Here is a 115343-nt window from a genome sequence, read left to right on the forward strand (position 1 = left end):
GCCGGTAAAAGTAACTCGTAGGCTCATTATGCAAAAGGCACGCCGTCACGGATAAATCCGCTCCGACCGCTTGTAGGCGTATGGTTTCAGGGTCTATTTCACTCCGTTGTTCACGGTTCTTTTCACCTTTCCCTCACGGTACTGGTACACTATCGGTCTCCCAGGAGTATTTAGCCTTGGCGGATGGTCCCGCCGGATTCACACAGGGTTTCACGTGCCCCGCGCTACTCAGGATACCACTATCTTTAACGCTCCTTGCCCGTACGGGACTGTCACCCATATCGTGCAGCTTTCCAACTGCTTCCGGTTCGTCGCGCAAAGAACATTGTGGTCCTACAACCCCGTCATTGCCGAAACAACAACGGTTTGGGCCGATCCGATTTCGCTCGCCACTACTCTCGGAATCACTCTTGTTTTCTCTTCCTCCGCCTACTTAGATGTTTCAGTTCGGCGGGTTCGCCCCCATTGCTGGGTGACAGGCCTTCAACCTGCCGGGTTGCCCCATTCGGACACCCGCGGATCAATGCTCATGTGCAGCTCCCCGCGGATTTTCGCAGCTTATCACGTCCTTCGTCGCCTCTGAGAGCCTAGGCATCCCCCATACGCCCTTCTTTTGCTTGTCGCATCCCATATAAATATGGGACGCCCTCTCGTAATCCTTAATTGTTCTATTCTACTTCGTGTTTCTTCTTTTTGACTTCACGTGAACGGTATGATACCGCTCCGCTCCGTCCCAATATGTCAATGAACTTTCTGGCACGCCGCCACCGATACCAAGATCGACGGACGGCCTTTGCCGTGGTGGAGAATATCGGAGTCGAACCGATGACCTCCTGCGTGCAAGGCAGGCGCTCTAGCCAGCTGAGCTAATCCCCCATCTTTCAGTTATGAGTTATTAGTTGGGAGTTATGAGTGATAACCCTGTAACTCAACTTCTAAAATTTCCAATTCAATATTCCTCAATGAACTTCCTTTACAGTCCCAGGCAGACTTGCTTCGACCGCGCTCAGCACAGGCTTCTCGTCCTTCTTCGACTTGTAGTCTCAGGCAGACTCGAACTGCCGACCTCTACATTATCAGTGTAGCGCTCTAACCAGCTGAGCTATGAGACTGTCTTGGCCTATTGCCAGTATTTGTAACATATCATAAACGACAGCGCAGAGATAAAACCATCTCGTGCGGGACAAGGATCTTCCGGACATCTCTTTCTCTAGAAAGGAGGTGTTCCAGCCGCACCTTCCGGTACGGCTACCTTGTTACGACTTAGCCCTAGTTACCGATTTTGCCCTAGGCCGCTCCTTGCGGTGACGGACTTCAGGCACTCCCGGCTTCCATGGCTTGACGGGCGGTGTGTACAAGGCCCGGGAACGTATTCACCGGATCATGGCTGATATCCGATTACTAGCGATTCCAGCTTCACGGGGTCGAGTTGCAGACCCCGATCCGAACTGTGACCGGTTTTGTAGATCCGCGCCCCCTTGCGGGGTGGCTTCCCTCTGTACCGGCCATTGTAGCACGTGTGTAGCCCAGGACGTAAGGGCCGTGATGATTTGACGTCGTCCCCACCTTCCTCACGGTTTGCACCGGCAGTCCCGTTAGAGTCCCCATCTTGACATGCTGGCAACTAACGGTAGGGGTTGCGCTCGTTATAGGACTTAACCTGACACCTCACGGCACGAGCTGACGACAACCATGCAGCACCTTGCAGGCGGTCCGAAGAAAGGGGTATCTCTACCCCATGCAGCCTGCATTTAAGCCCTGGTAAGGTTCCTCGCGTATCATCGAATTAAACCACATGCTCCACCGCTTGTGCGGGCCCCCGTCAATTCCTTTGAGTTTCATTCTTGCGAACGTACTCCCCAGGTGGGATACTTATCACTTTCGCTTGGCCACGGAGACCGAAGTCCCCACAGCTAGTATCCATCGTTTACGGCGTGGACTACCGGGGTATCTAATCCCGTTCGCTACCCACGCTTTCGTCCATCAGCGTCAGTACATGGTTGGTCACCTGCCTTCGCGATCGGTGTTCTATGTGATATCTATGCATTTCACCGCTACACCACATGTTCCGGCAACCCCACCATGACTCAAGACCTGCAGTATCAAAGGCAATTTTATGGTTGAGCCACAAACTTTCACCCCTGACTTACAGGCCCGCCTACGGACCCTTTAAACCCAATGATTCCGGATAACGCTCGGACCCTCCGTATTACCGCGGCTGCTGGCACGGAGTTAGCCGGTCCTTATTCTTACGGTACCGTCAGACACCTACACGTAGGTGCGTTTCTTCCCGTATAAAAGCAGTTTACAACCCATAGGGCCGTCATCCTGCACGCGGCATGGCTGGATCAGGCTCCCGCCCATTGTCCAATATTCCTCACTGCTGCCTCCCGTAGGAGTCTGGTCCGTGTCTCAGTACCAGTGTGGGGGATCCCCCTCTCAGGGCCCCTAACCATCGCTGTCTTGGTGGGCCGTTACCCCACCAACTAACTAATGGTACGCATGGCCATCCCTGTCCGATAAATCTTTAATCGTAATATCATGCGATATAACGATACCATGGGGCATTAATCCAAGTTTCCCTGGGCTATTCCCCTGACAGGGGCAGGTTCCATACGCGTTCCGCACCCGTGCGCCGGTCGCCACCAGAAAAGCAAGCTTTTCCGTGATGCCCCTCGACTTGCATGTGTTAGGCCTGCCGCTAGCGTTCATCCTGAGCCAGGATCAAACTCTTCATTGTATTTCTTTGAATGTCTGTCCGACACCCGGAAACCCGAGTCCCTGCATCAAAATGGTTCTTTCTTAATTCTACGCTGTCGTTACAATATGTATATGAACTTCTTTGTTTTTCCTTCCAAATTTCTCTTTTAAGTCCTTCAGAAGCGCCTTGCCTTATCAGCTAAGCGGGTGCAAATATACGCACCTTATTTCCTTACCACAAAATGTTTTTCGATATTTTTTTGGAAAAAATTGCGATTAATTTCTAAGTGCTTGTTTTCCAGTATTTCCTTTTTCCGTTACCCAAAAAATTTATGAAAAGAAATTCCAGACCAATCCAAATCTGATTACAAAATCGCGATACGGATAATTGGGCGCCGAGTAGTAATTAGGTTCTGAAAAAATGGAATTCAGGTGTTCAGCTTTTAGGTAAATCCTTGTTTGCCTCACTTTGGCATTGATAAAAAGGTCCAAGAGAGGATAACCTCCCAATTCTTCATTATTCCGTATATAAAATTCGCCCAACAGTGGATTATAGGCATTCATATTATAGGCCGTAAAGTATTTGAACGTTACCCCTGTTTGAATGAACATTGCCTTTTTAAAGACATCGCTTGAAAAATAAAGACTGTTCCTTGTCACTACTTCCGGAAGATTGAGTACTTGGGCATCTTGGGCAACGCTTTGATACATGACCGTATTCATCAAGGCCCATTTGCGCCATTTTACTTCCTTTTGATATTTCACCTTTAGGTGATCCACGGTGCCCGATTCCTGAAAAGGCCTTACAAAAGCCGTTTCTTGCCCCAACCCTATTTGCTCTTCATTGGCCGTTGATGCGAAGTATGTGTAATTTTCCAATGTACTGTATTCCGCTGTTAAATCACCCAGAATTTTGGATTCCAAACCAAACTTGATGCTTTTTGTTCGCACGTTCTCAAAGATGTCCGTATTTTGCCAGTTGAAGTTTCGGTAGTCACTCTGGTACAACAGGTAATTAAAATCGGGCATACGAGAGGATAGGTGTATGGCTCCGGTTACGGAATGATTCTGGTTCAATCGGTATCTGGCAAAGGCATCCAGATTGTTCCCTGTAAGCTCTCCTGATACCGTGTAATTAAAATCCCCTTCCAAATACAGTGGTCCAATGATATTGCTGTAGTTTCCCCCTACAGAAATCTCTTCTCCTTGCAATTGATTCTGAATGGTTCCTTCATCCGTGATCAAAACGCTGTTGAAGAAGTAATTATAGTTAAACAATCCAATATTGCCCGAGAGTTTTCCAAACGTCCTATTTGAGAATTCCACGGTACCTTTATTGAACATGGTCTTCAGCCTTGCCCTGTCCCTGATGGGAACCAAAAATGGGTCTTGCCCCAATGCATCATTTTGTTGGGTTTGCTCAAAATCGTACAGCTTGGTCTCATAGCTAAATTCATGTCCAATGGTCAATGTTGTAGGTTTCGCATCTACTGAGTCCTTTTTATGGTTGACCAACTTAAATCGTTGGTCCAAGAAATATCGCTTGCCCAATATTTTGTTGTTCGCATTTTCATAAAGTGGGTCGATCTTGGCCCGATCTTGAAAATCGGGTTGGTCATCCTCAAATTGGCTTCGATCTCGCAGACCACCACTTTCTTCCGTTCGCATATCCTGCGCGGCAATGTGTCCTCTGAGACTATATCGGCCATTTTGGGAAAGATAATTGAAGGTGACCCTGAATTTTCCGTCCTCCGCCTCTTCATACCTGTATTTGCCCAAGGACCTAAAACCATTATAGGCCACGGATGCATTAAACCGCTCGTTTATATTAAAGGTAAGCAACGCATCTAAATACTGTCCTTGCTCCATGGTTGTCTTGAACATGAGCTCCGTCATTGGGGTCGGAACATTATAATAGTTGATATCTTCTTTTTCAAAATACCCCGGATGCTTGGCCGTAGCACCAATTCTTGGGTAATAAGGTGTCGCTGTAAAGCTTTTGCCCAATTCATTATAAGGTTGCCCCATATTGGCAAAGGGCATTAATTCAAAATCATCTTCCCTTAAATAATTGTAGATATAATCTTTTCTGATAGTCAAAGTGGTATCGACATAAGTAGTATCCCTTTGATATGAAATGATCTTGTAATCGTTTATTGTGACGGAATCCTTCTGTTTTGATTCCATTTTGGTTCTCCGCTCTTCCTTTGCCCTACGCCTATCAGCATCCATTGGAGCAGCTTCAGTTTTTGGAAGTGTGAGGGAATCTTTGATTTGAAGCATTGTAGAGTCCCCCTCTTTTTGCGGAGGAATCGAATCTTGCTGTGCCAAGACCGATTGGCCAATCAGTAAAAGTAGAGTCAATGCTAAAAATCTCATTCCTTGATATTTGTTGGGCAAAGGTAAAAGTTTTGTTTCTAAAGAAATGTGAAAAGTTGAGACATAAAAAAACCCCCGCTGCTCGCGGGGGTCCTTTATTTTTAATGCGCTATTCCTATTCAAAAGGAACAACAGCATCAGATGTTTTGTTGTTTACCAAAATCTGGTTCAAATCGATTACTGTACTTGCAGTAGTTGAACCGGGCTCGTAGTTGATCGCATCCAAATCACCTACCACAGCGGCGATGAAAGAAGGGATTACTGGAGTTGTACCCAAATCACCTTCGTTGATGTTCTCGTTCAACAAAATCTCGTTCTCATCGATGACCAATTTAACACCCATGTCAACAAAACGAAGACCTTCGGCGATGAACACCTCTTGTCTTGTGCGGTACAATAGCGCCAATCCAGCATCGTCGTCCTGCATGGCAGCAACGTCGGCAGCGGTCAAGGAAGTTCCAGAAACTGAAGGAACATCAACGTTTCCATCCTGACGGGACAATACAAGTCCATCTCTACCATTTACCACAATATCTTCACTATCTGGTCTTGAACCTTCATCAACCTGAGATCTCTGCTCGATGGAATCATCGATATTTCTTACTTCTCTGGTATCGATCAAATCCAATAGATTGTTCAAATTGGTCCTAGCAGCAGTGATATTATTGTCTGCCAATGCTGCTTCAGCCAAAATCAAATAAGCCTCCTCTGCTTTCAAGTAATGTACAGGGGCATCCTGTGAAGTACTCAAGAAGGAATATTTTGGGTCCAAAAAGTCCAAAGTTGGAAGTGGCTGCAAATCATCGAAAGTTGCTCTTTGGTAAAGCGCGTTTTCGAAAATATTTACGGGGCCATTCGCTTGATCGAACAATACGAATCGATCAAAATCACCACTAAGACCAAGTGCAGCGGTTGCAGCAGCAACTGCTTCGTTTTTATTGCCCAAGTAATAATTGGCTCTTGCCTTGGCCAGATGATATTCTGGTTGAGGATTGAGCGCAATGGCTGTGTCAAAAGAAGCAATTGCATTTTGATAATGCTCATTTGCGGTTATTGGAACACCTGTAGGTTCTGCTGGCAATGCGGAAAAATACATTGCAGACATCAAATAGGACATTCCCTCAAAAAAATTGAACTCTGCCTCGGTAGCGGTATCATAGTTTGGGTCACCAGGACCTACTTGAGATAGACCGAATAAAGCCAATTCTCGCAAGCGCTGGATTTGACGCTGGGTATCCCTCATATCTGGGTCCGTAATCTGGATTTCTAGACCGTCCATGAACTGGTTGAAGAACGTCTGTGTGTTTACATAGTTGTCAGAACCAAGCTCCGAAAGGACCAAGGTTTCGTTGAACGCGATTGCCAACTGCCTTTCAAGTCCTGAAAGCCAGATGGAGGCCGAGTTGGGCTGCCCCACTACGGAAGACTCCGATAGGTTGGGGTTTTCAACCTCTTTAAAGTCCACTGCATCGCCAAAGTCGCCTGTACAGCTAATGGCCAGAATGGATAGAGAAAATATAATTAGTTTTTTCATCGTTACTTTTTTTTATTAAAATTGAAACCTTAGTGAGGCTACATAAGTCCTTGGTGCCGATTCCGTACCGTAGGCAAAACCACCACTGGCGAAACCGTTCTGTGCGGTAATACCGGAACCTGTGGTCTCAGGGTCAAAGTTACCTGCCGTCCAGTTGAACGGATTGGTTACGGTTACACCCAAACGAATGTTGCTGAACAATGGCTTGGCGATATCCCCGAAATTGTAAGAAGCTCCTATGTTCCTTACTTTCAAGAAGTCGTTGTCGAACACGAAGAAGTTTACATAATTGAAAGGAGACGTTGTTCCGATCAAATCTTCTGGAATTCCAGTGTTATCTGTTCCTCTTAAGTGTCTCAACAAGAAGCTCAAATCGGTGATTTGACCTCCAAATTGGTAATCAGCTGTGGCGAAGAAATTGAAATCTCCCCACGTATAGTTAAGTCCCATGGAACCAAAGTTCGGGGCGAAAGTATCACCCAGAGGCGTATTAGGTTCAAAGGAATATGAGCCATCTGCTTGTCTGATTGCAGCCGTTCCCCTAAGATAACCAAGGCTCTGACCTTCTTCCACTACAGATCCCAAAACGGTGAAACCACCCACAACAAATGCCGGCGCACCTCCTGAATCGGTCACCAAGTTTTCGTTGGTATTGTAGGATAGGTTAACGCTCAAGGTGTGCTTGTCCGTTTGGATCGGAGTAGCTCTCAACTCAAATTCGTAACCTTTGTTCTCCACCTCACCAATGTTCTGGATTTGGTTCAACTGGCCTGTTGAAGGTGCTGATTGAGGCGTAAAAAGTGCATCTTCAGTGATACCTACATATCGAGTACCGCTCAAGAACAACCTGTTGCTAAAGAAACCAAGTTCCACACCAAATTCCGTGGTCTTCACACGCTCGGATACCAACTCGTCGTTACCAGGGTTGGCAAAGGTAAAGGATGGTCCGCCCAAGAATGGGTTCTGTGCAAAGGTCCTGTCTTGAGAGAAAGGCTGGGCGAAGTTGGTCGCCTCACCATAGTTGGCACGCAACTTCACTGTAGAAAGTATATTGCTTATTCCTGCATCCCTGTAGAAATCATGATCGCTCAGGTTGTAGGTGATACCAATTTTAGGCAACAATAATGGGTCGGTGTTGGAACCGGAAGCCGTGTTCCTGTCCAATCTACCACCAAATTCCAAGAAGGCCACGTCGTAGATACCTATGTTCTCCAAGAAGTATAGACCGTAGTTGGCATTTTCCAGTACGAAATCGGAGAATGCTTGCTCCGAGAAGTTGTTCAAGGAACGAGTTCCATCAACACCTCCGGAACCGTCCAATCTGTTCTGTCTATCGGAAGTTCTAAAGAACTGTCCACCAAGAATACTTACGAAAGAGAAGTTCTCCAAATCGGCAGTGTGTGTAATGTTCACATCCGTGGTAAGGGTAAAGGCTGAACGCAAAACTCTGCTCAAACTACCTTGATCGGTAGTACCAGGAGCAATAGCACCAAGCTCTACCAAGAGGGCATTGCTTTGCAATTCTTCCTGAACTGTATTCCTGTTATCAATACCCAAGGTTGCATTTACCTGTAGGTTATCGTTGATATCATAGATAAATTTGTTGGACGCCGTGATACGATTGGTGGTACTGGTAATATCCACCAGCTGACCGATTCTTCGGTATCTATCCACTTCATCCTGCCATTCTGCATCTGTAAATTCATCGGTAGCTCCCCTAGCAGAACCTTCGATATTGGAGAAACGCGAAAAGCTTGTGTTTGCGTTGTAATCCAAATTAGATTCGAAATTCACGAAAGAGAAAGACCCTTGGTATTGTAGTTTGTCAGTAACCTTTGCGGTCAATCCGAAAGTAAAGGACCTTCTGGTTTGCTCATTGATGTCGTTGAAACTGTCATCGGTGTAAAGGTTACCGGCAAAGTTATAAGAGAATTTCTCGGAACCTCCGTTCAATCCAACTTTCATCTCTTGGGACAGTCCGGGCTCAAATATGGCTTCGGCAGTTCTATCATATCTCAAGAAATCTTTGGTCGCTTTAATGACCCCAACGTTAGTCTCAAAGTAGGCAGAACTTTTACCATCCTTACCTTTTTTGGTAATAATCTGGATTACACCGTTCGCAGCGTCCGCACCATACAATGTAGTTGCCGCACCACCTTTAATGTATTCGATTTTTTCGATGGATTCCACGGGAATATCCGCAAGGGCAGAAACGTTGGCACCACCTGTGGCAATACCCAATTGTGGGTTGGAGTTCAAGTTATCCACACGAATACCGTCAATAATGATTACGGGAGTGGCAGATGAAGCAGCAGAAATTGGACCCCTTGTCCTAATCAAAGCTGCAGTACCGGGCTGACCTGAACTCAAGCGAATCTGTGCACTTGGAGTTGTTGACTGTAATAATTGGTCAATCTGGTTGGCAGGCAATTTGTCGATTTCCTCGGCATCCAGAACGTCAACCGTTGTAGACAATTTTCTTCTGGCAATACCAGAACCCTGTCCAGTTACAATAACCTCCTCCAACGCTTGTGCGTCGGCTTCCATTTGTACATCGATGGTAGATGAAGCACCTACAGTCCTATCAACGGTCTTTTGACCAATGTAGCTGAAGCGCAACACTTGCCCCTCACTGACTGAGATAGAATAATTACCATCAAAATCTGTTTGTGTTCCATTGGTCGTTCCAACAACCAAAATGGAAACACCAGGTAATGGCAGACCTGTATCGTCCGTCACGTTACCTGAAACTGTTTTCTCTTGTCCGAAAGAGAAAGACATACATAACACCAAAAAAGGTGTCAGCATCCATGCTAACTTAGCTTTCATTTATTTCATTTTTTGAATTAGTCCAGCTCAAAAGTCAATATAAAAAGTTAATATTCAAAAAAATTAACACCACCATACATCGTATATTAGCGCAGTATTCATCAGGGTTTTTCATAATTTTAACACATTATTCGCAAGCTAATGCCTTATAAATCGGATATGTAGGAAATTTTTTAACTTTTCGTTAATAATTATGCTTTTCCAAACACACACACTGTTAAATTTTTAAGAAATATGTTAAAATCGTGTTACCGATCTCTTTTTGAAGCAGGAACAGATGAAGCAGGTAGAGGATGTTTGGCTGGTCCAGTGACTGCCGCAGCCATTATTTTGCCCGAAAAATTCAACCATAATACCTTAAACGATTCCAAGCAACTATCAGAATCCAAACGGACCTTTTTAAAGCCGCTTTTGGAAAAAGAGGCAGTATCTTTTTCAGTTTGTCACGTTTTTCAGGACGAAATCGACGAAATAAACATCCTTAATGCCTCTTTTTTGGCCATGCACCGCGCCATTGAAAAGCTAGATCCGAAGCCCGAATTTTTAATTGTTGATGGTAACCGTTTTCAACCTTACCCAGAAATCGAGCACCAATGCATCATCAAGGGCGATAGCAAATACATGAGCATCGCGGCGGCATCCGTTTTGGCCAAAACCTATCGCGATGACTACATGGCCCGTATACACGAGGAGTTCCCAATGTACAACTGGAAAAAAAACAAAGGTTACCCCACCAAAGAACATAGGGAAGCCATCAGAAAATACGGGCTCACCAAGTACCACAGAAAAAGCTTTAGGCAACTCCCAGAACAATTGTCTCTGGATATTTAAAAACTATAACTTTGTAGCAAACTTCAAGAATGAGATTAAAGGTACTTTTCTGCTTGCTCCCTATTTTGATAGCTTCCTGCACAAAAGAGGTGAAGACCAAAGACTCCCTTCTGGAACATTTACCACCAAACCCATCGCTTGTCGTAAAAATCAACAACCTCACCAATTTTAGGAGCGAGCTCAAAAACAACTCCTTTTTGAAAAATGTGGAACAGTTTTCCCACCTTGGCGACATTCTGTCCAAAGCAAAAGGCCTTGAACATCTATCAACGGAGAAGACAACGGTACTTGGTATTTATGAAGTGGGCAAGGGACATTATGATTACATTCTGGCAGCAAAAAACAATACCAACCTCTTTAATGTTGACAGCATTGCCAATAAAAAGGTGGAGTCGTTTAGCTACGAAGGCACCACCATTACCAAATACACCTTGGATGAACTAGACGTTTTTCAGCTGCAAATAGAGCGCGATGTAATTATGAGCTCCTCACAAATGCTTATTGAAAACGTTGTTCGGCTCAGCGGAAACCAAAAAATGGACCCCGTTTTGGAAAAACTGTACAATACCAGTTCTGCGGACAAGTCGGCAACATTGTTCCTCAATCCTGAAGGCAACACCTCCTTGTTTTCCTTAACGGAAAAGAACGACGACAACAAACCCTTTTCTTCATGGATTTCCTTGGATTTTACGGCCAATTCGGATGAAGTGAACCTCAACGGAGTGGCCATGGCTACAGATTCCACCAAAACCTTCATCAATCTGTTCAAGGGCACTTCCCCCCTTGCCAACAAAACCCCTGCCTATGCTCCACTGAATGCGCAGGCCATTATTTCCTACACCTTTGATGACTACCGCATATTTGCCAACAACCAGAACACCTATCTGGACCGGGTAAAACAAGCGGATTCCCTATTCAACACCATAGAGGAGGTAGGTATCATTTATTTGAACAACAAAAAAACAGTGCTTTTAAAGTCTTATGGAACCGAAGGACTTTACGATTATTTGGATAGCAAAAAAACGGCTTCCCAAAACTATCAGGGCAACGAAATACTGGAATTACAAGAGTCTCAACTCATCACCGAACACTTTACGCCCCTTGTTAAAAATTTTGAAGCCAACTTTTGTACTGTCATTGAAAACAGTTTCATCTTTTCGGAAGATAAAGAAGCGTTGCAGACCATTATCAGCAGTCACAAAAGTTCTTCCTCATTCGATAAAGACCAAGGTTATCTGACAGCCAAAGCGTACATGGCCAACGAATCCAGTATGCTCTTCATTTCCAACAACACAGGAATCGATTTTTTTGCCGAACAAGAACTTTCAGAAAATCTTGCTGATGATATTACGAGTGATGATTTGGGTGATCTGGTATTTGCTTCGCAGATGGTAATGGATAATGGATTCGGGCATTTTAATCTGTTGACGTCAAAAATCAAGCAAAGCCAAGAGAAAAATGCGGTATCGCCCTTGTTCACTTTGGAACTGAACACCGATTTGGCCACGGACCCACAATTTGTCAAAAACCATAGGACGAACGAACAGGAAATTGTAGTCCAAGACCAAAACAACGTACTCTATCTTATTTCCAACGACGGAAAGGTGTTGTGGACCAAACAACTGGAGGGGCGTATTCAAGGAGATATTCAACAAATAGACATTTATAAGAATGGAAAATTACAGCTGGCCTTTACCACCAATGATCAATTCTTGGTCCTTGACCGCAACGGGGACGAGGTGGCTCCATTTAAAATTGATTTTGAGGGCGGAAACCTAAATCCGCTAGCCGTTTTTGATTATGACGGAAGCCGGAACTACCGTTTTGTAGTGACCCAGGGTCGAAAAGTCTTTATGTACAACAATCAAGGTAAAATAGTACGCGGTTTCACTTTTACCGAAGCCCCGAGCAATATTTTGGGTGCGCCCAAACATTTTAGGGTAGGCAACAAAGACTATATTGTTTTTAAATTGGACAACAGCACGATCCGTATTCTGCACCGCGTGGGGAGCGATCGTATCAAAGTGCCGGAAAAAATTGACTTCTCGAACAACGACGTGTTTCTGTACAAGGATAAATTTACAGTCACCAATAAAACGGGAGTGCTCCATCAAATCGATACCAATGGCAAATTGGTCGCTACGAATTTCAACCTGAATCCCGATCACGGTTTCTATGCAACCAGCAATACTTTGGTATTTATGGACGACAATGTGCTGAGTATTAAGGGCAAAAAAGTGGAACTGGAACTTGGTGTGTATTCCAAACCGAAGATATTTTACATCTACGATAAAATTTACGTGGGCGTAACCGATATCCAAAACCGTCAAATCTATTTGTTCGATAGCCAAGCAGAGCCCATTCCCAATTTTCCCGTATTCGGCAGTTCCATGATAGACCTCACTGACATGGACAACGACAAGCAACTGGAATTGGTGGCGAAAGACCAAGACAACTCCTTGATTGTGTACAAAATAAACTAGTTGCTCATCCGGATGCGACTTATACAATCTTTGCTACGAAACATACATTTTTGATTTCAGGAAGGGTTTCATTTTAGTAGTTTGTATGGAATTGCTTTATCAACAAACTAAAACACTTAGAAATGAAAACCTCCAACAAACTATTCTGCTGTTTGTCCTTTGCCCTATTGCTGGGCACAGGTGCCGAGGCCCAATTCTTTAAAAAATTGGCCAAAAAAGCGGAAAAGGCAGCCGAACGAACGGTTGAACGAAGAGTAGAACAGGAAACCTCCAAAAAAACAGATCAAGCTCTCGACAGCATTTTAGAACCCGGCTCAGGCGGAAACGCGCCCGGCAACACACCTGGAAACGAAAACACGAACGGTAATCCCAATGGCAACACATCCACTACGGGACCCATGACCACAGGACCAAAGACCATGGAAGTCTACAGTAAATTTGACTTTGTTCCCGGGGACAAACCAATTTTTTACGATGATTTCAACGATGACTTTATGGGTGATTTCCCTTCCAAATGGAACACCAATGGTTCTGGAGAAGTAGTAACTGTAGAAGACCTTCCCGGCAAATGGTATTCCATTGCCAATAGAAGCCTTACGATTCCCAATCTGGGCACCAAACTTCCAGAGGACTTTACCCTGGAATTCGACCTAAAAGTCGTCAATTTGAGCAGAAATACGGGCTCTGGTGCGGTTCTTAGCATTTACCTTTCCGAGACCGATGGGTTGACCACAAACGAAAACAATGCATTGGCCAACCTCAATTTTTGTCAATATATCGCAATCGGGGTGAGAGTTGACAATAATTTTAAGGGAGACCCTGCCCCTATCCAGAACACTTTGCAGCAAGATTTACGTCAATTGTACCAAGATGTAGTGCACGTATCTATTGCGGTAAACAAAAACCGATATCGCCTTTGGCTCAATGAAAACAAGATTGCCGACCTACCGCAGTTTATAGTAAAACCGGAATTGATCAACTACCTGAAGTTTTACGTGAACGGCATCGACAAACAAAAAAGACAGGAGCAAGTGTTGATCAGCAACCTGAAGATAGCCGAAGGTGGGGTGGATTTACGACGAAAATTAATGTCAGAAGGTAAAATTTCCACCAACGGGATTCTCTTTAATTCAGGTTCGGCAGATATTTTACCGCAATCCATGGGCATTATCAGGCAGATTTCGCAAGTGCTGAACCAAGATGGTTCCATTCAATTGCATATTGTGGGACATACAGATTCCGATGGTTCTGATGAAAGTAATATGGGACTCTCCCAAAACCGGGCAGAGGCCGTTAAAAAAGCGTTGGTATCCGTTTATGGCATTTCTCCAGACCGATTGAGTTCCGAAGGAAAGGGTGAAACCGAGCCTGTTGCCGATAATACCTCCACACAGGGCAAAGCTCAGAACCGCAGAGTTGAATTCATTAAAAAATAACACCGAACAAACACATGAAACGATATTTTATCTTTGTACTGCTCGCGATATTCGCAGCACACACATCCAATGCACAATCCAGTTGCAGCACATACTACCCTTTGGTCGATGGTGCCAATTTCCAATATACCAACTACGATAAAAAGGGACGGGAAGAAGGCCAAATCAATTATACCATCACCAATGTCGAAAGCAATGGTGATTATGTAAGCGCCACCATGCAAATGGAGTTTGTGGACAAAAAAGGGAACAGTTTCCTGTCTGATTACAACATGGTCTGTGAGGGCAATGTGGTAAAAATTGATTTTAAATCCCTGATGAACGAGCAGATGCTCAGCCAAATGGGCGATGTGGAAATGGATATTTCCGGTACCGATGTGGAATTACCCAACAATCTTTCCGTGGGTCAAGAGTTGCCCGATGCCAATATGCAAGTCAAAATGAAAATGGGCGGCGCCATTAATATGAATACCAATGTGGAGACCATCAACCGCAAAGTGGAAAAGCGGGAAAGCGTGAACACCCCAGCCGGCACGTTTGACTGTTATGTAATTTACAGCGAGACCAAGACCAAAATGATGATGACCAACCAAACCTTTCCTTCCCGTATATGGTTGGCCGAAGGGGTGGGTATGGTCAAACAGGAATCTTACAATAAGAATGGAAAACTGATGGGCAGCTCCTTACTGACCCAATTCAGCAAATAGGAAGTCCTTAATTTATGACAATAAAAAACCGAGGCAGATGCCTCGGTTTTTTTAGAGAATCCGTTTTTAAATTTTAAATCCTAGTCCCAAAAATTCACGGATGCCAAAAACCGCTGTCAAAAAAATGAATTATTTGTTTGCACAACTTTCAAAAAAATTAATTTGAACTTGTCATAACTTTTGATAGCAACGAATCCAACTTCTCAAAAATATCTTCGGAACCACCAATGAGAATCTCCTTTATATTACCTTCTTTATCGATAATCAGATGCGTTGGATATGAGCTTACCTCCATGTCTTTTGCAAGAGATTTCGCATCTGTAAGAATTTCATATTCAAAATCTCTCTTTTGAAGCATTTTGGTAACCGACGATTTGCTATCAAGGCTTGGAGCAATAAATAGCACCCCTTTCTTTGTATATTTTTGAACCAGTTTATTCAACATTGGCATTTCCTGAATGCAAGGTTTGCAGCCAATAAACCAAAAATTGACTACTACGTATTTCCCTAAGAGGTCATCGTTCTTTACCGTCTCTCCAGAGATGTTTTGCAATTCAAAAGGAGGCAACTGAGCATCGATCCATTCTGTTTTCCATTTATCATTCTCCTCTTCTTTTCGCTCGAGACTCTTTTTGGACACCGGCTTTAATGTGATTTCCTGCTTACCATTTCCATGGTCAACCGTTATAAATGAGACAGGGCCATTGCCCAATATTAACTCCGCCTGCTTCGCAGTAATAATATTTCCCAATGAATCCTTCAAAATTACATTAGGGTCGTCCAACCTAAATTGCTGAGCATTTAACAAAGTCAGACTAAGGCAAAAAATAAGTGAAATGATGAAATATGTTTTCATGGTTTTTGATTAACTAATTTTTAATAAGCTGAAAAGTTACTCGTTTGAGGTTATTCTTTTTCTGCTAATTGACGGATGCCCCGTTTCAATTGATCAATGCCCTGTTTCAATTGACGGATGCCCAAAACCACTGTTTTTATGTGAGAAAATTCGTGAAAGAGAAAAGAGGCCGTCGAAAAGCAGCAATATTTGAAATTTGTTAGGTTGAGCGCAGTCGAAACCTATTGATTATTAGTGCTTTTTTAGTTCTCGACTGCGCTCGAACTGACAGCTAACCAGCTTTTCAGGCGGACTCTTTTTGTTATTCTTTTTGGTTGGGCAAGGGGGAAATCATGATATGCGCCCGATGCGTCCCTGGGTTCATGATCCAAGGGTGATTGGATCCTATGGGTTGTTCCGGTAAACCCGTAGACTCCGCCGTGGCAAAAGGCAAATACACCACATAGCGGTATTGGGCCCCTTCCACCTCGTTGGTTTCTGGGTCGTAGCGGTCACTCTCTCCATAATAAATATGTAGCGTAGCTCCGGGGATTCCCATATCCAGCTTGCCCGATTTGGCCTCTTCTTCTCGTATATCAAAAATTTCTGGTCCTGTTTTGCCCTCAGCTCGCAATTCACGCCCCCGAGCCATAAAGGGCTCCAAGCTTTTATGATAGCAAGCCGCATTAAATCCTGATTTTTTGGGGTCATCCGCAAGGACAATGAATTCGTTATCGCCCTCCTTGAGCGTTACAAACTCCCCTGCCGCGTTGTAGCCAATTACCTTGCACCCATCACGACTTGCTGCTGGTGCGGCCATCAACGAAGCGGCAATCAGAGCCTCATCGGAATCAATGGGAACGTAGTTGGTTTTCATTTCTTCGGCAGTATTATTTACCGTTGTCTCAGAGGTAGCGGAATTATCCGATTCTGTATTGTTGTCGGTATTGGTCTTACAGGAAAACAAGGTTCCGACCAAGGCAATGGTGAAGAGAAATCGTTTCATAGTGTGTTGCATTTATTATTGTCGCCGAGTTACCAAAAAAAAGGAAATTTAATACCCGATAGTTGTTTGAAAACCTGAGGCGTCAATAAGCTATTTGAGGAAGTTAAAGAATATTTGGGAAACGTTAGGCTTAAGTCAGCGCAAAATTCTAAACCCCAGTTGCTTCCTTAACCATTTCTGCCTCAAAAAGCGTTGTGAAATGATGGAGTAATTTTTCCTTGACTTCATCCATATCCACTTCTTTTTGGCCAAGCTCTACATTGAGCGAAGTAACGGCTTTGTCCTTGATGCCGCAGGGAATCATTAGATCAAAAAAACCTAGATCGGTGTTTACGTTAAGGGCAAAACCGTGCATGGTGACCCAACGGCTGGCACGTACGCCCATAGCACATATTTTTCGGGCAAAGGGAGTGCCCACATCCAACCAAACACCGGTTTCTCCCTTGGATCGTTCACCCTTGAGTCCATAATCGGCCAAGGTCACTATCACCATTTCTTCCAGAAAACGAAGGTATTTATGGATATCGGTAAAAAAGTTGTCCAAGTCCAAAATGGGATAGCCAACTACCTGTCCGGGACCATGATAGGTAATGTCGCCACCTCGATTGATCTTGTAGAACGTGGCACCCTTTTCCGCCAACTTTTGCTCGTCCACCAACAAATTGTTGATGTCTCCACTCTTGCCCAACGTATATACATGGGGATGCTCCACAAACAAAAAATGATTGGGTGTTTCAAGACCTGCATCCTCCCGCCTATTGCGGACTTTGGTGTCCACAATCTGCTTAAAAAGTGCTTCTTGGTAATCCCAAGTTTCCTTGTAATCCTTGAATCCTAAATCCTGTAGGGCAACCTTTTTGTTCATGCCACAAAGATACGAAGCCTTATTCTAGAAAACTACTTCTCCAGCTCTACCTCCAAATCGAGTAAAGATGGGTTTTTCATCAAATCCAAAAAGTTGACTTCATAAATCAAGGTTTTGCCATCTTGACTAAAAGTGGCTGCCTCGGCGGTAGTGGATTTAATTTTCTTAGGGAAGTGATATTTGAGTGTATAGGTAGATCCAGAAAGGAACATTTCGGCTCCTTCCAAACTATCCAGTTGCTGCTGAAACAGTTCTTGATCAATAATCTCCGCCTTACGGGTAAACTTGTTCTTTTTGAAGGTATAGTAGACTTCCGTGGGCTGTTCGCCAGGTTTCATCTGACCTTGTTGCGGGCTGGAATTGTTGCCAATGGAACTTGCATCCTGAAAAGCCGCAAATGCATCGTTTACATCGCTTACATCCTTAAACTCGCTGAACAGGTCGAATTTCATAACTTTTTTCTCTGGATCCATAACCATTCGCATATTAAAGGGCTCCAACTTTTTCAGTTTTTCCTGTTCTTCTTGCGGCAGTTGGGCAATACTGTCTTTTTTCTCTTCTAAAAAGTCCTTGAACGAAATAATGGAGTCGATGGCCTTTTCATTGGTCTTGGTCAACTCGTCGCCTGCCATGTCCATCATCTCCGAACCGTCAAAATTAATAGAAAGCTTTCCCGAACCATCCTCTTGCAAGTGGATTTCCTCGGTAAAATTGCAGGACGCCGCCAAAAGCATCAAAGCGGAAACAAGCGCATATTGAATTTTTTTCATGGTAGTTGTTTTATGGTTAGTGATACCTCTTCTGAGCTTTGCTCAGTTGTATTTTGAGCGATAAAAGTATCATAATCGGGCAACACCTACAATCACCACAGGTAAATTTAGATGAAAAGCCATCCGATCATAAAATCCGAAGAATTATTAATTCGGATTGTTCAAAATGACCAGGGCAGCAATTACCCCGGGAACCCATCCACAAAGGGTCAATAAAAAAACAATAAGAATAGACCCGCAGCCTTTGCCGATAACAGACAATGGAGGGAATAGAATGGCCAATAGCACTCTCCAAAAACTCATAGGTATTCGATTTGATTGATGATACTTATAGGTAGTTAAAATGGTTCTTTTGTTACAGAAAACCATTATTTTTAACCAAAATCGGATACAACATGCGGTTTTTCATATTTATCCTACTTGTTTTCAGCTCATCAGTGCTATGGGGTCAATTCCATTTCTCAGGCAAGGTGTCCCAAGGACATGCAGGCAATGCCATTTACCTCTCCTTGGTGGAGGATTATCGGAAATCTACACGGGTGTATTTGGATCAAATTGTGCAAAAAGCTACGGTCGATTCCTTGGGTCATTTTTCTTTTCAAGGGGACAGGCTCAACATACAAAACCGCATCTACCGAATTCATCTGGACGGTTGTTCCGATAATTCCGGGGCCGATCACTTTTTGGGCAGATGTAACAACAGTCAGAATGTACTGTTTATCGCCAACAATAAAGACACCTTGCAGTTTCCCACCTCTTTTGAAGACCAATCCCTTTGTACCATAGCCTCCACCAATCCAAAATCCGGATTGCTTTTGGAAATCGAGGAACTCAAAGGCCAGATGGCTTTCGACTTCGCGGATTACCCTTCAGAAGCCAACAAAAAACTGAACTTGGACAAATGGTTCAAAACCCTTCACTCTTTTGGAGAAGAAGTTAAAGAACCACTGGCAGAACTCTACATCTACGATTTTTTGTCCGACAAACGAAACGAAACTTTTCGGTTCTATTTGGATGACCTCTCCACAAATGAATACTACGAAAACCTCTCCGAACGATTGGACAGCACCTACCCCAACACCGCCTTTGCCCAACAATACGAGGCTGAAATTGCTACGGATAGGGAGTTGGCCGGCTTTAATCGCCCCAAGTCATCCAAATGGAATCGGACCATCATTGCCCTTTTGGCTGTTTCCGTTTTGGGGAATATCCTGTTTTTTATTGGTAAACGGAAAAAGAACCAAACTTCACAATTACTTGAAAGACTAACTCCCCAAGAGCAAAAAATTCTTCATTTAATGCTGGAGAACAAAACCAACAAAGAGATTGCATCGGAGCTTTTTGTGAGCGTGAGCACTATCAAAACCCACATCAACAACCTGTATAAAAAATTAGAGGTTACTTCACGTGAGGAGATTGCGGTTAAAGTTAAAAAGCGCTAAAAGAAAGGTACTCGCCAACGATTACGCTGAAATAGGGCGCACTTGAAGCTGGCCACCGATTGCTTTCAACACTTTTAAAATGGTTGCGAATTGAGGTTTTGACCCTTCTGATAGTGCTTTGTACAAACTTGGCCTACTCAATCCGGTTTCTTCCGAAATTTTTGTCATCCCAATAGCCTTGGCCACATGTCCAATAGCGGTTATCACATCACCACTATCACCTTCCTCCAAAACGGTATTGAGGTATTCAGCAATCATATCTTGATTGTCCAAATAATCAGCTATGTCAAATTTTGAGGTTCCCATTTTTAATAGTTTAATGTATTCCAGATTTCCTTTGCTTTTTTTATGTCTTTTTCTTGGGAGGACTTATCCCCGCCCGCTAACAATACAATTATTTTTCCCTTCCTTTCCTTAAAATATATTCGATAGCCCTTGGCATAATGTACTCGCATTTCGTTAATCCCATCCCCTACGCTTTTACAGTCACCAAAATGTCCATTTTCTTCAATTCTTTGAATTCGAAATAGGATTTTGGCTTTTGCTCTTACATCCTTCAATTTTCTAAGCCACTTATCAAATTCTACTGTCTTTTCAATAAAAAACATAAAAAATTGTATCCATTTGGATACAAATATACATCTATTACATGATTTTTCATAAACCAAAAAGTCTATAAATCGAATCAAAAGGCTAGTTACCGCTTAAGAGGTAAATTTCAACCCCCGGTCTAGTCCCGATTTCCAACGGCAACAGCTTCTCCCAGACCTTGATTTTAGTGAATTTGGCCCCAAACCATAAATCACAAAAATCATGAAGCGAGTTTTAACAACAATGTACATGCTATGCATGCTGTGCATTTCAGCACAAGAATTCAACAAGGAAATCATCATCGAAAACGGACGGCAATTGCTAGTGGGACAAATCAACTTGGAAGGATTACAAACCCAACCCTATAACCATTGGTTCCAACAAGGGCTTGATAGCTATCAAGTAGATGAAACCTTGACAACGGTATTGAAAGAGAAACTGAACGAGTACCACATCAAACTATTTTTGGGCACTTGGTGCGGGGATAGCAAAAGGGAAACTCCCAGATTCATCAAAATCCTGAAAGCCATTGATTTTCCCATGGACCAATTGGAAATCATCGCCTTGGATTACCGAAAAGGTCATTACAAAACCAGTCCCACGGGCGAAGAAAAGGGCTTGAACATTATAAAAGTCCCTACCATCATCTTCTACAAGGACGGAAAAGAAGTGAACCGTATCGTGGAAAGCCCGTTGGAAAGTTTGGAAGAAGACATCGCCCAAATCATTTTTCAGAAGGGCTATACACCCAATTATGCATATTAAGTTGATGGCAAGGCAAGGATTTAAAGCGCAAAAGTGTAATTTTGCGCTTTAAATTTTTTACAGACTATGCAACTATCGGAACAAGAGATCGTTCGAAGGGAAAAATTGACCAAACTCAGGGAAATGGGCATCAACCCATACCCCGCAGCATTGTATCCTGTTGATGCCACTTCCAAGAGCATCAAGAATGATTTTGAAGAAGGGAAAAAAGTAGTGATTTCCGGTAGATTGATGTCGCGCAGAATTCAGGGAAAAGCCTCTTTTGCCGAACTTCAGGACAGTGAAGGGCGAATCCAGGTCTATTTTAACCGTGATGAAATTTGTCCTGATGATGACAAGACCCTCTACAATGATGTGTACAAAAAACTGTTGGATATCGGAGACATCATCGGAATCGAAGGAGAACTGTTCACCACCCAAGTAGGCGAAAAAACCGTGATGGTGAAAAATTTCACCTTGTTGAGCAAAAGTTTGCGCCCCTTGCCGCTACCAAAGGTAGACGATGAAGGCAAGGTGTATGATGCCTTCAACGACCCAGAACTGCGGTACCGCCAACGATACGTGGATTTGGTGGTAAATCCACAGGTAAAGGACACCTTTATTAAAAGGACAAAAATCACCAATAGTATACGGGAGTTCTACAACCAAAAAGGATATTTAGAAGTAGAAACCCCGATTTTGCAGCCCATTCCGGGTGGAGCGGCCGCACGTCCCTTCCTCACCCACCACAATGCACTGAACATTCCGCTATACCTGCGGATAGCCAATGAATTGTACTTAAAAAGATTGATTGTGGGCGGATTTGACGGTGTGTACGAATTCGCAAAGGATTTCCGAAACGAAGGTATGGACCGCACGCACAATCCCGAGTTTACCGTAATGGAACTGTACGTAGCCTACAAGGACTACAATTGGATGATGGACACCACGGAAAAACTGTTGGAGAAAGTGGCTATTGATGCCACGGGAAGCTCCAAGGTAAAAGTGGGGCAGCACGAAATAGAATTCAAAGCACCGTACCCAAGGGTTCCCATTTTGGAGGCGATTAAAATCCATACAGGTTTTGATGTTTCCGGAATGGATGAAAGTGAACTTCGTGAAGTGGCCAAAAAATTGGAAATTGAAGTGGATGAAACCATGGGTATCGGCAAATTGATCGATGAGATTTTTGGGGAGAAATGTGAGCACCACTACATTCAGCCCACCTTTATTATCGATTATCCCAAGGAAATGAGCCCATTGACTAAAGAGCATCGCATCAATCCTAGATTGACCGAGCGTTTTGAATTGATGGTGAATGGCAAGGAACTGGCCAACGCCTATTCCGAGCTCAACGACCCTATCGACCAACGCGAACGTTTCGAAGAACAGTTGAAACTATCCGAGAAAGGAGACGATGAGGCCATGTTCATTGACCAAGACTTCTTGCGCGCTTTGGAATATGGTATGCCTCCCACTTCGGGTATCGGTATCGGGATAGACCGTTTGGTAATGTTGCTCACCAACAATTCCTCTATCCAAGAAGTGCTGTTCTTCCCACAAATGCGACCCGAGAAAAAGCAGGTGGAGCTAACCGAAGAAGAGAAAATCATTGTGGACATTCTTAAGCCGCAAGGCCAAATGGCATTGGTAGACCTTAAAGAAAAAGCAGGCCTAAGCGGAAAAAAATGGGACAAAAGTACCAAAGGGCTCAGCAAGCATGGACTTATCAAAATAGAGAAAATAGACGATAATCTGCTCGTAAAGTATACGGGGTGATTTTTGTATCTTGTTGAAAACCAATAAAATTCAACAAGATGAGAACAATCGCTTTTTTCGAGATCCAGTCTACCCACCCCAAACGAGAGGTCGATTTTTACCAAGCCGTTTTTGGATGGAAAGCTACGTTGGACCCCTCTGCGCCCATAGAACTTTATCGTTTGGAAACGGAAGGTATCGAAGGGGCCATTCTCAAAAGGCCCGTGGACACCCCGCCTACCCATCAGGGCACCAATGCCTTTACCTGTTCCATTCAAGTTGCCGATTTTGATGCCACCGAGAAGAAAATCATTAAAAATGGCGGACACGTGGCCATGCAAAAGTTTGCCGTTTCAGGTCAACGCTGGCAAGGGTATTTTTTAGATGCCGACCACAATGTTTTCGGGATTTTTGAGGTTGATGAAAATGCCAAATAGTATTTTTTTCAAGTTTCGATTAAAAATCCTAGCTTAGAACCCCAATGGAGCTAAGCAAAAAAATTGGGCTGGCCCTTGGGCCTGTCGTTTTCCTCATTCTTAACCTGTTGCCTTTTGAAATGGTATCCGAAAAAGGTGACCCCGTGATAGCCATTGCGGCTTGGATGCTGATTTGGTGGATTACCGAAGCGGTTTCCATTTCAGTTACCGCATTGCTTCCGTTACTTTTGATGCCTATCCTGAACGTACTTCCCATTGCTGAAGTAGGAGCCAACTACGGCAGCCCTATTGTATTCCTATTTTTTGGGGGATTTGTCATGGCCTTGGCACTGGAAAAAGTCAATCTGCACCGCAGGATTGCGCTCAATATCATCAAACTGACCGGTACCACGCCCAACAAAGTCATTTTAGGCTTTATGATTGCCACTGCCACCTTGAGCATGTGGATCAGCAATACGGCAAGTACCGTGGTGATGCTGCCCATAGCCCTTTCCGTTATCAATTTATTGATCAACGATGAGGACGGCTTTACCAAAAACGATCAAAATTTTGCCCTGAGCGTGATGCTTGGCATTGCCTTTTCCGCGAATGCTGGAGGGATTGCCACCGTAATCGGCACACCGCCCAATTCTGTATTGATCGGACTCCTGGAAAATGAATACAACACCGAAATTTCCTTTCTAAAATGGATGACGATTGGACTGCCCTTTTCCATCATCATGATCGCCATTTGTTATCTGGTGCTAGTCAAATGGATGTTTCCCAACCGAGATTTAAAATTCAGTGCGTCCAAGGAAGTGATTCATGCGGAGTTGGAAAAATTGGGCCCCACTTCGGGTAAGGAAAAAATGGTACTGGTCATTTTTGGAGTCACTGTTTTCCTTTGGATTTTTAGAACTTTAATTAATAGTATTTTTCCAAGCCTTGGGCTCACCGATACCATGATCAGTATTTTGGCCGCCATTGCCTTGTTTGCTATTCCATACAACATCAAAAAAGGGGATTTTATCATCGTCTGGCAGGATACCTCCAAGTTAGCCTGGGGCATCTTGATTCTTTTTGGTGGAGGTTTGGCCTTGGCCCAAGGAATGTCTGCCAGTGGCATTGTGGATATGGTCGCCAACGCCATTGCACAAAGTGAGGTAAGTGTGTTGTTCACCGCTGCCCTTTTGATTTTCTTAATGCTGTTCATGACCGAACTGATGAGCAACGTGGCCCTAGTGGCCGTCCTAGCCCCTGTGGTAGCAGGTATCGCCATAGGTCTGGACATTCCCATGCTCCACTTACTGATTCCCGTGACCATAGCAAGCAGCTGTGCCTTTATGCTGCCCATGGCCACGCCGCCTAATGCCATTGTCTTTGCCAGCGGTTACGTCAAAATACCGCAAATGGCCCGTGTAGGCGTTATCCTAAACTTGATTGCTGTGGTACTGCTTATTTTGGTGTTCCAATTTGTGATTCCGCTGTTGTTCTAAACTAAAAATGCCCCTCCGGGCGGAAGGGCATTTTCATAAACTAACTAACTCAAAAAAATGTAAGAAACTAACTTAACTTACGCTACTTGACTTTGGTTGCAAGTGGTACGTAACTCTTTGTTAGGTACAAACTTACAACCCTTTTTTGTGAAGATTATTGTAATTAGCCTTTTGTTAACTAAGCGCACAAAACCATTTTTAAGCTGCTTCATTGGGCACCGGGAACAAAAGCATGAAATTATCGCAGCAAAAAGGTCAAATCACAAAATAATTCGCAGCTAAAAATCCATTTTGCTACAAATTATGTTATAAAGATAGCCATGTTATATTTATGTTAACCAAGCACTTATAAAGAATTCATTAACAGTAAACAGACCTATCTAAAAACAAAAACCCCTCTGTCGAGGGGTTTTTCTAGCTAACTCAAATAAGTTGTAAAATGATGAACATTTTACTGTATTGACCCTGAGTAGGGATCAAAACCTTCTGGGAGATACTTGGAAGTATCAAAACCCAAATCCATATCTTCATCTTCCATATAGTTGATGGAAGTAACGGCGATTACATCGTTATACGGATTAAAACCTTCGGGCAAGAAGTATTTACTGTTGATGCCCAATTCAAGTTCCACATCGCTTTCCATATAAGGAATTGCCTTCAAGTTCACGTAAACTTCATAAGGAGAAAAGTCCTCTGGCAAATAGTCCTTGGTATCGAATCCAAGATCCATATCCTCTTCTTCCATATAATTGATGGAGTGTACATCCACCACATCGGTATAAGCGTTGAAGTTCTCCGGCAAGTACCTTTTGGTATCAATACCTAGTCCTAGTTCAACATTGTTTTCGAGGTATATGATGGAATTCAAATCAAAGTAGCTTTTGTAAGGATCAAAACCTTCAGGAAGGTAATCCGAGGTATCAAAACCCAAATCCAGTTCGGGCTCATCCTCTATATATACTACTTCGTCCAAATTCAATTCGTAGGAGGCGTATTCGCCCATTCCAGAAGTTGAATCGTTTACATCGGCATTGATGTTCAATGTCGTTAAACTGTTCTCTAAACTACCAAGTATCCCCGATTGGAGTTCGGCCACCTTGGCATTTTGTTGGTCGTTGGCTATGGCGGTACTACTTAATAGGACACTTCCATAAATTAATAATAACTTGTTCATTTTTTGATTGAATTTTGTGATTGATGATATGCTTATAAGACTATTCAAAAACCAAAACGTTACAGTATTTAGGATTTTTTTACGAAAACAGAACACCTGTTAAGCCCAGCAAAACGGGGCGTTTTGCTCCAAACCATCAGTAAAAGGCAGGACTCCCAAAGGTTGGGCCCTTACGTTAAAAAAAGCGGCGTTAATATTTATTTAACAGTTAGTTCTGTCGATTTTTAGGTTCTTTGAATCTTTTACTTATTCAAACTACCCTATAATGATCAAAAAATTACTTCCCCGACTACTTGTAGTCCTTATGATTTTGGGAACCCTCCAATCCACGGAAGCCCAACTCTTCAAAAAGAAAAAGAAAGAAACCGAACAAAAAAAGGAAAAACCCAAGGATGGCGACATTAAAGCTTATGATGAAGTCATTACCAAGGAGGCCAAGACCGACGAAGGTCTTTTTAGCGTGCATACCGTAGGTGATAAAAAATTCTATGAAATTCCTGATTCCTTGTTTGGCCGTGAAATGCTCATGGTAAGTCGAATCTCCAAAACCGCCACGGGTATCGGCTTTGGTGGGGGCAAAATTAACACACAGGTTTTGCGATGGGAGAAAAAAGACAAGAAAGTGTTGTTGCGTGTCGCTTCTTACGAAAATGTGGCTGCCGACTCACTTCCCGTTCACGAAGCGGTGGTCAACTCCAACTTTGAGCCCGTACTCTTTGCCTTCGACGTTCAGGCCTTCAACAAAAAGGATTCCCTGAACCCAGCTACGGTCATCGAAATCGATCCTTTGTTCACCAAAGATGTACAGGCGCTTGGCTTTCCCGATGGATACCGAAAAAGATACAAAGTGAGCCGTATGGATGGGGATAGAAGCTATATTGAATCCATCAAAAGTTATCCTTTGAACATTGAGGCGCGCCATGTAAAAACTTATCTATCCAGCGACCCCCCAAGCAATTCAAGCCTTGGTTCCATTTCGTTGGAAATCAACAATTCCATGATCCTATTGCCCAAGGTACCCATGAAACGTCGCTATTTTGATGAACGTGTAGGATGGTTTGCTAGAGGACAGGTGGATTATGGTCTTGACGCCCAAGAAAGCAAAACGGTGACCTATCTGGACCGTTGGAGACTCGAGGTAAAGGACGAGGACATTGAAAAATTCAAGGCCGGTGAACTGGTGGAGCCCAAAAAGCCCATTGTGTACTATGTGGATAGAGCTACCCCAAAAGAATGGGTACCATACATTAAGCAAGGTATCGAAGATTGGCAAGTCGCTTTTGAGGCGGCTGGTTTTAAAAATGCCATCATTGCCAAAGACCCACCTTCACCCGAAGAAGACCCAGAATGGTCGCCCGAGGATGTACGCTATTCGGTGGTACGTTATTTGGCCTCCCCTATTCCAAACGCGAACGGTCCGCACGTAAGCGACCCCCGAAGTGGCGAAATCTTGGAATCGGATATCAACTGGTACCATAATGTAATGAGCTTGCTACGCGGTTGGTTTTTCGTTCAGACAGCCGCCATCAATCCCGAAGCTCAAAAAACCCAGTTCAAGGAAGAAATTATGGGTAGATTGATTCGCTTTGTGTCCTCACACGAGGTAGGGCACACATTAGGACTTCCGCACAATATGGGAAGCAGCGTGGCCTATCCCGTTGATTCCCTCCGCTCGGCAAGTTTTACCCAAAAATATGGGACCGCACCCTCCATCATGGATTATGCCCGTTTCAACTATGTGGCACAACCTGGGGACGAAGGTGTAGCCCTAATGCCTGATATTGGCGTTTATGACAAGTATGCTATCAAATGGGGCTACAAACCCATTTTGGATAAAACCGCAGAAGAGGAAAAACCGGTGCTCAATGCATGGATTCTGGAACATGCCGGCGACCCAATGTACCGATTTGGACATCAGCAAGTGGGCGATATACACGACCCAAGCTCACAAACCGAAGATTTAGGGGACGATGCCATCAAAGCCAGCCTTTATGGTATTGAAAACCTCAAGCGCATAGTTCCCAATCTGATGGACTGGACCACGGAAAAAGGCGAGGACTATGATGATTTGGAAACGATGTACGGACATGTAGTGGCACAATTCCGAAGGTACATGGGGCACGTGGCCAACAATATTGGAGGCGTATACGAGTATCACAAAACCGCTGATCAAGAAGGTGCCGTTTACATCCCTGTGAGCAAAGCGCATCAAAAACGGGCCATGGACTTTATGCAAGAACAACTTTTCGAAACTCCAGAGTGGTTGATCGAGCCGAATATCTTCAATAAAATTGAATACTCTGGGTCGGTGGAACGCATCCGAGGTACCCAAGAGCGCTATCTGAACACCATGCTGCATTTGGGCAAACTGGCACGCCTAATCGAAGCGGAGACCCTACATGGCAAAGAAGCCTATAGCCTGGTGGAAATGATGAGCGACCTTAGAAAAGGAATATGGTCGGAGACCAGAAGCGGAAGAACCATCGATACCTACCGAAGGAACCTTCAAAAAGCGCATATCGACCGTTTGGAGTATTTGATGACCGCTGAAAGTCAAGACAAAATGCCTGACTTTGGTGGGTATAGAAAATCAACGCCCATCAATACCAGCCAATCGGACATCCGTTCGGTGGCAAGAGCTGAATTGAACAACCTGAAAAGGGATATCAGAAATGGCCTGGCCCGAATTTCGGATACCATGAGCCGCTACCATTTACAGGATGCCATGGAGCGCATCGACCTGATATTGGAGCCCAAGTAGGCCTCTGAGCAAGAGCTATAATTACATCATCAAGGTGTGATCGGTGCATTCATCGATCACACCTTGTTTTTTTATCCCTTCACATCAGCCAACGGGCGTTTCACAACATAGAGATGGGATTTCCCTTACTATTGATTACTTTAGTAATCCCAAATCTCACATCATGAACTACAAAACCAAGAGCTTACTCTACTTTTCCGGCTTCGTGGCGGCCTCTGCCCTCTATTATGTAGTAGAGCAACACGATAACTTCCAAGAACATATCGGTTCAAAAACTTATGTCGAAACCCAATTTGAGGATGCCGACGAGTACACCGATGATTCCAAGAAAAAGCTTGAGGAAGAAATCAAGTAGTCCAATCCCTTTACCTTTTTGAACTGTTAAAAGCATCACAAACCCAGTTTTGATGGTTAAACCTTTGGGTATATGCCTTGTCCAAGGAATATCATTAAAATTTGAGTTTATGAAACGATTAGCAGTAACATTAGTCTTGCTGATAAGTATCGGCGCGACCGCACAAAGACAGGATGGCCCTCGAATGCACAAAGGTCACGAAATGGACATGACCGCAGAGCAAATGGCCACTTTGCAAACCAAGCACATGGTCTTGGCATTGGACCTGACCAAGACACAGCAGGACAAGGTCTATGACATCAACTTGGAAAACACCAAGTTCAGAAAAGAGAAGTGGGACGAAATCAAGGCGGCGAAAGAAAGCGGGGAATGGGAAAAACCATCATCCGAAGAGCGATTTGAAATGACAAACGCCCGGTTGGACCGCCAAATTGCCCAGCAAGAAAAAATGAAAGACATACTGGACGAACAACAGTATGAGAACTGGAAAAAGTTCACCCATCACAAAAAAATGCATGGCAAGAAAAAAATGCAGGAGAGAGGGAGAAGAGGATAGTGTTTTTTGTTGATTTAAGAAGCCGCGCCTGCCATGGTCGCGGTTTCTTTTTTTATAGCCTTTTTTGTAGATAAACTTGGTTATCTGCTTTTTTACAGATATATTTGATTATCTGCTTTTTTACAGATATAATTTATTATCTGTTTAAAAACAGATTTTTAAATCAACATACACCATGATTGCCATTCTTACAGGAGACATCAAAAATTCCTCGGAACACAAAGCCAGTAAATGGTTGCCTCTTTTAAAAGAGGTGCTTTCCCATTATGGCCAAGAACCCAAAGATTGGGAAATATACCGTGGCGACAGTTTTCAATTACAGACCACCGCAGAGGTAGCTTTGAAAGCTGCCATTCATATCAAGGCCAGCATTAAACAAATTCGTCATTTGGATGTTCGCATCGGTATTGGACTGGGCGAAAAAAACTACGATGCCCCAAAGATCACCGAATCGAACGGTCCCGCCTTTGTCCGTTCCGGTGCGTGTTTTGAGAACCTAAAAAAGCAAAATCTAGGACTCCAAACGACCAATGAAAGGTTTGATGGGCACATCAATCTCCTATTGGCATTGGCCTTGTTGACCATGGATGATTGGACACCGGCCATTTCCAAAACCGTAAAATGTGCCATTGAAAATCCAGAGCTAAATCAAAAGGAATTGGCATCACTTCTCAACAAATCGCAAGGCAATATCAGTGAGGAATTAAGTAAGGCAGGATTTGATGAAGTCCAAAAAATGATCCATTTTTACAAAGTACAACTCGCTCAATTATGATGCTTTTGGCCCTAAAACTATTGCTTGCCCACTTTATCGGGGACTTTGTTCTTCAACCCGGGCATTGGGTCGAGGACAAGCTGGAGAAAAAGGGACGGTCCAAGTATTTATATGTTCACATGGGGGTGCATCTGTTGGCTCTCTTGATACTTTTACAATTCAAACATATTGGAGCAATTGCCGTCATTGTGGTGACCCATTTTTTGATAGACCTTGGAAAGTTAGCACTCACCAACCCCAAAAACTACCGTTGGCTCTTTGTGGTAGATCAGTTGTTGCACTTATTCGTCTTGGGCAGTGTTTTGTACTGGTTGTCCCCTTTCCAAATCGATCTGGATATTCTCTGGAGCGAAGAAAACTTGTTGTTTGTCACCTTTTTGGTATTCATTACCTATGTGTCGGGCATCCTCATGCGTATGCTTTTGGCTCCCTATATTGATGAAGTTGCGAAGGACGACCCTACGGGCGAAGGCGGTTCGCTTAAAAATGCAGGTACCTATATTGGGATGTTGGAACGTCTATTTGTGTTTGGCTTTATCCTGATGCAACAATGGGCGGCCATTGGACTTTTGATCGCTGCAAAATCCGTTTTTCGTTTTGGCGACCTCAACAAGGGCAAAAACCGTAAACTCACGGAATATGTCCTTATCGGTACCTTATTGAGTTTTGGTTTGGCCATCCTTTCCGGCCTGTTTTATGGCTATTTGATAGCAACGATATAGACCAAAAAAAGAGCCACCCGCATTGGGGATGGCTCCTTAACATTACTAAACTTAAAAACACTTATTTAAAAACTTGGCTTTCCTTTAAGACCTGCATACTTTCCAGTACCTGGTTTACAGCCAGGGTCATGGATTTGGCAGAAACAGTTGCACCGGAAATACCATCGATGTCCTCACCGTACACCAAGGTTTCCCCTGATTTCCTACCAATAAATTGCTTTAGCCAACGCTGGCTGCCCACTTGGCGCCCATGGTCCTCCCGGTAAATGAGTATTTTGGATTTCTTAATGCTCATGTCCGGATTAAAGAGCACCACGTAGTCAAAGGTTTTCTTGAGACTAGGGGCCACGCCCACGTAAACGTATCCCAAGCTTTTTCCTTGGGACATCACCTCAAATAGGTTTTGCCCGCCCAATTCGGACGGTGTTTTTTTGTTGAGCTCCGGCGATATTTCCACCCAGTTCATGGTGAAATCGGCAACTTCGTAGGTGCCTGTCACCGCACTGTTGATTTTCTCTTGTAGCTTTGGCGATATCTTATCCACCTTGAATCCGAATAAAAACAAGGTGGACAGTATCACCATGGCACTTATATACTGAATGCTATTGGCCCTCGACATTGCTATTTATAGGGGTGTTCACTACAAATTTATTGATGGTCTCCAACACTTCCGCCTTGGTTGCACCTTTCTCCTCCAGACCATAGAAATGCATGAAAATGGGTTTTTCGTCCACCTTTTTCAATAAGGTCAAATCGCCTTCACGATTATACACTTCATCCCAAGCGTCCCGCACATTTGCCCAGAAGTCTTTGTGGTCGTCCCACCAATCTTTTGCCAACTGGCATTTGCTGTCATCCACTTTGGTGTAGATGTTAAATCCTTTCTCTTGGGCAATCAGTACATCTCCTTCACCATCTTTTCGTAGGACCTTGTCGTTATCCTGCTCGTGTACCCATCCATAGCTAGTGATTTCTTGGCGATTGCCTCGCTTCATGACATTGTAATCACTACGTTTGGTGTATTCACGGCGGGGCAATGGGGAATCACTCTTATTTTCCCAATAATGCTTGCCATCAACATGGACCCAAGTGGCAGAACCGGAATATCGTGGGCTATCATCCACTTGATAGACTTTTTGTGTCCATTGCCCATTTACGGCATCGGAAGGCAATTTGGAGAAAACCCAATTATTGTCCTTGTCGTAATGGTAGACGGCTTGGTTTTCAAACAACCAATCCTGCCTCCAGTGTTTAATGACCATGGTGTCGTTCACTACCAACAAATGTTGAATGGAGATTTCATTGTCCTCATTCACAATCGGCAAGGCCAACTCCAATGCCCCAGCGGTATAATCCAACTTTTTTTCGTAATCGATTTCCGGAGCAAAAGTTTCGGTGTACTTAAAGGTAATGTCGTAACACCCACACATATCCAAAATGGCTTGGCGGTCCAGTTCTTTCTTTTCCTGAGAGGTTGCCGTAATGGTTACAAAAGCCAAAAGCAACGATGAAGCGATTGTTTTTTTCATATCAGTTTCTATTTAATCGTTTTAGAATTTGTTCGGGTCAAAAATACTAAACTTATTTAGATTGAATAAAAATAAAATATATATTTGTCACCAAATTTACATGGAATGAGTCTAAATAAAAATATTTATCTCTTATTTTCAACACTTTTCACCCTCAGCTTGGTCACTGCCCAAGAATCCCCAATCGAACCAAAAGACTCCATTATCACCGAAAATCTGGACGAAGTAGTGGTTACGGCTACACGAACCGTTCGTCAACTATCTTCCCTCCCACTTCCTGTAACCCTGATTCCCAAGGAACAGATCAACCGTTCCGGTGTTACCCGATTAAATGAAATCCTGAACGAACAAACTGGAATCGTTATGACGCCCGATGCGACCATTGGCGGTGGCGAAGGGGTACAAATCCAAGGTATCGCTTCCGATTATGTGATGATCCTAATCGACGGAGTGCCTGTGGTGGGCCGAAGCTCTGGAAATTTGGACCTGAGCCGTTTTGCCATTGGCAATATCAAACAGATTGAAGTGGTAAAAGGGCCTTCTTCCAGTCTTTTCGGTTCGGAAGCCCTGGGCGGTGTCATCAATATCATCACGGAAAAACCAAATACCGATAACATTAGCGGCCAAATTTCCCATCGCGCCGCTACGTTCAACAATCAGAACAGTACCATCAACCTGAATCAACGAAGAGGTGATCTCGGCTACTCGCTGTTTGTAGATCGATTGAGCACCGACGGTTTTGATCTGACTCCCAACTCGGAAGGACAAACCGTCAATCCTTTCTTTAACTATACCCTAAATGGTAGAATCTACTTTAAGATCTCCGACCAATTAAAGGCTTTTGCATCGGGACGTTATTTTCTTCAGGATTTTGACATCCCTTCGGGAACCAGTGAGGAACGTGATGGCAATATTCATCTTCGTTTAGATCATGATGTCAGCAAGAAATCCAGCTTCGAATATGAGTTCTACTACACCAATTATGTCACGAATGAACAAACGGTAGACCCCATTAATGATGAAATCTTGCTCGACAATGATTTCAACCAAAAACTCTTTCGACCCGAAGTACGCTTTAACCACAACTTTAGTTCGGACAACACGTTAACGGTCGGTGCTGGCTACAATCTGGAAAACTTGGAACGATCCCTTTTTGCCGAGGATATTACGTTCAACTCCCAATATGTCTACGCGCAATACGATTTTAAACCGCTTGAGAAACTCAACATTATCGCAGGGGCCCGCTTTGACAACCACAGTGAGTACAATTCCCAACTGAGCCCAAAACTATCTGCACGTTACGACCTTTCCCCATATTGGTCCGTAAAAGGTTCGGTGGGCAGCGGGTTCAAAGCTCCGGATTTCCGGCAGCTCTACCTTGACCTTACCAATGCATCGGGGGGCGGTTATTCTGTTTTTGGAAAGGAAGTGGAAGCCGCAGGTATTCAACGCTTGCAGGAAAATGATGAAGTGGCCAATCTTGCCGTGGACCCCAACGACCTTGGAGAACGATTGGATGCCGAAAGTTCTGTAGGCATCAATTTGGGCGTGGGCTTCAAAAAAGGAAAGTTGCGCAGTGATGTAAACTTCTTTCGAAACGACTTTACCAACCTCATCGACACCCGCATCTTGGCCGCCAAGACCAATGGTCAAAATGTGTTCGGGTACATCAACCGTGAAAGTGTCTACACCCAAGGTCTGGAAGTAGACCTTCAGTACAAATTTTTTGAAAATCTTGACCTCTCAGCAGGCTACCAATTGTTGTATGCCTTCGACAAGGACAAGGAAGATGCCATCGAAAATGGGGATGTCTTTGCCCGCGACCAACAAACGCTGGAAACTATCCGATTGGACCGCAGCAACTATTTTGGTCTGGAGAACCGTTCACGGCACACCTTGAATTTCAAAGCGTTTTATGAAGTGCCCGAATGGGGCGCCAATGCCAACCTACGGGTGGTATACCGCAGCCGTTTTGGACTCACCGACCGTAATGGAAATGATGTGCTTGATGAGTTGGACAATTCATTTGTAGACGGTTACGCCCTTGTGAACCTTTCCTTTGGAAAAACATTCTTTGAACATTATCAATTGCAGCTGGGTGCCAATAACCTGTTGGACTTTCAAGGGTCCAATCCCTTGGCGTCACAGGATAATGAGCAATTGATCAATCCCGGAATACAACTATTTGCACGACTTAATATTCAATTTTAAAACTAGATTACATGAAAACAACCCTAAAACTATTTAGCCTTTTTACCCTACTATTTGCCTTTGTAGCCTGTAGTAAAGATAATGAGGGCACCGTCCCAGAATTTACGGTAACGGCCATTAGCGCCGAATCAGCTACTGTTGGCACAGAAATTACCATCACCGGAACCAATTTTCCAGAAGCTTCCGACATCAACTTGACTTTTGGCGGTGTAGCGGCGACCGTTAGTTCGGCGACCTCCACGCAGATCGTAACCACCGTTCCCAACGGTGCCAGTTCGGGAGCAGTTACGGTTACTGCCAACGGAATTACGCGGGAGGTAACCCCCTCTTTCAGCGTATTGGCCAATTTGGTAAACGCCACCGTCGAAAACTTGGAAGCCCCTCAAACGGGTGGGCAGGGACAACCTATTGGTGGTCCGTTCACCAAATTCAGTTTTGAGACCGGCGAGGTAACCGATAGTGAAACCGATTGGGATATCGCCTTTAGGGGAACCACCATTGCGGTGAACGGCGGAACCGTAACAGGAACCAACGATGAGCCCGCTAGAAACGGAAACGCTGGGGCTGCCATTGCATCTGGTTTGTTTACCGATGTCGCCACCGCGGATGGTCTTACTTTCGAGGTAGATGCCGATGGTGCCTTTGCCATTCCCACAGGAAGCCAAGAAGGCTGGTACAACTACAATCCAGCGACCTTTACCGTGACCCCGATCCCTGGTCGGGTTTTGGTGTTCCGCACCCACGATGGTAAATATGCGAAGGTGGAGATATTGAGCTACTACCGTGATGCTCCAGCAGAACCGGACGCCTTTACGGATGAATCCCGAGTGTTCACCTTCAATTATGTGTACAACCCCAACGATGGGGAAACCTCACTAAACGCCAACTAATATGAAGCCCATAAGTATTGTTTACATTGTATTGCGACTGTTTTTGGGGGGATTCATGATCTATGGTGGCATCCAAAAGTTCCAAAAACCCATCCCAACCCCTGTAGAGGTGGTGGAAAAAGCCGAAAAGTTCACCTCGCCCGAAAAGGAAAATACCTTGCAGAAGATCTTGTATATCAGCGGAGCTAAGCAAACCGGTTATTTCTGGCAAGTATTGGGGATTTGTGAACTATTGTTTGGATTGTTGTTGATCCTGCAAGGCACCAGTTTTGTGGGAGCCCTATTCCTGCTGCCCATTACCCTGCATATTTTCCTGTTCCATTTGTTTTTGGAATCGGATGAGTTACCCGAACTGCTTCAAACCTTTGGTTTGTTTGCGGTCAACATTGCCCTTGTCCTCAAGGAAAGGCGCCATTGGCAGCATCTGCTGTGGATAAAACCCATCTAGCGTCAACCATTCGGATTGTTTGATGAGAAAGCGGCTGTCTAAAAAGTCAATTTTTGTCAACCTGAACTTGTTTCAGGTTCTCATAATGATTTGTTTATCGGTAGATTGAGATTCTGAAATGAATTCAGAATGACGTGTTTCACTACTCTTTAGACAGCCTATTTTTATCCGTTTTACGACACGAAAAAAATGGATACCGTTAAGCCAAACCGTCAAAAATGTAGTATTTTGAGGAAAAGATGTTATAAATGACGGATGATATGGGAGTAATAGCCACAAACAAACGGGAAATCAAACTATTTTACAATGGCGAGACCAACAAAGGGATGCAGACCTTGGCCTATCTAAAATCTTCCCAAAAAAAAGTATTGGACATCGACCTTTCCAAGACCAAGGTTACGGGCACGCAATGGACCGAATTGGCCAAATTGTTGGGCAAGCCCATCAAAGACCTCATTAATACCGAACATCCCGACTTTATGAAGAAGTATGGCAAAGACCCAGAGTTGCCCGATGACGAAGACTGGTTAAAAGTGATGGAAAACAATCCCAAGGTAGTCACCCAGCCTATTTTGGTAAACGGTGACCAAGCCGTACAGATCGATACGCCTTCGGAAGTAATGCAATTTATCGAAGACGAAGACTAGGCTACCCTATCCCGTAACGAAACGCTATTCATTCATCCGTATGCCGCAATCGAAAAGAACCCGTAATCTCGGGATTGGAATATTACTGCTACTCGTTTTGGCAGGCATCGCGGCACAGTGGTTTTTTAGCAAAAAAGTGACTTCGCTGCTTAATAGCAAAAGAGTCCAAGCCTATCAGTTGCGTTATGATGAGCTGAACACCAATGTGTTTTTGGGTAACATCCGACTGAGGCAAGTTGCTGCCAGCAGCCCTGACCAACACATCGCGGTTCAGGCGGAATCCGTCACACTTTCCGGATTGCACTATTGGACCTTATTGCAAAAGGAAAACATTACACTTTCGGAACTACATATCTCATCCCCCTCCGTTACCTATCAACCCAAAGAAAAGGACACTTCTTCCACTTCCCAAAACAATACGTCTTCCCGAACCATCACCATCGAACAACTGACTATTGAAAAGGGTTCGTTTGTTATGAAAGATACTTCCGCTCAGCGTTCCGCTAGTTTGGAAGATATCGACATCGCAGTAAACGACCTGATTTATCCGAAAAAATCCAACAATCCATCCCTTCCCTTCGACTGTGGTTCTTACGAACTCACGGGCTCCGATGGGTTTTACGACCTAAGCCCGTTGGAAACCATCACTTTTGAGCGCATCCAACTGAACCCCACCGAGGGGAAGCTGCAACAATTTACACTACGCACCAAATATGGTAAAAAAGCCCTGTCCCAAAAACTTGCCAAAGAGCATGACCACTACAACCTTGGCGTCAAAAACATTGTGCTGACAAACTGGGATGTAGGCATTTCCAAGGACCTTCCTTATTTTCATTTGGGAGTGCTACAATTGGAGCAACCTGTCTTTGATGTGTATCGGGATAAATTACTGCCGGACGAAACATCCCATAAAAAACTCTACAACCAAGCATTGCGCGACCTGCCTTTGGCATTGCAAGTGGATTCCGTACAAATTTCGGATGGGACCATCACCTACGAGGAGCGGGTAAAACGCGATATTGAACCTGAAAGCCTGCTATTTACCCAACTGGATGCCACGGTTCAGAACCTGCACTCATGGGGCGAAGGGGAGGTAACTGCCCATATCAACGCCAAGTTGATGGACAATGGGCCGTTTCGGTTGGATTGGTCGTTTGACCCGCGGAACAAGGCCAATACCTTTTTGGTGAAGGGTGAGCTATCGCAGTTCCAATCGGCCAGCATCAACCCTTTTTTAAAATCGAACTTGAGTGCCGAGGTGCAGGGTACGGTACAGCAGCTCTATTTTACCATCAGCGGAAACGAGCTGGAATCGCAGGGCGACATGAAGATGAAATATGATGATTTTGAGTTTACCGTGCTCAAAAAGAATGGTTTGGGCGTGAACAAATTACTTACCGCCGTTGTGAACATCTTCACCAAGGACGGCAACAAAACGGACGAGGACGGCTTTCGCAATGGAAATTTTAAAGTGGAACGCAAGCAGGACAAATCGTTTTTCAATTATTTATGGCTCAACCTGCAAGAGGGTTTGGTGGACACGATGACGGGCCGCGGCACTAAAAGGGACTAGGGGTTCGGGTTTCAGGTTTCAGGTTTGGGGTTTCAGGTTTGGGGTTTGAGGTTTGAGGTTTCATGTTTTGAATTTGACGTTTGAATTTGGAGTTTGTTGTTTCTGGTTTCTGGTTTCAGGTTTCATGTTTTGATTTTGAATTTGATGCTTGAATTTGGAGTTTGGATTTTGTTGTTTCAGGTTTCGGGTTTCATGTTTTGAATTTGACGTTTGACGTTTGAATTTGATACTTGAATTTGGAGTTTGAACTTGATACTTGAATTTGGGTTTTGGAGTTTGTCCCCTGTCTCCTCATAAAAATTCATCTCAAAATACTTCCAAACGCAGTTCGAAAATGTTCCACAAATCAGATTTATGGGTAAATTTAAAGGGCAAAAACGCGTGAACGTTTATGTTGAACCTCATCTTTACCCAATGAAATTCAAGAGTAGAAAGGATAGTTTCTTCCGTATGGTCATTTTTGGACTGAATGCCGTTCTGGTTGGCATTATGATCCTTATCCTGATGAACGAGGAAACGGCAAAACATGCGTATTGGGTGCTGCTTCCAATTGCAGCCGTGGTGGGTTTGCTCTTCTGGCTGTTTTTTGGAACGCATTACGAACTGACCTTGGAAAACGGGCTGGTGTACCAAAGCGGCCCTATCCATGGAAAAATAGGTTTGGACCGCATCACGGAAATCATCAAGGGAAAGACGCTTTGGGTGGGGCTACGGCCTGCCACCGCCAGAAAAGGACTGATTGTAAAATATGACAAGTTCAACGAAATCTATATTAGTCCCGATACCAACGAATCGTTTGTAGAAAAGATTTTGGAACTGAACGGACACATCAAAATCACTGAATAAAGACCACTGCCTCCTCTTTCCTTTTATCCCTTTACCTTTAACCCTTACTCCACTGTCTCCTGTCTCCTAGTAACTAATTACTGCCCACTGCAAACTGCAAACCGCAAATTGTTCATTGCTAATTGCCTACTGCCAACTGCCCACTGCAAACTGTAGTTTTCCCCCAGTTTTTTTAAGGTTTTGCTGTAATGGAATTTTACAGGTAATTAGTATTTTGCATGTCGCAGCCCCTTCCCCTTACTTACAGAACAAAATATACTGATACATCGATAACATTCCTGTTTGGGTGTATAAGGATGAATATTATGCTTAGATAAACAAGTTGGCCACAATATGAAAACAAATAAATAATCGATATGGGACTACCATCTACATATACAAATGCCCATGGATCATTGGGAGACTTTTTTTCGAAGATTAGAGATGCTCAAGCACCAGATAAGTTTACGCATCAGATTTTGAAGGATTTAGGTTTTAAATCCAACAACCATCGACCTTTCATTCCATTAATGAAAGCATTGGGTTTTTTAACTGCAGATGGAGTACCAACAAAAAGATACAATGACTATAGAAATCATTCACTATCTAAAAGGGTAATGGGTGAAGCGATAAAAGATGCTTATTCAGATTTATTTCTAATCAAATCTAACCCAAAGGAGTCCGATAGAGATTTAATAGAAGGTAAGTTTAAAAGCTATCATAATGTTAGCGATAACGTAGCAAAATTAATGTCAAAGACATTTTTTAGTCTTTTAAGCCTTGCCGAACTTGACTTCGATGAAAAGAAGCTGCAAGGAGAAAAAGTTCAAAAACGTGTAGAAGAGAAAGTAGAAGCACAAAAAGCTCCACAGAGCGCTCAAACTCCTGTCAGTGCTAATGGACTTGGGCTGCATTATAATATCCAAATTCATCTACCAGCGACTAAAGATGTTGAAGTATACAATGCCATTTTTAAATCTCTTAAAGAACATCTAATTGAGTAATAGAAAAGAAATACGAGACTTCTTCTTTCGCGGACTCATGTTTGAGTCTGAAGCTGCTAAATTCCAAACAGCAGGAATCCAAATTGGTGCAGATTCAAGCCAATCTGAAAAACAATTGCTTGGAGAAGCACTTTCCCCTTTTGGTGTTAATAGAAGAAATGACGCACTTGAAATGGCTAGACTATATGCCGTTCTTAATTGTTTTGAAAATGAGATTAGAGACTTTATTCGTGAAACACTTTCAGAAGAGGAAGGGGTCGATTGGTGGGATCATTTGCCTCAAAAAACTAAAAGACATGCTGAATCTAGGCAAGAAACAGCCCTCAAAGATTCTTGGTTAGAAGGGGAAAAGAGTGACCTTTTAGGTTTTGTCGATTTTGGAATGCTAGCATCCATAATTATTGAGAAATGGGAGCACTTTAGCAATTTAATACCATCTCAACATTGGCTCAAACAAAGAATGGAAGAGCTCGAAAAAGCAAGAAATTTTGTTGCACACAATAGGATGCTTTTGCCAAGTGAATTCCAAAGAATTTACATGTATGTTGCAGATTGGAATCGTGTAATTGGTCTTTAAGAATGAGTCTATATCCTGACATACTATTTCACTTCACAGACAAAGAGTCTCTTTATCAGATTCTTGAGTCCACATTCAAGGTTTCTTATGCTCGTGAAAAAATAATTGGTCCATCAAATAACCGAGAGTTCGCAGTACCAATGGTTTCTTTCTGTGATTTAAAGCTTTCTGAACTCAAGATATTTATTCAAAATTATGGAACATTCGGAATAGGGCTTACTAAAGAATGGGCCAATAGAAATGGCTTAAGTCCTGTAATGTATATTAATCGTCATTGTGATTTAATGGACAACTTAATCACAGGACTTAATGGAGTTTACTCACATTTAAATAAGATAAATGATCTCGACCAATTCAATAAGCTTAACAAAAGCTATTTGAATATCATGAACACCTATAGATATATCAAGAATTATGAAGGCGAACTAATAAGAAAGGGAAGTTTGGTCAATGAAAATTATAGATTCGCTGATGAACGTGAGTGGAGATATGTACCAAGTTTACAGAATGAAGGGATTCTGCCATTTGTGTCAATTTCAAAGATTTCCACTGCTGAACAAAAACGTGAATTCAACAGGAAGGTCGCCCATTTAAGACTTCAGTTTCAACCTGACGACATTAAATATCTAATTGTTGAAAGAGATTCTGATATCACGAATCTAATTCATCACCTTGAAAGTGTAAAAGAACGATTCGATCGAGATACTAGAAGTCGGTTAGCTAGTAGAATTTTAACAGCAGAACAAATTAATAGAGACATATAAAAATACTGTGGCCAACATTGTATATAGTGCATAGCCGCCTTTCAGGACGGCAACGCACCATATACGTGACCGTTAAAACACCCTCCCCACCGCTTCAATCGTTTTATCCAAATCCGCATAGCTCAGCGCATCGTTTAAAAAATAGCTTTCAAAGGCAGAGGGCGGTAAGTACACCCCGTTTTCCAACATCCCGTGGAAGTATTTTTTAAAGGTATCGTTATTGCCCTTGGCCGAGCTGGCAAAATCCACCACAGGTTCGTCCGTAAAGTGCACGGAGATCATACTGCCATAGCGGTTGATCTGGTGGGCTACGCCCTTTTCGGTCAGGGTTTGGGCAATGCCCTTGTGCAAATAGGCGGTTTTTTCAGCGAGGCTGTCAAACACCTCGGGTTGGTTGTTCAGCGCGGTGAGCATGGCCAGTCCGGCACTCATCGCCAACGGGTTGCCGCTCAAGGTGCCTGCTTGGTACACCGGCCCTTCGGGCGCCAAATGCGCCATGATCTCGGCACGGGCCGCAAATGCCCCTACGGGCAGTCCGCCCCCGATCACTTTCCCGAACATTACAATATCGGCATCAATGCCCAAGGTTTCCTGCGCGCCGCCCTTGGCCAAACGAAAGCCCGTCATCACCTCATCAAACAGCAACAAAATGCCCTCTTGGGTGCAGATGTCGCGCAATCCCTGTATAAATTCCTCCTTGGGGATAATACAGCCCATATTGCCCGCCACGGGTTCCAAAATAATGGCAGCAATCTCGCCTTTATTGGCTTCCACCAAGGCTTTTACCCCTTCCAAATCGTTGTAATCCGCCAATAGCGTGTCCTTGGCCGTGCCCTGCGTTACCCCGGGACTGTTGGGACTGCCAAACGTAACGGCACCGCTTCCAGCCTGTATCAAAAAGGAATCCGAATGGCCGTGGTAGCAGCCCGCAAACTTGATGATCTTGTCCTTGCCCGTGTACCCCCGCGCGAGGCGTACCGCACTCATACAGGCTTCGGTACCGCTGTTCACAAATCGGATTTTATCGATATTGGGCACCATGGACACCGCCAATTGGGCCAGTTCCGTCTCAATTTCGGTGGGTATTCCAAAGGAAGTGCCCTTTTTGGCCTTTTCGATGACAGCGTCAATCACGGGCTGGTACGCATGACCCAAAATAAGTGGTCCCCAGGAAGCAATGTAATCGATGAGTTGGTTGCCGTCTTCGTCATACAAGTAAGCCCCTTTGGCCTCCTTGACAAAAATGGGTTCGCCGCCTACGGCCTTAAATGCTCTTACAGGTGAATTGACCCCTCCGGGGATGTATTTTTTGGCCTCTGCGAACAGGGCGCTGCTTCGTTGGTAGATCATAAGTTCTTTATGTCATTCCCGCGTAGGCGGGAATCTATATTATTTTTCTCTTTCATTGTCATTCCCGCGTAGGCGGGAATCAGCAACCACCGTTCAGTTCTCGATACATCTTGATCTGCGATCAAGCCACTCGAACTGACCAGTTGCTTGATGTGTCTTTATGCCGAAACACAAGACCCCTCGACTGCGCTCGGGATGACATCCGATGCACAAAGGTAATGAGGATAAAACATTTTGGGAAACGGATTTTCAGCCGCGTCATGCTGAACTGGTTTCAGCATCTCCATCCAGTTCAGGTTGACGTTTGTCATTTGTAGTGGTTGTTGATGGTTGAACGGAGTCGGAATCATAGAAAGCCGTACCTATCTACCGCAGGCAGGCGCCCAGCATCCGTACAGAATGACAACATTGTTGTCAGTTCGAGCGCCCGCCTGCCGGACGGGCAGGCAGTCGAGAACGTCTTTCGTATTCTCCTTTTATTGCGCCCCTCGACTCCCATCGGGATGACAAACGGACCACAAATAAGATGATTTAGCTCAGAAAAGATTTGTGTTGTAATTTCTAAGGAATCAACAACGGTCAACAGTGCAACCACCAGACCACCTAAAACTACTGTGCCCTGCGGATATTGAGTACCTGCCCAATGGAAATGATATTGTCCCTAAGGTTGTTCAAGCGACGGAGCTCATCCACCGAAATATCATAGCGTTTGGAAATGCCGTACAGCGTATCACCCTTTCTCACTTCATGGGTAAACACTTCGTATTGTTTCGGCTCGCGGACGGTGGAAAGTCCGTTTTCAACCACAGCTTCGTCATATTTGTGCAGATCGTAGCGCTCGATCAGGGCAATCAATTTTTGGGGGTACTTGCGGTCAGTGGCATAACCCGCTTGACTGAGGCCATGGGCCCATTTTTTATAATCGTCCCGCTTGTAGTTGAACAAAAATGCGTATCGCGAACGGGTGGTCAGAAAAAGGCTGTGGTCCCGAAAGGAATACATAGGGTGGTTGTACTTTCTAAAACATTCGCCTTTGGCGTCATCATCGTGAAAATCGAATTCCCCTTCCCAACCCGTATGGCATTTGATGCCAAAATGGTTATTGGTTTTTAGGGCCAGTTCGCCCTTTCCAGAGCCACTTTCCAAAATGCCCTGTGCCAATTTAATGCTGGCGGGAATGCCAAAAGCACGCATTTCGTACTGTGCTACCTCGGCAAAGGTTTCGATGTACTCTTGGGTATCCGAAATCAAAAAACGTTCAAAACGCCCGGTATCCTCGGGCATGGGATATAAGCCCGTTGCGTCGTCAGCATCGAGTTTTGGGGTGTTCGTACGGGTCTGCCTATCGGAATTGACCACTTTGGACGCCCCTTTTCGGTGTGTCGTGCGCTTCTTTTTGGCCCCACAGCTAGCGAGTAAAAGGGCCACTATCAATACATATCCTATTCGCCTGATCATATGTCCAATAACGGTAAATTTTTCTTTTTCAGTATAGCGTTCATCCCCGGAATGCCCTGTAACCCTCCGGTGTGAATGGCCAAAATTTGGCTTCCCGGCGGAAAAAAATCGCTTTTTATGAGGTCAAAAATACCAAAAAGCATTTTTCCAGTATAAATGGGGTCCAACGCGATTCCTGTTTGTTGTTTAAAGCGGTTGATGAAAGCAATGAGTTGTTGGTCCACCTTGGCGTAACCTCCAAAATGATAGTCGGTTACGAGTTGCCAACGGTTGTTTTGGGCAAATGTACGAATCTCCTCGATTAAAAAATCGCCCTTAAGCGCAGGGAACCCCAAAACGGTCTGATGCGACTGGGAGGCATTGATAAGTCCCCCCAAGGTGCCGCCCGTCCCCACGGAGCTGCAAATATAATCGAACCGGGCATCCTCGGCGGTCAGGATTTCCATACATCCCTTAATGGCCAAATCGTTGGTGCCGCCCTCGGGCAACAGATACACCTCCCCGAACTGCTTCTTTAAGGCTTCCAGAAACCTTGGCTCATTTTTGTAGCGGTAATCGCTCCGGGACACAAAATGGAACTGCATGCCGTGTTCGTGGGCCAATCGCAAGGTAGGATTGTTCTGCCACTGGGATTCCAATTCCTCACCGCGGATTACGCCTATCGTTTGGAAACCGTGTAATTGGCCGGCATAGGCCGTGGCCGCAATATGGTTGGAATAGGCCCCACCAAAGGTGAGCAAGGTATGTTGGCCCTGGGCCTTCGCTTCATGCAGGTTGTATTTGAGTTTGCGGTACTTGTTCCCAGAAATCAACGGATGGATGGTATCCTCACGCTTCAGGTAGAGTTGAACGCCCTTTTCTTGGAGAAGGGGTATGTCAATATGCTGATTGGGAGTTGTCAATCCAATAAATTATCGGGTCAGGTACTTCAAAAAACCAAAGGTCCGGCGCTTGGTAAGATACTCCATATCCTTTTCGTTAGCATAGGCTTCCCGCTCAAAACTAATGTTCTGATAAGCGCGATAACTGTCCAAATAGAGCAAGGTGCGCAAGAGCCATTCGGAAACATACCAGAGGTAAAACGGCAAAATGAGTAGTTCCCGCTGTTGTTTGAGGTGGATGCGTTCGTGGTTGATGAGCACCTCGTCCGCCATCAGGGAATCTTCCTTTAGGATGATAAAGGGCCATAAGGAAAGACCTACATAGTTTTTATAAAAGAAGTGTTTAAATACCAGTATCACCTGCTTATTATCCAAAGGTTCACTAACAAATATAACAGCAAAAAGGGCTCAAAATTTCATCATTCGTAGAAATCCTTCAACATTTTCGGTGAATAACCTTGTTTTAGAAATCTTAAAATCCACTTCCATTTGAAGCGAAATCCGTAAATTTAGAAAGCAAATGGTGTACAACGCATGAAAGAGCGCATTCCCTTGGAAGAGGGTGATTATTACCTATCGGAACAAGGATATCGGGTGTTTACGGAAAAGTACCATCTAAAACGGGGGTATTGTTGTGAGAGTGGTTGCCGCCACTGCCCGTATGGATACAACACCAAAACAAACACGCAATAATAGCGATTCGGCACAATATTTGTGCTTTAATTAAGTATACCTCAAGAATTTAAAAAAGATACTATGAAAAGTTTACAACGTTTTGCATTCATCGCCCTCGCTTTTGGCCTGCTGGCTTCCTGTACCTCGGTTAGGGTCGTTTCTGATTATGACCAAAAAGCGAACTTCGACACGTATAAAACCTATGCTTTTTACAAAACAGGCATTGATAAGGCCCAAATTTCCGATTTGGACAAGAAACGGATTTTACGTGCCATTGAGACCGAAATGGGTGCCCGCGGTTTTGTGAAATCCGATAATCCAGATGTCTTGATCAGCATTTTTACCAAGGAACGTGAACAGGTGGACGTCTACAACAACTACTTTGGCTGGGGTGCCGGCTGGGGCTGGGGTTGGGGCTGGGGTCCTGCATGGGCTTGGGGTCCCGGTTGGGGCTGGGGTCCTGGTTGGGGCTGGGGCGGCAACAACGTCAGCACCCGCACCGAAGGTTCACTTTACATTGATGTTATCGATGCCAACAAAAAAGAACTCGTTTGGCAAGGCCGCGGTGTAGGCACCTTGAACAATATCAAAAACATTGAAAAGAAAGAACAGCGCATCAAGGAATTTGTTGCCCAAATTTTAGAGGAGTATCCGCCACAAATGTCGGTGGCCGCCAACTAACATATAGACCGCCCAATGGGCGGTTTTTTATTGCCCTTAACGTTCCTTAAGAAAAAGTACCCGACCTATTTTGTATCTTTAAATCGCACAAAAATTGAATTTATGAGCTACGAATCCAATCCTATCCTGGACAAATTGCCCAAGCACCTGAAGCAATTCATAAAACCGCAAAATTATGAAGAGTACACGGCCATTGACCAAGCGGTTTGGCGCTATGTGATGCGCAAAAATGTGGATTACCTGAGCAGAGTGGCCCATAAATCGTATGTGGATGGATTGAAAAAGACGGGAATCTCCATTGACCATATTCCCAATATGTACGGGATGAACCGTATTTTGAAGGAAATCGGTTGGGCCGCCGTGGCGGTAGATGGTTTTATCCCGCCCTCGGCCTTTATGGAATTCCAAGCGTACAACGTGCTTGTCATTGCCTCTGATATCCGCCAGCTTGAAAATATTGAATACACCCCTGCACCGGACATCATACACGAAGGTGCTGGACACGCGCCCATTATCGCCAACCCAGAATATGCGGAATACCTTCGTCGATTTGGGGAAATCGGCTGCAAGGCTATCTCCAGCGCCAAGGATTACGAACTGTACAATGCCGTGCGCCATCTTTCCATCATTAAGGAAGCCAACGGTACGCCGCTGGAAGAAATTGAGGAAGCGGAAAAACATATCGAACACCTGCAGAACAATATGGGCGAACCCAGCGAAATGGCACTCATTCGGAACCTGCATTGGTGGACCGTGGAGTACGGACTTATCGGTACCGTGGAGAACCCAAAAATATATGGTGCCGGACTGCTTTCCTCTATTGGCGAAAGCACCTGGTGCATGACGGACAAGGTGAAAAAACTGCCCTACTCCATTGAAGCGGCCCACACGGAATTCGACATTACCAAACCGCAACCGCAGCTCTTCGTAACACCCGATTTCGCCTTTTTGAGTCAGGTTTTGGAGGATTTTGCCAATACCATGGCGGTACGCACAGGCGGACTTTCTGGTGTTAAAAAACTGATAGGCTCCCAAGCCTTGGGCACTATCGAACTGAGCACAGGGCTTCAGATTTCTGGGATTTTTGAAAATGTAATCGAGAACGACGGAAAACCCATTTACATCCAAACCACAGGCGGTACGGCCTTGGCCTATCGCGAAAAAGAATTGGTAGGGCACAGTATTGCCCACCACAAGGACGGTTTTGGTTCTCCTATCGGAAAATTAAGAGGCATTAATATTGCCATTGAGGATATGGGACCACGGGACCTTAAAGCCTATAAAATTTATGAAGGCGAAGCCATCGCCTTGGAGTTTGAAGGCGGCATCAAAGTAGAAGGAACCATTGTAACGGGCACCCGAAACCTCATGGGGAAAATCATTCTCATCACTTTTGAAAACTGCACCGTTACCCATAACGACAAGGTATTGTTCCAGCCCGAATGGGGATTGTATCATATGGCAGTTGGACAACACATTGTTTCAGCCTACAATGGCCCTGCTGACCTCAACAGTTTTGACCTCATCACGCACCAGATTACCGAAAGCACCATCAAATCCAAAAAAGATGAGAAAAGAAAGGAACTGGAGCGATTCTACGAGCAGATCAGACATTTTAGGGAAGGAAAAAACACGACGATTTCCCGAAACAAGGTCTTCCAAGCGCTTAAAAAAGACCATCCCAAAGATTGGTTGTTGCCCGTAGAATTGTACGAACTCGCCAAGCAGGATAATAACCAGGAATTTCAGCAAGAAATCTTGGAACACTTGGAGCAAATCAAACGCGACAATCCCAAAGTAGGCCATTTAATAGATGACGGCCTGCAATTGGTGGATACCGCCTTGGTAAGTTAAACTGGCAGTCAATCAGCGGCAATTAATCGAGAAACACTTTGAGCTGCTCCGTGTCTTCCACGGGTTTATTGTCATACACCAAAGTCCAACCCATGGTATTTGTAAGCACCAGAATACGAGAAAGTTCGCTCACCAATCGGTTTTCGGCATTGGACAGCAACGAAGATGCTTCGATTTTTTTCATCAAGGAGGCATTCACATTCCGTTTGATGGCATTGTAATCCCCTGCATTGAACGGGTTTAGGTAATCGGCAGTGACATCGTAATACTCAAAGTCGGGACTGATCTTGACTTCTGGGTCGGGAATACGAATGATCCTGAGCAGTTTTTGTTCCTCGTCCACTTCATATTCAATTTGCGACATATCGTAGGCGATGGACACATCAGCATTCACCACCACCAAGGCTTTTTTATGGGCAGTGATCAACGGACCGAACAGTTCTTTAGAATCTTTATAATTGTACACCTCGGCAAAATGGCCTTCCGTAACCACCAATTTGGATACATTGCGCAACTCCTGCTGAATGAGCATGGAGTTTTCTTCGAGTATACTTTTTTGTTCACGGTCGTCGGTGCACGATTTATAAATCAAAACCGAAGCCAACGCAATGACCGCACCCATCAATATTTTCTTCATTTATTCAAATTTCATGAACGGATACCTTTCTTGAAGATACGTAATTTTCGTGCGGAGCGATGTTTTGAACTTTTGATGCGCCTTGGAATCTGGATTAAAAGGTCGGTGCAACAATCCCTTTTGAACCGACTCTACCTCATCCATTACCGAATAGGCGCTTTCGGAAATCCAAACCAATTTAAATTTTTCCCAGATGTAGTCCACTGCCAGTGGGTTGGGGTGTACCATGTCGGTTCCATAAAAACGGTAGTCACGGAGTTCGTCCATCACAATCTCATAAGCTGGAAAATAGGCAATCTCTCTCGACTGCGCTCGAGATGACAAAATAGTGTGCAAAGCAGTAATCAAGTGCGCTTTGCTCCGTTGGTTTTCCACAAAGCCGTCCTTTAGATGACGAACGGGCGAAATAGTGAAGATAATCTGTGCCTTTGGATTTACATTTTGAATCAAGCTTACTATGTTTTGAAGGCTAGCTTCAATTTCGGCTACGCTCAATAGTTTTTTTATGAATGCCCTCTGAGGTACTTTGTGGCAGTTGGCCACCACCTTTCCTGAAGCCTGATGCTCGTACACCCAAGCCGTTCCCAGTGTGATGATGATATGGGAAGAGGTTTCCAGGCTTATTCTGGTTTCTTCCAACCTTTGGTTGAGCAAATGCAATAGTTCCTCCGAAGATGATGAACGTAAATCGGAATGGGCATCAAAACAACGCCAGACTCCGTCTTGTTCAAAAACCTCGTCTTGCTGATATTTTTTTCTGGCGATAGCTCTTTGCATCAAATTTGCAATGGCCAAGGGCTGGAACAATATCCCAAAGGGATTCTGTTGTTGCTGAAACTTAAAATACGCTAGTTTGGCTCCTATATTTTCTACAAAACAAGACCCGAACAGTACCACCTTACTTTGATAATCAATGGGATTATCGCTTTGGGCAAAGGGTATTTGGGTTTGTAGTTCCATTTGATTTGCAAAAAAATGTCAATTCGAGCGCAGTCGAGAACAACGCTGCACCACATCTCGACTGCGCTCGATGTGACAAAGGAATTTTCGGAAAACTATTTTAGATACCCCTTCACCTTATCCAACGCTTCTGGAATCCCAGCAGGGTTTTTACCTCCGGCAGTGGCAAAGAACGGCTGTCCTCCGCCTCCCCCTTGGATGTACTTTCCAAGTTCACGAACAATGGTTCCGGCATTCAAATCCGTTTCGGAAACCACATTCTTGGAAATATAACAGGATAGCACGGCTTTCCCGTCATTTTCCGAGGCCAGCAACAGGAATAACTTATCCACTTGACCACCCATTTCGAAGGCCAAATCCTTGATGCCACCTGCATCCAAGTCCACTTTTTTGGCCAAAAACTGGATTCCGTTGACCTCTTCCAACTCGGATATCAACTCGTTTTTCAATCCTTTGGCCTTATCTTTCAATAACTGCTCCACCTGCTTTTTAAGGGCAGCATTCTCTTCTTGCAGACTAGCCACCGATTTTACTGGATCTTGGGAGTTTTTCAACATATCCTTGATCTCGAAGAGCATTCTATTGTTGTTGAAGTAAAATTCCTTGACCGCATCGGAAGTAATCGCTTCAATTCTTCGAATCCCGGCAGCGACAGCCCCTTCGGAGACAATCTTAAAATGCCAGATATCCGCCGTATTTTCAACATGGGTACCCCCGCAGAGCTCAATGGATTGTCCAAAACGGATGGTACGCACGGTATCGCCATATTTTTCACCAAACAGTGCCATCGCTCCTTCCTCCATTGCCTGCTTCATGGGTACATTTCGGTGTTCTTCCAAAGGAAGCTGCCCATCGATTCGGGCATTGACAAAGTTTTCCACCTCGCGGAGTTCTTCTACAGTAAGTTTGGAGAAGTGGGAGAAATCGAACCGCAGGTATTTGGAATGTACTGCTGAACCTTTCTGTTCCACATGGTTGCCCAATACCTCGCGTAGCGCCTGATGCAGTAAATGCGTAGCTGTATGGTTGCTTGCCGTTCTGTAACGCTGCTTTTTGTCCACCACTGCCTTAAAAGTTCCCGAAACTTCCTTGGGCAGCGATTTGGCAAAATGAACAATCTCGTTGTTTTCACGTTTGGTGTCCACAATATAGGTAACATCGCCATTGGACGCTTCCAAATAACCCTTGTCCCCTACCTGTCCACCACCCTCGGCATAAAAGGGGGTCAGATTGAAGACCAGTTGGTATTGGTCACCCTCTTTTTTACTAGTGACCTTTCGGTATTTCACCAGCTTAACCTGTGCTTCCAAACTATCGTATCCGATAAATTCCTGTTCGGTATCGGTCAGTAAAACGTTCCAATCATCCTTGGACACTTCGGATGCTGCTCTGGAACGGTCCTTTTGCGCTTTCAACGCTTTTTCAAAACCTTCCACATCCAATTGATAGCCTTTTTCCTCCAGAATAAGGGCGGTCAAATCTATCGGGAATCCGAACGTATCATAAAGCTCAAAAGCCTTATCGCCCGCTATGGTTTTATCTTTTGATGATTTGATGACAGAATCCAACAATACCAGCCCTTGTTCCAAGGTACTCAAGAAGGAGCTTTCCTCTTCTTTGATGACGTTCTCTATCAATTGATGCTGCTCTTTCAACTCAGGAAAGGCCTTGCCCATTTGTTCGCTTAGCACTTTCACTAAACGGTAGATAAACGGCTTGTTGGTATCCAAGAAAGTGAATCCATAGCGAATGGCACGACGTAAAATTCTTCGGATAACATACCCAGCTCCTGTATTGCTAGGCAATTGTCCATCAGCAATGGAAAAAGCGACGGCCCTAACATGGTCCGAAATCACACGGATGGCAATATCGGTATGCTCATCCGTACCATATTTTTTACCTGTGATGATTTCCACTTCACGAATCAAGGGGGTAAACACATCGGTGTCGTAATTGGATTGCTTGCCTTGGAGCACCATGCATAGGCGCTCAAATCCCATACCCGTATCGATATGCTTTTCAGGAAGTGGCTCCAGACTTCCGTTGGCCTTGCGATTAAACTGCATAAACACCAAGTTCCAGATTTCCACTACTTGGGGATGGTCCTGGTTCACTAGAGAAGCTCCGTCCACTTTCGCTTTTTCTTCTTTGGAGCGAATATCCACGTGGATTTCAGAACAAGGTCCGCAGGGGCCCTGATCGCCCATTTCCCAAAAATTGTCCTTTTTGTTCCCTTTGATGATTCGGTTCTCCGGAACAATGGCCTTCCAAAGGTCGTAAGCCTCTTGATCTAAGGGCAAACCATCTTCTTCGCTGCCTTCAAACACAGAAACATATAGGCTGTCCTTATCAATATTATAGACCTCGGCGAGCAATTCCCATGCCCACGCTATGGCTTCTTTTTTAAAATAATCCCCAATGCTCCAGTTACCTAACATCTCGAACATGGTGTGGTGGTAGGTATCCTTCCCCACTTCTTCCAAATCGTTGTGCTTTCCGCTCACCCGCAAACACTTTTGGGTATCGGTAAGGCGTTTGTGCTTGGCAACGGAATTCCCCAAAAAGTATTCCTTAAACTGGTTCATGCCGGCATTGGTGAACATCAGGGTAGGATCGTCCTTCATTACCATGGGTGCCGATGGTACAATTTTGTGGTTCTTTTCTTTGAAAAAGTTTAAAAACTGCGCTCTAACTTCTTGGGATGTCATTGAATTCCTAGGGTTTTCTTAAATTTAACAGTTTAAGCAAAACAATTTTTATATTTGTTTGTTCTGATTAAAATGAGTGAGCAAAAATAGGATAAAATCCATTCATGTCTAAAGTTAAGTACTATTACGATCCGGATACGCTTTCGTACCGAAAGATAGAGCCGAAAAAATCCAGAAGGTACAGGAATATTTTCCTGTTTATCTTGGGTTCAGCGCTGTTCGGTTTCCTTGGATTGATCATTTTGCTGAACACCCGATGGGTAAATACGCCCAAAGAACTTTCACTCGAGAGGGAAGTGCGCAACTACGAGCTGCAGTTTGAAATCCTCAACCGGAAAATGGACCAATTGGAACAGGTTTTGGCCAATATCGAAGAACGCGACAACAATATCTACCGATTGTATTTTGAGGCCAACCCCATACCCGAAGAACAGCGAAGAGCTGGTTTTGGTGGTGTTAACCGTTACAAGGACCTTGAAGGTTTCAACAACTCAGAAATTATCATCGATGCCACCAAGCGGCTGGACATCATTCAAAAACAAATGGTGATCCAATCCAAATCCTTGGACGAGATTGCCAAATTGGCCGAAGAAAAAGAAAAGTTATTGGCCTCCATTCCTGCCATTCAACCTGTAAGCAATGAAGATTTGACCCGAATGGCCTCTGGTTATGGGTGGCGTTCCGACCCTTTTACCAAAGCCCGAAAAATGCACTGGGGCATGGACTTTACCGCACCCAGGGGTAGCCCAATCTACGCTACAGGGGATGGCAAAGTGGTACGTGCCGACAATAGATCTTCGGGCTATGGAAAACACGTGCGCATTGACCATGGATATGGATATATTTCACTTTACGGTCACATGAGCAAATACAACGTGACTGTGGGCCAAAAGGTCAAAAGAGGTGACCTTATCGGCTTTGTGGGAAGTACAGGGCGTTCGCAAGCGCCACACGTGCACTACGAAGTGTTCAAGGATGGTGAACGCATCAACCCCATTAACTTCTATTATGGAAGTTTGACGGCCGAAGAATTCGAGAATATGCTCAGATTGGCCAACCAAGAGAACCAATCACTGGATTAATGCACATAGATCTGCCCGAAAAACGATATTATGGCATTGGTGAAGTGGCCAAGGCCTTTGGGGTGAATACCTCCCTCATCCGCTTTTGGGAAAAAGAGTTTGATGTACTCCAGCCCAAAAAGAATGCCAAGGGCAATCGTAAATTCACACCCCAGGATATTCAAAACCTTCAACTGATCTATCATCTGGTGAAGGAACGCGGTTTTACTTTGGAAGGAGCCAAAACACATTTGAAAGAGGAAAAACAAAAGGCCCTTTCCAATTTTGAAGTGATCCAAAAACTACAAAAAGTAAAGGCAGAGCTACTGAAAATCAAAGAACAACTATAAACACTTTAACCAATAGCAAATGAAAAAAGGTATCATTGCCATTATTGTCCTCGGACTTTTGGGCGTAATCATTGTGGGTTGGTACGTACGGACCAACAATAACCTGATCAATATGAAAGGGCAGGCCACCAAACAGTGGGCCAATGTGGAAAGTTCCTATCAACGTAGGAGCGACCTCATCGGGAACTTGGTCAAAACCGTTCAAGGTGCCGCAGATTTTGAACGCGAAACCCTATCGGACGTTATAGAGGCTAGGGCCAAAGCTACTTCTACCAATATTGATGCAAACAACATCACACCAGAGCAGTTGGCCGAATTTCAACAAGCGCAAACAGGTTTGTCCTCTGCCTTGTCCAGATTGTTGGTTACCGTGGAGCGCTACCCCGATTTAAAGGCAAGCCAAAACTTTTTGGAGCTACAATCGCAACTGGAAGGTACCGAGAACAGAATCAATGTGGAGCGTAACCGTTTTAACGATTTGGCGGGAGAATACAATATCCGAATTCAACAAATCCCTACCAATATTGTGGCCAGCATAGCAAATTTTGAATCCATGCCACTATTTAAATCTGATGCCGGTTCGGAAGATGCTCCCGATGTGAACTTTGAATTCAACTAGGCCATGTCGCACGTAGAAGAGTTTTTGACTGCTGAGGAAGAAAGCGATATCGTAAATGCCATCGTTGAAGCTGAAAAGAATACTTCTGGTGAAATCAGGGTACATATTGAGGCGTCCTCCAAGATAGACCATTTCAGCAGGGCACAGCAAGTGTTCCATTTCTTGAAGATGGACAACACCAAAGAAGGGAACGGTGTACTTTTATATGTGGCAGTGGACGATCGAAAATTCGTCATCTATGGCGGTGAAGGTATCGATCGTGTCGTTCCCAAAGGTTTTTGGGACACCACTAAGGACGTCATCGCCTCCCACTTTACAAAAGGAAATTTTAAACAGGGTATCATTGAAGGCATTCTTATGGCCGGCAAGGAATTGCAGGCACATTTTCCGTGGCAGCAAAATGATACCAACGAACTAAACGATGCGATATCCAAAGGGTAGTTTTTTATTATTTTTTTTATGTGTTTCCATAGCTTGGGGGCAATTCACCATACCAGAAAAACCCAAAAAGCAAACCAGTGTTTACGATTACGTGAACCTATTATCTCCATCGCAGAGCAATGCCTTAGAGCAAAAACTGGTGCGCTATTCCGATAGCACCTCCACCCAAATCGTAGTGGCCATTATCAGTACCACCGAGGGAGAGGATATCAATTTTTTGGGCGCACAGTGGGGACAAAAATGGGGCATTGGTCAGGCGGACAAGGACAATGGCGTGTTGGTCCTCTTGGCAAGGGACGACCGAAGGATTGCCATTAACACCGGATATGGTGTGGAGGGCAGCCTTACCGATTTAATGTCCAGGCGCATCATAGAATCCGTTATTATCCCTGAGTTCAAAAGAGGGGATTATTATGCTGGGCTCGACAAAGGCGCCGATGCTATTTTTAAAGTACTTACCGGGGAGTTTACCGAAGACCGCACCTTTGGTGGGGGCAAAAAATTTCCGATTGATGCGCTGTTTCCCTTTATCATTTTTATCATCATCATTATTTTTTGGAGTCGCAAAAACAAGGGCGGCAGAGGTCCAGGTGGTCGTAGGGGCGGCGGACTTGATATTTGGGACATGATCATCCTCAGCAATATGGGTCGCAGTTCTGGCTCTTCCGGTGGATTTGGCAGTGGAGGAGGCTTCGGTGGTGGCGGTGGTTTTGGAGGCGGCTTCGGTGGAGGCGGCTTTGGAGGTGGTGGTGCCTCTGGGGGTTGGTAGGTATTCCCCTCGGATATTTTCTAAAATTTCTTCCTACTTTTTACATTTTACCCTAAAAAAACCTCATCCGTCAATTCAAACAGGGCATTCGTCAATTCCCCAACTCCCGATACTCAATTTTAACTATCTTGCTTTTAGTTATATTTTATCAGTAAACACTATTCCATTACATCATGTCTCGATCCTGCAAATCACTACTTATCGCACTGCTCATTTTGGTAGCAGCCTGTAAAAAAAAGAATGATTCATCCGATACGGATAACCTTTTCAAGTTCAAGGATTACATCAGCTATCACACCAATGGCAATCAGAGTATAGCCACTCCCATCCGAATTGCCTTGGCCCAACCCTTGGAGCAATTTGAGCTTACCCAAGAACTTCCCAAGGAATATCTGGACATTTCACCAAAGGTGGACGGGAACTTGGTGGTCGAGAACGGAAGGGAACTCATTTTCCAACCAGCGGAATACCTAAAACCAAACACAGAATATACCGTCGAACTTAAGTTGCATAAGCTTTTTGAAGGTATTGAAAGTGCCTTTAAAACCTATACCTTCAGTTTTAAGACCATTGCCCCTAATTTTAGAATCAATTTGGGGAACCTGCAATCGTACAGCAAGGATTGGCAATACCTCACCGGGATGTTGGACGCTTCGGATATGCTGGATGCTTCAAAAATAAGCACGGTGCTCACCGTAAAACAGGGAGATAATACCTTGCCCGTCAAATGGGACAACAGCACGGAAAACGCCCAATACTTCAGTTTCAAAATTGACAGTATATCCCGAAAAACAGATGACAGTGAGCTCAACATCAGCTGGAACGGGAAAGCATACGATATTGATAACCAAGGTGCGGAAACTTACCCTATTCCGGGAAAGAACAAATTCGTGATCATTGATGCCAAAACCACTTCTGCTCCCAATGCGGTATTGACTCTAAATTTTTCGGAGCCCTTACAACAGGACCAGAATCTCAACGGTTTGGTCACCGTGGAAAATGCGGAAAGCCTCCGCTACGAAATCAACGGAAATGTATTGAACGTATATCCATCCAATAGAATTTTGGGCGAGGTTCTTGTGAATGTCTTCCAAGGCATCAAGAGCGAATATGGGTTTACCTTAAAAAACGATTTTTCCGAGTTGGTCTCTTTTGAGCAATTAAAACCTGCCGTTCGATTGATTTCAAAAGGAACCATTTTGCCCAATGCAGCCTCAACACCCATTTATTTTGAAACCGTTAATCTATCTGCCGTCGAGGTCCGGGTGATTCAGGTCTACGAGAACAACATGCTCCAATACCTTCAAACCTATAATCTTACCGAAAATTACAATCCCGATTTTAGGCCAGTGGGCCGAAGGGTCGCCTATAAGGTCATTCCATTGACCGAGGAGGGCACCGAAAATTCCAGCTACTGGCAAGCACACGGATTGGATTTATCCGAATTGATACAGATTCACCCCGGGTCGTTGTACCGCGTGGAATTCAGCTTTAAAAAGGAACACACCACCTACGATTGTGGAGCATCTTCGGAAACGGAAGCATCGGTTGCCGACTATTCCTTGGAACAAAGTGCCGAGGAGGCCGATTTGGAAGAACTGTATTGGAACAATCAGATCTACACCTACCGAAACTACGATTACAATTGGGAAGAAAGGGACAATCCGTGCCATTCCGCCTACTACAATTATGACCGCGTAGTAGGGACCAATCTGTTGGGTAGTGATTTGGGTCTCATCGTAAAAAAAGGCAGCAACCGTTCCCATCATTTTGCGGTGACCAATTTGCTCACCACCCAACCCGTTGCCGAGGCCAACATAAAACTGTACAATTACCAACAACAGCTAGTTGGTGAAACCACCACCGATGCCTCCGGACTTTCCGTTTATGATAGCGACAAAAGCATCGCCTTCGCAGTCGCAGAAAAGAACAACAATTTCGCTTACGCCAAACTTTCGGACGGCAATGCCTTATCGCTCAGTAAATTCGACGTGTCCGGGGAACAACTTCAGAAAGGCTTGCAAGGCTATTTGTACACCGAAAGAGGGGTGCATAGACCAGGTGATGTTATCCATTTGACCTTTGTTTTGGACGACAATGCCAATCCCTTGCCCAAAGGGCACCCAGTAACCCTGGAAGTGACGGACGCCCGAGGTAAATTAGTACAGCGCAATGTGCTCAAGGAAGGAAGCATCGCGGTTGATGACGGCTTATTTGCCAAAAAAGAAAGGAATTTCTACTATTTCCCCATTTCCACAGAGACCACAGCACCCACTGGAAACTGGTCGGCCAAAGTCATTGTGGGCGGTGCACAATTCAGTAAGACCCTGAAGGTGGCTACCGTAAAACCCAACCGATTAAAGGTCGATTTCTCCTTTGACGATGAAATTTTGGAGGCCAATGCGTTCAATCGCGGAAAAGCAAGTGTGAAGTGGCTGCACGGTGCTCCTGCCCGCAACCTTAAAATTGACATCAACGCTACCCTAAAGCAAACAGCAAACGCTTTTCCAAAGTTTAGGGATTACACGTTCCAAGACCCTGCAAGAACCTTCAATGAAACCGAACTGCAGTGGATTTCCTCCAATTTAGATGCCAATGGTGAGTTGGACATCAACAAAAAAATAGACATCAACGGGAATGCGCCCGGAATGCTGGAAGCCACTTTTACGACCAAGGTTTTTGAAGGTGGCGGCGATTTTTCAATCGACGTTTTTTCCAAGAACCTTGCACCATTTTCGCATTTTGTTGGCTTGCGCTCCCCAAACGCAAAACAGTATGGTTCTTTTTTAACGGATGACAACAACACTTTTGATGTGGTTTCGGTGGATGCCCAAGGAAATCCAGCAGCCAATCGAAGATTGAAAGTACAAATCTTTAAAATTGAATGGCGCTGGTGGTGGAACCGTGGTTATGACAATTTATCCCGATATGAAAATGCGACCGTCCATCGTCCCTTTATGGAAATGGAGCTCACTACGGGAAGCAACGGAAAGGCCAACTTCAACATTAACGTACCGGATGAAGAAGGAGGTCGTTTCTTGATTCGGGTCATCGATGAAGCTTCCAAGCATGCGACAGGACGCACGGCCTATTTTTATCGCAACTGGTGGAGCAGGCCTGCATCCGCCGATGCGGAGAGTTCCAAAATCCTCATATTCGCTACCGATAAGGAAAAATATACCTTAGGAGAGGAAGCTACGGTAACTTTCCCGTCGGATAAGGGAGGGCGTGCCTTGCTCAGCATCGAAAACGGAACCGAAGTCCTTTCCCAACAATGGATTGAAACATCGGCCAAAGAAACCAAGGCCTCTATTCCGATCACAGCAGAAATGGCGCCCAATGCCTATGTGAACATTTCCCTGTTGCAGCCCCACAGTCAAGTCAAAAACGACCTGCCCATACGTTTGTACGGAGTAGTTCCCCTATTGGTGGAAAACCCGGCGACCCTCTTACAACCTGAAATCAGCATGCCAGAGGTATTGGAACCGGAATCCGCATACAAAGTGACAGTTTCCGAAGCCAATAAAAAGGCAATGACCTACTCATTGGCCGTGGTGGACGAGGGTCTGTTGGACCTGACCCGCTTCACTACCCCCGATATTCACAGTTCGTTCTATGCCAGACAAGCCTTGGGCGTAAAAACCTTTGACATTTTTGATGATGTGATGGGGGCCTACTCCGTGAGTGTGGACAATATCTACGCGATTGGCGGGGGCGGGATGGCCGCCGGAGCAAAAAACCGAAAAGCGCAGCGCTTTAAACCCGTGGTCACTTATTTGGGGCCGTTCAGCTTAAAAGCTGGAGAAAAAGCGTCGCATACGATTGATATGCCGAACTACGTGGGTTCGGTACGAACCATGGTCGTAGCCGGCAATGAACAAAGTGCTTACGGGAATACCGAAAAAACCGCTCCAGTGCGCAAACCTTTGATGGTATTGACATCCATTCCAAGAAAATTGTCTCCTGGCGAAACCGTGACCATTCCAGTTACCGTTTTTGCCATGGAGCCCAAAGTGAAAAACGTAACCGTCAGTATCGATGCCGGAAAAGCCTTGGAACCCATTAGCGGTACCTCCAAGAATATCACCTTCAATGCGGTTGGCGAGCAAATCGTAAATTTTGATTTCAAGGTCAAACCCGCAGCATCCTTTCAAACTATAAAAGTTACGGCTACGGGAGCAGGGGAACGCGCAACCAACGAGACGGAAATCGATGTGGAAAATCCGAACCCCGTCACTACCAAAAGCGAACTGTATACGCTAGAGCCCAATGGTTCACAGCTGATTTCTATGGAGACTTTTGGCACGTCGGGCACCAATGAAGCGTTCATCGAATTCTCAACGCTTCCGCCCATGGATTTTTCCAAACGGATGGATTATCTGCTCCGCTATCCCCACGGATGTGTCGAACAGACCACCTCTGCAGCCTTCCCACAATTATTTTTGGGCGATGTATTGGACATCACTTTCGATAAAAAGAAAGAAGTAGAAAAAAACATAAAAGCCGCTATTAACCGATTGGGCGATTTTCAAACCCCAGACGGCGGATTGAGTTATTGGCCCGGATATGGCAATGCCGATGACTGGGGTACATCATACGCTGGCCACTTTATGTTGGAAGCCAAAAAAGTGGGTTACCAGCTCCCACTGACCTTTTTGAGCAATTGGTTGCGTTACCAAAAATCCGCCGCACGTCAATGGAGCAACCAAAGCACCTACTACAACGACGATGTTTCCCAGGCTTACCGATTGTACACCTTGGCCTTGGCGCAACAGCCTGAATTGGCCGCCATGAACCGTTTACGGGAAACCGCAAACCTCAGCAACGAGGCTAAATGGCGATTGGCCGCAGCCTATGCCTTGGTCGGAAAAAAAGAAGTGGCCCAAGCCATTGCGCAGAAATCCAACATTGATTTTAAACCGAACAATTACAATTACAGAACCTATGGTTCCGTATTCCGAAACCGAGCCATGGCTCTGGAGACCATGGTCATCTTAGGCGACCCGCAACAGCGGGATTTGGCAGTTTCCTTAGCTAAAAATCTATCATCACAACAATGGTACAGTACCCAAGAAACCGCTTTTGCACTATTGGCCCTATCAAAAATGGTGATGCAAAACGGTGGAAAATCGATTGACCTCAGTTTTACCAACAACGGTAAGGAAATCAAGGTGAAAACGGATAGGGCCATAGCCCAAAGAAACATTGCCATCACCTCCTTCAAGGAAGATATCCAAATTAAGAACCATCTGGGCAATACGTTATATGCCACCCTGACCCAGAAAGGCAAGCTTCCCGTTGGTGAGGAATTGGCGCAAGAGGAAAATTTGAGGTTATCGGTCAGCTATGTGGACCCTCTAGGGAATTCCCTGAATGTGGACGAATTACGACAGGGAATGGAGTTTGAGGCCAAAGTGACCATTTTCAATGGTTCGAATGACTACATCGATAATGTGGCCCTCACCCATATCGTGCCCAGTGGATGGGAAATCGTAGATACCTCTTTTGTTAGCGGTACCAACGAAAATGCATCCAAAGCGGATTATGTCGATACACGGGACGATCGGACTAATCTATATTTTGATTTGGATGCCAAAAAATCAAAAACCTTTACCATCAAATTGAACGCATCCTTTTTGGGCACTTATTATTTGCCGGGTGCGCAGGCTGAAGCCATGTATGATGACAACTACCAAGCCCGGAACAAAGGGCAATGGGTGAACATAGTTCAGTAAGGGTTAATGAGTGAGTTTTTGTCGCCAGTAAAAAAGCTTTTCATCGACCATAAGATCAAATTTGGTGTGTTTTTCATCATTTTGGTCTTATGGTTGTTTTGCCTGCCCAAGAATTTGTTCAAAGACCCTACCTCTACCGTGGTGAACAGTTCGGATGGCGCCCTTATCGGGGCGCGCATCGCAGCCGATGGCCAATGGCGGTTTCCTCCCATGGACTCGGTTCCGGAACGTTTTGAGCAGAGTATCCTATTATTTGAGGATGCATATTTTTACCAGCATCCTGGATTCAACCCTTTTTCCATCATCAAGGCCCTTGGCCACAATCTCACCAAAGAAACCCGAAGGGGCGGTAGTACCATCACCCAGCAAGTGATACGTTTGAGCCGAAAAAACCAAAGCCGAACGTACTGGGAAAAACTCATTGAGGTGTTTATGTCCACGCGCTTGGAACTTCGTTACTCCAAAAAAGACATTTTGAAACTGTACGCCTCCCACACGCCCTATGGCGGCAATGTGGTGGGATTGGAGACCGCGGCCTGGCGCTATTTTGGTATTCCCGCCCACGAATTGAGTTGGGGCCAATCCGCTGCCTTGGCGGTTTTGCCCAACGCACCTGCATTGATTTTTCCCGGAAGAAACGAAAAGGCTTTTTTGGACAAGCGAAATCGATTATTGAAAAAACTTCGGGAGAAGGAGGTCATAGACCAAACGACGTATGAGTTGGCCCTTGCCGAACCATTGCCCCAAGAGCCCATGCTTTTGCCTGATATGGCTCCCCACCTGACTGAACGCATTCGAAACGAGCATCCCCGGGAGCGTGTAAACACTTCGGTATTGAGGCCTTTGCAGCAACGGCTGAATCTTTTGGCAGAGCGGCACTATCAGCAATTGAAAAGTAATGAAATACACAACCTGGCCATTTTGGTACTGGATGTAGAAACCCGAAAAGTACTCGGCTATGTGGGAAACTCCCCTTCGGACGAAACACATGCCAATTATGTGGATATCATCACCAAAAAAAGAAGTACAGGAAGTACCTTAAAACCTTTTTTGTTCGCTTCCTTGTTGGATGAAGGACAATTATTGCCCCACACCTTGGTGGAAGATGTGCCTACGGTAATCAATGGATATAATCCACAAAACTTCAACCTTACTTATGCAGGAGCTGTACCGGCCAGCAAGGCACTTTCCCGTTCGTTGAATGTTCCTGCCGTTCGTTTGTTGCGGGAATATGGACTCCAAAAGTTCTACAACAAACTCCATAAAATGAACATGAAATCGTTGGACAGGCCAGCTTCACACTATGGATTATCCCTAATTCTAGGTGGGGCAGAAAGTTCCCTTTGGGAAGTGACCTCCACCTATGCCTCCATGGCTTCCAGTCTGAACTATTTTTTGAACCATTCCAGCACCTATAGAAGTCAGGAATTTAGTGAGGCTACCTATGTTCAGGATGAGATGAAGGATTTTGGAAAAGAGCAATTTGACCCTTTGGTTTTTGGCGCTGGGCCCATTTACAGCACATTTCAGTCCATGTACGAGGTGAACCGGCCCGAAGGTGATGAAAATTGGCAGTTTTTTGATTCTTCCCAACCGATTGCGTGGAAAACCGGGACCAGTTTTGGTTTTAAGGATGCCTGGGCCGTTGGGGTTACGCCACGATATGCGATAGGAGTCTGGGCAGGCAATGCCGATGGTGAGGGCAGACCCGGACTTACGGGGATTACTGCTGCTGCCCCGCTACTGTTTGATGTATTGGATGCCCTGCCTCAGAGCGGTTGGTTCCAAGAGCCTTTTGACGACCTTGTGGAGCTGGACGTATGTGAGCAGAGTGGATTTCGGGCCTCGGTGTACTGTGATGACTTCAAAAAGGAATGGGTACCCACCCACGGAACGCGAAGCGGTCCCTGCCCCTATCATCAGCAAGTGTTTTTGGATGCCTCCGAACGGTTTAGGGTGAACTCGGAATGTTATCCATTGGAAGATATGGTGGCCAAAAATTGGCTAGTGCTCCCACCCATTTTGGAATACTATTATGCTGCCTCCAACCCCAACTACAAAACCTTGCCGCCTTATTTGGAGGGTTGCGCTACTTTGGAAAACCATTTGATGGAATTCATCTATCCCAAGAAAAATGAAGCTGTGCTGATCCCAAAGGATTTGGGCGAGAAAAACAGGGAAGTCATCCTAAAACTGGCCCATCAACAATCCAATACCATCATTTATTGGTATTTGGATGAGAGGTTTTTGGGTAAAACGGAAAATTTCCATGAGCTCATTTTGGACATTGCACCAGGCATCTATACCCTGACTGCCGTGGACGGTCAAGGAAACCGGATACAACAACAAGTGGACGTGCGGTATGCTTCGGGCGAATAATTACTTCTTCCGCATAAAAATCGTAATCGGAACTCCGGTAAAATCAAATTGCTGTCTGATCTTGTTTTCCAAAAACCGCTTGTAGGGGTCCTTTACGTATTGTGGCAAATTACAGAAAAACGCAAATTGTGGATATGGAGTCGGTAGCTGCGTACAGAACTTAATTTTTACATACTTCCCTTTGGTGGCCGGTGGTGGCGTTTTTTCAATAATGGGAAGCATAATATCGTTCAACTTGCGGGTCGGTATTTTTTTGGAACGGTTTTTATACACTTCCACCGCAGTTTCGATGGCTTTGTAGATGCGCTGCTTGTTCAATACCGAAATGAACAGGATGGGTACATCTTCAAAAGGAGAAATCACCTCGTGTATCGCTTTGGTATATTCCTTTACGGAGTTGGTCTCTTTTTCCACCAAATCCCATTTGTTCACCAAAATCACGATTCCCTTATTGTTGCGCTGCGCCAACCAAAAAATATTTTGCACTTGTCCGTCGAAACCTCGGGTAGCATCCATCATCAAGATACAGACATCGCAATATTCTATGGCCCTTACGGAACGCATCACCGAATAAAACTCCAGATCTTCCTTGACTTTGGACTTTCTTCGGATACCTGCAGTGTCCACCAAATTGAATTCAAACCCAAAACGATTGTATTTGGTATCGATACTATCCCGTGTTGTCCCAGCAATATCGGTCACAATGTACCTTTCCTCGCCTATCAAGGCATTGATAAAGGATGATTTTCCTGCATTTGGACGTCCCACCACGGCAAAGCGTGGCAGTTCACTTTCTTCTTCCTTTTCGTCGGGCAACACCTCCACAAGGGCGTCCAACAGTTCGCCCGTCCCGCTCCCGTTGATACTGGAGATGGTGTAATACTCACCCAAGCCCAAAGCGTAAAACTCCACCGCATCGGCCATCCGCTGTGTATTATCCACTTTGTTAACGGCCAAAAAGGTGGGCTTATCTACTCGGCGCAGCAATTTGGCAACGTCTTCATCCATCCCGGTTACCCCAGATTCCACATCCACCATAAAAATGATGGCATCGGCCTCATCAATGGCCAATTCCACTTGTTTGTCGATTTCCTTTTCGAAAACATCGTCGCTACCCAATACGTAACCACCGGTATCGATCAACGAAAACTCCTTGCCGTTCCAGTCACTTTTACCGTAATGACGGTCCCGCGTAACGCCGCTTACGGCATCCACAATCGCCTCACGGCGTTGAATGAGTCGGTTAAAAAAAGTGGACTTCCCAACATTGGGTCTTCCTACAATGGCTACGATAGCTCCCATTAGGTTTAATTTTTGGCAAAAATACCATTTATTATGAAGAAAAAATGATACCTTTTTTCATCATTTTCAAATGATTATGAGCGACCTGACCAATGAGCTGGTTTTACGGCCCCGTTTTCGCATCTCCCTAAGGGCCAATTTAAAGGATGTGGAAGCCGTTTTTGATACGCCTTCGGCCCGTCCGTTTTTGATCAAAAGACTGGACGAGCATATTTTTGTGAAGTTCAAAAAGGCAGAAACGACCTTTTGGACACCCCAACTTCATTTGGAACTTTCTTCGTTTGAGGAGGGCGTGAGCAACATACGAGGTGTTTTTGGACCCAATCCCACCCTGTGGACCTTTTTTATGTTCCTGCATTTTGGTGTGGGAACCATTTTTATCATTCTGGGCATATTCGCTTATTCCAACTACTCCTTAGGCAAGGATATCACGCTCTTTTTGGTGGGCATGTTCCTTCTAGTGGTGATTTGGTTCGCGCTTTATGCATTTGGTCGCTTGGGAAAATCAAAAGGAAAAGGTCAAATGGAGCAGTTGAAGCAGTTTGTCCGGGAAACGATTGCTCCTTTTGAGCGTGTTGCGGACGAATCCTAGCCATTGTATCCGAAACGCCTGAGCTGTTGGGAGTTACTGCGCCAGTTTTTGTTCACTTTCACGTAGAGTTCGATATGGACCTGTTTTGCAAAGAACTTTTCTAGATCTTTACGAGCTTCCACTCCCACTTTTTTAATGGCTGCGCCCTTGTGCCCAATAATGATTCCTTTCTGGGTGTCGCGCTCTACCATAATCACGGAACGGATTCGGATGATATCTTCATCTTCCAAAAACTCCTCGGTCTCCACTTCAACCGAATACGGGATTTCCTTTTTGTAGTGGAGCAAGATTTTTTCACGGATGGTCTCATTCACGAAAAAGCGCTCTGGCTTATCCGTAATTTGGTCCTTGGGGTAGTAGGGCGGTGCTTCGGGCAATAGTTCCAAAATGCGGTTGAAGACTTCGGTGACATTAAAGTTTTCCAAAGCGGAAATCGGATGGATCTCTGCATTGGGCAACTGCTCTTGCCAATATTGCATTTGCTCTTCCAGTGTCTGCTGGTCGGATTTGTCAATTTTATTGAGGAGCAACAGCACAGGAATTTTGCTGTTCTGTAGTTTTTTGAAGAAGGATTCGTCCTTCAATGCCTTCTCTCCAATTTCCACCATATACAGCAGCACATCGGCATCCTCAAAGGCGGACTTGACAAAATCCATCATAGAACTTTGCAGTTCGTAGGCGGGTTTGATGATTCCAGGGGTGTCGGACAATATCAACTGAAAATCATCGCCGTTCACAATGCCCAATATACGGTGCCTTGTGGTCTGTGCCTTAGAGGTAATAATGGATAACTTTTCGCCCACGAAGGCGTTCATCAAGGTAGATTTACCCACATTGGGATTCCCGATAATATTTACAAATCCTGCTTTATGCGCCACGTTTCTTTCTTTTTTCAAAATATTGTTTGGATGCTGTGTTCACCTTTGGTGAAAGGTACAACACAGCGATCATATTGGGAATCACCATCAATGCATAAGAGAGGTCTATCAAATTTTTGACCAGTTTTAAGGATGCAATTGCGGCAAAAACAATCATTACTACAAAAAACACATTGTACCATTTTCCGATTTTGGCGTTGGTCAAAAATGACAAACTCTTCACGCCATAATAGGAATAGGTGAACAAGGTAGACAATGCAAATGCGGCCACAATCACCATCAAAAGTACGTCTCCCATACCGTAAAGTGTGGTTTCAAAAGCGGACATCGTCATCACGATACCGCTACCTTCTTCCAAATAGGCACCGCTCAAAATGATGACCACCGCGGTAAAGGTACATACTAAAATGGTATCGATAAATGGGCCGAGCATTGCCACAAGACCTTCCTTGGCAGGTTCGTCGTTACGGGATTGCCCGTGGTACATGGGTGCACTACCCAGTCCGGCCTCATTGGAAAACATGGCCCTGCGGACCCCAACGATGACCAAGCCCCAGAATCCGCCCGTGACCGCGGTATCGAAGTTCCACGCTTCTACCAAAATCATTTTTAACGCTGGAAAGACTTCGTCCGCATGGCTTGCCATTACAAAAATGACCGCCAAGAGGTAAACCCCCACCATAAAAGGCACTATGGCCGATGCTACCTTGGCTATTTTAGTAAGTCCACCAAAGATCACGATAGAAGTTACAATGGCCAAAAAGAACCCTATCCCCAGCTTCCAGTTGTATTCACTGGTGGCAAAAAGAGTTTCGTGCGGCTGCACCACACCCATAAATGCTTCGGTAAATTGGTTGGCGGTAAATACGCCCAGAAAGCCAAAAAGTCCACAAATACTGAAAAAAATGGCCATGGGCTTTGCCCATTTCCCCATGCCTTGGGTGATGTAAAACATGGGCCCACCTTGCATATGTCCCTCCGAATCGGTGCCACGGTACATGATGGCCAAACTTCCCGAATAAAATTTGATGCCCATACCCAAGAGCGCGGTCATCCAAATCCAGAAAACTACCCCAGGACCACCATCGTGGATGGCAATGGCCACCCCCGAGATATTTCCCAATCCGACCGTCGCGGCGACTGCTGCGGACAAGGCCTGAAATGAACTGACATCCCCTTTGGCATTTTTGTCGTCATATTTTCCAGAAACAACGGCAATGGCATGTCCAAAATAGCGAAAGGGTGCAAATCTGGAATAGAATGCCAAAAACAGCCCACCCCCAATAAGTAAAATGAACATGGGCCACTCGGTGTAGGGCAAAAGAGAGGATATAAAATCGTTGATTGCGTCCATAAGGGTAAAAACGTCGAATTTATGGATTTTGGATGGGATAGATGTTAAGGAAAATGGAATATTGAATTTAAGTTTGGAAATGACAGGAAAAGCGTTGTATATTTGCCGTCCATATCGCGGGGTAGAGCAGTACCCTTCGACTGCGCTCAGGGCAAGGCACCTACACCAACTGAGCATTTTTATTGAAAAAAGACGTTTCCAACAGAAACAAAAAAGATATATCGCGGGGTAGAGCAGTAGGTAGCTCGTCGGGCTCATAACCCGAAGGTCGCTGGTTCGAGTCCAGTCCCCGCTACTAGAAAGCTCCTTGAAACTTCAAGGAGCTTTTTTATTTTGAATACAAAGTATTCATATTTTTGGTTCGATATGAAATCCTAATAGATTTCGAATAGCTTTACCTATCCAGTGTCATCCTAAGCTATTACCTTTGCCCCTTAAGAAAATACGCTTGGAGAACACTTCACAATCCACCAACAAAAAAGCCCTGCTATCTCTTGCTATTGGAGGCTTTGGCATAGGCCTTACCGAGTTCGTTATTATGGGGATTCTACCCAATATTGCCGATTCCTTGGAAATTTCCATTCCCAAAGCGGGACATTTTATTGCTATCTATGCCCTTGGGGTCGTGATTGGAGGACCGTTCATGGCTCGGATTACCACCCACTTAAATCCCAAAAAGACATTGTTGTTCTTAATGTTATGGTTCACGGTCTTCAATACCTTATCGGCCTTTTCGGGCAACTATTGGGTGATGATGTTGTTCCGTTTTTTATCAGGAATGCCCCACGGGGCCTTTTTTGGTATTGGTGCCGTGGTATCGGGTTATTTGGCAAGGCCAGGAAAGGCGGCTCAAGCCATGGCCGTTATGTTCTCGGGGTTGACGGTCGCCAATATATTAGGGGTGCCACTTGGTACCTACATCGGCCAAGAAATCCATTGGAGCTATTCCTTTGTGCTGGTAGGGTTTGCGGGAATTGCCACCTTATCCAGTCTGTATTTTTGGATGCCCAAGGAGAATCTGGAGGGCATTGATGAAACTGAAGGTGCAAATCCCTCTCCGGGGTTGAAAAACAAAAAGCTATGGGCCCTCATCGCGTTGACCACCATTGGATCGGGAGGTTTCTTCGCATGGTACAGCTACATTGCCCCATTGGTTATTTCGGTAACCACATTGCCTGAATCGTATGTAGGTTACGTGATGATCGTGGCTGGCTGCGGTATGTTCCTAGGCAATTTTTTGGGCGCACGCATGGTAGAAATCTTTAATCCGGTCAAGTCGGTGGTGATCAGTATGCTTTCCATGACGACCATCCTTATTTTGAACTCCATTTTGGCGGAATATACCATTGCTGTATTTGTGCTGAGCTTTATTGTTGGCGTGATTACCTTTTCGATAACCGCTCCCATTCAAATTGCCATTATTAGAGCGGCCAAAGGTGCCGAAAAATTGGGGTCTTCCATGAACCAAAGTGCCTTTAATATGGGCAATGCTTCTGGGGCCTATTTTGGAGGTTTGCCCATGGTATTTGGCTTGGGCGTGAACTACTCCAGTGTGGTCGGCGGATGTTTGGCTTTCATTGGAGCCTGCATTGGTATCTCGATACTCTATGCGCAAAAAAGAAAAGGATAGGTGTCATTTACATCCTTATCCAGCTTTTGTTTAGTAGATTTACCATGATTAAACGCGTTTTATTTTGAGAATCATCATTTTCCTTTTGCTAAGCCTTGCCTTTCTTGGTCAGGATGTTCCCACCTCTAAAAACAGCACACATCAAAATACCTTTGACCATTTGGTTTTTGCAGATGAATTCGAAGTGGATGGAAGGCCTGATGCAAACAAATGGCACCATCAAACCATTCCGCCAAATAAGGGCAGTTGGCACAATGATGAGCTACAACATTATACGGACAGGAAAGAAAACTCCCTGGTCAACGAAGGAACCTTGAAAATAAGGGCCGCCAAAGAACCTTATGTATACAACGGAAGTACGAAGGACTACACCTCGGCCCGCATGAATTCAAAATTCGTCTTTACCTATGGACGGGTTGAAGTTCGGGCAAAATTACCCAGTTCTGCGGGGACTTGGCCCGCCATTTGGACCTTGGGCGCCAATGTAGATGAAACCGGAAATTATTTCGATGACCAATATGGTAGTGTGGGTTGGCCCTTATGCGGTGAAATAGACATTTTGGAACAAACTGGCTGGGACAAGGACTGTACTATTTCCCATTTCCATTGGGGCGATTTAAACACCAAAATCTATAAGGAAATTGGAGATGAAACTGAAGTTGAAAACGCCTCCACGGAATTCCATGTGTATGCCATGGAGTGGAGCAGTGAGAGCATCAAAACTTATGTTGACGATACCTTGGTGTACGAATTGCCCAATTCCAATGACAAACCATTCAACCATCCGCACTATTTAATTCTGAACATTGCCATAGGTGGTAATTTAGGAGGCGAAGTACCAGAAAATTTCACCGAAGATATCCTTGAAATCGATTATGTGAGAATCTATCAGTAAGGATTCGGCAACATAACCTTGTCCCCGTTGAGCAGTTCGACCGTTTTACTGGCCTAATTCCTTAGCCTCGAAGGAAACCAGTTCTTGTTGGCTACATTGTGCCGTGGCCTCTATGGGATTGCAACATACTTCGCAATCCTCCACATAGGTCTGTTCGGGAATGGAGGTATCGAGTAAAAAGGAGATTTCCTCCCAACAATATGGACATTGGAAAAAATGCTCGAACATTGTTTAAAACTCTACGTTCAATAGCTGCCCACTCACTTGGAGCATTTGAAGCTCGGCCAATTTTGCGTTATACTTGGCCTGACTTTTGGCCAATTCGGCGTTCAAGAGGTTCAACTGGGCCTGCCTAAATTCAATGGAGGTCACCTGCCCTAATTTATAACGCTCATCGGTACGTGTAAAGTTATTTTGGTTGGTCTGTAGATTTTTTTCTTGAACTTCCAATACATAAAGAGCATTAGTATAGCTGTCCCATGCATTACGGATATCCCTTTCTACCTCCAACTGAATTTGCCTTTTGGCTATCTCCTGATTTTTATAGGCAATTTTGGCATTTTTTATCCCGGTTATGGTTGTTCCTCCATCAAATAGGTTCCAAGTAAGGTTTATGGCTCCGGTAACCCCTGTAGATGTGTTTTGCAAAACAAAGGCCAAAGGGCTATTGTTGTTGGATTCGTTCCAACCATAAGTACCTGTAAGTCCAATCGTTGGCAAATAACCACTACGGGCCACTTTGATATCGTACCTGCCCATGTTGATGTTTTTTTCGGCGATTTGAAGCCTAACATTGTTCATTTGGGCCTCGTTGTACATACCCTCCATTTGAAGTCCAGGAACAAAGTTTACCGTGGTATCTGCTTCAAATTGGGCCGATAGGTCTCTGTTCAAAATCAAGTTCAGGTCTCGCATCGTATTTCTCAACTGCTGCCTCGAATTCAATAAATTGATGCTATCCGTATTGATATCCACTTCTGCATTCAATACATCCAATCCAGTATTTTGCCCAAACTCAAATTGATATTGGGCCCTTTTGAGCCTATCCTTTGAAATTTCCAGTGCCTGTTCCAAGGTATTCGTGTTTTCGGTGAGGCGCGCCGCTTCGTAATAGACGGTAAACAACTGAAGGATGGTGGTCTCTATGGTTTGCCGAACTTCCAATTCGGACTGTTCCGAGCGCTCTTGGAAACTCTTGTAATTGTAATACCTTCCAAGACCATCGAATAACGTATAGTTTACGTTTACCGCAGCGCTATACCTACGTGTCTCGGCTCCTTCCGCACTCCTTACATCACCATTGGCCAGGATACCTTCGGAGTTTTGCTTGTCGATACTACCGCTGGCATTACCAGAAACTGTAGGTAGATAACCTGAATTGAGGATATCGGCATTGTTCTCGTCGATTTTTTTGGTATTACGAGCCACTTGAATATCCAAATTGTTTTCCAAAACCATTGCAATGGCCTCTTCCTTGGTCAACACCTTTTCTTGGGCATGGGCCAGCGAACAAACAAACAGTAAAATAAAGGGTAGTTTATTAAAAAAGCTTCTCATTATGTGGTCTCTTCTACAACTTTTGAGGTTTCTTCTCTGTTTTTCGGCACATTCGAACTATCAGTTCCATTTAAGTGAACCATGCCAGATTGCATCTCTTCTTCTTCATGCTGTTCCCGAATGGCGCGTTCTACTTCTTCAGGAGTTACCTCTTCCCCTGTCCAAAGTCGTTTTGCCAATACTTTCACATTGTTCCCAAAGGAAAGTAGCAATGGGAGCATGAGCAAGGTAAGGACTGTCGCAAAACCAATTCCATAAGCAATGGAAATAGCCATGGGTTTTAGGAACTGCGCCTGTCGACTTTTCTCCAACAGCAAGGGTGCCAAACCTGCAATGGTGGTCACCGAGGTCAAAAAGATGGCCCTAAAACGAGATTTTCCTGCTTCATATATGGCCTCGTCGAATTTCATACCGTTTCGAAGGTTGATATTGAATTTACCAATCAACACCAATCCATCATTCACCATAATACCGATCAATGCAATAATCCCCAACATGGAAAGAACATTAATGGGGAATCCATGTATCCAGTGTCCCCATGCAACAGCCGTTAAGCTAAAGGGCACCATGAATATCAACAAGAGTGGTTGGCTGATGCTTCTAAAAGTGAAAGCGATTACGATGAAAATCAGAAACAATACGATTGGCCCTACAAATCCTAAGGAACCTATCAATTTATTGGCTTCCCGGTTCTGTCCCTCGTACGAAGGTGTGATGGATGGGTATTTGGCCAAAATATCCGGAAGCACTTCATTTCGTATCCATAACATGGCATCGGTTCCACTGGTGGTTTCTGGGTCTGTCAAATCCGAAGAAACCTGTATTTCCCTTCTTCCTTCCAAGTGGTTGATGGCTACATCCCCCCTTTCAATGGTATAGGTGGCAATTTCTTTTAAAGGGATTCGGTCTCCGCTAGGAGCCAATATCCGCATTTCGTCCAAATCGGAAATGGATGACCTGTTTTCACGATCATAGCGTACCCAAACCCGTATTTCATCCTGCCCTCTTTGGAAACGTTGTGCCTGTGCCCCGAAGAATCCGCCGCGCACTTGGTTCATGACCGTTCTAAGGTCCAGCCCCAACAAGTAGGCATTTTCTTTGAGTTGCAATCGTATTTCCTTGATTCCCGCAGGATCGTTATCGGTAACATCCTTTAGGTTGGCATTGGCTTCCATGGCTTGTTTCAGTTCGGTTTTAGCCGCCTTTAGTTCTGCAATATTATTGCCCAAAAGGGATACCGAAACCGGGCTACCCCCAAAGTTCCCACCAGAGCCGTAGATCAAACTTTCCACCCCAATCACTGGACCTACCAGTTCACGGAGTCGCGTGGTCACCATATCGGCACGTATGCCATCGGGGCGCTCCTCACCAGGGAGAAGATTGATTTCCAAAGTGGCATTGGATGCACCTGGTCCTAAATTTTTAATCATGTTGACGAACAGCATTTTGTCCATTCCCTGCAAATACTGATCGGTGAGTTCTTGATTTACAATGTGCGCCTTATCTTGAATGAGACTGATAATGGAGTCGGTCACTTTCTCATTGGTACCATTGGGCATGGTCAAGTTGATGGATACCTGATCACTGGCAATCCTCGGGAAAAAGGCCGTCCTGATGATTCCTCCGCCTATGGAACCCAAGGTAAGGGCCAACGCCATGAAAAACAGGGCAAAAGTGAGGAATTTGTAATTGAGCATAAAACGTAGAGCAGGGCTATACCAATTGTCCCTCATATAGTTCATGATCTTGTCGCCTATTTTATTGATGACACGCAGTTTGGCAAATACTTTTCCTATTCCGGTCTTTGGTTTATCCGTTTGGGTGCGCAGCGCTTTGGAATGCGCCAAGTGAGCTGGCAGAATGATCAGTGCTTCTACCAACGATACCACCAGCGTGAGGATCACGATTACCGAGACCTCCCCAAAGAACTCACCAATTCGGCTATCCAAGAACAAGAATATGGAAAAGGCCAGTATAGTGGTGATGATAGCGGATATAATGGGTGGTATCACCTCCATGGTGCCATCCAGTGCAGCTTGCACGGGTGATTTCCCATCTTCGTAATGTTGATAGATGTTTTCCGCAATCACAATACCATCATCCACCAAAATACCGATGACGATGATCATCCCAAATAGGGATAACACATTTATAGTTACGTTGAACATGGGAGCGAACACGAACATCCCCAAAAAGGCGATGGGAAGTCCAAAAGCCACCCAAAATGCCAATCGTGTATTCAAGAACAGTGAAAGGAATACCAATACCAAAATCATCCCAACAATGGCATTCTCTGTCAAAAGCTGGGTCCGTTGGGTCAATGTGGTGGAGCGGTCGTCGATTACGTCCAATCGTACATTGGTATATTTTTCGTTGAACTCCTCAATATACTCCCTCACATTCGCGGCCGAACCCATAAGGTCTTCCGTATTGGTACTTGTAATAGTAATATTCACTGCAAGCTCCCCATTGAAATAAGAAGCGTTGGGGGTTTCCGAAAAGCGGTCCCTGATAATGGCAACGTCCTTCAATCGCACCGTACGGCCGGCAGCATCTCCCCTGACAATAATATTGGAAAGTTCGTCCCCATAATAGGAACGATTGTTGGCCCGGATGAGATACTCTTCGGTCACTGTTTTGATATTTCCCCCAGTGACCAAAATATTGGCGTTGGAAACAGCTTGGGCTACATCGGCAAAGGACAGGTTGTAGGCCAAAAGACTGTTCTCATCCACAGCGATTTCAATTTCTTCATCGGGATACCCATCAATTTGAATCTGGGAAATCCCATCAATGGCCCTAAGATCATTTTCGATTTGACGGGCTATTTGTTTTAAGGTGACCAAGGGAATGTCTTTACCACTTACGGCAAAACTAATTGTAGGTCTTACGGGCTCCTGTTTGGCCACAATCAGGGGTTCCATGCCTGTTGGGAAAGTGGGCACCCGATCCACCGCATTTTTGACCTCCAACAGCATAAAATCAACATTTCGTTCCTTTTCGATTTCCACGTTGATGGTACCACTGTTCTCCCTAGAGGTAGAGGTAACCCGCTCCACACCTTCAAGGCCTTTAAGGTTGTCTTCTATCTTCAGGACAATACCCTCTTCAATTTCTTGTGGGGATGCCCCGGGATAGGTGATGGAAATGGTAATATTTCGGGCTTCGTTCAGCGGAAAAAAGGACGATTTCAAGGAAAGAATCCCAACGATACCAAAGACAAAAAATGCCAAAATGAAGACATTTACTGCCATGTGGTATTTAATAAAATACGAGATGAGCTTTCTCATAGCTTATACTATTAGGATTTTCTTTCTTCAAAGATGCGCACCAACATACCGGCATACGCACCTGTAATGGGTTTTGCCACGATGACTTCGCCATCGGGAACGTTCTTGAGCACAACGGTCTTATCGGTAAAGAATACCGGTTGTACATCCATCAGGTCCAAAATTGAATCCCGCACCACAAAAATCTGATTGTTCTCCAACAAAAGGGAGCGGTTGATTTCGATGGCATCGGTTTCTTCCTTGGCTTCAAGATTGGCTTCCAAATATTGGCCTTCTTTCAAATCGTCGCCACTGACTTCAATATAGACCATAATGGTCTGTGAATTCTGGTCTACCCTACTATTCACCCGGGTAACCTCGCCCACATAGGTTTTGGTCTTCTCCAAATTCGTCAGCTCCACTTTTTTACCTACACGTAAAAAGTCCCCGTAGGTCTTACTTACAGATACTTCCAGTTCGTATAGCCCCGTATCGATAAACTCACCAAGTTTCTGCCCCGAACGAATCAATGTCCCCTCGGTAACCAAGGCTTCCGTCAACACGCCGCTAAAGGGCGCTGTAATGGTGTATTTCGTAAGACGTTGCTCCAAATTCTTTACATTATAGTAGGTGGTGATGATTTCCCGTCCCGTGATGAAGAACTTCTCTTTTTCCGAATCCATGGAAGGCAATTCGGGAGTAGTTTTCTCCAAATCGAAACTATTGAGGTATTGTTGCCACTTGGGATAGATTTCTGGATAATCCAACCGCAGATCGGGCATGATGGACGTCAGCAAATTGTACAAATTACTTTTGGCCGATTGAACTGTTGCGTAGTATTCACTGGCATCGATTCGGATAAGCGTTTGTCCTGCACTATAGGCCTGTCCCGTTCGGAACAATTTGCTACCAGGCCTAAACACACCTTGAACTTCGGAGAACAGCTCCAACCTTTTTTTGGCCTGCAGGTTACCATTGGCCGGAACCCGTATCGGCACAGTGGTGTTCTTGACGGTGTCTACAAAAACGGTCTTTACGATTTTCTGGGATGGCGGTCTTCTGTTATCCTTGCTGTCCGCAATAAGACCAGCAAAATATAGGGAGGCAAAAATGATAATGCCTCCGACAACTGCCGATATGATGAGCTTTCGCATGCGTAAGTTGGTTTAATCTGTGCAAATCTATTCCCTTCGATTTTTACAATGGTTAAATATTTCCTAAAATACGCTCCAAACCCGGTCAAATACAAAAAGGGGACCCCAAACGGCATCCCCAACCAAACAAACTAAAGTAATAACTAACTACTCGTTTTCGTTCTCGTCCTCGAATTTGGTATCTGCCATTCGAGTGCGATCTATATTGATTTCCTTGAACTTGGGACTCAATGACCTGTCATCCGTATCAAAAACAAGGAATTGCTTGGAATCCATTCCACGCAGGGCATCAAAGGAATCGAAGCGATTATTTTGCAGTTGTAAAATTTGTAAGCTTGCCAATTGGCCAAACTCCGTTGGTATCTCACCGCCCAATCTATTGTTAGAAAGCACCAATTCTTTGAGTTGAACCAAATTTCCGATTTCAGAAGGGATTTGTCCTTCCAATAAATTTTCAAAAAGTCCAAGGGCTTCCAATTTGGACAGTTTCCCGATTGAACTAGGAATAATGCCCTTTAAATTATTACTTGAAAGATTGAGCTCCTTTAGGTTTTTGAGTTCTCCAAAGCTTTCAGGAATGGGTCCAGTCAAAAAATTATTGAACATAGAAAAGATTTCAAGCTCCTTGCAATTGCCGATCTCCGTTGGGATGGCTCCCTTGATTCGGTTCATTTCCAAACGTAGTACCTTTAACTTTTCCAACTTGACAATATCCTTAGGGAGCACTCCTGTGATTTGGTTGAATGCAAGGTTGAGCGTAGTCAAATATTTTAAATTTCCTATACTTTCTGGAAGCACTCCGTTCAAATTGTTCATAAACAAGGTTATCCCTGTCACATGGCCATCTTGAATCTCTATGCCCTTCCAGGTATGGGCAGACGCTTCCAAATCCCAAGTAGTATTCCATTCTGGACCATTGGTGCTGTTGTACAGATCCACCAAGGCAGATTTTTCTTCGGGGGAAACTTGCCCGCTGGCCAACAATATGCTCGTGGAGAACAGCAAGCAAAAGAAAAATAAGGTTACTCTTTTCATCTTCTCCTTTTTAGTTGTAAGGAATTTACCTACAAAGTAATAAAAATGAGAAACATCCTACAACTATAATCGATGAACTTACACCCTAATGTTGTGAATCCTAGAAAATTTGTGGTGAAAAACTTGGAGAATCGATTAATTCAATGTCTCCAGCTCATGGGATAGACTCTCCCAATCTTCCATCAATGCTTCCAATTCTTTCTTCTTGCCCTCGTAGTTATCAAAAAAGTTGGGTTTTGCAATGGTGGTATCGTAGTCCATGAGTAAATCATGGTCAATCTCGGCAATCTGCTTTTCGAGCTGGGATATCTTCTTCTCTACGCCACTGAGCTTATTCTTTAGGGACTTTTGCTTTTTTTGGATGTGATATTCGTTTTCCTTGGGTTTTTCTTGGGTCTTGTTTTCCTCTTTTTTGGGGTCGCCCTTTTCCACACTGCGAAAATCTTCCATTTTGCGTTGCTCCAAATAAAAGTCGATATCGCCCAGATACTCTTTGATGCCCCCATCCTTAAATTCGTAGACTCTATCGGTTAGCCCTTGCAGAAAATCCCGGTCGTGCGAGACCAAAATCAAAGTTCCTTCAAAATTTTGGAGTGCCTGCTTCAATACGTTCTTGGATTTGATATCCAAATGGTTGGTGGGCTCATCCATCACAATCACATTAAAGGGCTGCAACAGCATTTTAGCCAATGCCAAACGGTTGCGTTCCCCACCCGACAACACCTTTACGTATTTATCCACCTCATCGCCCCTAAAAAGGAAGGAACCCAAAATATCCCTCACTTTACTTCGATTGGTTTCGTTGGCGGCATCGATCATGGTATCCAAAATGGTCTTGTTCCCATCAAGGTATTCGGCTTGGTTTTGGGCAAAGTAGCCTAATTGCACATTGTGGCCCATTTTTAGGTCTCCCTTGTAATCCAGTTCACCTACCATAATTTTGGCCAAGGTGGTTTTTCCTTGTCCATTTTGCCCCACAAAGGCCGTTTTGCTGCCTCTATCCACCATGAGGTCGATATCTTGCAGTACTTTTTTGGGACCATAACTTTTAGAGATTCCGTTGAGTTCGGCAACCACCTTGCCCGGGGTCACCGAAACGGGAAAACGCAGGTTCATCACACTGTTATCTTCCTCATCCACTTCGATGCGGTCCATTTTGTCCAGTTTTTTGATCAAGGACTGCGCCATGGAAGCCTTACTGGATTTGGCCCGAAACTTTTCAATCAGTCGCTCGGTCTGCTGTATCTGTTTCTCTTGGTTTTTTTGGGCACTGAGCTGCTGTTCTTTAATTTCCTGTCTGTGAACCAGAAATTGGGAATAGGGTTTGTTGTAATCATAAATTCGGCCCAATGAAATCTCGATGGTACGGTTGGTAACGTTGTCCAAGAACATTTTGTCATGGGAAACGATTACCACCGCTCCTGTAAAATTCCGAAGGAATTGCTCCAACCAAATGATGGACTCAATATCCAAGTGGTTGGTAGGCTCATCCAGGAGCAATACATCATTGTTCTGCAATAGCAGTTTGGCCAGCTCTATTCGCATACGCCACCCTCCTGAAAAGGTGTCGGTGAGCTTATTGAAGTCGTCCCGCTTAAATCCTAGACCCAAAAGCACCTTTTCGGTATCGCCTTGATAGTTGTAGCCTCCCAAAATTTCGTAGCGATGGGTCACATCGTTCAGGTCCACCATAAGCTGATGGTAGCCATCACTTTCATAATCGGTGCGCTCAGCCAATGCCGTATTGATTTCGTCCAATTTCAGTTCCATCTCCTTGATCTCTGAGAACGCTTGATAGGATTCTTCAAGTACGGTTCGGCCCTCTTCAAAATCGATATCCTGTTTTAGAAAGCCAATTCTAATGTTCTTTTCGGTGGCGATAGCTCCTTGGTCCAAGGGCATTTCCTTGGCCAATAACTTGAGCATGGTCGATTTACCCGCACCGTTCTTCCCGATGAGGCCTACGCGGTCGCCCCCGTTGAGACGAAAGGATATTTCCTCAAAGAGATATTCGCCTCCAAAGGCTACGGAAAGATTGTGAACATTTAGCATTTTTATGTGACCTTGATTACAAAACTTTTATTGGCGAATGTATACTTTTGTACAAAAGCCGTGCAAATGTTAAAAAAAGGAACCAAAATGTACAGCATTTTAACAGGAAACTGTCCAAGATGCCATGAGGAAAGCATGTATGAGAATTCCAATCCGTATGCGTTGTCCAAGATCTTCAAGATGAACGAAAGATGCTCGCATTGTGGTTTGAAGTATAAAATAGAGCCCTCGTTCTTCTATGGTGCCATGTACGTGAGTTATGGCGTGGGTATTGCGTTTGCTGTCGCCGCTTTTGTGATTTCCTTTTTGTTCTTGGGTTCATCCTTACCGACCGCCTTTATCGCTATCGTGGGTACGCTGGTCGTATTTATGCCGGTCATTATTCGACTTTCCCGAAATATTTGGATCAACTTTTTTGTGAAGTACGACCCAAATTCCGTTAAAAAGTACGAAGCCATGGCCAAAAGTTAATTGGCGTAATACTTTTTGGTAAATCGATAGATGTCCATTTCGGGGTCCAGTTCCATATCGTTTTCAATGTAATCGAAGAGTTGGCGCGAAGCATAGGGACCGATTAGCACCCCTCGGGAACCAAATCCGTTCAACACAAAAAGATTGGAATGCTTTGGATGTCTCCCTACCAAGGGCCGACGGTCCACCACGGTCGGACGAATACCGGCCACATGGTCCACAACCTCAAAATCGCATTTCAAAAACGTCCTGAGCTTTTCCAAGAGCTCATTCTTGGCGGCTTCGGTAGGTTCATTGGTTTTATCCTTCCATTTGTAGGTAGCGCCCACCAAATAGTGGTCGTTCTCCATGGGAATGGTAAACACTGAGGATTTGATGACATGCTGCTCTTGGTAATCCGGTGCGTGGATGACCAACAACTCCCCTTTGGTTCCATTTAGGGGCAAGTATCCAAAATAAGGGTCTTGCTTCAGGCCATATCCACAGGCAAATACAATGTTCTTTGCAGTGATTTCATTATAGGTTACGCTGTCCTCTCCAACGAAAAGGGCGTCATAATCGAAAGACTCTTTAGCTAATCTGCCATTATCCGCCAAATAGTTTTTGTAGGCATTCACCAAAGTGTGCGTATCTACTCGGCCCGTATATTTTACTTCACCGAAACCACATGGGGCATCAATAGCCGGGTTAGCATTCGGATATATAGTGGTGGACAGAAAGTAATCCAGACCTGGTCGGTCGGCTGCCTCAAACCAAAGGTTTTGTTCTTCTACGGAAGCAAACTTGCGCCATACGGGAAGTTCGTAATCTACTTTCACCCCAAGTTTCTCCTCTAAATTTTGATAAAACGGCTTGACAAGTTCCAATTGTTGTTTGGCCTTCCAAGCTAGGGTAAACCTTTTTAAAATAACGGGATTGTACAAGCCTCCGGCAACCAAGGAGGCCCTTTGGGAATCATCGGCAATTACGGTAAAGCTTTTGCCTTCACTTTCCAATACTTCGCAGAACGAAATTCCTGCCAAACCCAGACCTACTACGATATAATCCAACATTCCACAAAATTAGGCATCTGTTTGATTTATTGTGCCCCTTGTTTTGAGTTTAATGCAAAAAAAAACGCCGCACTGAGTGCGGCGTTTTACTGTTTTGAATTGGAAATATTCTATGAGTGCTTAATATGCCCACATATCTTGTTCCCTATCCCGTATGCCCTCTTTGATTCGTTGGGCTTCCAAGAGTTGGAACAATGCATTATCAAAAATGTAATCACTTATTTCACGGTCTTCGTGAATGTTTTCCTCTTTGTAGATAACACCGTTGAAACGACGTGCATTCAACAATGCATCAAAAGAAATAGGTCTTGCGGAGTTCCGCTGATTGTACACCTTGGCATCGTGCAAAATTTTACGTGCCGCCGGAAACCAAACCCAGAACAATTCCACTTTGTTTTCTCCTGGATCGATTGATTCATCGTCGATGAAATTAACGTCCGGAGCAACAGGTGCAATTCCCAATAAGCGATACTTGAGCTCTCCTTGGCGTTTGTCGAAATACCAGATACCTTTTATACGGTACTCCTCGATATCCGCAGCGGTCAAGTCCCTTTTGTTGATAAACTCAGGGGAAACCTGCTCGCCGGCATTTATCTGATCGTAACCAAGGTCGGTAGTATCCACTTTGCTCAAGGTAGCGGCAAGGTCTGCCAATTTACGCTTTTCAGTAAAGTAGGAGTCTGCATAAACCTCGGTAAGGTTCCCATTTCTGATGTTCTTCATCAGCACATGGTACAGCGACCTTCTATCCGCCCCAATACCTATGGTATCGGTTGGGTAATAGAGTGGAAAGTTGACTCGCTCGTCAAGATCGATGATTTCCCATACAGTCTTGGACCAAAGGATGTCCCTGTCGTCCACATATCCGTATTCCAACGGCTCATCGGCATCTTGCTCTATTTGAGCTTGGGTTTTCTTACCGATATCTTCGGGCAGCTTGGCATTCAAAATGTTTGCCTGCGCCATGATTGATACTGGCAATATGCCCAACAATCCAATTAACAATGCGTTTTTCCAATTCATGATCACTTGTATACTTTTTATACTTCTTAGTTTGTAAGCTCAATAAACACAGGAGATACTTTTTTCAACTTGTAGCTCTTGTTGTTTGTGATGTAAGCTTGGATATCAAATATCTGGACAGACTCGCCTCTATCGGCTCTTCTAAGTACAGATTTGGCTCTGCTGTCCAATTTGTTGCCTTGTACCACTACGGTAGGCTGACCTGGCACTTTGAACTTAAACTCGCTTACGGCAAGGTTCAAGTCAAAATCAAAGTCTTCCAACATGGCACTAACAGTGGCGATTTCCAGGTTGTTCCTTGGCATTTTGATGCTTCCAGACTCTCCACGAACCGTACCGCTTGGCCTTGGAATATCCTTGATACGGAAAGTCTTTTTAGATGGGAAAGATTTTCCATCAATAACTCCGGTAACATTAATAGTTACTTCTCTACCAGTTCCAGGATTCATGATGTAGTTGCTACCGCTTCTTTGTGTTAAACCAGGTGCAGAAGCTTTTACATTATTATCAGAGACTCCTGGCATGGAAATCGTAATTGGGTTAGCAACACCACGATACACCACATTCATTTTATCAGCAGATATAACTGCTTCGTTTGGTCTTGGAATTGTTGTAAAGGTGTTATTTACTTCGACTGGGACTTTTTCTCCATCCTGCATAAAATACATGGTTCCTGCGATTTTGTGATCTCCGGGATTACCTGTACCTATTAGCAATTTGATACCGCCAGCTTCCAATTCGTAGTCCTTACCTTGGGTCAATGGTCTTCCGTCCAAAGTCAATTCGGCTTCAACAGGCGTTGAAGTATTATCCGTTTTACTAACTCCTATTTTGCCATCATATCTTTCACCACTATAAAAAGCTGATCTATCAGCAAACAATGAAGCTTTAAAATTGGTCAAGGAAACCGCTTCGGTCAACTCACCTTCCAAAAGGGTTTTCAACACCTCTTGCTCGGTGGTTTTGATATCGGCCTGCAATTGGGTCATCTTGGTCAAAGAAGCTACCAATGGGAAGCCTTCGAAATGATAATTTATCCAATCTTGGCGGGTACCGTCTCTTTTCTCTACCTTACCATCTTCACCACCTGTGGCAAATCGGGTTCTTACGGCAGATTTCAAAGATTCGAACTCACCTTCCGGCAAAGCGTTGATCACGCCTTCACGATACGTTTCAATCTGCTCCATGAACTTTTTCCCTTCTGGAGCCAATTGGTCTCCCTGAAATAATTTTTGGTCCAAGTAGTCGGACTTGTCCATAACCACATAATCTTTGTCATCTTCCAAATCTGCGGTCATTTCTTTCTTCAATCCTTCCAAATAACTGTAGTAGTTATCGGAAAGTTGTTTGATCTGCTGAGCATCTTCGTACAGTTCGCCGTACTCCTCTGCATTTTCAGAAGCTTTGGTTTCCAAGCTTGCAAAAAAGTTGGAGTTATTGGCGTCCATGTTGGTATTGGAAGTTTCCAGCTTTTCGTTCATAAGTCCGAACGCTGCAAGTACTTCCTTGCTCATATTCAATGCCAACATCGCGATGAAGATCAAGTACATAAGGTTGATCATCTTCTGACGTGGTGTTTGTTTTCCTCCTGCCATGTTTTTCTAATTAGATTTAATAATTAATTTGATTTGGTTTGTTTTTTGTTGATCAAAAACCTCTAATTAGTTTCTGCCTCCCATGGCGGTTAGCATACCACCGTACACACCGTTCAATGAAGAAAGGTTGGTGGCCAAAGATTGCATTTGCTCTTTCAACGCTCCTGCGTTCTGTACTACTTCCTCGTTAATGGAAGCTTGTCTGCTAGCGCTTTCCAATTGTACTTTGTACAAGCTGTTCAAAGATTCCATTTGGGCTGCAGCGTGGGACAATTCCTCAGAGTATTTCTTAGTGTGCTGAATTGCATCTGTAGTAGGAGTGATATTCTTGGCGGCACCTTCAAAACTCTTGATACTTTCTCCCAAATTGGCAAATAGCTCGGAATCGATTTTTGCTTCTTTAAGCAAGTTGTCCAATTTCTTGGAAAGCAATCCTTCCGCTTCTTGGGCATCTTTTGCCTCTTGCTTTCTTTTGGCATCCGCTTGACCTCCAGACAATTCTGGATATACCAAAGACCAATCGTATTCGTCATCTACCGGTTCAAATGCAGAGATAGCGAAGATCAATGCTTCCGTAATAAGTCCAACTGCCAAAAGAAGAGATCCTCCCAGTTTCATGAAACCAAGGTCTACCTCCCAGTGAAGGATTTTGAACAATGCACCAATGATTACCACTGACGCTCCAAGCCCGTAGGCCATGTTAAACAGCTTTTTTGTTGATTTTGACTGTGCCATAATTCTAGTTTTAATTAAGTGTTATATAAATAAGTATTTGGTTACTACTGTTACTTGTTATTTATATAATGTTCTCCTCGTTGTTGTTGTATTAAAGTCCGCTTCTGCTTCCGTTCGTGGAATCCTCCTCGCCCATGTAATCCTGAACGGTTCTGAAACCAATGTAGCTTCTTGCAGAGTCTTGGTATTCGTAATCCCTTGTACTTACCTGCAGGAAGTAAGCAACGTCTTTCCATGAACCTCCTCGGATCACTTTACGTTTGTTGTCCTGTGAACCAATGTTTGGGTTCATAGTGGAAAGGTATTCGTACGCTCCTGGGTCAAAGCTGGAGTTCGTCCATTCGGAAACGTTACCGGCCATGTTGTACAAGTTGTAATCGTTTGGTTCAAATGATTTGGCCTCTACGGTATACAGTGCTGCATCGGCGGCGTAATCTCCACGCTGTGGCTTAAAGTTGGCCATAAAACAACCTGTATCACTGATCACATATGGACCACCCCATGGGTAAGTACCTCCTTCAATACCACCTCTGGCGGCGTATTCCCACTCAGCTTCGGTGGGCAACCTAAATTGGTTGACAAATTGCTTTCCACGACTTTTTTGATCGTCGTTCTTGAATTTGGTTCTCCAGTTACAGAACGCTTTAGCCTGCATCCAGTTTACTCCTACGACAGGATAATCACTGTACGCATCGTGCCAGAAGTAATCGTTGTGCATAGGTTCGTTGTAACTGTATTCAAAATCACGAATCCATACGGTGGTATCTGGATAAATTTCAATTTCTTCTTGCTTGATGAAGTCTTTTCTACTTCCAGATCGCGCTCTGGCCGCAGCTTCGATATCCATCCAGTTGTATTTGTATTTGATTTTGGTAACGTCGATGCTTCGCAACCCATTGTAGCTTTCCTCTTCGGGAAGGTACATGGAATCCATAACCTCAGCGTAGTACTCATCAGGATATTCTGAGGTATCCCAAACTAAGTCCACATCTTTGTTCAGCGCCCTGCCTTCGTATCCAGTTGCCCCAAGGCCGGCGTAGTTGTCAAGCATGTACTTGTCGTAAACCGAAAGTTCGGTGGTGTCCGTATCCTTAAAAGCATACTCACCGATGCCCTCGTCCTCGGGCCCAATACCCAACTCATCGGCCAAAATGGCCAATCGTGTTCTTACGATGGAATCCTTGACCCACTCCACGAACTGACGGTACTCACTGTTGGTGATTTCCGTATCGTCCATATAAAAGGAACGAACGGTTACCGTTCTTGTGGGGGCGTTCAAAACTTTGGCCTGATCCTCTTCGGCTTTACCCATCACAAAGGCGCCCCTGGGAATCAATTCCATTCCATAAGGTTTTTCCGGGTGCCATTTTTTACCACTGACCCCTACGAGTTCACCTTTGGACCTTGATTTAGAGCCGCAACTGGTAAGCAAAAAAACAAGTGCTATAGATGAAAAGAATAGCTTTCTCATACTTTAGGTTAAATTGTTCGATTCAAGATTTAAATAACTGTGGCTACACAGATTCATTATTCTCAAAACTGATTTTTAAATGAATTATTGTGTAAAAACAATTAATGATCAAAAAATTAATTTATTTAGTTCAAGCCTTTTCTGTAGGCTTTGAACCACCTTTCGGGGATGATCTGGTTGCAAGCATCCAAATAGTCCTCTTCGGTGCATGGTAATAACGCCACCGAATTTGTTTTAGTATGCTCTGCTAAAATTGTTGGTACCTCTACCCACCATCTTTCTGTGACATGGCTTTTGAAGAAGATCAATTCCTCCGTGTCCGTGGGTACGGTAAACTTTGTGAAGTCTTCGCTCTTTGAGCTGGGGTATTCCTTTATCCTGAAACTAAGCCCCTCTACAAAATACCAAATGATCTGGGCAATCATCTGGAATGCCTGATGCGAGTTTTCCCCTTCGTAAATACCAAATAGGGAAACCTTATCGCTAATGCCGGCATATCGCGCTATCGCACATATCTCCCGCCCGGTGAATCCGTTGGGGGAATAGTTACGGGTCATTCCCATTTCGCTGGCACGAATGGCCCGAAGGTCCAAACTTACGATGTCGCTGCTACGCAAAACGGGTTCCGCCAATTCAATGTTGGCCGCAATTTCACCCAATCGATAGGCATCAAAAAAGAGACGCTCCATCAAGTCCTTTTCTTCTTGGGCATTAAAATAACTCTGATACCCAATGTTGGAAAAGTTAAAAAGATTGTTGGGCTTATCAGTGATGATCTTGCTCATGTAAGAATGTGATGAAATGAGCTCATCGTCCTCACCAAAATCAAAACGGCTGTCGATGGATACCAAATTGACCATCTTCTTTATGTTATCAAAAGCCCGGTAGGTAGGGAAAGTGATGTCTTGGGTGAGTCCTAATACTATAGGTATGATATTCTCTTCCAGTAGACCGGCCACGATTTCCTTTACCACAAAATAGGTGTCTTCGACCGTATCGCCTTCCTCCACATCGCCAATATCGATGATGGTAGAGTTCCAATTGCCCATCATTAAGCGGTACAATTGGATACGGACTTCATCCAGATCCAGTTTTTCCGGTTTTTTTTCAAAAGCGTTCCTCGATTCCAATACGCCAAAAATGGCTACATCGGCATGGGCAAATACCGGAAGCCCATCCTTTTCCGTATGCATGTGGACGTTTTTGCCCACTGCTTGTTCTGGCAATAATTCACAATGTGCCAATACCTTGTCCTTGACCGGAACCAGAAAATCGAATGCCATACTTATTTCTTCGCTTTTGTCTTGGCTTTTTTCTTTGGTGCTTTTTTATCCAATAGGGCCTGTGCGTCCTCCAAAGTTATTTTTGTGGCATCCACATCTTTTGAGAGCTCCACCTTTACCCTACCTTTTATAATATTATGACGCCCCCAGCGGGCTTTTTCAATCCTGATTTTTTCTTCGGGCCATTCCTGAACAACCTTTTCAGCTTCTTTCTTCTTTTTGGCCTCAATCAATTCAACAATATCATCGTTGGATAGATTATCGAAATCATATTTCTTGTTCACGTTAATGAACATTCCGTCCCATTTGATGAACGGTCCGAATCTGCCTTTACCTTTGGTAACCTCCTTGCCCTCATAGCTGGCAATGGGTGCATCTGCTTTTTGTTTTTCCTTGATCAGTTCAATGGCGCGTTCCATGTCCACATCAAAAGCACTTTCTCCCTGTGCCAATGAGATGAACTTTTTACCAAACCTTACATACGGACCGTAACGCCCCACATTGGCCTCTACTTCCTCGCCCTCGTAAACTCCTAACTTACGTGGCAAATCAAAAAGCGTCATGGCCTCGTCAAAAGTAATGGTACCTATCGACTGATCGGGCAACAAACTGGCAAATTCCGGTTTTTCCTCGTCATCCACCGTACCGATTTGCACCATGGGACCAAAACGTCCCAAGCGCACTGAAACCTGTCTGCCCGATTTGGGGTCGGTTCCCAAAACACGTTCCCCACTTGCACGTTCTGCATTTTCTTCGACTTCAAGCACGTTCGGATGAAAATCTTTATAAAAATTCTTCATCATTTCTTGCCAATCTTCTTCGCCCGAAGCAATTTCATCAAAATCTTCTTCTACCTGAGCCGTAAAATTATAGTCGAGGATTTGGTTAAAGTGTGTGACCAAAAAGTCGTTCACTATCATCCCTATGTCAGTGGGCACGATCTTTCCTTTTTCAGAACCTACCATTTCGGTAAGTGTGCTAGCTTTTATTTTTTCGTTCTCCAGCACCAGTTCCGCATACTTTCTTTCGGTACCTTCAACCGTTCCTTTTTCCACATAGCCCCTATTTTGTATGGTAGATATGGTAGGGGCGTAAGTTGATGGTCGACCGATACCCAGTTCCTCCAATTTTTTCACCAAAGAAGCTTCGGAGTAGCGGTATGGTGGACGGGTAAAACGTTCGGTAGCTGAAATAAATACATTTTGAAGTGGTTCCCCCACTTTCATTGCGGGCAACATACCATCCTGTTCCTCGCCCTCATCATCATCAATTCCTTCCAGGTACACTTTAAGGAATCCATCGAATTTGACTACTTCCCCGTTGGCCGTGAATTCTTCGCCATGGGTGCTTGCCTTAATTTTGACATTGGTCCGTTCCAATTGGGCATCGCTCATTTGGGAAGCAAGTGTCCGTTTCCAAATCAATTCATACAACTTGGCCTGATCTCGCTCCAATTGTGGCGACTGCAATTTCATATCGGTGGGCCGAATGGCTTCGTGTGCCTCTTGTGCTCCTTTGGATTTGCCCGTAAAATTTCGGGTCTGACAATATTTTTGGCCGTAATTCTCCAAGATGGCTTCCTTGGCGGCGGCCAACGCTTCATTGGACAAATTAACACTGTCCGTTCTCATGTAGGTAATCAAACCTGCCTCGTACAAACGCTGTGCTACTTGCATAGTGCGACTCACAGAAAAGTAAAGCTTTCTGGATGCTTCCTGCTGTAAGGTAGACGTGGTAAAAGGTGCTGCCGGGGATTTTTTAGCGGGCTTTTTGGCCAAATCGGAAACTGAAAAATCAGCTCCAATGTTTTCCTTTAGAAATTTTTCCGCAGCTTCCTTTGTAGGGAACGTGGTGTTCAACTTGGCTCCGAAGGTACTTCCGCCATCCGTTTTAAACTCGGCCTTAATACGAAATGATGCCTCCGGGGTGAAGCTTTCAATCTCACGCTCACGCTCCACGATCAAGCGTACGGCTACCGATTGTACCCGGCCTGCCGAAAGTCCTGGTTTTATTTTTTTCCAAAGTACAGGGGAAAGTTCATACCCCACCAAACGATCCAGCACCCTTCGGGCCTGCTGCGCGTTGACCAAATTGTAGTTGATGTCCCTTGGGTTTTCAATCGCCTTTTGTATGGCGGATTTTGTAATGGAGTTGAAAACAATCCGCTTGGTCTTGTTCTTATCGAGTCCCAGCTCTTCTGCCAAATGCCAAGAAATGGCTTCTCCCTCACGATCTTCATCACTGGCCAGCCAAATGGTTTCCGCTTTTTTAGCCAGATCCTTGAGTTTTTTTACAAGGGCCTTTTTTTCCTTGTCAACGGTATATTTTGGCTTAAAATCATTTTCTACATCAACGCCCAACTCCTTGGAAGGAAGATCGGCAATATGTCCAAAACTCGACTCTACTTGAAATTCTTTTCCGAGAAATCTTTCAATGGTCTTCGCTTTGGCGGGAGACTCTACAATAACTAAATTCTTTGGCATGCACTGGTTTTTGTCTCAACAAAAGTATATTAAAATTTATACATCAGCATTTTCCATTTTTCTTTTGCCCCTAAAATCATCAAAAAACAAGAGCTCTTTTTATCAAAGTCTCATTAATTCCACTGGCTTTGATCAGGCTGGTTAAAATAATTGTTATTTTTAGGGAGACTAACTCAATAACTTCACTACAATGACCAACCGTTTTTTGACCATAGTACTTGCACTACTATGTTTTAACCTCTCAAACGCACAGCGAAAAAAGAACAAAATAAATGACCCACAATTCAAAGAAACCCTGTACAATGGCATGGAATGGAGGATGGTGGGACCCCATAGGGGAGGACGTGCAGGAACCGTAACAGGTGTAATCAACGACCCCAATCTATATTATATGGGCACCGCAGGTGGTGGTGTTTGGAAAACTACGGATGCCGGTAATTCATGGGAATGTATTTCCGATGGCTATTTTGGCGGCTCCATCGGTGCGGTTGCCGTGTCCGAATCCGACCCTAACATTATATATGTAGGTGAGGGCGAGCAGACCCTTCGGGGGAATGTTTCATCGGGCAAGGGACTTTGGAAAAGTATGGATGCAGGTGAGACTTGGGAATTCATCGGCTTGAAAGATTCCGAACACATCGCCCGAATCCGCATCCATCCCACAAATCCAGACCTTGTTTACGTGGCGGCCATAGGTAATCTGTGGAAACCCAATGAGACCCGAGGCGTTTTCCGTTCTACCGATGGAGGGAAGAACTGGGAAAAAATACTGTATATCAGTGACAAGGCAGGTGCTGGAGACCTTATAATGGATCCCAACAACAGCAGAATTCTATATGCCGCAACTTGGGAGATGAAACGTAATGGCTACCGAATGGATAGTGGAGGCCCAGACAGTAGAATGTTTAAAAGCACAGATGGGGGCGACACATGGACCGACATCTCCGAACATTCTGGACTTCCTGGCTTTCCTTGGGGAATCGTAGGGATTGCAGTTTCACCTTTGGATTCGGATAGGGTTTTTGCCATTATCGAAGCCGAGGATGGTGGAGTTTTTCGCTCCGATGATGCCGGCGCCACTTGGAAGAAAGTGAACGAGAACCGAGGACTCAGGCAGCGGGCCTGGTATTATAGCCGCATCTATGCCGACACCCAAAATGTGGACAAGGTATGGGTAATGAACGTGAGCTATGGGGTATCAACGGATGGCGGTAATACCTTCACCCTTAAAAATGCACCCCATGGAGACCATCATGACCTTTGGATCGACCCCAACAACAATCAAAGGATGATCATTGCCGATGATGGCGGCGCCCAAATTTCAAACGACGGCGGAAACAACTGGACCACCTATTTCAACCAGCCCACCATGCAGTTTTATCGGGTGACCACCGATAGTATTTTTCCCTATCGTATTTATGGAGCGCAACAGGACAATACCGCTTTGCGCATTTTTCACCGTTCTTCGGGATCGTCAATTACCGAAGCCGATTGGGAACCTACCGCAGGAGGCGAAAGTGCACACTTGGCACCAGACCCCAAAAACAATCAATTGGTCTACGGCGGTACCTACAAAGGGTATATGAACCGTTTGGACCACACTACCGGACAGACCATCTCTACCAATATTTGGCCCGACAACCCAGCTGGTTCCGGCGCAGAGGTGATGAAATACCGTTTCAATTGGAACTACCCCTTAACATTTAGCCGTCACGACCCCAACGTCCTATACGCTGGTTCCAATTATTTGCATGCCACCACAGATGGTGGGCAATCTTGGAAAACCATTTCCCCAGAATTGGCAAGGGGCATTCCAGAGACCATTATGTCATCAGGTGGACCCATCACCCAAGACAATACAGGAGCCGAGTTTTATTCCAACGTTTTTGTAATCACGGAATCCATCTTGGAGAAAGGAGTGATTTGGACCGGTAGTGACGATGGATTGATCCATGTAACCCGAGACAACGGAGTTACTTGGGAAAATGTGACCCCTCCCGAATCCATGTCTCCCAAACTGAATATGATCAATTCCATTGATGCCAGCCCATTTGATCCTGGCACCGTATACGTTGCTGCAACATCCTATAAGTTTGGGGATTATACTCCTTACCTGTACAAAACGAATGATTATGGCAAAACATGGAAGTTGATCACCAATGGCATCAAGGATAATTATTACACCCGTGTTGTTCGTGCAGATAAGGTTCGTGAAGGCTTGTTGTATGCAGGCACCGAATGGGGCATGTACATTTCGTTTGATGATGGGGAAAATTGGACTCCTTTCCAACTGAATTTGCCCATCACTTCCATTCGAGATCTTCATGTAAGGGACAACGATTTGATTGCCGCGACCCACGGAAGAAGTTTTTGGATGATCGATGACCTCACACCACTCCATCAATTGTCCAATGCGGTGGCCAATAGCGATTTTTACCTGTACAAGCCGGATATGGCCTACAGAATGCACCAAGACCGAGCATGGGGGGAGCCCGACACCAAATTGGTGGGTGAAAACCATCCAGACGGGGCCATCATCAATTATTACCTGAAAACCCTCAAGGAAACGGATACAGTGACCATGGAAATCCTGGAAATGGACGGTAGTGTGATCCAACGTTTTTCCAACCATGCAAAACCTGATAGATTGGATCCCACCTCAACGCAAAAACTGGAGGTATCCGAAGGAGGTAACCGATTTATTTGGAACATGAGATACCCAGGCTACCAAGAATTCAAGGGAATGGTGTTTTATTCCTCGCCCAACATTGGACCCAAGGCCGTTCCTGGCAACTACAAGGCCAGGCTCACCGTAAGCGGTAATGCCATGGAACAGACCTTTAACATTGTCAAGGACCCAAGGGTAGCCCTAAGCCAAAACGACTTTCAAGAACAGTTCGACTTTGTGATGAAGGTTCGCGATCAAGTAAGTCGCGCCAATAAGGCCATCATTAATATTAGGAACATCAAAAAGGATTTGGAGTACCTCAAGGAAAAAACAGCGGATAATCCTGAAATCCAGAACATGGCCAAGGATTTTGAAACGGCACTTTCCGTTATTGAAAACAATATCCACATGACCAAGAATCAGAGTAGGCAAGACCCATTGAACTATGGTATCCGAATCAACAACAGATTGGCCTTTTTAATGGTTGATTCCCAACGCGGGGACCAGAGGCCTACCAAACAGGCTCAGGAGTTCTTTGTGGAGGTCACTAAGGAGTTGGACAAGGAAATCAACGACCTGAATGCCTTGGTACAAAAACAAGCCACTTTGATCAATCAAAAAGTAGATGAAAATCAAATTAAAATGATTTCCACCCAGTAGAAATTCTAGCTAACCTAAAAGAAAGCGCCCTGTTGAGGGCGCTTTTTTTTATTAAAAGTCATTACACATCCATAGAAATGCCCACAGCATCCTTGTGGATAAAATAAATGGGAATCTTACTGAACATAGCGGTAAACAGCACCCCAACAAAGCACAAAACAACCCCAAGCTGGGACACCAGTCCAGCCACAAGAACCAGCAAGAATATCATGAGCCAATTCTTGTTGCCCAATGCAAATGATACCTTCACGATCTCAAGGGCAGAAAGTTCCCTGTTGAAGGCAAAAAAAGCAGGAAACAAGGACATGGGGACCACTAAATAAATGATACCCAAACCACAAGCGAGGATACCCAGAAAAGACAGGCCTATCATGATCAACGATACGATCAATGCCTTGGTCAAATACTCCTTTTTGAAGTAATAAAAGTAGTCGTCCCTACCAGATTCATTAAGGTCGTATTTTCTGCAAATGCGCAAAAAAGCAGCGTTTAGGCAAATTGCCACAGTCATAACGCCAACCATAAAAAAAGGCATGATCACGCTCATTAAGCCGGCAAAAACAGGAGGCATCCCTTGGTGCTCAAACACATCGGGGTCGCTGATACCCATGGCGATTATGGGCAAATAAATCAATAAATAAAAAGGAATAATGCTTACAAAGGTCAACACCACAGTGACAAACCCTTGTAGCCACACTTTTTGGAAGAGTTCCACGGAACTGTTGAAAACAGTACCAAACTCCACAGGGGCACTTTGCTTGATTCTTTCTGAAAGATGAGTGAAATTCATTGCAGTATAGGTTATGTTTTGCGCCTGAAGGTAAGACTAACACAGGATTCTACAATATAATCTTAAAAATTACTGCCAAATTGTCACTAAACTGTAATAACCATTATCTTTGCACCCCATTGAACCATTTATGATCGAGGAAAACAACGTGGAAAAAATAATAGACGAAAGCCAGCAAGGAACTGCCCTATCGTTGGGAAATAATCAAAACAACGGCCGAAAGCTTTACATAGAAAGCTATGGCTGCCAGATGAACTTTTCCGATAGTGAAATCGTGGCGTCCATTTTGGCCAAGGAAGGTTTCAATACTACCCAAAACTTGGACGATGCCGATTTGGTTTTGGTGAATACCTGTTCCATTAGGGAAAAAGCGGAACAAACGGTCCGCAAACGCTTGGAGAAGTTCAACGCGGTAAAACGTACCAAACCCCATATGAAAGTTGGGGTATTGGGTTGTATGGCCGAGCGTTTGAAGAGTAAGTTTTTGGAAGAGGAAAAAATTGTGGACATGGTAGTGGGCCCAGATGCTTACAAGGACCTGCCCAACCTGATACAAGAAATTGACGAAGGCAGAAATGCGGTAAACGTCATTCTTTCCAAAGAAGAAACCTATGGCGACGTAGCTCCAGTGCGACTGAACACTAATGGGGTATCCGCCTTTGTATCCATAACCCGTGGATGCGACAATATGTGCACCTTCTGTGTGGTTCCCTTTACCCGCGGCAGGGAGCGTAGCCGAGACCCTCAGTCCATTTTGGAAGAAGTGAACGATCTTTGGGAAAAGGGATTCAAGGAAATTACCCTTTTGGGCCAAAACGTGGACAGTTACCTTTGGTATGGCGGTGGGTTGAAAAAGGATTTTGATAAAGCATCCGATATCCAAAAAGCTACTTCGGTGAACTTTGCCAAACTCTTGGAACTTGTAGCACAAGCACAGCCCAAAATGCGCATCCGGTTCTCCACATCCAATCCTCAAGACATGACCTTGGACGTTATAGAAACCATGGCGAAATACGAAAACATCTGTAAATACATCCATCTTCCTGTGCAAAGTGGAAGCAATCGCATTCTAAAAGCGATGAATCGTTTGCACACCCGTGAAGAGTACTTTGAGTTGATAGACAACATCAAGAGAATCATACCGGATTGTGCCATTAGCCAGGATATGATCACCGGCTTCCCCACCGAAACCGAGGAAGACCATCAAGACACGTTGAGCTTAATGGAATATGTGAAATATGATTTTGGATTTATGTTCGCCTATTCCGAGCGCCCGGGAACCTTGGCCGAACGGAAAATGGACGATGACGTACCCGAAGCCACCAAGAAAAGGAGGTTGACGGAAATCATCGAATTGCAACAAAAGCACAGTCATTATCGCACCCAACAACATGTCGGAAAAATAGAGGAAATCCTGATTGAGGGAACCTCCAAAAAATCGGATGCCCACTGGATGGGACGAAATTCCCAGAACACCGTCGCAGTGTTTCCAAAGGAACATTACAAGGTTGGGGATTTTGTAAACGTCAAAATCAACGAATGCACTTCTGCCACCTTGATTGGGGAAGCGGTGGGGTATTCAGAAAACAATTAGTAACCTTTTGCATTGGGTACGGAAGCTGAACGTTCATCTGCCAAACGGATGGATATCCAAAGCACAATGCTGAACCAAAAAAAGATTCCTGCCTTCGCAGAAACAAAAATATATGGAAAGTGTACAATCCATAAAACAACGGTTCGAGCTTATCGGGAACGATGTAAAGCTCAATCGCGCCATTGAAAAGGCAATACAGGTGGCCCCGACCGATATTTCGGTATTGGTAACGGGTGAAAGTGGTGTGGGAAAGGAATCCATTCCCAAGATTATCCATTCCCTCTCCCACCGCAAGCATGCCAAATATATTGCGGTAAACTGTGGAGCCATTCCCGAGGGAACCATTGACAGTGAACTCTTTGGGCACGAAAAAGGTGCGTTTACAGGAGCCACACAAACCCGTAGCGGTTATTTTGAGGTAGCCGATGGGGGAACCATATTTTTGGACGAGGTAGGCGAATTGCCGCTGACCACCCAAGTGCGATTGTTGCGTGTGCTGGAAAATGGGGAGTTTTTGAAAGTGGGTTCCTCGCAGGTACAAAAAACCAATGTACGCATTGTGGCTGCCACCAACATCAATATGTTTGAGGCAATTGAAAAGGAAAAGTTTAGGGAAGACCTATATTATAGGTTGAGTACAGTAGAAATCAATCTACCACCGCTGCGTGATCGTCGTGATGACATCCATTTGTTGTTCCGAAAATTCGCCTCCGATTTTGGTCAAAAATATAAAATGCCGACTATCCGATTGGAGGACGATGCCGTGGAGCTTCTCCTAAAATATCGCTGGCCAGGTAACATCCGTCAGCTGAGAAACATTGCGGAGCAGGTTTCTGTTTTGGAAGAAAACCGAAACATTTCGGCAGCCACCCTCAATAGTTATCTGCCCAACTCCAGCAAATCCAATTTACCGGCAGTAATCGGACAAGCCAAAAAGGAAAGCGACTTTAGCAACGAGCGTGAAATTTTATATAAGGTGCTCTTTGATATGAAGAGCGACCTCAATGATCTAAAAAAACTCACCTTGGAGCTTTTGAAAGACAACGACTCCAATAAGGTACAACGGGAAAATGAAGGTTTAATCCGAAAAATTTACGGGAATCAAGAAGAGGAGGATATAGAACACGAAGAAAGTTCCGCTGCCGAACTGCTGCACCTCCCCGAGCCAGTGGTGGAAGCCGCACCTACCCATTCCATGCAACAACCTCCAGAGGACAGATACCATTTTGCCGAGGAAATTGAAGAGGAAGAAACCCTATCTTTACAGGAAAAAGAAATCGAATTGATTAAAAAATCGTTGGAGCGCAACAAAGGAAAACGAAAAGCAGCCGCAGCAGAACTTGGTATCTCCGAACGGACACTTTATCGAAAAATAAAACAGTACGATCTTTAATTTGAAGTCAAGGTTAAAATGAATACAATCAGAAAAAATATACTAAAGTCGGGACTGTTGGGATTTGTTTTCCTCCTACAGGGCTGTGGTGCCTACAACTTTTCGGGAGCCGATATTGGGACAGCGGAGAGCTTTCAGGTGAACTTTTTTCAAAATTATGCCGACCAAACCCCAGGATCGATTATCGTTCCCGGATTGGACCGTGATTTTACCTTAGCCCTTCAGGATTTGATCAACGACCTCACCAGCTTATCCCTCACCGGAAGCAACGGTGACCTATTGTACGAAGGTGAGATAGTGGAATACAAAGTCGTTCCCATGACGGCTACAGCCGACCAACGGACTTCACAAAACCGCCTTACCATGAGCGTAAATGTTCGCTTTTATAATACCACCAAAGAAGATGCGGATTTTGAAAAGCGGTTTTCTTTCTTTTATGATTTTGATGCCGCTGCCCCCCTGCCCTCAATACAGGCCGCCGCGCATGAAGAAATTTTTGAACGACTTACCCAGGATATTTTCAACGCATCCTTGGGCAATTGGTAACTAGTATATGAACGTTTCAGATTTTATACATATCCTCCAGAATGCAAACACCATACTCTCGCCAAAACAGACGAGGGAATTGGAGGATATTATTGAGGAATACCCGTATTTTCAGGCTGCTAGGGCACTGCATTTAAAGGGACTCAAAAATCTGGATAGCTACAAGTACAACAATGCCTTAAAGGTAACTGCCGCGCACACTGCGGACCGGGATGTGCTTTTTGATTACATCACTTCCAAGGAATTCATTCAGAACAACATTGCCGATACCATTGCCGGCAGAGGCGCCAAATTGGAAGATCAAGAAGCTGTTTCCGAGGAGATTCAGCCCAACCCCAATGCCACCAGTATGCTTACGGAATCCGAGGAGGCAGCTTTGCCACAAAACTTGGGTGATGCGGAGCAAATCCTCAACCCCGAACTGTTCGAGTCCCGAAAGCCCGAACCTTCTAAGGAAAAGGAAACAGAACACCCAAAGGAAACCGACCTACAACTGGGCAAGCCCTTGCCCTTTACCAAAAGGGAAAAACATTCCTTTACCGAATGGCTTCAATTGACTTCCAAAGGGGAAGAACCCGAGAACAGTCAAGAAGAGGTGATGGAAGAACTGGAACGCAAAAAAAAGTTTGAGCTTTTGGAAAAGTTCATTGCCACCAATCCCAAAATAGTTCCAAAGGAAAACAATCCCAAAGTCAATATAAAGGAGTCCACCAAAATCAACCAAAATGAGTTGATGACAGAGACGTTGGCCAAGGTGTACCTTGAGCAAAAAAAGTACAAAAAAGCCATTCAAGCGTTTAAAATATTGAGTTTGAAATATCCAGAAAAAAGTGGTTTCTTTGCAGATCAAATTCAGGCAGTGAAGAAACTGCAGCAAGAAAAAGATAAGAAATGAGCACGTTTGCAATTTTTTTGGTACTGATTATTATCGTGTGCCTTTTGTTGGTCTTGGTCATTATGGTCCAAAACCCTAAAGGAGGTGGTTTGTCCTCATCTTTTGGAGGAGGAGGCAACCAAGTTGTTGGCGGCGTTAAGAAGACAGGGGACTTTTTGGACAAAAGTACTTGGACCTTGGCCACCTTATTAATCGTTTTGATACTGCTTTCCAACGTTTCCCTAAAAGGAAACTACAGTCAAGCAGATTCCAAACTACTTCAAGGCGACGATACCGAAATACCAGAAACGGTTCCAGAGGAAGTACCTGAACAACTTCCACCGGCCGACACGACTAGTCCAGTGGACACCATTGGATAGTTCACAATGACAAAGCATAGAAAAATGCCAGCTTGAAATGACAAGCTGGCATTTTTGTTTTCCAGAATGTCAGTTTTCGTGCATTGGCACAATTTCTGTCATTTTACTTGAAGAATTTTTAAAACAAACATCTAAATCATTTAAAATATGGCTAAAGTAAATATCAAACCATTGGCAGACAGGGTGCTGATCGAGCCGCTACAGGCCGAGACCAAAACTGCCTCCGGTATCATCATCCCGGACAACGCTAAGGAGAAACCACAAAAAGGAACTGTTGTAGCTGTTGGACCTGGAACAAAGGACGAAAAAGTTACCGTCAAAGTAGGTGATACCGTTCTATATGGAAAATATGCCGGTACCGAGCTCAAGTTCGATGGCACCGACTATTTGATGATGCGCGAAAGCGATATTTTGGCAATAGTCTAACTACATGTCATTCCCGCAAAAGCGGGAATCCATCCAATTATTAAAGAAGTTTAACTAATAGATTCCTGTCTAAGTTTATGCTGAGCATAGCCGAAGAACAGGAATGACAAAACAAGAATCAAAAATGGCAAAAGATATTAAGTTTGACATCGATGCACGTGACGGACTGAAGCGAGGCGTTGACAAATTGGCCGAGGCCGTAAAGGTGACCTTGGGACCAAAAGGTAGAAACGTAATCATCAGCAAGTCCTTTGGAGCGCCACAAGTAACCAAAGATGGTGTTTCCGTTGCAAAAGAAATCGAATTGGAGGACGCCCTTGAAGATATGGGTGCCCAAATGGTGAAGGAAGTTGCTTCCAAAACCAACGATCAAGCCGGTGACGGTACTACTACAGCGACCGTATTGGCCCAGGCCATCGTGAAAGAAGGTCTTAAAAACGTGGCCGCAGGTGCCAATCCAATGGATCTTAAACGTGGAATCGACAAAGCCGTTGAGGCTTTGGTAGCCGATTTGGAAAAACAAGCCAAAAAAGTAGGTAACGACTCTGACAAAATCAAGCAGGTTGCCTCTATCTCTGCCAACAACGACGACGCCATTGGTGACTTGATCGCCAAAGCATTCACAAAAGTTGGAAAAGAAGGGGTAATCACTGTGGAAGAAGCCAAAGGTACCGACACTTACGTTGATGTAGTGGAAGGTATGCAATTTGACCGAGGATACCTTTCTCCTTACTTTGTTACCGACACCGACAAAATGATTGCCGATTTGGAGAACCCATACATTCTTCTTTTCGACAAGAAAATCTCCAATCTTCAGGAAATCCTTCCTATTCTTGAGCCTGTAGCGCAATCTGGAAGACCGCTTTTGATCATTGCCGAAGACGTGGAAGGCCAAGCCCTTGCAACTTTGGTAGTGAACAAATTGAGAGGTGGACTTAAGATCGCCGCAGTAAAAGCACCTGGTTTTGGTGACAGAAGAAAGGCCATGTTGGAAGACATCGCCATCCTGACAGGAGGTACCGTAATCTCCGAAGAAAGAGGATTCTCTTTGGAAAATGCTTCTTTGGATATGTTGGGTACCGCTGAAACTGTAACCATTGATAAGGACAACACCACAATCGTGAACGGTAGCGGAAATGCTTCCGACATCAAAGCGAGAGTGAACCAAATCAAAGCTCAAATTGAGACAACCACTTCCGATTACGACAAGGAAAAACTTCAAGAGCGTTTGGCCAAATTGGCCGGTGGTGTTGCCGTACTTTATGTAGGCGCAGCCTCCGAAGTGGAAATGAAAGAGAAGAAAGACCGTGTGGACGATGCCCTGCATGCAACCCGTGCAGCCGTTGAGGAAGGTATTGTTGCCGGTGGTGGTGTTGCCTTGGTAAGAGCCAAAAAAATGCTTGAAAAATTGGCAACCGAATCATTGGACGAGACCACAGGTGTACAAATCGTGGCCAAAGCCATCGAATCTCCATTGCGTACCATTGTGGAGAATGCTGGTGGTGAAGGTTCCGTGGTTATCGCCAAAGTATTGGAAGGCAAAAAAGACTTTGGTTACGATGCCAAATCCGATCAATATGTGGACATGCTTAAAACTGGAATCATCGATCCCAAGAAAGTGACACGTATTGCTTTGGAAAACGCTGCATCCGTAGCTGGAATGATCTTGACCACCGAGTGTGCGTTGACCGATATTAAGGAAGATGCCCCAGCCATGCCTCCAATGGGCGGCGGTGGAATGCCAGGCATGATGTAATAAACAATCTTATTCGGATTAAAAATAGGAACGCCCCGATTTGCATCGGGGCGTTTTCTTTTTTGTTCTGTTATAAGGTCCTTTGTGAGAACCAAAACCAAGTTACTTCTTTTTTCCAGTAGCTTGGGCAGTCTTCTTCAATACAGGCTTTACAGCTTTAGCAGGAGAAGACTTTCCGTTTGACTTTGTTTGTTTCATCAGTCAATAAATTAAAAACTGATGTAAATGTATTTCAGAATTGAATCCGTAAATCGTATTTGGCTAAAAATTAACCAAAACAACGAATACTACCCCATCTGAAACAGCATGATGAGTGCCATCACCAACATGATGGCATTCTCAATAAAGGTAGCCTCTGTCATGGGGAGGTTCAAAGCGGTTCCCAAACAGGCGCATCGGATGCTTTTTTTGTCCAACAACGATTTGGTCACCCCATAGGTAGTTATCCCCAAAATGACCAAGGTCACTATCAATGCCAACTGAATCTGGAAGCGCATCAAAAAAAGTAGGCCCAAAGCCAGTTCTATAAATGGGTAGACCTTACCATAGAACGGCACAGCCTTTGCCAAAGGGTCGTACATTCTAAAACTTTCGGGAAAGCCCTTAAGGTCCAACAACTTAAAAAAGCTGAAAACGATATAAAAAAGCCCCATAAAATCCAGCATGGCATTGGTGGTGCTCCAGTTTTTATAGTTGAGCAAGAATGCGGCAACGAACAAGTAACCAAATATCAGGAACAATGGCTTTAATTGATCCCATTTCGATTCTTCGGCAGGCATACTGTTGGAAACCGTATGGTCTTCCTTAAAAGAAATACCATATTTCTGGGACAATGCATCTTTTAAATGTTGCAAGGGCACATGCTGCTCCATGACAATGCTGGCTTTGGCATTTTCCAAATCCACATCCACCTTCTGCACACCCGAGACCTTGGAAAGCTGTTCCTCGACCGATGCAGCGCAACCACTACAGGTCATTCCCGTTATGGAATAGGTGTGTTCCATTAGTCGTTATCCTTTTTATGGGAATTGCTATCATCCGAATTGTCTTCCCTATACTTGCAACAGGGGTGCACGGCATTGTATGCCTCTTCTGTTGCCTTTAGTTCCTTGGTGTCGTGTCCAACGGCAGCGATAGCAGATTTGATTTGCATGGAATTTGTCTTTCTTTCATCCATGACCAAGGACAATTGATGTGTAGGGATGTCCCAAGAAGCATACTTCACCCCAGCAACTCCCAAAGCCGCCTTTTCGATGCGCATTTTGCACATTTCACATTTACCATCGACTTCAAAAGTCATTTTCTTGTTTTTGTCCTGTGCCATTCCCATCACGGAAACCAGCATAATTGCGATTACTGTTATTCTTTTTATCATGATATACATTTTATAAGGTTACATTTTAAATCTAAAGCCCATGTAGAGCATTCTTCCAAAAATTGGTGCGTACACAATGGTCGTATCAAAAAATTCGCCAAAAGGGTCATCTGCACCCAGCACGGCGTTGTATTGCCTAAAATTAGTCAAATTCTCACCCCCAACATACACTTCAAACTTATCCGAGAACACCTTGGTCACTTGGGCGTTCATCAAACTATAGCCATCGGCAAATTCGCCCAATTGATATTGCGCAGGATTGGCGGCGGTACTCGGCAATCGCTGTTCCCCCAATAAATTAAAGGTATAATCGAACCTCCATTGTGCCCCGTTTTCCTTGGGCTTTGTATTATAGCCGACATTGGTAAAAAAACGATGCCGCGCCTGTAATGGTTTTTGCAACAGCCCTGTTTGATAGTCGGTTTTTACATCGTAAAATTTATAGGCCGTCCGTACTTCCACATTGGGCAAAACGGCATGGTTCAGTTCCACCTGTAGGCTGTTGGCATAGCTTTCACCTTCAAGATTGGAAAAAGTGACCTCCCTCGGATTTTCCCAATCCACTACGATCTGGTTTTCAAAGTCGGTGCGGTAAAAGTCGATACTGAAATCCCCAGGTCTATCGAACAAACGGAATTTTTGAATAAAGCTCAATCCATAATTCACTGCTTTCTCGGGATCAAACCCATATACATTCCCAGCGTTTCCATTTAACTGTATGGTTCTGGATGAAGCGAACATGCGTTGGTTCTCGGCAAAAATATTGGCCGCTCTCCTCCCCAGGCCAAAAGAGCCACGAAAACTTCCATTTTCCCAAGGGGTGTAGCGCAGATGGATTCGAGGGGTGAAAAAGTTACCCAAGCGATTATGCGTATCAAAACGGGCCCCTGCGGTAAGGCTTAATTTTTCCAGATTGGTGTAGCTGTACTCAAAAAAGGCGCCTGCCGATCTATCCGACCGCGCAAAGATAGTTCCGTTTACCAATTCATCATAGCCATCGTAGGCAAACGAAATCCCAGTTTTGAACTTGTGCTTTGTATTCCCAATGATCGAATTGAACATAAGATTGGAATAGATGCTCTCATGATCAATATCATACGTATTGAAGCCATAGTACGAATTCTGGGCATGATGGCTATAGGATGCCTGAAAGCCAAAACTCTGAAAGGGCATGTCAGGAAACACATAGCCCAACTTTACGGAACCATCAAAACGCTCCGTATCAATTTCACTGCCCCAAGCGTTGGTGGTAAACCGATCAGTTTCGGGATTGAAACCCGACTCCCCTACCTGCTTTTCATCATTCAGGTAGCGAAAGTTCAAAAAACTCACCCAACCCGTTTCGGGGTTTTGGTATTGCCATCGGTTCATCACATTCACCTGATTGGACAAAGGCATATCCAGAAAATCGTCGTCATTATTATCGACTTCAAAATCCCTGCGGTTTCCGTGAATGTATAGGCCAGTGCTCCATTTGTCGGACACTTTAGTGTTCAGGTGTGTGTTCAGTTCCAAACGTCCGTTGAGATTGGCATAGCCGTTCACAAAAACTGGAGCATCTGTAAAGGGCTTCTGGAGCTCGGTGTTGATTTGCCCCGAAATGCTTTCGTAGCCATTGATTACGCTTCCCGCGCCCTTGGTAATCTGGATGCTTTCCACCCAGGTTCCGGGGGTAAACGTAAGTCCAAAAGATTGCGATGCACCGCGTACCATGGGAATGTTTTCTTGCGTAATCAACAAATAAGGACTGGTAAGGCCCAACATTTCAATCTGTTTGGTTCCTGTAAGCGCATCATTAAAATTGACATCGATGGCCGGATTGGTCTCAAAACTTTCAGAAAGGTTGCAACAGGCAGCCTTTAAAAGTTCCGCACTGTTGACGGTAACGACATTTTGCGCTGAAAAGATGGTTTTTTGAACAGCCTCCTTTTTCTGTTCCACCACCACTTCATCCAAGGCATTTGAGGGTTGTAGCCAATGATGGACCATTTTGGGTTGGTCAATCGTCAAGGTGTCCGTTTTAAATCCCACAAAACTGATGATTAACTTATTGTACTTATTGGAATAGGGAATGGAAAATGTCCCATCCTCCTTGGTCATCGTTCCTATGGGCGAATCTTGCCAGTATACATTGGCCCCTGGCAGGCCTCTATGTTCATTATCGGGATTGGCTTCCATTACCATACCTTGCACGGTATCTTGGGCACTTGCCAAAAATGGAAGACAGCATATGATGATTAAAATTGTTCTCATTAAAATGATAAAATTGAATTAGAATTCTTTTAGCAAAAGATGGTGCCCGAATCAAAAAAGAGACGGGTGTTCGGTTCTAATTCAAATAATCAAATTAAAAAGACCTGGTCCAACACTTGGATGTCCTTGACCAGTTTCGGTGGTGGGTATTGTTCATTGGGAAGCGGACGTTCCTTGAGCGGAACGAAAAGCTCCGCGTAGGAATGGGCAAAGGTTACCAAAAATACTTGGTGGTCCCAATCAAAGTCGTTCCAAGAAAGTTTGAGATTGTCCTGTCCGGTTATGGTAAACGATTCATCTTCGCAGCAAGGATTTTGAACGTTATCATCCTCCATGGCAGTCATTGCGGATTCCATCCCACAGTCATCGGCATGCAAAAACAAGGAAATATCCATTACCCGGCCCATACAAAGATGCTTGTCCACCGTCCAAGAAACGGTAGAGGCAAGGACCATAAGGGCCATTACAGCGGACATTATTTGATGGAAAACCTGTTTCATTCCAATGCAAAAATACAAAATCTTGAATTGGGGCATCTGAGTTAACAAAAGTTTATTCCTTTTGCTGGGTAAGTTTCATTTAATTTGTCGAACAAATCCACTATTCAATACATTTGCAAAAAAATTCACCTATGCTACAATCCTTGGAACCCAAAGTGCTTGAAATCATTACGGATGAGACCAAATCCGTGGATACCCGTTTAGGCGACATCTGCGAACTTTTGCGCAACAGCGTTGACCATTACGATTGGGTGGGGTTTTATTTTAGAAACGGCGACAAGGAAGAATTAAAATTGGGCCCCTACGCGGGAGCTCCTACCGACCATACCATTATCCCGTTTGGCAAAGGTATTTGCGGACAGGTAGCCGTGAGCAATCAGAACTTTGTGGTACCCGATGTGGCCGCTCAAGACAACTACATCGCCTGTAGCATCACCGTAAAGGCCGAGATTGTGGTCCCGCTATTTGTAAATGGGAAGAATGTGGGCCAAATCGATATCGATTCCAATACCCCTGACCCATTTACAGAGGAGGATGAACGTTTTTTGGAATTCATCAACCGACACGTGGCGGAGATCCTGTAAAACTTCTCCGAATTTGTTGATAACCCGTACTGCTTTTTAGGGCTAAATCAAGTACTTTTGTACGCTTAAGAAATTGATTTTTAAGATAGAAATGAGTACTGCCAAAAAAGCCTCCGCTGCATTGATTTCCGTTTTTCACAAAGACGGGCTGGAACCTATTGTTAAAAAACTGGACGAACTCGGTGTAACCCTTTATTCCACAGGAGGTACCGAAAAATTCATCCGTGATTTGGGTATCGATGTGGTGCCTGTTGAAGACGTGACCAGTTACCCTTCCATTTTGGGTGGTCGCGTAAAAACATTGCATCCAAAGGTTTTTGGGGGAATTTTGAACAGGCAGGACAACGAAAGTGATGTGTCCCAAATGAAGGAATTCGATATTCCGCAGTTGGATATTGTCATCGTGGACCTTTACCCTTTTGAAAAAACGGTTGCCAGTGGTGCATCAGAACAAGATATCATCGAAAAAATCGATATCGGCGGTATTTCCCTGATCAGGGCTGCTGCCAAGAACTTCAAGGATGTACTCTGCGTATCGTCCATGGAAGATTACGAAGACTTTTTGAATGTGATTTCCGAAGGAAACGGAACCACAACTTTGGAAGACCGTAAACGCTTTGCCACAAAGGCCTTCAATATTTCATCCCATTACGACACGGCCATCTTCAATTACTTCAATAAGGAGAAAGAAGAGACTGTATTGAAAATTAGTGAGACCAAAGGTCAAGTATTACGCTACGGAGAAAACCCACACCAAAAAGGGTTCTTCTTTGGCGATTTTGATGCCATGTTTACCAAACTGCACGGTAAGGAGCTATCCTATAATAATCTTTTGGATGTGGATGCTGCGGTAAATTTAATGGGCGAATTCAAGAATGACGACCCTACTTTTGCCATCCTCAAACACAACAACGCTTGCGGTTTGGCCACTCGTAGCACTATCAAGCAAGCCTATGTGGATGCTTTGGCCGGTGACCCGGTATCCGCCTTTGGCGGTATTTTGATTTCCAATGTTGAAATCGATAAAGCGACTGCCGAAGAAATCCACGAACTATTTTGTGAGGTGGTCATTGCCCCCAGCTATTCTGATGAGGCACTGAAAATCCTAAAAGGCAAGAAAAACAGAATCATTTTGATCCAAAATGATATTGAATTGCCCGAAACTTTGGTCAGAACGTGTTTGAACGGAGTTCTCGTTCAGGATAAGGACTCCAAAACCGATTCCAAGGAAGATTTGAATCCGGTAACGGATAAAAAACCTACCGCTGAAGAAATCGAGGATTTGATCTTTGCTTCCAAACTGTGCAAGCACACCAAAAGCAACACCATTGTTTTGGCCAAGAACAGGCAACTCTGCGCCAGCGGCACAGGGCAGACCTCACGCGTAGATGCGCTGAACCAAGCTATACATAAGGCGAAGTCCTTTGATTTTGATTTGGAAGGGGCCGTAATGGCCAGTGATGCCTTCTTCCCATTCCCCGATTGCGTGGAAATTGCGGACAAGGCAGGCATCAAAAGTGTCATTCAACCAGGAGGCTCCATCAAGGACCAATTGAGCATTGATTATTGCAATGAAAATGGATTATCCATGGTGATGACTGGTACTAGGCATTTTAAACATTAATTTTAGTACTTTAGCCGATAATTTTTACCGTTAATCCGAAAAACAGACGATTTGTATGGGATTCTTTGATTTCATGACCGAGGAAATAGCCATTGACCTTGGTACTGCAAATACCCTGATCATCCACTTGGACAAGGTGGTGGTTGACAGTCCTTCCATTGTAGCGAGGGACCGTGTATCGGGGAAAATAATCGCGGTAGGCCGCGAAGCCAATATGATGCAGGGGAAGACCCATGAAAACATCAAAACCATTCGACCGTTGAAGGATGGGGTAATCGCAGACTTTGATGCCTCGGAAAAGATGATCAGTATGTTCATCAAAAACATTCCGGCACTTAAGAAAAAATGGTTCCCTCCTGCCCTAAGGATGGTCATTTGTATTCCTTCGGGTATTACGGAAGTGGAAATGCGGGCGGTGCGCGAATCGGCCGAACGAGTAAACGGGAAAGAAGTCTATTTGATCCACGAACCCATGGCTGCGGCCATTGGTATTGGTCTCGATATTATGCAGCCCAAGGGAAACATGATCGTGGACATTGGTGGTGGTACTACCGAAATTGCGGTGATTGCGCTTGGCGGTATCGTTTGTGACAAATCCGTAAAAATTGCGGGCGATGTGTTCACCAACGACATTATTTACTACATGCGAACGCAACACAACCTGTATGTGGGTGAAAGTACCGCCGAGGCTATCAAAATAGAGATCGGTTCCGCCACGGAAGATCTAAAATCCCCTCCAGAAGATAAATCCATCCAAGGACGCGATCTTTTGACCGGAAAACCCAAACAGGTACAAGTTTCGTATCGGGAAATTGCCAAGGCTTTGGACAAGAGTATCCTGCGTGTTGAGGATGCCGTTATGGAAACGCTATCGCAAACACCACCAGAACTTGCTGCCGACATATACAATACAGGTATCTATTTAGCTGGCGGTGGATCAATGCTCCGCGGATTGGACAGAAGGCTTTCCCAGAAAACCGATTTGCCCGTTTACATTGCCGAAGACCCCTTGAGAGCTGTTGTTCGCGGTACAGGGATTGCGCTCAAAAACTTGGAACGCTATAAAAGTATTTTGATAAAATAGTGCCGTATTCCTTACGGTTCTATTACCTTCAAGGAGTTGAAAAACCTTCTTAACGATACGATTGCATGCAACGCATCATCAATTTTGTTTTACGCTACCGAAATACATTCCTATATGTGTTTTTTGCGTTTATCGCCTTGGTGATGACCATCCGCTCGCATTCCTATCATCAATCCAAGTTCTTTAATTCTTCCCGATGGGTATCTGGAAGTATTTATGGCGCTGGTGCCGATGTTTCTTCCTATTTCAATTTAACAAAGGAGAACAAAAGACTGGTAGAGGAAAATCAACGGTTGCGAAAAATGCTCTTCAATGCACAATTTGATAGCATTCAGCCCTTGGATTCCACCCTCGCGGTTTACCAAGTTTTGGATGCGAAGCTCATCAAAAACAGTTTTACCTCCCCCCGTAACTACGTAACGATTGACAAGGGCGAAAGTGACGGTGTTCACCAAGATATGGGGGTAATCACCACTGATGGCATTTTGGGAATAGTGGAAAACGTTTCGAACAATTTTGCCACCGTGCAAAGTGTGCTCAACACCAAATCCAATATCAACGCAAAAATCAAGGGCACCGAGTACTTTGGCTCCTTGATTTGGGACGCGAAAAATTACAGGGTGGTTCAGCTTATCGATATCCCCAGATTGGTTCCGGTGGTGGTAGGCGACACCATTGTTACGGGAGGAATGTCCAGCATTTTTCCGGAGAACGTACCAATCGGAACCATTAAAAAATACGATTTGAACGCTTCCCAAAGCTTTTACAACATCGATGTTGAACTGTTTTCCGATATGGCCAACATCAAAAATGTGTATCTCATAGAGAACAGGGACAAGGAAGAAATCGAGGAACTGGAATCAAGGACTATAGAATGAGCAGTACCCTTATCATAAATATCTTACGTTTTGTGCTGCTGGTCATCACACAGGTGCTCATTTTCAACAACCTGAATTTTTTAGGGTTCATCAATCCCTTCGTGTACGTTATCTTTTTTTATTGGTACCCCATCAAGACCAACAGGGCAATTTTTATGCTCAGTGCTTTTTTATTAGGGCTGGCTATTGATATATTTTCCGATACCTTGGCACTCAATGCACTGGCTTCCGTTACCATTGCCTATGCCCGACCGTCGATCATGCGCTTTTGTTTTGGAGTGAACTATGATTTCCAGAGTTTCAGCTTTAAGAACACCACCAAAGTGCAACGGGTCACCTTTTTGACCCTATTGGTGATTCTCCATCATTTGATATTCTTTTCGTTTGAAATTTTAAGTATCGCCCATATCCTATTAATTTTGAAAAAAGTTCTTGCCACAGGCATGGTAACTTTAATACTTTGTGTATTATTTAGCTCACTTTTTAGTCCAAAGAGCGAATAAAAACGTAGTTTTTATCGTTGGATAAGTATTGAAGTCCAAGAATTTAGATCGGTCATGAAAAAATTATTGCTATCATCCATTATTGTGCTCATAGGATTTACCTTTATTGGCAGGTTATCCTATTTGCAATTGTTCCGTTTTTCGCCGGACCAAATATTGGACGACCCGGCCATTAAAAAAGTATATGACTATCCCGAACGGGGCTACATTTACGATAGGAACGGTAAACTTTTGGTGGGCAACCAACCAGCATACGATGTCATGGTGATACCAAGGGAGGTAAAACCCCTTGACACCCTCGAATTTTGCACTCTGCTAGGTATTGACAAACCAGAGTTCCTTTCCAAGATGGAAAAGGCCCGAAGGTACTCCCCTCGACTTCCATCGGTTTTGGTACCTCAACTTTCCAAAGAGGATTATGCCAAGCTTCAGGAAAAAATGCGTCACTTTACAGGTTTTTACATCCAAAAAAGGTCGTTGCGCTATTACAATACCAAAAGTGCCGCAAACGTGCTGGGCTATATCAGCGAGGTAAACGAATGGGACCTTAAGAACAACCCGTACTATGTTGCTGGTGAGTTAAAAGGACGAACTGGCATTGAACAACAATACGAGGAAATCCTTAGGGGGCAAAAAGGTGTAAAACATATCCAAAAAGACAGGTTTAATCGTGATATCGGTCCGTATAAAGATGGGAAATTGGACACGCTGCCACAACAGGGCAAGGAAATCCATATTACCCTGGACAAAACCTTACAAGAATACGGGGAAAAATTGATGCATGGCAAGCGCGGAGGTATTGTGGCGATTGAGCCCAAATCCGGGGAAATATTGGCGATGATATCTGGACCCGCCTACGACCCCGCCCTATTGGTAGGTCGCGAACGTTCCAAAAACTACAGCAAGTTACATTACGATACCATAGCCAAACCCACTTGGGACCGTTCCATTTTGGCACAACCTTCACCAGGTTCACCTTTTAAGACCCTGAATGCGCTGATCGGTCTTCAAGAAGGTGTGATTGATGAAGATACCAATTTTAGATGCTATCATGGGTTTTACGTTGGTAACACTTTGAGGGGCTGCCATTGCGGCGGTGGCGTCCGCGACTTAAATTCTGGAATATATCAATCCTGTAATGCCTATTTTGCTGGGGTTTTCAGAAAGATATACGACAAATACGAGACCACCGACAAAGGAATGTCTGTTTGGGAAAAGCATATGAAAAGCTTTGGATTGGGCGATTTTTTGGGCACCGACCTACCCACTGGAGCGCCAGGTAGAATTCCTGATGTGGCCTATTACGATAAATGGTACGGAGATGGCCGATGGGCCGCTTCCACTATCATTTCCAACTCCATTGGGCAAGGTGAAATCGCAGCAACGCCCCTTCAGTTGGCCAATATGACCGCAGCCATTGCCAACCGAGGCTATTTCTACACCCCTCATGTAATCAAAAGTATCGGTAACAAGGGAGATATAGACCCAAAATATACCGAGCCCCGCTACACCACAATCGACAGAAAGCATTTTGACCCTGTAATCGAGGGCATGGCCAATGTGTACAATTATGGTACCGCTAGATGGCTAAAAATTCCAGGAATCGATATTGCTGGAAAAACAGGTACGGTCGAAAATTATATTCGTATCGATGGTGAACGCATGCAGTTAACGGACCATTCGGTATTTGTGGCCTTCGCACCAGTGGAAAACCCGCAAATTGCGTTAGCAGTATATATTGAAAACGGATACTATGGCGCTCGCTATGCTGGACATATTGCTTCCTTGTTGATAGAGAAATACATCAAAGGAGAAATTACCAGAAAAGACTTGGAAAAGCGTATGCTGGACAAAACATTGGAGCACGAATATGCGAAGCCCTACAGCGGCGAACCCTTTGAAATAAACGAGTATGTCTGGTAGAGGGCCGTTTGGAAGGTTGGATTGGGTCTCTGTCATCCTCTACGCCCTCTTGGTATTTATCGGATGGCTCAATATCTACTCCACCTCTGTTGGGGAAGCCGATACTTCCCTTTTTGATTTTTCAACTTTGTATGGAAAACAACTCTTTTTCATTGGACTGGCAGCCTTGGGAATTGTGTTCGTTCTCTTCGTGGAGTCCCAATTCTTTGAACGATTTTCTTCCATCTTTTACATTGTTTCCATAGTGTTGTTGCTAGGACTCTTCGTCTTTGGTAAAACCATTGCAGGCGCAACCTCTTGGTATGACCTTGGATTTTTTAACCTACAACCCTCCGAGTTGGCAAAAGTTGGTACTTCACTGGCACTGGCTAAATTTTTGAGCGATATCCAAACAGACATCCGTACAGGAAAACACCAAATTTATGCTTTGGTCATCATTTTGTTGCCCGCTTTATTGATATTACCCCAACCCGATCCCGGGAGTTCACTGATCTATTTTTCGCTGTTTTTTGTCCTTTTTAGGGAAGGATTTCCCATTTATTATTTAGGTATTCTCATTTTTGCCGTGGTCCTATTTGCCACTACCTTAATGTTCGGCACGGTATGGGTTGCTATTGGACTAGTTATTTTAACCCTTTTGGTTTACACCTTTAAAAAGGCTTCTGTAAAGATTCCCATACTGCCTGTATTAGGCGTCATAGCGGTTTCTGTACTCTTTTCACTATCCGTGAATTTCGTTTTTGAAAATGTGTTTGAACAGCGTCACCGCGACCGCTTTGCCCTTTGGTTGAGCTTGGAAAAGGATGAGGAAAAACTGGATGAGATTCGCAAAACAATCGGCTATAATACCTATCAATCCGAAAAAGCCATCGAATCAGGCGGTTTCACCGGTAAGGGGTTTTTGGAAGGCACCCGAACCAAGGGAGATTTTGTGCCGGAGCAGCATACCGATTATATCTTCAGCTCCGTTGGCGAGGAGTGGGGTTTTTTGGGAACTTCGACCGTTATCCTGCTGTTCTCGTTGTTCTTTTTACGGTTGATCTATATTGCTGAGCGGCAGAAAAGTGACTTCAGTCGCATGTACGGTTATGGAGTAATCTCCATTTTGGTATTTCATTATTTTATCAATATTGGAATGGTGATCGGGCTATTGCCCACTATTGGTGTTCCCTTGCCCTTTTTTAGTTATGGTGGTTCCGGATTGATTTTCTTTACAATGTTGTTGTTCATTTTCCTAAAACTGGACTCCAACCGTTTGAAGGACGGCATTTAAAACTTCCAACCCCTAACGTTCACTTGGGACTCCATGTTGGACTGCCAGTCTTGCGGCTGCTTTTCAAAAAAATCTATCCCTGTTCTTTCCTCTATCTCGTCAATGGGTACCAAAAAATGTTCCACGGAGTTCTGACTTTCCTGTGCTGGAATCAGAAACCCCAATACCATGGCATTCCTACCTTTCCCTTTCATCACAATTTTGTAGTAAAAACGTGGTACATCCACATCCTCTTCACCTATCTCCAAAAGGTCATTTTCCAGCACTCCCCCAGTAATCACCATTAAATCACCATACTTTTTGCACCAATAACGAACCTTTTGCTCCAAACGGTTCCAAACACCTGCATTAAAATCCCTGTCCTGCGGGCTTATGTTACTGGTATAAAAAGTTTCATTGTAGGCCTGTTCGGAGAAGCGACGATCGCCTGCCGGACACAAATGTCCACGGTCGTAACCAGACCCTCTATAATTGCGCCAATCGGCCGATTTTGTTCTCACTTTGGGGTCTTCAATAAAATAAGGGCGTTCCCTGTCATCATACGTCAAATGCTCTCGTTTGAGTTCATAGGCCACCCATTCCGCTTGTTCATGCGGCTCGCTATAGGAAAGTGTATAGTACGAGTGTTGTACGACCTCGCCTGTTGTGGAGCTTGGCAGAAAATCGGAGGAAATCCAGCCAGTATTCGATGCGTTTGGGTCCGAATAGGTCGCCGGTGTATAAAAGTTTTCGAACAACCAAAAGCCCACGATACAAACCAACATAAGTAGGGTATAAATCGTTCTTTTTCTCATTTGATGCTTAGGTCCCTAGAGTTGAAACGAAAATATAAAAAAGCCAACTCAAAATGAGTTGGCTTACAATCGTATGATGTGGTCAGTTTATCCTTTATTGACACTGGCCAATTCGCTATCTTTCTTTTTGATATTGTTTTGGTGCAAGTCCCTCAACACGTTAACGGCCTCTTCCACATAAATATCACGGGCCAAATCCTTGTGCCATCTATCCCTTTTTTCGCGAAGAACAGAATCCTGTGTGAACAGTTCTTTCTCGTACTGTAAGGAACTGAACGACAATTTGGAATCGTAATCCCTAAGGCTTTTGAACTTTTCAGCACGCTTTTTGGCTTCTTGTTCCCTTTTTATGTAATCGTCGTACCTCAAGGAAATCAGGTTTTCATCCTGTTGTTCCTTCACCCATCTGGCGTTTTCCTCGATTAGTTTGATTTGTTCGTTCATGGCCATCCGCTCTTTACTCTTGCTTACGGCGTCATCAAAATCAATATAGCCATCCCAAACCTCATAGTCGGCTGGTGTGATTTTATCCCAACCCAACGGATTTTGCTGATCGCGCTCGCCCAAATCGATATAGCTATATCTGTCCGGAACCACAATGTCACTTTTCACACCTTCCAATTGTGTGGAGCCTCCATTGATTCGGTAAAACTTCTGGGTCGTTAATTTAATGGCGCCCAAATCACCGTGTTCGTTTCCTCGGACAATGCCGTCCAAAGGAATTACGTTTTGAACGGTGCCCTTACCAAAAGTTTGCTTACTTCCAATGATTACCGCTCTTTTGTAATCCTGCATGGCAGCGGCCAATATCTCGGAGGCAGAGGCGGATAATTCATTTACCAAAATAACCAAGGGGCCATCCCATTGGATACGCTCATCCTTGTCCTCATGAACTTCTTTTCGCTGCCCAGAGGAACGTACTTGAACGATGGGACCATCCTTAATGAACAATCCTGCCATTTCTACCACGGTTTTCAATGACCCTCCGCCATTATCACGAAGGTCGAGTATGATGCCTTCTGCACCGGCCTCTTTGAGGCGCTCCAACTCCTTGGCGACATCGGTCGCAGCGTTTCTCTCGGAATAGTCCTCAAAATCCACATAGAATTTTGGGAGATTGATCAATCCAAATTTTTCGTTTCCGGCATCAATGGTCGCTGACTTTGCATAGGATTCTTCCAACTCCACCACATCTCGGGTAATGGAAACGGTTTCTATAGTACCATCCACTTTCCTAACGGTAAGGTCAACCACGGTTCCTTCCGGACCCTTGATTAATTTAATGGCATCCTCCAACCGCATTCCTACAATATTGATGGGCTCTTCGCCATCTTGTCCCACTTTTAGGATTTGGTCTCCAACCTCCAAAGATTGTTCTCTCCAAACGGGACCACCTGAAATAATCTCAACAATTTTGGCCCCTTCGGGTTTCTTTTGCAGTCT

General features: G+C 44.5%; 95 protein-coding genes, 3 tRNA genes and 2 rRNA genes (2 of these 100 running past the window's edge). 53 read left to right on the top strand and 47 right to left on the bottom strand.

Annotated features, from left to right (window positions below):
• The 7 genes from EO130_RS00010 to EO130_RS00040 all read right to left on the bottom strand — a co-directional run.
• Positions 1-624 (bottom strand): 23S ribosomal RNA (locus tag EO130_RS00010) (it extends 2193 nt beyond the left edge of the window).
• Between the two features lie 175 nt (positions 625-799).
• Positions 800-876: transfer RNA gene (locus EO130_RS00015), tRNA-Ala, on the bottom strand.
• Positions 877-1038: 162 nt separating this feature from the next.
• Positions 1039-1112, bottom strand: a tRNA-Ile gene (locus tag EO130_RS00020).
• A gap of 102 nt (positions 1113-1214) precedes the next feature.
• A 16S ribosomal RNA gene (locus EO130_RS00025) occupies positions 1215-2740 on the bottom strand.
• The 16S and 23S rRNA genes sit together here with 2 tRNA genes alongside, the layout of an rRNA operon.
• Before the next feature lie 290 nt (positions 2741-3030).
• Positions 3031-5079: a putative porin gene (locus EO130_RS00030; RefSeq protein ID WP_164732848.1), complete on the bottom strand. Its 2049-nt coding sequence runs from the start codon at positions 5077-5079 to the stop codon at positions 3031-3033.
• Between the two features lie 115 nt (positions 5080-5194).
• Positions 5195-6613 carry a hypothetical protein gene (locus EO130_RS00035; protein WP_127139497.1) on the bottom strand — a complete coding sequence of 473 codons (1419 nt, stop codon included), beginning with the start codon at positions 6611-6613 and terminating at the stop codon, positions 5195-5197.
• Between the two features lie 15 nt (positions 6614-6628).
• Positions 6629-9442 carry a TonB-dependent receptor domain-containing protein gene (locus EO130_RS00040; RefSeq protein ID WP_127139498.1) on the bottom strand — a complete coding sequence of 938 codons (2814 nt, stop codon included), beginning with the start codon at positions 9440-9442 and terminating at the stop codon, positions 6629-6631.
• A 234-nt stretch (positions 9443-9676) separates the two neighbouring features.
• Between EO130_RS00040 and EO130_RS00045 the strand changes: the two genes are divergently transcribed.
• The 4 genes from EO130_RS00045 to EO130_RS00060 all read left to right on the top strand — a co-directional run bounded on the left by EO130_RS00045 (position 9677) and on the right by EO130_RS00060 (position 14899).
• The gene (locus tag EO130_RS00045) at positions 9677-10273 is read left to right on the top strand and encodes a ribonuclease HII (RefSeq protein ID WP_127139499.1); all 597 of its coding nucleotides are present in this window, start codon (positions 9677-9679) and stop codon (positions 10271-10273) included.
• Between the two features lie 29 nt (positions 10274-10302).
• The gene (locus EO130_RS00050; RefSeq protein WP_127139500.1) at positions 10303-12756 is read left to right on the top strand and encodes a ribonuclease HII; all 2454 of its coding nucleotides are present in this window, start codon (positions 10303-10305) and stop codon (positions 12754-12756) included.
• A 122-nt stretch (positions 12757-12878) separates the two neighbouring features.
• Positions 12879-14192: an OmpA family protein gene (locus tag EO130_RS00055; protein WP_127139501.1), complete on the top strand. Its 1314-nt coding sequence runs from the start codon at positions 12879-12881 to the stop codon at positions 14190-14192.
• 14 nt (positions 14193-14206) lie between these two features.
• The gene (locus EO130_RS00060; protein WP_127139502.1) at positions 14207-14899 is read left to right on the top strand and encodes a TapB family protein; all 693 of its coding nucleotides are present in this window, start codon (positions 14207-14209) and stop codon (positions 14897-14899) included.
• A gap of 157 nt (positions 14900-15056) precedes the next feature.
• Here EO130_RS00060 and EO130_RS00065 read toward each other — a convergent pair whose 3' ends face one another.
• The 5 genes from EO130_RS00065 to EO130_RS00085 all read right to left on the bottom strand — a co-directional run bounded on the left by EO130_RS00065 (position 15057) and on the right by EO130_RS00085 (position 18678).
• Positions 15057-15755 carry a TlpA family protein disulfide reductase gene (locus EO130_RS00065; RefSeq protein WP_127139503.1) on the bottom strand — a complete coding sequence of 233 codons (699 nt, stop codon included), beginning with the start codon at positions 15753-15755 and terminating at the stop codon, positions 15057-15059.
• A 301-nt stretch (positions 15756-16056) separates the two neighbouring features.
• A complete protein-coding gene (locus EO130_RS00070; RefSeq protein ID WP_127139504.1) occupies positions 16057-16740 on the bottom strand; it encodes a hypothetical protein in 684 nt (227 codons plus the stop codon).
• A 148-nt stretch (positions 16741-16888) separates the two neighbouring features.
• Positions 16889-17605, bottom strand: a complete 717-nt coding sequence (gene lipB / locus EO130_RS00075; RefSeq protein WP_127139505.1) for a lipoyl(octanoyl) transferase LipB — start codon at positions 17603-17605, stop codon at positions 16889-16891.
• A gap of 32 nt (positions 17606-17637) precedes the next feature.
• Positions 17638-18375, bottom strand: a complete 738-nt coding sequence (locus tag EO130_RS00080) for a hypothetical protein (RefSeq protein WP_127139506.1) — start codon at positions 18373-18375, stop codon at positions 17638-17640.
• Between the two features lie 147 nt (positions 18376-18522).
• Positions 18523-18678, bottom strand: a complete 156-nt coding sequence (locus EO130_RS00085; protein WP_090291467.1) for a YqaE/Pmp3 family membrane protein — start codon at positions 18676-18678, stop codon at positions 18523-18525.
• 92 nt (positions 18679-18770) lie between these two features.
• Here EO130_RS00085 and EO130_RS00090 point away from each other — a divergent pair, with 92 nt between their 5' ends.
• Positions 18771-19817, top strand: coding sequence for a response regulator transcription factor (locus tag EO130_RS00090; protein ID WP_127139507.1), 1047 nt, complete (start codon positions 18771-18773; stop codon positions 19815-19817).
• 21 nt (positions 19818-19838) lie between these two features.
• Here the strand turns inward: EO130_RS00090 and EO130_RS00095 are convergent, their stop codons facing one another.
• Positions 19839-20123 (bottom strand): addiction module antidote protein, encoded by a 285-nt coding sequence (locus EO130_RS00095; protein ID WP_127139508.1) that lies wholly within the window; start codon positions 20121-20123, stop codon positions 19839-19841.
• A gap of 2 nt (positions 20124-20125) precedes the next feature.
• Positions 20126-20425, bottom strand: coding sequence for a type II toxin-antitoxin system RelE/ParE family toxin (locus tag EO130_RS00100; RefSeq protein ID WP_127139509.1), 300 nt, complete (start codon positions 20423-20425; stop codon positions 20126-20128).
• Between the two features lie 205 nt (positions 20426-20630).
• Here EO130_RS00100 and EO130_RS00105 point away from each other — a divergent pair, with 205 nt between their 5' ends.
• The 4 genes from EO130_RS00105 (at position 20631) to EO130_RS00120 (ending at position 24822) form a co-directional block, all read left to right on the top strand.
• The gene (locus tag EO130_RS00105; protein ID WP_127139510.1) at positions 20631-21173 is read left to right on the top strand and encodes a thioredoxin family protein; all 543 of its coding nucleotides are present in this window, start codon (positions 20631-20633) and stop codon (positions 21171-21173) included.
• Positions 21174-21239: 66 nt separating this feature from the next.
• Positions 21240-22931, top strand: a complete 1692-nt coding sequence (gene lysS / locus EO130_RS00110; protein WP_127139511.1) for a lysine--tRNA ligase — start codon at positions 21240-21242, stop codon at positions 22929-22931.
• A 38-nt stretch (positions 22932-22969) separates the two neighbouring features.
• Positions 22970-23347 (top strand): VOC family protein, encoded by a 378-nt coding sequence (locus EO130_RS00115; protein ID WP_127139512.1) that lies wholly within the window; start codon positions 22970-22972, stop codon positions 23345-23347.
• Between the two features lie 44 nt (positions 23348-23391).
• Entirely contained in the window at positions 23392-24822 is a 1431-nt protein-coding gene (locus EO130_RS00120; protein WP_127139513.1) for an SLC13 family permease, read from the top strand.
• Between the two features lie 451 nt (positions 24823-25273).
• On the opposite strand, the gene EO130_RS00125 is transcribed toward EO130_RS00120, so the two are convergent.
• A complete protein-coding gene (locus EO130_RS00125; RefSeq protein WP_127139514.1) occupies positions 25274-25996 on the bottom strand; it encodes a hypothetical protein in 723 nt (240 codons plus the stop codon).
• 265 nt (positions 25997-26261) lie between these two features.
• Between EO130_RS00125 and EO130_RS00130 the strand changes: the two genes are divergently transcribed.
• From EO130_RS00130 to EO130_RS00150, 5 genes are all read left to right on the top strand, one after another.
• Complete coding sequence (locus EO130_RS00130) at positions 26262-28757, top strand: zinc-dependent metalloprotease (RefSeq protein ID WP_127139515.1); 2496 nt, start codon at positions 26262-26264, stop codon at positions 28755-28757.
• A gap of 163 nt (positions 28758-28920) precedes the next feature.
• Positions 28921-29112 carry a hypothetical protein gene (locus EO130_RS00135; protein WP_127139516.1) on the top strand — a complete coding sequence of 64 codons (192 nt, stop codon included), beginning with the start codon at positions 28921-28923 and terminating at the stop codon, positions 29110-29112.
• Between the two features lie 109 nt (positions 29113-29221).
• Positions 29222-29668, top strand: a complete 447-nt coding sequence (locus EO130_RS00140) for a hypothetical protein (protein WP_127139517.1) — start codon at positions 29222-29224, stop codon at positions 29666-29668.
• 175 nt (positions 29669-29843) lie between these two features.
• Positions 29844-30443, top strand: a complete 600-nt coding sequence (locus tag EO130_RS00145; protein ID WP_127139518.1) for a transcriptional regulator — start codon at positions 29844-29846, stop codon at positions 30441-30443.
• A complete protein-coding gene (locus EO130_RS00150; RefSeq protein ID WP_127139519.1) occupies positions 30440-31165 on the top strand; it encodes a DUF3307 domain-containing protein in 726 nt (241 codons plus the stop codon). Before EO130_RS00145 ends, EO130_RS00150 begins: the two co-directional genes overlap by 4 nt.
• Positions 31166-31226: 61 nt before the next feature.
• Here the strand turns inward: EO130_RS00150 and EO130_RS00155 are convergent, their stop codons facing one another.
• Positions 31227-31784: an FMN-binding protein gene (locus EO130_RS00155; RefSeq protein ID WP_127139520.1), complete on the bottom strand. Its 558-nt coding sequence runs from the start codon at positions 31782-31784 to the stop codon at positions 31227-31229.
• Positions 31768-32694: a DUF6607 family protein gene (locus tag EO130_RS00160; protein WP_127139521.1), complete on the bottom strand. Its 927-nt coding sequence runs from the start codon at positions 32692-32694 to the stop codon at positions 31768-31770. Before EO130_RS00160 ends, EO130_RS00155 begins: the two co-directional genes overlap by 17 nt.
• Before the next feature lie 105 nt (positions 32695-32799).
• Here EO130_RS00160 and EO130_RS00165 point away from each other — a divergent pair, with 105 nt between their 5' ends.
• The 9 genes from EO130_RS00165 (at position 32800) to EO130_RS00205 (ending at position 41633) form a co-directional block, all read left to right on the top strand.
• Positions 32800-34905 (top strand): TonB-dependent receptor plug domain-containing protein, encoded by a 2106-nt coding sequence (locus EO130_RS00165; RefSeq protein WP_127139522.1) that lies wholly within the window; start codon positions 32800-32802, stop codon positions 34903-34905.
• An 11-nt stretch (positions 34906-34916) separates the two neighbouring features.
• Entirely contained in the window at positions 34917-35795 is an 879-nt protein-coding gene (locus EO130_RS00170) for an IPT/TIG domain-containing protein (protein WP_127139523.1), read from the top strand.
• 1 nt (position 35796) lies between these two features.
• Positions 35797-36243: a DoxX family membrane protein gene (locus EO130_RS00175; RefSeq protein ID WP_127139524.1), complete on the top strand. Its 447-nt coding sequence runs from the start codon at positions 35797-35799 to the stop codon at positions 36241-36243.
• A gap of 260 nt (positions 36244-36503) precedes the next feature.
• The gene (locus EO130_RS00180) at positions 36504-36890 is read left to right on the top strand and encodes an arsenate reductase family protein (protein WP_127139525.1); all 387 of its coding nucleotides are present in this window, start codon (positions 36504-36506) and stop codon (positions 36888-36890) included.
• 40 nt (positions 36891-36930) lie between these two features.
• Entirely contained in the window at positions 36931-38463 is a 1533-nt protein-coding gene (locus EO130_RS00185) for a DUF748 domain-containing protein (RefSeq protein WP_127139526.1), read from the top strand.
• 414 nt (positions 38464-38877) lie between these two features.
• Entirely contained in the window at positions 38878-39309 is a 432-nt protein-coding gene (locus EO130_RS00190; protein ID WP_127139527.1) for a PH domain-containing protein, read from the top strand.
• Between the two features lie 356 nt (positions 39310-39665).
• Positions 39666-40292: a DUF5343 domain-containing protein gene (locus EO130_RS00195; protein WP_127139528.1), complete on the top strand. Its 627-nt coding sequence runs from the start codon at positions 39666-39668 to the stop codon at positions 40290-40292.
• Positions 40285-40869 (top strand): Swt1 family HEPN domain-containing protein, encoded by a 585-nt coding sequence (locus EO130_RS00200; RefSeq protein WP_206513097.1) that lies wholly within the window; start codon positions 40285-40287, stop codon positions 40867-40869. The genes EO130_RS00195 and EO130_RS00200 overlap by 8 nt, the downstream gene beginning before the upstream one ends.
• Before the next feature lie 2 nt (positions 40870-40871).
• The gene (locus EO130_RS00205; RefSeq protein WP_127139529.1) at positions 40872-41633 is read left to right on the top strand and encodes an abortive infection system antitoxin AbiGi family protein; all 762 of its coding nucleotides are present in this window, start codon (positions 40872-40874) and stop codon (positions 41631-41633) included.
• 72 nt (positions 41634-41705) lie between these two features.
• Here EO130_RS00205 and hemL read toward each other — a convergent pair whose 3' ends face one another.
• The 4 genes from hemL to EO130_RS00225 form a co-directional block, all read right to left on the bottom strand.
• Positions 41706-42983: a glutamate-1-semialdehyde 2,1-aminomutase gene (hemL, locus tag EO130_RS00210; protein ID WP_127139530.1), complete on the bottom strand. Its 1278-nt coding sequence runs from the start codon at positions 42981-42983 to the stop codon at positions 41706-41708.
• Between the two features lie 609 nt (positions 42984-43592).
• The gene (locus EO130_RS00215) at positions 43593-44441 is read right to left on the bottom strand and encodes a glucosaminidase domain-containing protein (protein ID WP_127139531.1); all 849 of its coding nucleotides are present in this window, start codon (positions 44439-44441) and stop codon (positions 43593-43595) included.
• Complete coding sequence (locus EO130_RS00220; protein WP_127139532.1) at positions 44438-45343, bottom strand: 1-aminocyclopropane-1-carboxylate deaminase/D-cysteine desulfhydrase; 906 nt, start codon at positions 45341-45343, stop codon at positions 44438-44440. The genes EO130_RS00215 and EO130_RS00220 overlap by 4 nt, the downstream gene beginning before the upstream one ends.
• A 9-nt stretch (positions 45344-45352) precedes the next feature.
• Positions 45353-45682, bottom strand: coding sequence for a hypothetical protein (locus EO130_RS00225; RefSeq protein ID WP_127139687.1), 330 nt, complete (start codon positions 45680-45682; stop codon positions 45353-45355).
• A gap of 174 nt (positions 45683-45856) precedes the next feature.
• Here EO130_RS00225 and EO130_RS15365 point away from each other — a divergent pair, with 174 nt between their 5' ends.
• From EO130_RS15365 to EO130_RS00235, 3 genes are all read left to right on the top strand, one after another.
• On the top strand, positions 45857-46015 hold the full coding sequence (locus tag EO130_RS15365) for a DUF5522 domain-containing protein (protein WP_164732849.1): 159 nt from the start codon (positions 45857-45859) through the stop codon (positions 46013-46015).
• 63 nt (positions 46016-46078) lie between these two features.
• The gene (locus tag EO130_RS00230; RefSeq protein ID WP_127139533.1) at positions 46079-46678 is read left to right on the top strand and encodes a DUF4136 domain-containing protein; all 600 of its coding nucleotides are present in this window, start codon (positions 46079-46081) and stop codon (positions 46676-46678) included.
• Positions 46679-46780: 102 nt separating this feature from the next.
• A complete protein-coding gene (locus EO130_RS00235) occupies positions 46781-48532 on the top strand; it encodes an aromatic amino acid hydroxylase (RefSeq protein WP_127139534.1) in 1752 nt (583 codons plus the stop codon).
• Between the two features lie 22 nt (positions 48533-48554).
• Here the strand turns inward: EO130_RS00235 and EO130_RS00240 are convergent, their stop codons facing one another.
• The 3 genes from EO130_RS00240 to alaS all read right to left on the bottom strand — a co-directional run bounded on the left by EO130_RS00240 (position 48555) and on the right by alaS (position 52837).
• Positions 48555-49169 (bottom strand): DUF4230 domain-containing protein, encoded by a 615-nt coding sequence (locus tag EO130_RS00240; RefSeq protein ID WP_127139535.1) that lies wholly within the window; start codon positions 49167-49169, stop codon positions 48555-48557.
• The gene (locus EO130_RS00245) at positions 49170-50129 is read right to left on the bottom strand and encodes a GSCFA domain-containing protein (protein ID WP_127139536.1); all 960 of its coding nucleotides are present in this window, start codon (positions 50127-50129) and stop codon (positions 49170-49172) included.
• A gap of 95 nt (positions 50130-50224) precedes the next feature.
• Entirely contained in the window at positions 50225-52837 is a 2613-nt protein-coding gene (gene alaS, locus EO130_RS00250) for an alanine--tRNA ligase (protein ID WP_127139537.1), read from the bottom strand.
• Positions 52838-52941: 104 nt separating this feature from the next.
• Here alaS and EO130_RS00255 point away from each other — a divergent pair, with 104 nt between their 5' ends.
• The 7 genes from EO130_RS00255 (at position 52942) to pbpC (ending at position 64191) form a co-directional block, all read left to right on the top strand.
• A complete protein-coding gene (locus tag EO130_RS00255) occupies positions 52942-53919 on the top strand; it encodes a M23 family metallopeptidase (protein ID WP_127139538.1) in 978 nt (325 codons plus the stop codon).
• Positions 53919-54248 carry a MerR family transcriptional regulator gene (locus EO130_RS00260; protein WP_127139539.1) on the top strand — a complete coding sequence of 110 codons (330 nt, stop codon included), beginning with the start codon at positions 53919-53921 and terminating at the stop codon, positions 54246-54248. The genes EO130_RS00255 and EO130_RS00260 overlap by 1 nt, the downstream gene beginning before the upstream one ends.
• A 19-nt stretch (positions 54249-54267) precedes the next feature.
• On the top strand, positions 54268-54867 hold the full coding sequence (locus EO130_RS00265) for a LemA family protein (RefSeq protein WP_127139540.1): 600 nt from the start codon (positions 54268-54270) through the stop codon (positions 54865-54867).
• Between the two features lie 3 nt (positions 54868-54870).
• Complete coding sequence (locus EO130_RS00270; protein ID WP_127139541.1) at positions 54871-55308, top strand: TPM domain-containing protein; 438 nt, start codon at positions 54871-54873, stop codon at positions 55306-55308.
• Complete coding sequence (locus tag EO130_RS00275; protein WP_127139542.1) at positions 55289-56077, top strand: TPM domain-containing protein; 789 nt, start codon at positions 55289-55291, stop codon at positions 56075-56077. Before EO130_RS00270 ends, EO130_RS00275 begins: the two co-directional genes overlap by 20 nt.
• Before the next feature lie 173 nt (positions 56078-56250).
• Positions 56251-61812, top strand: coding sequence for an alpha-2-macroglobulin family protein (locus EO130_RS00280; RefSeq protein ID WP_127139543.1), 5562 nt, complete (start codon positions 56251-56253; stop codon positions 61810-61812).
• A 6-nt stretch (positions 61813-61818) separates the two neighbouring features.
• The gene (pbpC, locus tag EO130_RS00285; RefSeq protein ID WP_127139544.1) at positions 61819-64191 is read left to right on the top strand and encodes a penicillin-binding protein 1C; all 2373 of its coding nucleotides are present in this window, start codon (positions 61819-61821) and stop codon (positions 64189-64191) included.
• On the opposite strand, the gene der is transcribed toward pbpC, so the two are convergent.
• A complete protein-coding gene (gene der / locus EO130_RS00290) occupies positions 64192-65493 on the bottom strand; it encodes a ribosome biogenesis GTPase Der (RefSeq protein ID WP_127139545.1) in 1302 nt (433 codons plus the stop codon).
• Between the two features lie 76 nt (positions 65494-65569).
• Between der and EO130_RS00295 the strand changes: the two genes are divergently transcribed.
• On the top strand, positions 65570-66085 hold the full coding sequence (locus EO130_RS00295) for a GTP-binding protein (RefSeq protein WP_127139546.1): 516 nt from the start codon (positions 65570-65572) through the stop codon (positions 66083-66085).
• On the opposite strand, the gene era is transcribed toward EO130_RS00295, so the two are convergent.
• On the bottom strand, positions 66082-66963 hold the full coding sequence (gene era / locus EO130_RS00300) for a GTPase Era (RefSeq protein ID WP_127139688.1): 882 nt from the start codon (positions 66961-66963) through the stop codon (positions 66082-66084). The two genes, EO130_RS00295 and era, sit on opposite strands and share 4 nt — an antisense overlap.
• The gene (locus EO130_RS00305; RefSeq protein ID WP_127139547.1) at positions 66953-68317 is read right to left on the bottom strand and encodes an alanine/glycine:cation symporter family protein; all 1365 of its coding nucleotides are present in this window, start codon (positions 68315-68317) and stop codon (positions 66953-66955) included. Before EO130_RS00305 ends, era begins: the two co-directional genes overlap by 11 nt.
• A 222-nt stretch (positions 68318-68539) precedes the next feature.
• Here EO130_RS00305 and EO130_RS00310 point away from each other — a divergent pair.
• The 3 genes from EO130_RS00310 to EO130_RS00320 all read left to right on the top strand — a co-directional run bounded on the left by EO130_RS00310 (position 68540) and on the right by EO130_RS00320 (position 70842).
• Positions 68540-68612: transfer RNA gene (locus tag EO130_RS00310), tRNA-Met, on the top strand.
• Positions 68613-68744: 132 nt separating this feature from the next.
• Positions 68745-69947 carry an MFS transporter gene (locus tag EO130_RS00315; RefSeq protein WP_241244273.1) on the top strand — a complete coding sequence of 401 codons (1203 nt, stop codon included), beginning with the start codon at positions 68745-68747 and terminating at the stop codon, positions 69945-69947.
• Positions 69948-70011: 64 nt separating this feature from the next.
• Positions 70012-70842, top strand: coding sequence for a glycoside hydrolase family 16 protein (locus EO130_RS00320; RefSeq protein ID WP_241244274.1), 831 nt, complete (start codon positions 70012-70014; stop codon positions 70840-70842).
• A 45-nt stretch (positions 70843-70887) separates the two neighbouring features.
• On the opposite strand, the gene EO130_RS00325 is transcribed toward EO130_RS00320, so the two are convergent.
• From EO130_RS00325 to EO130_RS00350, 6 genes are all read right to left on the bottom strand, one after another.
• Positions 70888-71070 (bottom strand): CPXCG motif-containing cysteine-rich protein, encoded by a 183-nt coding sequence (locus tag EO130_RS00325; RefSeq protein WP_127139549.1) that lies wholly within the window; start codon positions 71068-71070, stop codon positions 70888-70890.
• A gap of 3 nt (positions 71071-71073) precedes the next feature.
• The gene (locus EO130_RS00330) at positions 71074-72399 is read right to left on the bottom strand and encodes a TolC family protein (RefSeq protein WP_127139550.1); all 1326 of its coding nucleotides are present in this window, start codon (positions 72397-72399) and stop codon (positions 71074-71076) included.
• On the bottom strand, positions 72399-75689 hold the full coding sequence (locus EO130_RS00335; protein ID WP_127139551.1) for an efflux RND transporter permease subunit: 3291 nt from the start codon (positions 75687-75689) through the stop codon (positions 72399-72401). The genes EO130_RS00330 and EO130_RS00335 overlap by 1 nt, the downstream gene beginning before the upstream one ends.
• A gap of 11 nt (positions 75690-75700) precedes the next feature.
• Positions 75701-76822 carry an efflux RND transporter periplasmic adaptor subunit gene (locus EO130_RS00340; protein ID WP_127139552.1) on the bottom strand — a complete coding sequence of 374 codons (1122 nt, stop codon included), beginning with the start codon at positions 76820-76822 and terminating at the stop codon, positions 75701-75703.
• Between the two features lie 147 nt (positions 76823-76969).
• Complete coding sequence (locus tag EO130_RS00345; protein WP_127139553.1) at positions 76970-77857, bottom strand: leucine-rich repeat domain-containing protein; 888 nt, start codon at positions 77855-77857, stop codon at positions 76970-76972.
• A 135-nt stretch (positions 77858-77992) separates the two neighbouring features.
• Entirely contained in the window at positions 77993-79909 is a 1917-nt protein-coding gene (locus EO130_RS00350) for an ABC-F family ATP-binding cassette domain-containing protein (protein WP_127139554.1), read from the bottom strand.
• 66 nt (positions 79910-79975) lie between these two features.
• On the opposite strand from EO130_RS00350, the gene EO130_RS00355 reads away from it, so the two are divergent.
• On the top strand, positions 79976-80380 hold the full coding sequence (locus EO130_RS00355) for a DUF983 domain-containing protein (protein ID WP_127139555.1): 405 nt from the start codon (positions 79976-79978) through the stop codon (positions 80378-80380).
• On the opposite strand, the gene EO130_RS00360 is transcribed toward EO130_RS00355, so the two are convergent.
• The 7 genes from EO130_RS00360 to topA form a co-directional block, all read right to left on the bottom strand.
• Complete coding sequence (locus EO130_RS00360; RefSeq protein ID WP_127139556.1) at positions 80377-81432, bottom strand: NAD(P)/FAD-dependent oxidoreductase; 1056 nt, start codon at positions 81430-81432, stop codon at positions 80377-80379. The two genes, EO130_RS00355 and EO130_RS00360, sit on opposite strands and share 4 nt — an antisense overlap.
• A gap of 120 nt (positions 81433-81552) precedes the next feature.
• Entirely contained in the window at positions 81553-82455 is a 903-nt protein-coding gene (gene porN / locus EO130_RS00365; RefSeq protein WP_127139557.1) for a type IX secretion system ring subunit PorN/GldN, read from the bottom strand.
• Between the two features lie 26 nt (positions 82456-82481).
• Positions 82482-84050 (bottom strand): type IX secretion system motor protein PorM/GldM, encoded by a 1569-nt coding sequence (gene porM, locus EO130_RS00370; RefSeq protein ID WP_127139558.1) that lies wholly within the window; start codon positions 84048-84050, stop codon positions 82482-82484.
• A gap of 66 nt (positions 84051-84116) precedes the next feature.
• Entirely contained in the window at positions 84117-84785 is a 669-nt protein-coding gene (gene porL / locus EO130_RS00375) for a type IX secretion system motor protein PorL/GldL (protein WP_127139559.1), read from the bottom strand.
• 91 nt (positions 84786-84876) lie between these two features.
• Positions 84877-86256, bottom strand: a complete 1380-nt coding sequence (gene porK, locus EO130_RS00380) for a T9SS ring complex lipoprotein PorK/GldK (RefSeq protein WP_127139560.1) — start codon at positions 86254-86256, stop codon at positions 84877-84879.
• 125 nt (positions 86257-86381) lie between these two features.
• A complete protein-coding gene (locus tag EO130_RS00385; protein WP_127139561.1) occupies positions 86382-87539 on the bottom strand; it encodes a formimidoylglutamase in 1158 nt (385 codons plus the stop codon).
• 2 nt (positions 87540-87541) lie between these two features.
• Positions 87542-90022, bottom strand: coding sequence for a type I DNA topoisomerase (gene topA, locus EO130_RS00390; protein WP_127139562.1), 2481 nt, complete (start codon positions 90020-90022; stop codon positions 87542-87544).
• 190 nt (positions 90023-90212) lie between these two features.
• Between topA and EO130_RS00395 the strand changes: the two genes are divergently transcribed.
• The gene (locus EO130_RS00395) at positions 90213-93350 is read left to right on the top strand and encodes a WD40/YVTN/BNR-like repeat-containing protein (RefSeq protein ID WP_127139563.1); all 3138 of its coding nucleotides are present in this window, start codon (positions 90213-90215) and stop codon (positions 93348-93350) included.
• Positions 93351-93411: 61 nt separating this feature from the next.
• Here the strand turns inward: EO130_RS00395 and EO130_RS00400 are convergent, their stop codons facing one another.
• On the bottom strand, positions 93412-94140 hold the full coding sequence (locus EO130_RS00400) for a hypothetical protein (protein ID WP_127139564.1): 729 nt from the start codon (positions 94138-94140) through the stop codon (positions 93412-93414).
• 148 nt (positions 94141-94288) lie between these two features.
• On the opposite strand from EO130_RS00400, the gene miaB reads away from it, so the two are divergent.
• From miaB to groL, 7 genes are all read left to right on the top strand, one after another.
• Entirely contained in the window at positions 94289-95734 is a 1446-nt protein-coding gene (gene miaB / locus EO130_RS00405) for a tRNA (N6-isopentenyl adenosine(37)-C2)-methylthiotransferase MiaB (RefSeq protein ID WP_127139690.1), read from the top strand.
• Between the two features lie 112 nt (positions 95735-95846).
• Positions 95847-97127, top strand: coding sequence for a sigma-54 interaction domain-containing protein (locus EO130_RS00410; protein ID WP_127139565.1), 1281 nt, complete (start codon positions 95847-95849; stop codon positions 97125-97127).
• An 18-nt stretch (positions 97128-97145) separates the two neighbouring features.
• A complete protein-coding gene (locus EO130_RS00415; protein WP_127139566.1) occupies positions 97146-97673 on the top strand; it encodes an LptE family protein in 528 nt (175 codons plus the stop codon).
• A gap of 7 nt (positions 97674-97680) precedes the next feature.
• The gene (locus EO130_RS00420; protein ID WP_127139567.1) at positions 97681-98568 is read left to right on the top strand and encodes a hypothetical protein; all 888 of its coding nucleotides are present in this window, start codon (positions 97681-97683) and stop codon (positions 98566-98568) included.
• Positions 98565-98927, top strand: a complete 363-nt coding sequence (gene secG, locus EO130_RS00425; RefSeq protein WP_127139568.1) for a preprotein translocase subunit SecG — start codon at positions 98565-98567, stop codon at positions 98925-98927. The genes EO130_RS00420 and secG overlap by 4 nt, the downstream gene beginning before the upstream one ends.
• Before the next feature lie 147 nt (positions 98928-99074).
• Positions 99075-99353 carry a co-chaperone GroES gene (locus tag EO130_RS00430; protein WP_014032184.1) on the top strand — a complete coding sequence of 93 codons (279 nt, stop codon included), beginning with the start codon at positions 99075-99077 and terminating at the stop codon, positions 99351-99353.
• Positions 99354-99477: 124 nt separating this feature from the next.
• Positions 99478-101109 carry a chaperonin GroEL gene (gene groL / locus EO130_RS00435; protein ID WP_127139569.1) on the top strand — a complete coding sequence of 544 codons (1632 nt, stop codon included), beginning with the start codon at positions 99478-99480 and terminating at the stop codon, positions 101107-101109.
• Between the two features lie 287 nt (positions 101110-101396).
• On the opposite strand, the gene EO130_RS00440 is transcribed toward groL, so the two are convergent.
• The 4 genes from EO130_RS00440 to EO130_RS00455 form a co-directional block, all read right to left on the bottom strand.
• Positions 101397-102113 (bottom strand): heavy-metal-associated domain-containing protein, encoded by a 717-nt coding sequence (locus tag EO130_RS00440; RefSeq protein WP_127139570.1) that lies wholly within the window; start codon positions 102111-102113, stop codon positions 101397-101399.
• Entirely contained in the window at positions 102113-102484 is a 372-nt protein-coding gene (locus tag EO130_RS00445; protein WP_127139571.1) for a heavy-metal-associated domain-containing protein, read from the bottom strand. The genes EO130_RS00440 and EO130_RS00445 overlap by 1 nt, the downstream gene beginning before the upstream one ends.
• A gap of 18 nt (positions 102485-102502) precedes the next feature.
• Positions 102503-104737, bottom strand: a complete 2235-nt coding sequence (locus tag EO130_RS00450; protein ID WP_127139572.1) for a TonB-dependent receptor — start codon at positions 104735-104737, stop codon at positions 102503-102505.
• A gap of 89 nt (positions 104738-104826) precedes the next feature.
• Positions 104827-105237: an HYC_CC_PP family protein gene (locus EO130_RS00455; RefSeq protein ID WP_241244275.1), complete on the bottom strand. Its 411-nt coding sequence runs from the start codon at positions 105235-105237 to the stop codon at positions 104827-104829.
• Between the two features lie 131 nt (positions 105238-105368).
• On the opposite strand from EO130_RS00455, the gene EO130_RS00460 reads away from it, so the two are divergent.
• The 7 genes from EO130_RS00460 (at position 105369) to rodA (ending at position 113106) form a co-directional block, all read left to right on the top strand.
• Positions 105369-105821 carry a GAF domain-containing protein gene (locus tag EO130_RS00460; RefSeq protein WP_127139573.1) on the top strand — a complete coding sequence of 151 codons (453 nt, stop codon included), beginning with the start codon at positions 105369-105371 and terminating at the stop codon, positions 105819-105821.
• A 91-nt stretch (positions 105822-105912) separates the two neighbouring features.
• Positions 105913-107445 (top strand): bifunctional phosphoribosylaminoimidazolecarboxamide formyltransferase/IMP cyclohydrolase, encoded by a 1533-nt coding sequence (gene purH / locus EO130_RS00465; RefSeq protein ID WP_127139574.1) that lies wholly within the window; start codon positions 105913-105915, stop codon positions 107443-107445.
• A 55-nt stretch (positions 107446-107500) separates the two neighbouring features.
• The gene (locus EO130_RS00470) at positions 107501-108529 is read left to right on the top strand and encodes a rod shape-determining protein (RefSeq protein WP_127138234.1); all 1029 of its coding nucleotides are present in this window, start codon (positions 107501-107503) and stop codon (positions 108527-108529) included.
• A 65-nt stretch (positions 108530-108594) separates the two neighbouring features.
• Positions 108595-109407: a rod shape-determining protein MreC gene (gene mreC, locus EO130_RS00475; protein ID WP_127139575.1), complete on the top strand. Its 813-nt coding sequence runs from the start codon at positions 108595-108597 to the stop codon at positions 109405-109407.
• Positions 109404-109910: a rod shape-determining protein MreD gene (locus EO130_RS00480; RefSeq protein WP_127139576.1), complete on the top strand. Its 507-nt coding sequence runs from the start codon at positions 109404-109406 to the stop codon at positions 109908-109910. Before mreC ends, EO130_RS00480 begins: the two co-directional genes overlap by 4 nt.
• Before the next feature lie 54 nt (positions 109911-109964).
• Positions 109965-111833, top strand: coding sequence for a peptidoglycan D,D-transpeptidase FtsI family protein (locus EO130_RS00485; protein WP_127139577.1), 1869 nt, complete (start codon positions 109965-109967; stop codon positions 111831-111833).
• The gene (rodA, locus tag EO130_RS00490; protein WP_127139578.1) at positions 111823-113106 is read left to right on the top strand and encodes a rod shape-determining protein RodA; all 1284 of its coding nucleotides are present in this window, start codon (positions 111823-111825) and stop codon (positions 113104-113106) included. The genes EO130_RS00485 and rodA overlap by 11 nt, the downstream gene beginning before the upstream one ends.
• Here the strand turns inward: rodA and EO130_RS00495 are convergent.
• Positions 113103-113900: a DNA/RNA non-specific endonuclease gene (locus EO130_RS00495; RefSeq protein WP_127139579.1), complete on the bottom strand. Its 798-nt coding sequence runs from the start codon at positions 113898-113900 to the stop codon at positions 113103-113105. The genes rodA and EO130_RS00495 overlap by 4 nt on opposite strands.
• A gap of 87 nt (positions 113901-113987) precedes the next feature.
• Positions 113988-115343: the 3' portion of a carboxy terminal-processing peptidase gene (locus tag EO130_RS00500; protein ID WP_127139580.1), read on the bottom strand. 819 nt of this gene lie beyond the right edge of the window; only the last 1356 of its 2175 coding nucleotides appear in the window; its start codon lies off the right edge, out of view; the stop codon is at positions 113988-113990.

It is taken from the genome of Flagellimonas marinaquae (assembly GCF_003992675.1).
Classification (GTDB): Bacteria; Bacteroidota; Bacteroidia; order Flavobacteriales; family Flavobacteriaceae; genus Flagellimonas; species Flagellimonas marinaquae.

Coding starts and splice junctions, on each gene's coding strand:
- EO130_RS00030 (WP_164732848.1), bottom strand. CDS start 5,079: ATGAGATTTTTAGCATTGACTCTACTTTTACTGATTGGCCAATCGGTC.
- EO130_RS00035 (WP_127139497.1), bottom strand. CDS start 6,613: ATGAAAAAACTAATTATATTTTCTCTATCCATTCTGGCCATTAGCTGT.
- EO130_RS00040 (WP_127139498.1), bottom strand. CDS start 9,442: ATGAAAGCTAAGTTAGCATGGATGCTGACACCTTTTTTGGTGTTATGT.
- EO130_RS00045 (WP_127139499.1), top strand. CDS start 9,677: ATGTTAAAATCGTGTTACCGATCTCTTTTTGAAGCAGGAACAGATGAA.
- EO130_RS00050 (WP_127139500.1), top strand. CDS start 10,303: ATGAGATTAAAGGTACTTTTCTGCTTGCTCCCTATTTTGATAGCTTCC.
- EO130_RS00055 (WP_127139501.1), top strand. CDS start 12,879: ATGAAAACCTCCAACAAACTATTCTGCTGTTTGTCCTTTGCCCTATTG.
- EO130_RS00060 (WP_127139502.1), top strand. CDS start 14,207: ATGAAACGATATTTTATCTTTGTACTGCTCGCGATATTCGCAGCACAC.
- EO130_RS00065 (WP_127139503.1), bottom strand. CDS start 15,755: ATGAAAACATATTTCATCATTTCACTTATTTTTTGCCTTAGTCTGACT.
- EO130_RS00070 (WP_127139504.1), bottom strand. CDS start 16,740: ATGAAACGATTTCTCTTCACCATTGCCTTGGTCGGAACCTTGTTTTCC.
- lipB (WP_127139505.1), bottom strand. CDS start 17,605: ATGAACAAAAAGGTTGCCCTACAGGATTTAGGATTCAAGGATTACAAG.
- EO130_RS00080 (WP_127139506.1), bottom strand. CDS start 18,375: ATGAAAAAAATTCAATATGCGCTTGTTTCCGCTTTGATGCTTTTGGCG.
- EO130_RS00085 (WP_090291467.1), bottom strand. CDS start 18,678: ATGAGTTTTTGGAGAGTGCTATTGGCCATTCTATTCCCTCCATTGTCT.
- EO130_RS00090 (WP_127139507.1), top strand. CDS start 18,771: ATGCGGTTTTTCATATTTATCCTACTTGTTTTCAGCTCATCAGTGCTA.
- EO130_RS00095 (WP_127139508.1), bottom strand. CDS start 20,123: ATGGGAACCTCAAAATTTGACATAGCTGATTATTTGGACAATCAAGAT.
- EO130_RS00100 (WP_127139509.1), bottom strand. CDS start 20,425: ATGTTTTTTATTGAAAAGACAGTAGAATTTGATAAGTGGCTTAGAAAA.
- EO130_RS00105 (WP_127139510.1), top strand. CDS start 20,631: ATGAAGCGAGTTTTAACAACAATGTACATGCTATGCATGCTGTGCATT.
- lysS (WP_127139511.1), top strand. CDS start 21,240: ATGCAACTATCGGAACAAGAGATCGTTCGAAGGGAAAAATTGACCAAA.
- EO130_RS00115 (WP_127139512.1), top strand. CDS start 22,970: ATGAGAACAATCGCTTTTTTCGAGATCCAGTCTACCCACCCCAAACGA.
- EO130_RS00120 (WP_127139513.1), top strand. CDS start 23,392: ATGGAGCTAAGCAAAAAAATTGGGCTGGCCCTTGGGCCTGTCGTTTTC.
- EO130_RS00125 (WP_127139514.1), bottom strand. CDS start 25,996: ATGAACAAGTTATTATTAATTTATGGAAGTGTCCTATTAAGTAGTACC.
- EO130_RS00130 (WP_127139515.1), top strand. CDS start 26,262: ATGATCAAAAAATTACTTCCCCGACTACTTGTAGTCCTTATGATTTTG.
- EO130_RS00135 (WP_127139516.1), top strand. CDS start 28,921: ATGAACTACAAAACCAAGAGCTTACTCTACTTTTCCGGCTTCGTGGCG.
- EO130_RS00140 (WP_127139517.1), top strand. CDS start 29,222: ATGAAACGATTAGCAGTAACATTAGTCTTGCTGATAAGTATCGGCGCG.
- EO130_RS00145 (WP_127139518.1), top strand. CDS start 29,844: ATGATTGCCATTCTTACAGGAGACATCAAAAATTCCTCGGAACACAAA.
- EO130_RS00150 (WP_127139519.1), top strand. CDS start 30,440: ATGATGCTTTTGGCCCTAAAACTATTGCTTGCCCACTTTATCGGGGAC.
- EO130_RS00155 (WP_127139520.1), bottom strand. CDS start 31,784: ATGTCGAGGGCCAATAGCATTCAGTATATAAGTGCCATGGTGATACTG.
- EO130_RS00160 (WP_127139521.1), bottom strand. CDS start 32,694: ATGAAAAAAACAATCGCTTCATCGTTGCTTTTGGCTTTTGTAACCATT.
- EO130_RS00165 (WP_127139522.1), top strand. CDS start 32,800: ATGAGTCTAAATAAAAATATTTATCTCTTATTTTCAACACTTTTCACC.
- EO130_RS00170 (WP_127139523.1), top strand. CDS start 34,917: ATGAAAACAACCCTAAAACTATTTAGCCTTTTTACCCTACTATTTGCC.
- EO130_RS00175 (WP_127139524.1), top strand. CDS start 35,797: ATGAAGCCCATAAGTATTGTTTACATTGTATTGCGACTGTTTTTGGGG.
- EO130_RS00180 (WP_127139525.1), top strand. CDS start 36,504: ATGGGAGTAATAGCCACAAACAAACGGGAAATCAAACTATTTTACAAT.
- EO130_RS00185 (WP_127139526.1), top strand. CDS start 36,931: ATGCCGCAATCGAAAAGAACCCGTAATCTCGGGATTGGAATATTACTG.
- EO130_RS00190 (WP_127139527.1), top strand. CDS start 38,878: ATGAAATTCAAGAGTAGAAAGGATAGTTTCTTCCGTATGGTCATTTTT.
- EO130_RS00195 (WP_127139528.1), top strand. CDS start 39,666: ATGGGACTACCATCTACATATACAAATGCCCATGGATCATTGGGAGAC.
- EO130_RS00205 (WP_127139529.1), top strand. CDS start 40,872: ATGAGTCTATATCCTGACATACTATTTCACTTCACAGACAAAGAGTCT.
- hemL (WP_127139530.1), bottom strand. CDS start 42,983: ATGATCTACCAACGAAGCAGCGCCCTGTTCGCAGAGGCCAAAAAATAC.
- EO130_RS00215 (WP_127139531.1), bottom strand. CDS start 44,441: ATGATCAGGCGAATAGGATATGTATTGATAGTGGCCCTTTTACTCGCT.
- EO130_RS15365 (WP_164732849.1), top strand. CDS start 45,857: ATGAAAGAGCGCATTCCCTTGGAAGAGGGTGATTATTACCTATCGGAA.
- EO130_RS00230 (WP_127139533.1), top strand. CDS start 46,079: ATGAAAAGTTTACAACGTTTTGCATTCATCGCCCTCGCTTTTGGCCTG.
- EO130_RS00235 (WP_127139534.1), top strand. CDS start 46,781: ATGAGCTACGAATCCAATCCTATCCTGGACAAATTGCCCAAGCACCTG.
- EO130_RS00240 (WP_127139535.1), bottom strand. CDS start 49,169: ATGAAGAAAATATTGATGGGTGCGGTCATTGCGTTGGCTTCGGTTTTG.
- EO130_RS00245 (WP_127139536.1), bottom strand. CDS start 50,129: ATGGAACTACAAACCCAAATACCCTTTGCCCAAAGCGATAATCCCATT.
- alaS (WP_127139537.1), bottom strand. CDS start 52,837: ATGACATCCCAAGAAGTTAGAGCGCAGTTTTTAAACTTTTTCAAAGAA.
- EO130_RS00255 (WP_127139538.1), top strand. CDS start 52,942: ATGTCTAAAGTTAAGTACTATTACGATCCGGATACGCTTTCGTACCGA.
- EO130_RS00260 (WP_127139539.1), top strand. CDS start 53,919: ATGCACATAGATCTGCCCGAAAAACGATATTATGGCATTGGTGAAGTG.
- EO130_RS00265 (WP_127139540.1), top strand. CDS start 54,268: ATGAAAAAAGGTATCATTGCCATTATTGTCCTCGGACTTTTGGGCGTA.
- EO130_RS00270 (WP_127139541.1), top strand. CDS start 54,871: ATGTCGCACGTAGAAGAGTTTTTGACTGCTGAGGAAGAAAGCGATATC.
- EO130_RS00275 (WP_127139542.1), top strand. CDS start 55,289: ATGCGATATCCAAAGGGTAGTTTTTTATTATTTTTTTTATGTGTTTCC.
- EO130_RS00280 (WP_127139543.1), top strand. CDS start 56,251: ATGTCTCGATCCTGCAAATCACTACTTATCGCACTGCTCATTTTGGTA.
- pbpC (WP_127139544.1), top strand. CDS start 61,819: ATGAGTGAGTTTTTGTCGCCAGTAAAAAAGCTTTTCATCGACCATAAG.
- der (WP_127139545.1), bottom strand. CDS start 65,493: ATGGGAGCTATCGTAGCCATTGTAGGAAGACCCAATGTTGGGAAGTCC.
- EO130_RS00295 (WP_127139546.1), top strand. CDS start 65,570: ATGAGCGACCTGACCAATGAGCTGGTTTTACGGCCCCGTTTTCGCATC.
- EO130_RS00305 (WP_127139547.1), bottom strand. CDS start 68,317: ATGGACGCAATCAACGATTTTATATCCTCTCTTTTGCCCTACACCGAG.
- EO130_RS00325 (WP_127139549.1), bottom strand. CDS start 71,070: ATGTTCGAGCATTTTTTCCAATGTCCATATTGTTGGGAGGAAATCTCC.
- EO130_RS00330 (WP_127139550.1), bottom strand. CDS start 72,399: ATGAGAAGCTTTTTTAATAAACTACCCTTTATTTTACTGTTTGTTTGT.
- EO130_RS00335 (WP_127139551.1), bottom strand. CDS start 75,689: ATGAGAAAGCTCATCTCGTATTTTATTAAATACCACATGGCAGTAAAT.
- EO130_RS00340 (WP_127139552.1), bottom strand. CDS start 76,822: ATGCGAAAGCTCATCATATCGGCAGTTGTCGGAGGCATTATCATTTTT.
- EO130_RS00345 (WP_127139553.1), bottom strand. CDS start 77,857: ATGAAAAGAGTAACCTTATTTTTCTTTTGCTTGCTGTTCTCCACGAGC.
- EO130_RS00350 (WP_127139554.1), bottom strand. CDS start 79,909: ATGCTAAATGTTCACAATCTTTCCGTAGCCTTTGGAGGCGAATATCTC.
- EO130_RS00355 (WP_127139555.1), top strand. CDS start 79,976: ATGTTAAAAAAAGGAACCAAAATGTACAGCATTTTAACAGGAAACTGT.
- EO130_RS00360 (WP_127139556.1), bottom strand. CDS start 81,432: ATGTTGGATTATATCGTAGTAGGTCTGGGTTTGGCAGGAATTTCGTTC.
- porN (WP_127139557.1), bottom strand. CDS start 82,455: ATGAATTGGAAAAACGCATTGTTAATTGGATTGTTGGGCATATTGCCA.
- porM (WP_127139558.1), bottom strand. CDS start 84,050: ATGGCAGGAGGAAAACAAACACCACGTCAGAAGATGATCAACCTTATG.
- porL (WP_127139559.1), bottom strand. CDS start 84,785: ATGGCACAGTCAAAATCAACAAAAAAGCTGTTTAACATGGCCTACGGG.
- porK (WP_127139560.1), bottom strand. CDS start 86,256: ATGAGAAAGCTATTCTTTTCATCTATAGCACTTGTTTTTTTGCTTACC.
- EO130_RS00385 (WP_127139561.1), bottom strand. CDS start 87,539: ATGGCATTCGATTTTCTGGTTCCGGTCAAGGACAAGGTATTGGCACAT.
- topA (WP_127139562.1), bottom strand. CDS start 90,022: ATGCCAAAGAATTTAGTTATTGTAGAGTCTCCCGCCAAAGCGAAGACC.
- EO130_RS00395 (WP_127139563.1), top strand. CDS start 90,213: ATGACCAACCGTTTTTTGACCATAGTACTTGCACTACTATGTTTTAAC.
- EO130_RS00400 (WP_127139564.1), bottom strand. CDS start 94,140: ATGAATTTCACTCATCTTTCAGAAAGAATCAAGCAAAGTGCCCCTGTG.
- EO130_RS00410 (WP_127139565.1), top strand. CDS start 95,847: ATGGAAAGTGTACAATCCATAAAACAACGGTTCGAGCTTATCGGGAAC.
- EO130_RS00415 (WP_127139566.1), top strand. CDS start 97,146: ATGAATACAATCAGAAAAAATATACTAAAGTCGGGACTGTTGGGATTT.
- EO130_RS00420 (WP_127139567.1), top strand. CDS start 97,681: ATGAACGTTTCAGATTTTATACATATCCTCCAGAATGCAAACACCATA.
- secG (WP_127139568.1), top strand. CDS start 98,565: ATGAGCACGTTTGCAATTTTTTTGGTACTGATTATTATCGTGTGCCTT.
- EO130_RS00430 (WP_014032184.1), top strand. CDS start 99,075: ATGGCTAAAGTAAATATCAAACCATTGGCAGACAGGGTGCTGATCGAG.
- groL (WP_127139569.1), top strand. CDS start 99,478: ATGGCAAAAGATATTAAGTTTGACATCGATGCACGTGACGGACTGAAG.
- EO130_RS00440 (WP_127139570.1), bottom strand. CDS start 102,113: ATGGAACACACCTATTCCATAACGGGAATGACCTGTAGTGGTTGCGCT.
- EO130_RS00445 (WP_127139571.1), bottom strand. CDS start 102,484: ATGATAAAAAGAATAACAGTAATCGCAATTATGCTGGTTTCCGTGATG.
- EO130_RS00450 (WP_127139572.1), bottom strand. CDS start 104,737: ATGAGAACAATTTTAATCATCATATGCTGTCTTCCATTTTTGGCAAGT.
- EO130_RS00455 (WP_241244275.1), bottom strand. CDS start 105,237: ATGAAACAGGTTTTCCATCAAATAATGTCCGCTGTAATGGCCCTTATG.
- EO130_RS00460 (WP_127139573.1), top strand. CDS start 105,369: ATGCTACAATCCTTGGAACCCAAAGTGCTTGAAATCATTACGGATGAG.
- purH (WP_127139574.1), top strand. CDS start 105,913: ATGAGTACTGCCAAAAAAGCCTCCGCTGCATTGATTTCCGTTTTTCAC.
- EO130_RS00470 (WP_127138234.1), top strand. CDS start 107,501: ATGGGATTCTTTGATTTCATGACCGAGGAAATAGCCATTGACCTTGGT.
- mreC (WP_127139575.1), top strand. CDS start 108,595: ATGCAACGCATCATCAATTTTGTTTTACGCTACCGAAATACATTCCTA.
- EO130_RS00480 (WP_127139576.1), top strand. CDS start 109,404: ATGAGCAGTACCCTTATCATAAATATCTTACGTTTTGTGCTGCTGGTC.
- EO130_RS00485 (WP_127139577.1), top strand. CDS start 109,965: ATGAAAAAATTATTGCTATCATCCATTATTGTGCTCATAGGATTTACC.
- rodA (WP_127139578.1), top strand. CDS start 111,823: ATGTCTGGTAGAGGGCCGTTTGGAAGGTTGGATTGGGTCTCTGTCATC.
- EO130_RS00495 (WP_127139579.1), bottom strand. CDS start 113,900: ATGAGAAAAAGAACGATTTATACCCTACTTATGTTGGTTTGTATCGTG.